General features: G+C 69.5%; 103 protein-coding genes, 1 tRNA gene and 1 pseudogene (1 of these 105 only partly in view). 37 read left to right on the plus strand and 68 right to left on the minus strand.

Features of this window, described 5'->3' with window-relative positions:
* The 8 genes and pseudogenes from J2X41_RS05175 to J2X41_RS05205 form a co-directional block, all read right to left on the minus strand.
* On the minus strand, positions 1–374 hold the 5' portion of the coding sequence (locus J2X41_RS05175) for a hypothetical protein (protein WP_310080165.1). The gene continues 43 nt to the left of window position 1, outside the view; the window shows 374 of its 417 coding nt (coding positions 1–374); its start codon is at positions 372–374; the stop codon falls past the left edge of the window.
* A gap of 73 nt (positions 375–447) precedes the next feature.
* Positions 448–672, minus strand: coding sequence for a hypothetical protein (locus J2X41_RS05180; protein ID WP_310080167.1), 225 nt, complete (start codon positions 670–672; stop codon positions 448–450).
* Between the two features lie 58 nt (positions 673–730).
* A complete protein-coding gene (locus J2X41_RS05185) occupies positions 731–1,078 on the minus strand; it encodes a hypothetical protein (protein ID WP_310080169.1) in 348 nt (115 codons plus the stop codon).
* Positions 1,079–1,152: 74 nt separating this feature from the next.
* Positions 1,153–1,290 (minus strand): hypothetical protein, encoded by a 138-nt coding sequence (locus J2X41_RS05190; RefSeq protein ID WP_165916653.1) that lies wholly within the window; start codon positions 1,288–1,290, stop codon positions 1,153–1,155.
* Between the two features lie 5 nt (positions 1,291–1,295).
* On the minus strand, positions 1,296–1,556 hold the full coding sequence (locus J2X41_RS05195) for a hypothetical protein (RefSeq protein WP_310080172.1): 261 nt from the start codon (positions 1,554–1,556) through the stop codon (positions 1,296–1,298).
* A gap of 121 nt (positions 1,557–1,677) precedes the next feature.
* A pseudogene (locus J2X41_RS25255) lies at positions 1,678–1,860 on the minus strand (response regulator transcription factor); the annotation flags it as partial.
* 134 nt (positions 1,861–1,994) lie between these two features.
* Positions 1,995–4,184, minus strand: a complete 2,190-nt coding sequence (locus J2X41_RS05200; RefSeq protein WP_310080174.1) for a xanthine dehydrogenase family protein molybdopterin-binding subunit — start codon at positions 4,182–4,184, stop codon at positions 1,995–1,997.
* Entirely contained in the window at positions 4,181–4,735 is a 555-nt protein-coding gene (locus tag J2X41_RS05205; RefSeq protein WP_310080176.1) for a 2Fe-2S iron-sulfur cluster-binding protein, read from the minus strand. Before J2X41_RS05205 ends, J2X41_RS05200 begins: the two co-directional genes overlap by 4 nt.
* A gap of 151 nt (positions 4,736–4,886) precedes the next feature.
* Between J2X41_RS05205 and J2X41_RS05210 the strand changes: the two genes are divergently transcribed.
* Positions 4,887–5,765, plus strand: a complete 879-nt coding sequence (locus J2X41_RS05210; protein WP_310080178.1) for an NAD(P)-dependent oxidoreductase — start codon at positions 4,887–4,889, stop codon at positions 5,763–5,765.
* Here J2X41_RS05210 and J2X41_RS05215 read toward each other — a convergent pair.
* From J2X41_RS05215 to J2X41_RS05230, 4 genes are all read right to left on the minus strand, one after another.
* Positions 5,762–7,423 (minus strand): MFS transporter, encoded by a 1,662-nt coding sequence (locus J2X41_RS05215; RefSeq protein WP_310080180.1) that lies wholly within the window; start codon positions 7,421–7,423, stop codon positions 5,762–5,764. The two genes, J2X41_RS05210 and J2X41_RS05215, sit on opposite strands and share 4 nt — an antisense overlap.
* A 114-nt stretch (positions 7,424–7,537) precedes the next feature.
* Positions 7,538–8,398, minus strand: a complete 861-nt coding sequence (locus tag J2X41_RS05220; RefSeq protein ID WP_310080183.1) for a bifunctional hydroxymethylpyrimidine kinase/phosphomethylpyrimidine kinase — start codon at positions 8,396–8,398, stop codon at positions 7,538–7,540.
* 141 nt (positions 8,399–8,539) lie between these two features.
* Complete coding sequence (gene ahcY, locus J2X41_RS05225) at positions 8,540–9,931, minus strand: adenosylhomocysteinase (protein WP_310080184.1); 1,392 nt, start codon at positions 9,929–9,931, stop codon at positions 8,540–8,542.
* Between the two features lie 99 nt (positions 9,932–10,030).
* Positions 10,031–11,560 carry a CHAD domain-containing protein gene (locus J2X41_RS05230; protein WP_310080187.1) on the minus strand — a complete coding sequence of 510 codons (1,530 nt, stop codon included), beginning with the start codon at positions 11,558–11,560 and terminating at the stop codon, positions 10,031–10,033.
* A gap of 108 nt (positions 11,561–11,668) precedes the next feature.
* Here J2X41_RS05230 and bioB point away from each other — a divergent pair, with 108 nt between their 5' ends.
* The gene (gene bioB, locus J2X41_RS05235) at positions 11,669–12,685 is read left to right on the plus strand and encodes a biotin synthase BioB (protein WP_310080188.1); all 1,017 of its coding nucleotides are present in this window, start codon (positions 11,669–11,671) and stop codon (positions 12,683–12,685) included.
* A gap of 162 nt (positions 12,686–12,847) precedes the next feature.
* On the opposite strand, the gene J2X41_RS05240 is transcribed toward bioB, so the two are convergent.
* The 5 genes from J2X41_RS05240 to J2X41_RS05260 form a co-directional block, all read right to left on the minus strand.
* Positions 12,848–13,126 (minus strand): HPr family phosphocarrier protein, encoded by a 279-nt coding sequence (locus J2X41_RS05240; protein WP_028039473.1) that lies wholly within the window; start codon positions 13,124–13,126, stop codon positions 12,848–12,850.
* Entirely contained in the window at positions 13,123–13,530 is a 408-nt protein-coding gene (locus tag J2X41_RS05245; protein WP_310080191.1) for a PTS sugar transporter subunit IIA, read from the minus strand. The genes J2X41_RS05240 and J2X41_RS05245 overlap by 4 nt, the downstream gene beginning before the upstream one ends.
* A 75-nt stretch (positions 13,531–13,605) precedes the next feature.
* A complete protein-coding gene (locus tag J2X41_RS05250; protein ID WP_310080193.1) occupies positions 13,606–14,040 on the minus strand; it encodes an HPr kinase/phosphorylase in 435 nt (144 codons plus the stop codon).
* Positions 14,037–15,818 (minus strand): ATP-binding protein, encoded by a 1,782-nt coding sequence (locus J2X41_RS05255; protein ID WP_310080194.1) that lies wholly within the window; start codon positions 15,816–15,818, stop codon positions 14,037–14,039. Before J2X41_RS05255 ends, J2X41_RS05250 begins: the two co-directional genes overlap by 4 nt.
* Positions 15,787–16,497, minus strand: coding sequence for a response regulator transcription factor (locus J2X41_RS05260; protein WP_035080721.1), 711 nt, complete (start codon positions 16,495–16,497; stop codon positions 15,787–15,789). The genes J2X41_RS05255 and J2X41_RS05260 overlap by 32 nt, the downstream gene beginning before the upstream one ends.
* 246 nt (positions 16,498–16,743) lie before the next feature.
* Here J2X41_RS05260 and J2X41_RS05265 point away from each other — a divergent pair, with 246 nt between their 5' ends.
* On the plus strand, positions 16,744–18,465 hold the full coding sequence (locus tag J2X41_RS05265) for a hypothetical protein (RefSeq protein ID WP_310080202.1): 1,722 nt from the start codon (positions 16,744–16,746) through the stop codon (positions 18,463–18,465).
* Between the two features lie 58 nt (positions 18,466–18,523).
* On the opposite strand, the gene J2X41_RS05270 is transcribed toward J2X41_RS05265, so the two are convergent.
* The 3 genes from J2X41_RS05270 to pseB form a co-directional block, all read right to left on the minus strand.
* The gene (locus J2X41_RS05270) at positions 18,524–20,062 is read right to left on the minus strand and encodes a dienelactone hydrolase family protein (protein WP_310080204.1); all 1,539 of its coding nucleotides are present in this window, start codon (positions 20,060–20,062) and stop codon (positions 18,524–18,526) included.
* Positions 20,063–20,268: 206 nt separating this feature from the next.
* The gene (pseC, locus tag J2X41_RS05275; protein WP_310080205.1) at positions 20,269–21,453 is read right to left on the minus strand and encodes a UDP-4-amino-4,6-dideoxy-N-acetyl-beta-L-altrosamine transaminase; all 1,185 of its coding nucleotides are present in this window, start codon (positions 21,451–21,453) and stop codon (positions 20,269–20,271) included.
* On the minus strand, positions 21,453–22,487 hold the full coding sequence (gene pseB / locus J2X41_RS05280) for a UDP-N-acetylglucosamine 4,6-dehydratase (inverting) (protein ID WP_310080206.1): 1,035 nt from the start codon (positions 22,485–22,487) through the stop codon (positions 21,453–21,455). The genes pseC and pseB overlap by 1 nt, the downstream gene beginning before the upstream one ends.
* A gap of 116 nt (positions 22,488–22,603) precedes the next feature.
* Here pseB and J2X41_RS05285 point away from each other — a divergent pair, with 116 nt between their 5' ends.
* Positions 22,604–23,011 carry a hypothetical protein gene (locus J2X41_RS05285; RefSeq protein ID WP_310080207.1) on the plus strand — a complete coding sequence of 136 codons (408 nt, stop codon included), beginning with the start codon at positions 22,604–22,606 and terminating at the stop codon, positions 23,009–23,011.
* Positions 23,012–23,024: 13 nt separating this feature from the next.
* Here the strand turns inward: J2X41_RS05285 and J2X41_RS05290 are convergent, their stop codons facing one another.
* From J2X41_RS05290 to J2X41_RS05300, 3 genes are read right to left on the minus strand one after another with little or no spacing between them, the layout of a single operon-like run.
* On the minus strand, positions 23,025–23,504 hold the full coding sequence (locus J2X41_RS05290; protein WP_310080722.1) for a nucleoside deaminase: 480 nt from the start codon (positions 23,502–23,504) through the stop codon (positions 23,025–23,027).
* Positions 23,501–23,926 carry a type II toxin-antitoxin system VapC family toxin gene (locus J2X41_RS05295; RefSeq protein ID WP_310080208.1) on the minus strand — a complete coding sequence of 142 codons (426 nt, stop codon included), beginning with the start codon at positions 23,924–23,926 and terminating at the stop codon, positions 23,501–23,503. The genes J2X41_RS05290 and J2X41_RS05295 overlap by 4 nt, the downstream gene beginning before the upstream one ends.
* The gene (locus tag J2X41_RS05300) at positions 23,916–24,443 is read right to left on the minus strand and encodes a hypothetical protein (protein WP_310080209.1); all 528 of its coding nucleotides are present in this window, start codon (positions 24,441–24,443) and stop codon (positions 23,916–23,918) included. Before J2X41_RS05300 ends, J2X41_RS05295 begins: the two co-directional genes overlap by 11 nt.
* A gap of 142 nt (positions 24,444–24,585) precedes the next feature.
* Here J2X41_RS05300 and J2X41_RS05305 point away from each other — a divergent pair, with 142 nt between their 5' ends.
* The gene (locus J2X41_RS05305; protein WP_404979875.1) at positions 24,586–26,091 is read left to right on the plus strand and encodes a pseudouridine synthase; all 1,506 of its coding nucleotides are present in this window, start codon (positions 24,586–24,588) and stop codon (positions 26,089–26,091) included.
* A 58-nt stretch (positions 26,092–26,149) separates the two neighbouring features.
* On the opposite strand, the gene J2X41_RS05310 is transcribed toward J2X41_RS05305, so the two are convergent.
* Entirely contained in the window at positions 26,150–26,812 is a 663-nt protein-coding gene (locus J2X41_RS05310; protein ID WP_310080210.1) for a CDP-alcohol phosphatidyltransferase family protein, read from the minus strand.
* 75 nt (positions 26,813–26,887) lie between these two features.
* On the opposite strand from J2X41_RS05310, the gene J2X41_RS05315 reads away from it, so the two are divergent.
* Together J2X41_RS05315 and J2X41_RS05320 are read left to right on the plus strand one after the other, a co-directional pair.
* Positions 26,888–27,862 (plus strand): phosphatidate cytidylyltransferase, encoded by a 975-nt coding sequence (locus J2X41_RS05315; RefSeq protein ID WP_310080215.1) that lies wholly within the window; start codon positions 26,888–26,890, stop codon positions 27,860–27,862.
* Between the two features lie 16 nt (positions 27,863–27,878).
* A complete protein-coding gene (locus tag J2X41_RS05320) occupies positions 27,879–28,517 on the plus strand; it encodes a lysophospholipid acyltransferase family protein (RefSeq protein WP_310080217.1) in 639 nt (212 codons plus the stop codon).
* Between the two features lie 5 nt (positions 28,518–28,522).
* On the opposite strand, the gene J2X41_RS05325 is transcribed toward J2X41_RS05320, so the two are convergent.
* A complete protein-coding gene (locus tag J2X41_RS05325; RefSeq protein ID WP_310080219.1) occupies positions 28,523–29,461 on the minus strand; it encodes a CPBP family intramembrane glutamic endopeptidase in 939 nt (312 codons plus the stop codon).
* Positions 29,462–29,603: 142 nt separating this feature from the next.
* Between J2X41_RS05325 and J2X41_RS05330 the strand changes: the two genes are divergently transcribed.
* Together J2X41_RS05330 and rsmD are read left to right on the plus strand one after the other, a co-directional pair.
* Positions 29,604–30,242, plus strand: coding sequence for a TMEM175 family protein (locus J2X41_RS05330; protein WP_310080221.1), 639 nt, complete (start codon positions 29,604–29,606; stop codon positions 30,240–30,242).
* Positions 30,243–30,246: 4 nt separating this feature from the next.
* On the plus strand, positions 30,247–30,810 hold the full coding sequence (gene rsmD, locus J2X41_RS05335) for a 16S rRNA (guanine(966)-N(2))-methyltransferase RsmD (RefSeq protein WP_310080223.1): 564 nt from the start codon (positions 30,247–30,249) through the stop codon (positions 30,808–30,810).
* An 8-nt stretch (positions 30,811–30,818) separates the two neighbouring features.
* Here the strand turns inward: rsmD and J2X41_RS05340 are convergent, their stop codons facing one another.
* Both J2X41_RS05340 and J2X41_RS05350 read right to left on the minus strand, forming a co-directional pair.
* Positions 30,819–32,816 carry an AsmA family protein gene (locus tag J2X41_RS05340; protein WP_310080225.1) on the minus strand — a complete coding sequence of 666 codons (1,998 nt, stop codon included), beginning with the start codon at positions 32,814–32,816 and terminating at the stop codon, positions 30,819–30,821.
* 489 nt (positions 32,817–33,305) lie between these two features.
* The gene (locus J2X41_RS05350; RefSeq protein ID WP_310080229.1) at positions 33,306–33,698 is read right to left on the minus strand and encodes a hypothetical protein; all 393 of its coding nucleotides are present in this window, start codon (positions 33,696–33,698) and stop codon (positions 33,306–33,308) included.
* A 153-nt stretch (positions 33,699–33,851) separates the two neighbouring features.
* Here J2X41_RS05350 and J2X41_RS05355 point away from each other — a divergent pair, with 153 nt between their 5' ends.
* From J2X41_RS05355 to J2X41_RS05365, 3 genes are all read left to right on the plus strand, one after another.
* Entirely contained in the window at positions 33,852–34,493 is a 642-nt protein-coding gene (locus tag J2X41_RS05355) for an HAD-IA family hydrolase (protein ID WP_310080232.1), read from the plus strand.
* 29 nt (positions 34,494–34,522) lie between these two features.
* Positions 34,523–34,810, plus strand: a complete 288-nt coding sequence (locus tag J2X41_RS05360; protein WP_310080234.1) for a 4a-hydroxytetrahydrobiopterin dehydratase — start codon at positions 34,523–34,525, stop codon at positions 34,808–34,810.
* A gap of 234 nt (positions 34,811–35,044) precedes the next feature.
* Complete coding sequence (locus J2X41_RS05365; protein WP_310080236.1) at positions 35,045–35,830, plus strand: SDR family oxidoreductase; 786 nt, start codon at positions 35,045–35,047, stop codon at positions 35,828–35,830.
* 157 nt (positions 35,831–35,987) lie between these two features.
* On the opposite strand, the gene J2X41_RS05370 is transcribed toward J2X41_RS05365, so the two are convergent.
* Together J2X41_RS05370 and J2X41_RS05375 are read right to left on the minus strand one after the other, a co-directional pair.
* Positions 35,988–36,545 carry an ActR/PrrA/RegA family redox response regulator transcription factor gene (locus J2X41_RS05370; RefSeq protein ID WP_310080238.1) on the minus strand — a complete coding sequence of 186 codons (558 nt, stop codon included), beginning with the start codon at positions 36,543–36,545 and terminating at the stop codon, positions 35,988–35,990.
* A gap of 88 nt (positions 36,546–36,633) precedes the next feature.
* A complete protein-coding gene (locus J2X41_RS05375) occupies positions 36,634–38,043 on the minus strand; it encodes an ActS/PrrB/RegB family redox-sensitive histidine kinase (RefSeq protein WP_310080240.1) in 1,410 nt (469 codons plus the stop codon).
* A gap of 55 nt (positions 38,044–38,098) precedes the next feature.
* Between J2X41_RS05375 and J2X41_RS05380 the strand changes: the two genes are divergently transcribed.
* The 3 genes from J2X41_RS05380 (at position 38,099) to J2X41_RS05390 (ending at position 41,050) form a co-directional block, all read left to right on the plus strand.
* Positions 38,099–38,695, plus strand: a complete 597-nt coding sequence (locus J2X41_RS05380; protein ID WP_310080242.1) for an SCO family protein — start codon at positions 38,099–38,101, stop codon at positions 38,693–38,695.
* A gap of 156 nt (positions 38,696–38,851) precedes the next feature.
* Positions 38,852–40,105, plus strand: coding sequence for a polyhydroxyalkanoate depolymerase (locus J2X41_RS05385; protein WP_310080244.1), 1,254 nt, complete (start codon positions 38,852–38,854; stop codon positions 40,103–40,105).
* Positions 40,106–40,330: 225 nt separating this feature from the next.
* A complete protein-coding gene (locus J2X41_RS05390) occupies positions 40,331–41,050 on the plus strand; it encodes a SprT family zinc-dependent metalloprotease (protein WP_310080247.1) in 720 nt (239 codons plus the stop codon).
* 868 nt (positions 41,051–41,918) lie between these two features.
* Here the strand turns inward: J2X41_RS05390 and J2X41_RS05395 are convergent.
* Positions 41,919–43,883, minus strand: a complete 1,965-nt coding sequence (locus J2X41_RS05395) for a penicillin-binding protein 1A (RefSeq protein ID WP_310080249.1) — start codon at positions 43,881–43,883, stop codon at positions 41,919–41,921.
* 375 nt (positions 43,884–44,258) lie between these two features.
* On the opposite strand from J2X41_RS05395, the gene recQ reads away from it, so the two are divergent.
* The gene (gene recQ / locus J2X41_RS05400; protein WP_310080724.1) at positions 44,259–46,094 is read left to right on the plus strand and encodes a DNA helicase RecQ; all 1,836 of its coding nucleotides are present in this window, start codon (positions 44,259–44,261) and stop codon (positions 46,092–46,094) included.
* 73 nt (positions 46,095–46,167) lie between these two features.
* Complete coding sequence (locus J2X41_RS05405) at positions 46,168–46,464, plus strand: hypothetical protein (RefSeq protein WP_310080251.1); 297 nt, start codon at positions 46,168–46,170, stop codon at positions 46,462–46,464.
* 4 nt (positions 46,465–46,468) lie between these two features.
* Here J2X41_RS05405 and mmcB read toward each other — a convergent pair whose 3' ends face one another.
* The 5 genes from mmcB to J2X41_RS05430 all read right to left on the minus strand — a co-directional run bounded on the left by mmcB (position 46,469) and on the right by J2X41_RS05430 (position 49,396).
* Positions 46,469–46,927 (minus strand): DNA repair putative endonuclease MmcB, encoded by a 459-nt coding sequence (gene mmcB / locus J2X41_RS05410; RefSeq protein ID WP_310080253.1) that lies wholly within the window; start codon positions 46,925–46,927, stop codon positions 46,469–46,471.
* Positions 46,928–46,966: 39 nt separating this feature from the next.
* A complete protein-coding gene (locus J2X41_RS05415) occupies positions 46,967–47,233 on the minus strand; it encodes a Txe/YoeB family addiction module toxin (RefSeq protein ID WP_310080255.1) in 267 nt (88 codons plus the stop codon).
* Complete coding sequence (locus tag J2X41_RS05420; RefSeq protein WP_310080257.1) at positions 47,230–47,484, minus strand: type II toxin-antitoxin system prevent-host-death family antitoxin; 255 nt, start codon at positions 47,482–47,484, stop codon at positions 47,230–47,232. The genes J2X41_RS05415 and J2X41_RS05420 overlap by 4 nt, the downstream gene beginning before the upstream one ends.
* Positions 47,485–47,654: 170 nt before the next feature.
* A complete protein-coding gene (locus tag J2X41_RS05425; protein ID WP_310080258.1) occupies positions 47,655–48,185 on the minus strand; it encodes a lipocalin family protein in 531 nt (176 codons plus the stop codon).
* A gap of 86 nt (positions 48,186–48,271) precedes the next feature.
* Entirely contained in the window at positions 48,272–49,396 is a 1,125-nt protein-coding gene (locus tag J2X41_RS05430; protein WP_310080725.1) for a ferritin-like domain-containing protein, read from the minus strand.
* 167 nt (positions 49,397–49,563) lie between these two features.
* Here J2X41_RS05430 and J2X41_RS05435 point away from each other — a divergent pair, with 167 nt between their 5' ends.
* The gene (locus J2X41_RS05435; protein ID WP_310080259.1) at positions 49,564–50,271 is read left to right on the plus strand and encodes an NAD-dependent deacylase; all 708 of its coding nucleotides are present in this window, start codon (positions 49,564–49,566) and stop codon (positions 50,269–50,271) included.
* A 6-nt stretch (positions 50,272–50,277) separates the two neighbouring features.
* Here the strand turns inward: J2X41_RS05435 and J2X41_RS05440 are convergent, their stop codons facing one another.
* Together J2X41_RS05440 and J2X41_RS05445 are read right to left on the minus strand one after the other, a co-directional pair.
* Positions 50,278–50,700: an SWIM zinc finger family protein gene (locus J2X41_RS05440; RefSeq protein WP_310080260.1), complete on the minus strand. Its 423-nt coding sequence runs from the start codon at positions 50,698–50,700 to the stop codon at positions 50,278–50,280.
* On the minus strand, positions 50,697–51,110 hold the full coding sequence (locus J2X41_RS05445; protein ID WP_310080261.1) for a metallopeptidase family protein: 414 nt from the start codon (positions 51,108–51,110) through the stop codon (positions 50,697–50,699). The genes J2X41_RS05440 and J2X41_RS05445 overlap by 4 nt, the downstream gene beginning before the upstream one ends.
* A gap of 139 nt (positions 51,111–51,249) precedes the next feature.
* Between J2X41_RS05445 and J2X41_RS05450 the strand changes: the two genes are divergently transcribed.
* The gene (locus J2X41_RS05450) at positions 51,250–53,562 is read left to right on the plus strand and encodes an ATP-binding protein (protein ID WP_310080262.1); all 2,313 of its coding nucleotides are present in this window, start codon (positions 51,250–51,252) and stop codon (positions 53,560–53,562) included.
* 141 nt (positions 53,563–53,703) lie between these two features.
* Here the strand turns inward: J2X41_RS05450 and J2X41_RS05455 are convergent, their stop codons facing one another.
* The 11 genes from J2X41_RS05455 to J2X41_RS05505 all read right to left on the minus strand — a co-directional run bounded on the left by J2X41_RS05455 (position 53,704) and on the right by J2X41_RS05505 (position 64,385).
* Entirely contained in the window at positions 53,704–54,024 is a 321-nt protein-coding gene (locus J2X41_RS05455; protein ID WP_089930236.1) for a 2Fe-2S iron-sulfur cluster-binding protein, read from the minus strand.
* A 32-nt stretch (positions 54,025–54,056) separates the two neighbouring features.
* Positions 54,057–55,310, minus strand: coding sequence for an FAD-dependent oxidoreductase (locus tag J2X41_RS05460; RefSeq protein WP_310080263.1), 1,254 nt, complete (start codon positions 55,308–55,310; stop codon positions 54,057–54,059).
* A 161-nt stretch (positions 55,311–55,471) separates the two neighbouring features.
* On the minus strand, positions 55,472–56,254 hold the full coding sequence (locus J2X41_RS05465) for a succinate dehydrogenase iron-sulfur subunit (protein ID WP_310080265.1): 783 nt from the start codon (positions 56,252–56,254) through the stop codon (positions 55,472–55,474).
* Between the two features lie 11 nt (positions 56,255–56,265).
* Complete coding sequence (gene sdhA / locus J2X41_RS05470) at positions 56,266–58,053, minus strand: succinate dehydrogenase flavoprotein subunit (protein WP_028039431.1); 1,788 nt, start codon at positions 58,051–58,053, stop codon at positions 56,266–56,268.
* Entirely contained in the window at positions 58,053–58,460 is a 408-nt protein-coding gene (gene sdhD / locus J2X41_RS05475; protein WP_310080269.1) for a succinate dehydrogenase, hydrophobic membrane anchor protein, read from the minus strand. Before sdhD ends, sdhA begins: the two co-directional genes overlap by 1 nt.
* Before the next feature lie 3 nt (positions 58,461–58,463).
* The gene (gene sdhC / locus J2X41_RS05480; RefSeq protein WP_310080271.1) at positions 58,464–58,871 is read right to left on the minus strand and encodes a succinate dehydrogenase, cytochrome b556 subunit; all 408 of its coding nucleotides are present in this window, start codon (positions 58,869–58,871) and stop codon (positions 58,464–58,466) included.
* Positions 58,872–58,998: 127 nt separating this feature from the next.
* The gene (locus tag J2X41_RS05485; RefSeq protein WP_310080273.1) at positions 58,999–59,580 is read right to left on the minus strand and encodes an NUDIX domain-containing protein; all 582 of its coding nucleotides are present in this window, start codon (positions 59,578–59,580) and stop codon (positions 58,999–59,001) included.
* Positions 59,581–59,977: 397 nt separating this feature from the next.
* Positions 59,978–61,195, minus strand: coding sequence for a glycosyltransferase (locus J2X41_RS05490; protein WP_310080274.1), 1,218 nt, complete (start codon positions 61,193–61,195; stop codon positions 59,978–59,980).
* Between the two features lie 649 nt (positions 61,196–61,844).
* A tRNA-Arg gene (locus J2X41_RS05495) sits at positions 61,845–61,921 on the minus strand.
* A 69-nt stretch (positions 61,922–61,990) separates the two neighbouring features.
* Positions 61,991–63,307 carry an NCS2 family permease gene (locus J2X41_RS05500; RefSeq protein WP_310080276.1) on the minus strand — a complete coding sequence of 439 codons (1,317 nt, stop codon included), beginning with the start codon at positions 63,305–63,307 and terminating at the stop codon, positions 61,991–61,993.
* Between the two features lie 4 nt (positions 63,308–63,311).
* Positions 63,312–64,385 (minus strand): purine nucleoside permease, encoded by a 1,074-nt coding sequence (locus J2X41_RS05505; protein ID WP_310080277.1) that lies wholly within the window; start codon positions 64,383–64,385, stop codon positions 63,312–63,314.
* Positions 64,386–64,595: 210 nt separating this feature from the next.
* Here J2X41_RS05505 and J2X41_RS05510 point away from each other — a divergent pair, with 210 nt between their 5' ends.
* Positions 64,596–65,489 (plus strand): 5'-methylthioadenosine/S-adenosylhomocysteine nucleosidase, encoded by an 894-nt coding sequence (locus J2X41_RS05510; RefSeq protein ID WP_310080278.1) that lies wholly within the window; start codon positions 64,596–64,598, stop codon positions 65,487–65,489.
* 126 nt (positions 65,490–65,615) lie between these two features.
* Here the strand turns inward: J2X41_RS05510 and J2X41_RS05515 are convergent, their stop codons facing one another.
* Positions 65,616–66,578, minus strand: coding sequence for an ABC transporter ATP-binding protein (locus J2X41_RS05515; protein WP_310080279.1), 963 nt, complete (start codon positions 66,576–66,578; stop codon positions 65,616–65,618).
* Between the two features lie 144 nt (positions 66,579–66,722).
* On the opposite strand from J2X41_RS05515, the gene J2X41_RS05520 reads away from it, so the two are divergent.
* The 3 genes from J2X41_RS05520 (at position 66,723) to J2X41_RS05530 (ending at position 69,510) form a co-directional block, all read left to right on the plus strand.
* A complete protein-coding gene (locus J2X41_RS05520; protein WP_082583849.1) occupies positions 66,723–67,007 on the plus strand; it encodes a zinc-finger domain-containing protein in 285 nt (94 codons plus the stop codon).
* A 12-nt stretch (positions 67,008–67,019) separates the two neighbouring features.
* A complete protein-coding gene (locus J2X41_RS05525) occupies positions 67,020–67,451 on the plus strand; it encodes an acyl-CoA thioesterase (RefSeq protein WP_310080280.1) in 432 nt (143 codons plus the stop codon).
* 808 nt (positions 67,452–68,259) lie between these two features.
* Positions 68,260–69,510, plus strand: coding sequence for a UbiH/UbiF/VisC/COQ6 family ubiquinone biosynthesis hydroxylase (locus tag J2X41_RS05530; RefSeq protein WP_310080281.1), 1,251 nt, complete (start codon positions 68,260–68,262; stop codon positions 69,508–69,510).
* Between the two features lie 131 nt (positions 69,511–69,641).
* Here J2X41_RS05530 and J2X41_RS05535 read toward each other — a convergent pair whose 3' ends face one another.
* The 4 genes from J2X41_RS05535 to J2X41_RS05550 form a co-directional block, all read right to left on the minus strand.
* Positions 69,642–69,842 (minus strand): Trm112 family protein, encoded by a 201-nt coding sequence (locus J2X41_RS05535; protein WP_310080282.1) that lies wholly within the window; start codon positions 69,840–69,842, stop codon positions 69,642–69,644.
* A 78-nt stretch (positions 69,843–69,920) separates the two neighbouring features.
* On the minus strand, positions 69,921–70,586 hold the full coding sequence (locus J2X41_RS05540; protein ID WP_310080284.1) for an LON peptidase substrate-binding domain-containing protein: 666 nt from the start codon (positions 70,584–70,586) through the stop codon (positions 69,921–69,923).
* Between the two features lie 29 nt (positions 70,587–70,615).
* Positions 70,616–71,545: a co-chaperone YbbN gene (locus J2X41_RS05545; protein ID WP_310080285.1), complete on the minus strand. Its 930-nt coding sequence runs from the start codon at positions 71,543–71,545 to the stop codon at positions 70,616–70,618.
* A 129-nt stretch (positions 71,546–71,674) separates the two neighbouring features.
* Positions 71,675–72,181, minus strand: a complete 507-nt coding sequence (locus J2X41_RS05550; protein ID WP_310080286.1) for a prolyl-tRNA synthetase associated domain-containing protein — start codon at positions 72,179–72,181, stop codon at positions 71,675–71,677.
* Positions 72,182–72,264: 83 nt separating this feature from the next.
* Here J2X41_RS05550 and J2X41_RS05555 point away from each other — a divergent pair, with 83 nt between their 5' ends.
* Both J2X41_RS05555 and J2X41_RS05560 read left to right on the plus strand, forming a co-directional pair.
* Positions 72,265–73,008, plus strand: coding sequence for a DUF6065 family protein (locus tag J2X41_RS05555; RefSeq protein WP_310080287.1), 744 nt, complete (start codon positions 72,265–72,267; stop codon positions 73,006–73,008).
* Positions 73,005–73,424 (plus strand): hypothetical protein, encoded by a 420-nt coding sequence (locus tag J2X41_RS05560; protein ID WP_310080288.1) that lies wholly within the window; start codon positions 73,005–73,007, stop codon positions 73,422–73,424. Before J2X41_RS05555 ends, J2X41_RS05560 begins: the two co-directional genes overlap by 4 nt.
* A 141-nt stretch (positions 73,425–73,565) precedes the next feature.
* Here J2X41_RS05560 and J2X41_RS05565 read toward each other — a convergent pair whose 3' ends face one another.
* Complete coding sequence (locus tag J2X41_RS05565; protein ID WP_310080290.1) at positions 73,566–75,977, minus strand: membrane-bound PQQ-dependent dehydrogenase, glucose/quinate/shikimate family; 2,412 nt, start codon at positions 75,975–75,977, stop codon at positions 73,566–73,568.
* A gap of 348 nt (positions 75,978–76,325) precedes the next feature.
* Here J2X41_RS05565 and J2X41_RS05570 point away from each other — a divergent pair, with 348 nt between their 5' ends.
* From J2X41_RS05570 to J2X41_RS05585, 4 genes are all read left to right on the plus strand, one after another.
* On the plus strand, positions 76,326–76,892 hold the full coding sequence (locus tag J2X41_RS05570) for a hypothetical protein (RefSeq protein WP_310080292.1): 567 nt from the start codon (positions 76,326–76,328) through the stop codon (positions 76,890–76,892).
* Between the two features lie 2 nt (positions 76,893–76,894).
* Positions 76,895–77,197, plus strand: a complete 303-nt coding sequence (locus J2X41_RS05575) for a transcriptional regulator (protein WP_028040149.1) — start codon at positions 76,895–76,897, stop codon at positions 77,195–77,197.
* A 36-nt stretch (positions 77,198–77,233) separates the two neighbouring features.
* The gene (locus J2X41_RS05580; protein WP_310080295.1) at positions 77,234–78,973 is read left to right on the plus strand and encodes a gamma-glutamyltransferase; all 1,740 of its coding nucleotides are present in this window, start codon (positions 77,234–77,236) and stop codon (positions 78,971–78,973) included.
* Between the two features lie 137 nt (positions 78,974–79,110).
* The gene (locus J2X41_RS05585) at positions 79,111–79,800 is read left to right on the plus strand and encodes an alternative oxidase (protein ID WP_310080298.1); all 690 of its coding nucleotides are present in this window, start codon (positions 79,111–79,113) and stop codon (positions 79,798–79,800) included.
* A gap of 81 nt (positions 79,801–79,881) precedes the next feature.
* Here J2X41_RS05585 and J2X41_RS05590 read toward each other — a convergent pair whose 3' ends face one another.
* Positions 79,882–80,259 (minus strand): PRC-barrel domain-containing protein, encoded by a 378-nt coding sequence (locus J2X41_RS05590; protein WP_310080302.1) that lies wholly within the window; start codon positions 80,257–80,259, stop codon positions 79,882–79,884.
* Positions 80,260–80,321: 62 nt separating this feature from the next.
* Positions 80,322–81,668, minus strand: a complete 1,347-nt coding sequence (gene glmM / locus J2X41_RS05595; protein ID WP_028040147.1) for a phosphoglucosamine mutase — start codon at positions 81,666–81,668, stop codon at positions 80,322–80,324.
* Between the two features lie 218 nt (positions 81,669–81,886).
* Here glmM and glmS point away from each other — a divergent pair, with 218 nt between their 5' ends.
* The 3 genes from glmS to J2X41_RS05610 all read left to right on the plus strand — a co-directional run bounded on the left by glmS (position 81,887) and on the right by J2X41_RS05610 (position 85,313).
* On the plus strand, positions 81,887–83,707 hold the full coding sequence (gene glmS, locus J2X41_RS05600) for a glutamine--fructose-6-phosphate transaminase (isomerizing) (RefSeq protein WP_310080305.1): 1,821 nt from the start codon (positions 81,887–81,889) through the stop codon (positions 83,705–83,707).
* Between the two features lie 130 nt (positions 83,708–83,837).
* Positions 83,838–84,908, plus strand: a complete 1,071-nt coding sequence (gene rsgA, locus J2X41_RS05605; protein ID WP_310080308.1) for a ribosome small subunit-dependent GTPase A — start codon at positions 83,838–83,840, stop codon at positions 84,906–84,908.
* A 75-nt stretch (positions 84,909–84,983) separates the two neighbouring features.
* A complete protein-coding gene (locus J2X41_RS05610) occupies positions 84,984–85,313 on the plus strand; it encodes a hypothetical protein (protein WP_310080311.1) in 330 nt (109 codons plus the stop codon).
* A gap of 43 nt (positions 85,314–85,356) precedes the next feature.
* Here J2X41_RS05610 and J2X41_RS05615 read toward each other — a convergent pair whose 3' ends face one another.
* The 3 genes from J2X41_RS05615 to J2X41_RS05625 form a co-directional block, all read right to left on the minus strand.
* A complete protein-coding gene (locus J2X41_RS05615; RefSeq protein WP_310080313.1) occupies positions 85,357–86,586 on the minus strand; it encodes an MFS transporter in 1,230 nt (409 codons plus the stop codon).
* Positions 86,583–88,421 carry an alpha-amylase family glycosyl hydrolase gene (locus J2X41_RS05620; protein ID WP_310080316.1) on the minus strand — a complete coding sequence of 613 codons (1,839 nt, stop codon included), beginning with the start codon at positions 88,419–88,421 and terminating at the stop codon, positions 86,583–86,585. The genes J2X41_RS05615 and J2X41_RS05620 overlap by 4 nt, the downstream gene beginning before the upstream one ends.
* Positions 88,422–88,585: 164 nt before the next feature.
* Positions 88,586–89,596, minus strand: coding sequence for a LacI family DNA-binding transcriptional regulator (locus tag J2X41_RS05625; protein ID WP_310080727.1), 1,011 nt, complete (start codon positions 89,594–89,596; stop codon positions 88,586–88,588).
* 187 nt (positions 89,597–89,783) lie between these two features.
* Here J2X41_RS05625 and J2X41_RS05630 point away from each other — a divergent pair, with 187 nt between their 5' ends.
* Positions 89,784–91,283 carry a tryptophan 7-halogenase gene (locus tag J2X41_RS05630; RefSeq protein WP_310080318.1) on the plus strand — a complete coding sequence of 500 codons (1,500 nt, stop codon included), beginning with the start codon at positions 89,784–89,786 and terminating at the stop codon, positions 91,281–91,283.
* Here J2X41_RS05630 and J2X41_RS05635 read toward each other — a convergent pair.
* From J2X41_RS05635 to J2X41_RS05650, 4 genes are all read right to left on the minus strand, one after another.
* Positions 91,280–93,373, minus strand: coding sequence for a hypothetical protein (locus J2X41_RS05635; protein WP_310080321.1), 2,094 nt, complete (start codon positions 93,371–93,373; stop codon positions 91,280–91,282). The two genes, J2X41_RS05630 and J2X41_RS05635, sit on opposite strands and share 4 nt — an antisense overlap.
* A 69-nt stretch (positions 93,374–93,442) precedes the next feature.
* A complete protein-coding gene (locus tag J2X41_RS05640; protein ID WP_310080322.1) occupies positions 93,443–95,989 on the minus strand; it encodes a TonB-dependent receptor domain-containing protein in 2,547 nt (848 codons plus the stop codon).
* Positions 95,990–96,215: 226 nt separating this feature from the next.
* On the minus strand, positions 96,216–97,646 hold the full coding sequence (locus tag J2X41_RS05645; RefSeq protein ID WP_310080325.1) for an amino acid permease: 1,431 nt from the start codon (positions 97,644–97,646) through the stop codon (positions 96,216–96,218).
* Positions 97,647–97,816: 170 nt separating this feature from the next.
* Complete coding sequence (locus J2X41_RS05650) at positions 97,817–99,001, minus strand: cyclopropane-fatty-acyl-phospholipid synthase family protein (protein WP_310080328.1); 1,185 nt, start codon at positions 98,999–99,001, stop codon at positions 97,817–97,819.
* Between the two features lie 183 nt (positions 99,002–99,184).
* On the opposite strand from J2X41_RS05650, the gene J2X41_RS05655 reads away from it, so the two are divergent.
* The 4 genes from J2X41_RS05655 (at position 99,185) to J2X41_RS05670 (ending at position 103,918) form a co-directional block, all read left to right on the plus strand.
* Positions 99,185–100,111, plus strand: coding sequence for a LysR family transcriptional regulator (locus J2X41_RS05655; protein WP_310080330.1), 927 nt, complete (start codon positions 99,185–99,187; stop codon positions 100,109–100,111).
* 293 nt (positions 100,112–100,404) lie between these two features.
* Complete coding sequence (locus tag J2X41_RS05660; protein WP_310080333.1) at positions 100,405–101,433, plus strand: aspartate-semialdehyde dehydrogenase; 1,029 nt, start codon at positions 100,405–100,407, stop codon at positions 101,431–101,433.
* Between the two features lie 96 nt (positions 101,434–101,529).
* Positions 101,530–102,441 (plus strand): EamA family transporter RarD, encoded by a 912-nt coding sequence (gene rarD, locus J2X41_RS05665; protein ID WP_310080335.1) that lies wholly within the window; start codon positions 101,530–101,532, stop codon positions 102,439–102,441.
* A gap of 49 nt (positions 102,442–102,490) precedes the next feature.
* Positions 102,491–103,918 (plus strand): MFS transporter, encoded by a 1,428-nt coding sequence (locus tag J2X41_RS05670; RefSeq protein WP_310080337.1) that lies wholly within the window; start codon positions 102,491–102,493, stop codon positions 103,916–103,918.
* Here J2X41_RS05670 and J2X41_RS05675 read toward each other — a convergent pair.
* The 5 genes from J2X41_RS05675 to J2X41_RS05695 form a co-directional block, all read right to left on the minus strand.
* Complete coding sequence (locus tag J2X41_RS05675) at positions 103,915–104,739, minus strand: transporter (protein WP_310080338.1); 825 nt, start codon at positions 104,737–104,739, stop codon at positions 103,915–103,917. The genes J2X41_RS05670 and J2X41_RS05675 overlap by 4 nt on opposite strands.
* Before the next feature lie 19 nt (positions 104,740–104,758).
* On the minus strand, positions 104,759–105,886 hold the full coding sequence (locus J2X41_RS05680) for a serine hydrolase domain-containing protein (RefSeq protein ID WP_310080339.1): 1,128 nt from the start codon (positions 105,884–105,886) through the stop codon (positions 104,759–104,761).
* 68 nt (positions 105,887–105,954) lie between these two features.
* Positions 105,955–108,636, minus strand: coding sequence for a PAS domain S-box protein (locus J2X41_RS05685; RefSeq protein ID WP_310080341.1), 2,682 nt, complete (start codon positions 108,634–108,636; stop codon positions 105,955–105,957).
* An 87-nt stretch (positions 108,637–108,723) separates the two neighbouring features.
* Positions 108,724–109,407: a Fe2+-dependent dioxygenase gene (locus tag J2X41_RS05690; protein WP_310080344.1), complete on the minus strand. Its 684-nt coding sequence runs from the start codon at positions 109,405–109,407 to the stop codon at positions 108,724–108,726.
* A gap of 114 nt (positions 109,408–109,521) precedes the next feature.
* The gene (locus J2X41_RS05695; RefSeq protein WP_310080346.1) at positions 109,522–111,921 is read right to left on the minus strand and encodes a TonB-dependent receptor domain-containing protein; all 2,400 of its coding nucleotides are present in this window, start codon (positions 111,919–111,921) and stop codon (positions 109,522–109,524) included.
* Between the last annotated feature and the right edge of the window lie 277 nt (positions 111,922–112,198).

A 112,198-nucleotide genomic window follows, 5' to 3' on the forward strand; every position in this document is an offset into this window, starting at 1 on the left:
CCGAACGCGATGCAGGCCAGGACGCCGTAGCTCCACATCGCCATGCCGATGAACAGGGTGCCCAGGGTGACCCGAAGGTCGATCATCACCGCCACGTGCGAGGCGACGATGATGGCCATGAAGGCCGAGGCGACGACGGTCCAGATCCGCCGGGTCCGCATCGAGATCCAGACGAAGACCACCAGGGTCGCGGCGTCGACCGCCAGGATGCCGTAGTCGGCGTTGTAGGGGTCGCGCCGATAGACCAGCATCGATCCCAGCCAGGAGGCCAGGAACGCCGCGCCGACCCCGCGCGCCGCGCGGTCGCCGCGCCACATGGCCAATCCGCAGACCAGGATGGCGAGGATCAGGGAGATCAGCGTGTGAAGTTGCACGAGGGTGACGCCCGGTTAGGTCGGGCGTCACCATGCCCCAGGCGAGACGCCCAGAGAAGCAACCAGAGGTCGGTCAATGGCGCGTGCGACGGCCTTCCCAGAGGATCGTCTTCACTTCCTCGATGATGCTCAGCGCGCCGTCGGAGTCGCCGGCCTGTTCCAGCGCGACCAGTTGCGGCATCAGCACCGACAGGATCCGGCGCTGCACGGGACCAAGGGTCCGCAGGTGCCGGCGAAATTCGTTCAGCTCATCAAGCGAGGCGTCCTGCTGCAGCTGGACGATCTGGGCGGTGCTCATTGCACACCTCTTTTGGGTCGAAGGACGGCTTGCGCCGCGGGTGGAGAAGGAGTCGGGATCAGGCGGCCAGGCCGCCGGGAACCGCGTGCAGTCCGGTGGTGCGAGGCGGGTCGCCCGGCTTGTCCATGTCGCCGCTGGCCAGGGCGCCGCAGCCGATCTGGCTGCGCACGGTGGCCAGGGCGCTGTGGGTTTCGATGATCGTTCGCCGCGCCGAAACGATGTGGGCCAGGGTCTCGCCGAGATTGGCGACGGCTTCCTGACCGAGCACCGCCGACAATCTGGTCTCGAGCCGCAGCGCGGGCAGCAGGCCCATCAGCTCGGCGGTTTCGCGCAGGGCGGCGTCGATCGCGGCCTCGGCGCGCATCAGCTTTTCGGCGCCGGCTCGGGCGGCTTCGGTACGTTTCATGGCATGACTCTCCCGGTCGCACGGGTGCCCCCCGCACGTTCAAGTCGATGAAAATGTTCCTGGAAGCTCGGCGCTCAGGGCGCCGGGGGCGGGCTCCAGCCCTCGCGGAACCGCTGGAGGGCGTAGAGGAATTCATGGGCGCCCATCGTGACCGTCCCGAGCAGGATTCCGCCCAGGGTGGCGACCGCGAGGATCAGACCCAACCATTGCAAGGGAGTCAGGTCATCGCGCCAACTCCTTCCATACGGAGCGGCGTGTCGTCCGCCAGGAAGGCCGTCGCGGCCAGGACCCTCAGGAGCAGCTTGCCCGGAGGATCGCCCGCCGCCTGCGCCTTGCGCAGGGCCGAGACCGTCTCCGCCACCAGCCGGCCGCGCTCGGGCGTCCCCGCCATCAGGGTCAGGCCCTCTTCGAGGGACTGCCAGCTCGCGATGAAGAAGGCCGAGGCCGGATGCGGACTGTTCGTGGAAGGTTTGGTCATGGCTGCCCTCGCTGTTGAAACGAGAAGAGCCCTCTAACTGGGCCGTGGCTAGCTCGGCCGATTGCTTACGGTAGTCATTACCGGGGTCGGTTTCCCAGGCGATGAACGCCAGGGCGGCGTCGCGGCGGTTCAGGCCGGCCAGCCGGCGCCGTGCGCTGAGCACGTGCATCTCGACCGTCTTCGGCGACAGGCTCAGCAGACGGGCGATTTCCTTGGACTGCCGATGCTGGGCGATCAGCCGCAGAATCTCGCGCTCGCGAGGAGTCAGTCGCTTGAAGCCCAGGTTGTCGCTGGAGTCCACCATGGCGCTAAAATGGTTCGTGGCTCGCCTCACGTCCAGCAAGACTTGACCGATGACGTCCTCGGAGGGCGCATTGCGTCAAAACCGCATCGAATTTCGCTAAGGCCCAACATCGATTATTGTCGGCGACCCGACGCTCAGACCGCCGCGCGGACGAACGGCAGGCGGGCGGTGGGCGTCTTCGACAGGGCCAGCAGAGCATTGGCCACCGCCGGGGCGATGACCGGCGTGCCCGGCTCGCCCACGCCGCTGGGCGGATTGCCCGACGGCACGACGTAGGTTTCGACGGTCGGCGCCTCGTTGATCCGCAGCACGCGGTAGGTGTCGAAATTGCTCTGGTCGACCTTGCCGTCGGTCAGGGTGATCTCGCCATACAGCGCCGCCGACAGGCCGAAACAGGTTCCGCCTTCCATCTGGGCCGCGACCTGGTCGGGCGAGACCGCCACGCCGCAGTCGATGGCCGTGACCACCCGGCCGACGCGCGGGTGGCCGTCGACCAGCCTGACCTCGGCCACCTGGGCGACCACCGAGCCGAAGCTCTCGTGCACCGCCACGCCGCGCGTGAAACCGGCGGCCGGCGCCGGGCCGGCCTTCTCGACCGCCAGGTTCAGGGCCGCCAGGTGCCGCTGGGCCCCGGCCTTGGCGTAGAGGGCCCGGCGATAGTCGACGGGATCCTTGCCGGCCTTGAGCGCCAGCTGGTCGATCGTGTGCTCCATGACGAAGGCGGTGTGGGTCGCGCCGACCGACCGCCACCACAGGACCGGCACGCCGCCCTCGGGCAGGGCCAGCTGGGCGTCGACGACCGGCGTGGCCTTCAGATAGGGCGAGCCGGCCGTGCCCTCGATCGCGGTCTGGTCCGGCCCCTTCATGGGCATCGGCGAGCCCTTCATGATCGACTGGGTGACGATCCGGTGGCGCCAGGTCGCCGGATAGCCGTCCTTGTCCAGGGTCACCCGCACGGCGTGATGGACCAGTGGCCGGAAAAAGCCAGCCTGCATGTCGTCCTCGCGGGTCCAGACCAGCTTCACGGGGCGGCCGCCGCCGACCTTGTGGGCGATGGTCACGCACTCGGCCACGTAGTCGGACGGGAAGTTGGCGCGCCGGCCGAACGAGCCGCCGGCGAACAGGGTCTCGATCTCGACCGAGCCGGGCAGGGTCTTGACGATCTTGGCCGCGTTCATCTGGTCCAGGGTCTGGGCCTGGGAGCCATGGATCAGCTTGACCTTGCTGCCGTCGACGATCGCCACGCAGTTCATCGGCTCCATGGTCGCATGGGCCAGGTAGGGGAAGTCGTAGGCGGTCTCGAACACCGACGCGCCCTTGCCGGCCGAAGCCGCGGCCGCGTCGCCCTTGGAGTCGAACGCTTCCCACTTCAGGTCGGCGGGACCCTTGCCGGCGGCGATGTCGCGCCACTGCTGGGCGATCGTCGCCGAGCTTCGGGTCTCGGCCTTGGCCTCGTCCCACTCGACCTTGAGCGCCTCGCGGCCCATGCGGGCGGCGTAGGTGGTGTCGGCGACCACCGCGACCCCGGTCGGGATCTCATAGACGTCGACCACGCCGGCCACCTTCCTGGCCTCGTCGGCGTTGAAGCTCTTCACCGTCGCGCCGAAGCGCGGCGCGTGGGCGACCACCGCCACCAGCATGTTCGGCAGCTGGACGTCCTGGGTGTAGCGGGCCGCGCCCGTGCTCTTGACCAGGCTGTCCTTGCGACGCACCCGGTCGGTGCCGATCAGGGTGAAGGTCTTGGGGTCCTTCAGGGTCGGGCTCTGGGGCGGCGCGACCTTGGCGGCGTCGGCGATCAGCTCGCCAAAGCCCGCGCTCTTGCCACTGGCGTGGCCGACCACTCCGTCCTTAACGGTGATCTCGCCGGCCGGGACGTTCCACCGCGTCGCCGCCGCCTGCACGAACATCGCCCGCGCCCCGGCTCCGGCCTTGCGCAGCTGCTCCCAGGAGTTGGAGATCGCCGACGAGCCGCCGGTCAGCTGGATGCCGGCCGTGCTGTTGCCGTAGAGCTTGGCGTTGGCCGGCGCGTGGACGACCTTGACCCGGCTCCAGTCGGCGTCCAGCTCCTCGGCGACGATGGCCGCCAGGCCCGCATGGTTGCCCTGGCCGAACTCGATGTGCTTGGACAGCACCGTCACCGCCCCGTCCGGATCGAACTGGATGAACGGTCCGAAGGCGCCGGGCTCGACCTTGGAGCCGGCGCTCATCAGGTCGGCCGGCGAGCAGCCGACCAGCAGGGCGCCGCCGACCAGGGTCGCGCCGACCACCAGGTCGCGGCGGCTGACGCCGTCCTGGCGCCGCAGCTTCTCGAACGGCCCGTTCATTGGCCCGCTCCCCGGCCGGTGGAGCCCGAGGCGGCGGCGATGTCGTCATCGACGTCGTTGGACGCCAGCGGCTTGGCGGCGGGCGCGCCGACCGCCGGGGCCCCGGTCAGGCCGGCGGCCTCCTTGATGGCGGCGCGGATGCGCTGGTAGGTCCCGCAGCGGCAGATGTTGCCGCTCATGGCGTTGTCGATGTCCTCGTCGCTGGGCGCCTTGGTCTGGGCCAGCAGGGCGGCGGCCGACATGATCTGGCCCGACTGGCAGTAGCCGCACTGCGGCACGTCGTGCTTGACCCAGGCCTGCTGCAGCGGATGGGTTCCGCCCAGGCTCTCGATGGTGGCGATCTTGGCCCCCGACAGGGCGGCGATCGGCGTCACGCACGAGCGCACCGGGTCGCCGTTGACGTGGACCGTGCAGGCCCCGCACTGGGCCATGCCGCAGCCGAACTTGGTGCCCGTCAGGCCCAGCTCGTCGCGCAAGACCCACAGCAGGGGCGTCTCCGGCGCCGCTTTGACGCTGACCGTCTTGCCGTTGATGTCCAACATCGACGCCATGCTTTCGCCTCCCACGCGAAAAGAGGGGCCTGACGACCCGGTTTGCGCGAACCTAACACTGCTCAGACCCAATCCCGCCAGTGAAATCTTGCGCCAGGCAGGCTAGCCTGACCGGGATCTTCACCCGCTTCCGCCTTCAGGACCCGCGCCCTTGGATTCCTTTCCCGCCTATTTCCCCCTGGCCGGCCGCAGGGTCGTGATCGCCGGCAGCGGCGAGGCCGCCGACAACAAGGCGCGATTGTTCGACGGCTCGCCGGCGACGCTGGTGCGGGTGGACGGCCACGCCGCCTTCCTGCCGGGGACCTACGCCGGCGCGGTGCTGGCCTTCGTGGCCGGCGACGACGAGGTGTTCCTGCAGGCGGCGGCCAGCGCGGCGCGCGCGGCGCGGGTGCTGGTCAATGTCGTCGACAAGCCGGCCATGAGCGATTTCAACACCCCGGCGGTGATCGACCGGGGCGAGGTGGTGGCGGCGGTCGGCACCGGCGGCGGCTCGCCGACCCTGGCCACCAAGCTGCGCAACGACATCGAGGCCCAGGTCCCCGAGGGCGCCGGCCGGGTGGCGGCCTTGTTGCGCAAGCACCAGGACGAGGTGCGCGCCGCCCTGCCCGCCCTGCACGAACGCCGGGCCTTCCTGCGCGACGCGGTGACCGGCGAGGCCGCCCAGGCCGCCATGGCCGGCGACATGGACAAGGCCGGCCAGCTGCTTCGCGACGCCCTGGCCAAGGGCGTCGGCCGCGAGGGCAAGGTGCGGTTCATCGGCGGCAAGGGACCGTCCGACCTTCTGACGCTGAGGGCCCTGCGGGCCCTGGGCGCGGCCGACGTGCTGGTCGCCGATGACGGCGCCGACCCCGAGATCGTGACCATGGCCCGCCGCGACGCCCAGCGACTGGAGCCCGCCGAGGCGAGCGCCGAGACGCTGGTGGCCCTGGCCCGGGAGGGCAAGCAGATCGTGCGGCTGATCGTAGCCCCCGTTGATCCGGCGATCGTCCAGGCGCTCGCGGCCGCCTCGGTGGCGGTCGAGGCGATCTAACCGTCCAGGCTGCGATCCTTGGTCTCGGGCAGCAGGAACAGGGTCGTCAGCACGCTGATCAGGGTAAAGATCACCGGGTACCAAAGGCCGGCATAGATGTTGCCCACCGCCGCGACGATGGCGAAGGCGCTGAACGGCACGAAGCCGCCGATCCAGCCCGTGCCGATGTGATAGGGCAGCGACAGGGCGGTGTAGCGCACCCTTGTCGGAAATAGCTCGACGAGCGCCGCGGCCAACGGCCCATACAGGGCGGTGGCGCCGACCACGAACACCAGCAGCACGCCGAACACGCCCCACCAGTTCATCCGCGCCGGATCGGCCTTGGCCGGATAACCGGCCTTGACCAGGGCGGCCTTGATCGCGGCCTCGCCGGCGGTCTTCACGGCCTTGCCTTCCTTCGCCGCGAGCCCCTCGGCGCTGCGCGAGACGATGCGGCTCTCGCCGATCTGGACCACGGCCGCCGAACCGGCCGGGCCGGCCTGGTTGGCGTAGGAGATCCCGGCGTTGGCCAGGGCGCTCTTGGCGATGTCGCAGGACGAGACGAAGGCGGCCTTGCCAATCGGATCGAACTGCAGGGCGCAGTCCTCGGGATCGGCGGTGACGGTGACCGGGGCTCGGGCCGAAGCCTCGGCCAGGGCCGGGTTGGCGGCGCGCTCCAGCAGGTGGAAGCCGGGGAAATAGAAGACCAGGGCGACGATCATGCCGCCCAGCATCACCGGCTTGCGACCGATCCGGTCCGACAGCCAACCGAACACCACATAGAGCACCGCGCTGACCGCCGCGGCGGCCATCATCAGGCCGTTGATCGTGCCCGGCGCGACCTTCAGGAACTTCTCCATGAAGGTCTGGATGTAGAAGAACGTCGTGTACCAGACCGCGCCCTGGGCCGACATGACGGCGAAGAAGGCCAGCAGCACCAGCCTGAGGTTCTTCCACTGGCCGAAGGCCTCGGCGTAGGGCGCCTTGGACGCCGCGCCCTCTTGCTTCATCCGGGCGAAGGTCGGGCTTTCGCTGAGTTTCAGGCGCATCCAGACCGAGACCGCCAGCAGGCCGATCGAGACGGCGAACGGGATGCGCCAGCCCCAGGCGTCGAAGGCGGCCGGCCCGGCCAGACCGCCCAGCAGCCAACGGGTCGCCAGGATGACCAGCAGCGCCGCGAACAGGCCCAGGGAGGCCGAGCTCTGCACCCAGGCGGTCGAACGGCCGCGCTGCTCCGGCGGCGAATGCTCGGCCACATAGATCGCCGCCCCGCCATACTCGCCGCCCAGGGCGAAACCCTGCACGCAACGCAGCAGGATCAGCAGGATCGGCGAGACGATCCCCGCCTGCTGGTAGGTGGGCAGCAGGGCGATGGCGAAGGTCGCCCCGCCCATCAGCAGCACCGTGGCCAGGAAGGCGCCCTTGCGGCCTGCCTGGTCGCCGATCTTGCCGAACACCAGCGCGCCCAGCGGCCGGAAGGCGAAGCCCACCCCGAACAGGGCCAGGGCGGCGATGTAGCCGGCCGTCTCCGACAGGCCGGTGAAGAAGGTCCTGGAGATCACCTGGGCCAGGCTGCCGAAGATGAAGAAGTCGTACCACTCGAAGGCGGTGCCCGCGGACGAGGCCGCCACCACCGTGCGCATCGAGGCGCGGTCCTCACCCTGAGCCTTGGCCGTCATGCGTGGTTTCCCCCGGTGTTCTTGGGGAAATGCTTAGCGTGGTTTCGGGCGGGGTGGGAAGGCGGATCGTCCTGTTGGGCAAGGCGTGCAGCGCCAAGATTCGGGACCACACACCTAAGCCAGCCGCTCGATACGCACGGCCGGCGAGGTTTGCCTGATCCGCGCGGCCATGGCCACGATCGGCAGCTCCGGCGCGTCCCAGAGGTTGGCGGCGGTCACCGTCTCGGCCACGCCGCCGACGGCGCGGGCCAGGCCGTAGGGCAGGGTCTGGCCCTCCAGCAACGACGCGGCGAACAGGGCGGTCAGCAGGTCGCCCGTGCCGTTGGGCGCGCGCTCGGCCCTGGCGTGGGCCGCCAGCCAGGCCTCGTCGCGGTCGACATAGACCACGCCGATCTCGTCTTCCCGTCGCACCGACGACACCAGGACCGGCTTGCCCAGGAGCCGGCCGGCGCGCACCGCGGCCAGCGGGTCGTCGCAGTCCGCGCCGGTCAGATGCTGCAGCTCCCAGGCGTTGCAGGCCACCAGGTCGGCGCGCGGGACCAGCTCGCCGGCGATGGCCTCGGCCACCTCGGCGGGCACGTACAAGCCCTTGCCGGCGTCGCCCATGGTCGGATCGACGATCACGATCGGCGCGCGCGAGGACGCGCCCTTGGGCGGATCTTCGCGCGGCGCGGCGCGCACGGCGTCGATGGCCTGGGCGGCGACGCGCACCTGGGCGGCGCTGGCGAAATAGCCGGTGATGACCACGTCCGTCAGGCTCAGCAGGCCGTTGGCCTCGACGCCCTCGAGCATGCCCGTCATCACCTCGACGGACGTCGGCGCGCCGCCCGGCGGCCCCCAGCCGGGATGACGGCCGTAGAGCACGGTCGGCACGACCATCGAGTCGACGCCGAACTGGGCCAGGGCGGCGGCCTGGGCCGAGGCGCCCACCTGGCTGCCCGCGACATGGCTGGAGAGGATCAGGGCCATCGGCATGACCAGCGGCTTAGCCGAGCCTCGCGGCCTTGAACAGGGCGGGCCTGCACGACGGACGTCTCGACCTCGGCCCCGGCGACCCACGAAAAAGGCCCGCCGCGTTTCCGCGGCGGGCCCTTCCGGCTTGGCTTTGAGCGAAGCCTAGTAGCGGTAGTGGTCCGGCTTGAACGGGCCCTTTTCCGGCACGCCGATATAGTCGGCCTGGTCCTTGCGCAGGGTCGACAGCTTGGCGCCCAGCTTCTCCAGGTGGAGGAAGGCGACCTTTTCGTCGAGGTGCTTGGGCAGGGTGTAGACGTCGTTCTTGTAGGCCGTCTTGTTGGTCCACAGTTCGATCTGGGCCAGGGTCTGGTTGGTGAAGCTGGCGCTCATCACGAACGAGGGGTGGCCCGTGGCGTTGCCCAGGTTCACCAGGCGGCCTTCCGACAGCAGGATGATCTTCTTGCCGTCCGGGAATTCCACGTGGTGGACCTGCGGCTTGATCTCGTCCCACTTGAAGTTCTTCAGGCCGGCGACCTGAATTTCCGAGTCGAAGTGGCCGATGTTGCAGACGATGGCGTTGTTGCGCATCTGCCGCATGTGGTCGACGGTGATGACGTCCTTGTTGCCCGTGGCGGTGACGAAGATGTCGGCGCGGCCGGCCACGTCGTCCAGGGTCTGGACCTCATAGCCTTCCATCGCCGCCTGCAGGGCGCAGATCGGGTCGATCTCTGTGACGATCACCCGGGCGCCGCCCTGGCGCAGCGAGGCGGCCGAGCCCTTGCCGACGTCGCCATAGCCGCAGACCACCGCGACCTTGCCCGACAGCATCACGTCGGTGCCGCGGCGGATAGCGTCGACCAGCGATTCCCGGCAGCCGTACAGGTTGTCGAACTTGCTCTTGGTGACGCTGTCGTTGACGTTGATGGCCGGGAACGGCAGTTCGCCCTTCTGGGCCATCTGGTACAGGCGGTGCACGCCCGTGGTGGTTTCTTCCGACACGCCGCCGATGGCGTCGCGGATCGCGGTGTAGAAGCCCGGCTTTTCGGCCAGGTAGCGCTTCATCACGGTGTAGAGCGCTTCTTCTTCCTCGTTGGTCGGGTTGTTGAGGATCGAGGGATCCTTCTCGGCCTTCGGGCCCAGGACGCACAGCAGGGTCGCGTCGCCGCCGTCGTCGAGGATCAGGTTCGGATAGCCGCCGTCGGCCCATTCGAAGATCTTGTGGGCGTATTCCCAGTACTCGACCAGGTTCTCGCCCTTGAAGGCGAACACCGGCACGCCCGAGGCGGCGATGGCCGCGGCGGCGTGGTCCTGGGTCGAGAAGATGTTGCACGAGGCCCAGCGGACGTCGGCGCCCAGCGCGGTGAGCGTCTCGATCAGCACGGCGGTCTGGATGGTCATGTGCAGGCTGCCGGCGATGCGGGCGCCCTTCAGGACCTGGGCCGGGCCGTATTCGGCGCGGGTGGCCATCAGACCGGGCATTTCGGTCTCGGCGATGGCGATTTCCTTGCGGCCGAAATCGGCGAGCGAGATGTCCTTGACGATGTAGTCGGCCACGGTCGGGCTCCTGCGGTCGGGGGATGGTCTTGCGCGGTCTATACCGCGCCCGGCCCCTTCTCGCAATTAAGACATAAGGATTTCTTTATATGCCTTGGCTCACCAGAACCGCCTGGCTTCGGCGAAGGTCACGTAGGCGCCCTGGGCCTCGGCCAGCAGCTCGGCCTCGCGATCGGCCGCCCCGGCGGTCAGGCGGCCGGCGGCGAAGGCGGCCTCGGGATCCTCGCAGGCCATCGCCACGTCGCGGGCCAGGGCCTCGCGGCCGGCCTGGTCGTTGAGCAGGCCGAGAGCGTCCTGCAGGTCCTTGGCCGCCGCGACGAAGCGCTCGCGGCGCTTGGGATGGCCGGGGAACAGCCCGCCCAGGTCCTCGACCGCGTAGCGCAGCTTCTTGCCGCGGATGCGCAGGTGGTGGCGATCCTCGGGGCCGAGGGCGGCCAGGTCGCGGCCGTCCTTGCGGATCCGGTCGCGGCGCTTGTCCAGGGCCTTGGCGGCGAAGTCGGCGGCGGGCCTGGCCCGGATCTTTTCCAGCCGCCGGTCGGTGGTCCAGGGGCCGGCCTCCAGCCAGGCCGCGGCGTCGATGGCCAGGGCGCGGAAGCGGGCGCTGTCCACGGCCTCGCCGGCCCGGGCGTAGGCGTCGGTCTGGGCGGCCAGCAGGGCCTTGCCGAACGCCGCCAGGGCCCGCGCCTCGTCCTGCGCCGTCTCCTCCTGGGCGGCCGGGTCCGGCGCCGGCTGGCCCTCGACCGCCGGCCGCCAGACGTCGGCGATGAACACGTCCAGGTTCCGCGCCGCGCCCAGGGCGTCGGCCAGCCACTTCAGCTCGGCCTTGACCTGACCGGCGGCCGGATCGGCGGCCAGGGGCTTGAAGGTCGACAGCAGGGCCCGGAACCGCCGCGCAGCCACCCGCAGCTTGTGCACGCGCTCGGGACCGGGACGGGTCCGCACGCCCTCGGCGGCGGCGCACAGCCGGTCCAGGGCCGCGCGACCCAGGGCCTGCAGCGCCTCGCCGGTGGCGGCGTCGGGCGCCAGGACCGCCTCGGCGCGAAGCCCTTCCGTCTCGCCCAGCGCCAGGGCGTAGCCGCGCTCGGCCTTGCTGACCAGGGACAGGCGCAGCGGCGCGTGGGCCGCCAGGTCGCGCGCCAGGTCGAACAGCACGCGCGGCGCGCCGGCCTTCAGCTCCAGCTCCAGCTCGCTGACCCCCGCGCGCCGGCCGCCGGCCAGCAGCTCACCCTGGTCCAGGGCCGCCTCGATGGTGGCGCCGTCGCGCTCGATCAGCCGGGTCACGCGCCGGACCCTGGTGGTGAACACCGGAACCAGGACGTCGCCGTCGACCGCCTTGGCGGCCGGGGTGGCGGCCAGCAGGTCGCGGTCGGGCTCGGGGCCCTCGACTGCGCTTTCCCACTCGCCGCGCGCGAAGACGCCGCCGGACGAGGCCGATTTCAGGGTCTGCTTGCGGCCGTTCTCGCCGTCGCGGATGCGCAGGCCGAAGCCGGCCTTGCGCAGGGCGTGGTCGACCGTGTCGAAATAGGTGGCGTCGAGCTGTCGAACCGCTTCCCGCCCCTCGAGCCGGGCCAGGATCGCGTTCGAAGCCTCCGGGGCGATCAGGAACTTCAGCTCGATTTCGTGATCCATGCGGCGGTTATAACCGGGCGCGCCGGTTTTGGCTCCATCAGCCGTCTTGCGCGGACGCACGCGGGACGTGCTTGCCAATCAATGTGGCGGAGTCCAAACCTGCGCGCCATGAGCCAGATCAACGCCGCCGCCCCTCGCCACGACTGGACCCTGGACCAGGTCGAGGCCCTGTTCGACCTGCCGTTCATGGAGCTGGTGTTCCAGGCCGCGACCGTGCACCGCGCGGGCTTCGACCCGTCCGAGGTGCAGCTGTCGCAGCTGCTGTCGGTCAAGACCGGCGGCTGCGCCGAGAACTGCGGCTATTGCAGCCAGAGCGCTCATTTCAAGACCGGCCTGAAGGCCGAGAAGCTGATGGACGCCGACGTCGTCATCGCCAAGGCTCGCCAGGCCCGCGACGGCGGGGCCCAGCGCTTCTGCATGGGCGCGGCCTGGCGCGAACTGAAGGACCGCGACCTGCCCAAGCTGGCGGCGATGATCGGCGGGGTGAAGGCCCTGGGCCTGGAGACCTGCGCGACGCTGGGCATGCTGACGCCCGACCAGGCCCGGCAGCTGAAGGACGCGGGCCTGGACTATTACAACCACAACCTCGACACCGGCCCGGAATATTACGGCGAGGTGGTCACCACCCGCACCTACCAGGAACGGCTGGACACCCTGGCTTACGTCCGCGACGCCGGCATGAGCACCTGCTGCGGCGGCATCGTCGGCATGGGCGAGACCCGCCGCGACCGCGCCAGCCTGCTGCATCAGCTGGCCACCCTGCCCAGCCATCCCGACAGCCTGCCGATCAACGGCCTGGTGCCGGTCAGCGGCACGCCGCTGGGCGACCAGGTGCTGGCCGACGGCGCCAAGGCGATCGATTCGATCGAATTCGTGCGGACCATCGCCGTGGCCCGCATCGTCTGCCCCCGGTCGATGGTCCGCCTGTCGGCCGGCCGCGACACCATGAGCCGCGAGCTGCAGGCCCTGTGCTTCCTGGCCGGCGCCAACTCCATCTTCGTCGGCGGCAAGCTGCTGACCACCCCCCTGCCCGGCCAGGACGAGGACAGCGCCCTGTTCCAGGACCTGGACCTGCGGCCGATGGGCGTGAAGTCCGCGGCGCCGGAAGCCGTGGCGGCGGAGTAGTTCGAGTCGTTTCCGAAGGTCCTCCCCCTGTGGGGGAGGCGATCGCGCAGCGATCGGTGGGGGAAGTTTTAGGGTCGTCGATCCAGGTCCGCCGCGGCCCGATCACGCCCCCCTCCGTCGGCTTCGCCGACACCTCCCCCACAGGGGGAGGATCGAGCTAAACTACCGCTCCTCGTCGAACCGGTTCGACACCAGTTCCGTCAAGGCCTCGACCGCCGCGTCGGCCTCGGGGCCCTCGGCGGCGATGTCGATGGTCGAGCCGATGCCGGCGGCCAGCATCATCAGGCCCATGATCGAGCGGGCGTCGACGCTGGTCCCGTCGCGGGCGACCGTGACCTCGGCGTCGAAGCCCGAGGCCAGCTTGACGAACTTGGCCGAGGCGCGGGCGTGCAGCCCTCGCTCGTTGACGATCTCGACCGTACGCGCCGCCATGCGACTCATTTTTCTCCCGCGAGCACGTAGGAGGCCACGGAGATATATTTGCGTCCAGCCTCCTGGGCGTGGGCGACGCAGGCCGGCAGGGGCTCGCGCTGGCGCACGCTGGCCAGCTTGATCAGCATCGGCAGGTTCAGGCCGGCGATCACCTCGGCCTTGGTCTGCTCCATCACCGAGATGGCCAGGTTCGACGGCGTGCCGCCGAACATGTCGGTCAGCAGGATCACGCCGTCGCCCTGTTCGTCGACCGCGGCGCACGCCTTCAGAATGTCGGACCGGCGACGCTCCATGTCGTCTTCCGGGCCGATGCAGATGGCCTGCACCGCGCCTTGCGGTCCGACCACGTGCTCCATGGCGGAGACGAACTCCTCCGCCAGCCGCCCGTGCGTGACTATCACGAGCCCGATCATGCCTGATCTCTCAAACGGGATCCCCATAACCCGTGGCGGCAGGGAGGCGCCGCGCGGGCCGCCTTGATACGCTTGTTAGTCGGCGACTCCAAGATGCTCAAACACCCGTCTGATTTTCCCGGGCGCTCCGGGTTCCAGGGGCCACAGGTCCAGCACCCGCGTGGAAATCCCCTCGATGACCTGGAACATGGGGTCCGGCAGCCGTTCGACGGCCTGCGGCCGATCCACGCAGCGGACCAGAAGATCGATTCGGCAGAACGGCCGGTGCGGCTGGAGCAGCACCCCCAGGCCCCGGGCCTCGACCTGGCCGGCCAGGGGATCGGGCGCGCGGCCGTGCAGCCGGCCGCCGGACACGAACACCAGGGTGCGGTCGTCGGCCACCAGCACGAAGCCCTGGTCCAGCGCCCGCAGCGCCAGGTCGCTCTTGCCGACCCCCGAGGGACCCTCGATCAGGGCCCCGCGCCAGACGCCGGCGACCCGACGGGCGATCAGGCCGGCATGGCGGATCATTCGCGCGCCCCCCCGTCGCGATGGCCCCCGTCGCGCGGGCCGCCATCGCGACCCCCGTGGTGATGATGGTGGCCGTTGTGGGCGTTGGCTTCGGGCAGGTCGACCAGGAACCGGGCGCCGATCACCTTGCCCTCGGCGTCCTTGCGGTTCTCGGCCCGCATGGTCCCGCCGTGCGCCTCGACGATCTGGCGGGCGATCGACAGGCCCAGGCCCGAATTGCCGCCGAACGCCTTGCCCTTGGGCCGCGAGGTGTAGAAGCGCTCGAAGATGGTCTCCAGATTGTCGGGCGGGATGCCGGGACCGTCGTCGTCGACCGTGACGATCAGGCGATTGTGATGGTCGCGCAGGCCCGGGTCGCGCTTGAGCGTGACGCGGACCTCGCCGTCGGCGGCGCTGAACGAGCGGGCGTTGTCGATCAGGTTGCGGAACACCTGGCCGACCGGGGTCTCGCGCGCTACGATCCGGGCGTGCTGGGGAGCGGCCTTGGCGTCGAAGGTCACCCGCACGCTGCCCGGCGCTTCGCCCGGGCGCAGCTGGGCTTCGTAGAGGTGAATGACCTCGGCCAGCAGGCCGTCCAGCTCGAAGGCCCGCGGCGCCTCGCGCGACAGCTCCGCGTCCAGCCGGGAGGCGTTGGAAATATCGGTGACCAGGCGGTCCAGGCGGGTGACGTCCTGCTGCAGGATGCCCAGCAGCCGGGCCCGGGCGGCGGGGTCGGTCACCAGGTCCAGGGTCTCGATCGCCGAGCGGATCGAGGTCAGCGGGTTCTTGATCTCGTGGGCGACGTCGGCGGCGAAACGCTCGATGGCGTCCATCCGCTCGGACATCGAGTCGGTCATCTCCTCCAGGGCCCGCGACAGGTCGCCCAGCTCGTCCTTGCGGCCCGAGATGTCGGGCAGGGAGATGGCCCGCGCGCCGTCCAGCCGCACGCGGTCGGCGGCGCTGGCCATGCGCAGCACCGGCTGGGCGATCAGGCGATTGAGCAGGAACGACGAGATCAGGGTGGTGGCGATGGCGATCAGGGCGAACGGCAGCAGGGCCTTGCGCTCGGCGGCGATGATCTGGTCGACGTCGCCGGCCTCCAGGGTCAGGACGCCCAGGACCGCGCGCACGTGCTGGATCGGGATCGACACCGACACCACCCGCTCGCCCATCTCGTCGATGCGGGTGCCGGCCACGGGTTCGCCCAGCTTGGCCTGGGCGATCTCGGCGGCTAGGGCCTCGCGCGCCGCCTCGGCCACCCTGGGCTTGGTGTCGGGACTATGGGTCGGCAGGCCGAAAGCCGGCTGGCCGGGCCGGCGGGCCGGCGGCAGCACCTTGGACTCCACCCGGTCGGCGACGACGTAGGAATCGGCCAGCTGGTTGCCCTGGGCGTCGAACAGCCGGGCGCGCTGCGAGCGCGGGATGAACAGGCTCTGCAGGATGTCGCTGGCCTGGTCGGGCACCAGGCGCGGCTCGGGGTCGCCGACCGTGGCGGCCAGGTCGATCACGTTGGCGATCAGCTCGCCCTGGGTGGTCAGGCTGTCGATGCGGGTGTTGATCAGGCCGCTGCGCAGCTCGTTGAGCACCAGGGCCCCGCCCAGCAGCACGGCCAAGGCCAGCAGGTTCAGGCCGATGATCAGCCGGCCCAGGCGCGAGCCCCTGGGCCAGGCCAGCTTGGGCCAGCCAAGCCTGGGCAAGCCGGAAAACGGCCAGGTCAGACGTCGCCTGGCCGCGGCCTCCGGTCCGGGCTCGCCGGCCCCCTTGCGATCAGGATTCGCGATATCGGTAGCCGACGCCATACAGGGTTTCGATGGAATCGAATTCGGGATCGACCTGGCGGAACTTCTTGCGCATGCGCTTGATGTGGCTGTCGATGGTGCGGTCGTCGACATAGACTTGATCGTCGTAGGCGGCGTCCATCAAGTTGTCGCGGCTCTTCACGAAACCCGGGCGCTGGGCCAGCGACTGCAGCAGCAGGAACTCGGTGACCGTCAGGCGCACCGGCTTGCCGTCCCACAGGCTGTCGTGGCGCGCGGAATCCAGCGTCAGCTTGCCGCGCTTCATGATCTTGGAATTGGCCGAGCCGGGAGCGGCGCTGGCGGCGTCCTCCTCCTCGGGACGGGCGCGGCGCAGCACGGCCTTGACCCGCTCCAGCAGCAGGCGCTGGCTGAACGGCTTGTGGATGTAGTCGTCGGCCCCGAGGTTGAAGCCGAGGATCTCGTCGATCTCGTCGTCCTTGGAGGTCAGCATGATCACCGGGATCTCGGTGGTCTGGCGCAGGCGGCGCAGCACCTCCATGCCGTCCATCCGCGGCATCTTGACGTCCAGGATCACCAGGTCGGGCGCCTGGCTCTCGACCGCGTCGAGCCCCGACGCGCCGTCGTAATAGGCCTTCACCACGTGACCGTGGCTTTCCAGCGCCAGCGAAACCGAAGCGACGATGTTCTCGTCGTCGTCGATGAGAGTAATATCGGCCATCGAGCCCTATGGGTCCTTTCGCGATTTTCCTGCCGATACTATCGATCGGCGTCGCCCGCTACAACGCGCGCCCCCTACAACGCATGGGGGCGGCTAAGCTTTCCCCGCCTTTTGCGACTCCAGCGTGGCGCGATTGCGGCGCGGTCCGGACGCCCGCCTTTCCGGTCGCGCCCACGGCGCGCTCGGGCGGCAACCTCACCTTAAGGTCTTGTATCCCATAAGGGAGGTTCGGGGAGCCCTTTGCCGATGAGCGACCAAGTCCATTACGAGCTGTTCGTGCGCCGCAAGCCTGGCGCGCAGTGGACGCTCGACATGGCCACCGAGATCCGCGCCCACGCCCTGCAGACCGCCGAAGAGGCGCTGGAGCAGGGGCGGGCGATCGCCGTGCGCGTCAGCAAGGAAACCCTCGACCCCGAAAGCCGCGAATACAAGTCGATCTCGATCTTCACCAAGGGCCAGGTCGACGGCGGCAAGCCCAAGAAGGTGCAGGAGGACCTGGACCCGCTGTGCGTCCAGCCCGCCGACCTCTACACCGCCCACGCCCGCGACCGCATCGGCCGGCTGCTGGAAGCCTGGCTGGACCGCCACAACGCCACCCCGTTCGAACTGCTGCACCGCCCCGACCTGGTCGAGAAGCTGGAAGCCTCGGGCACCGACCTGCAGCACGCATTGCAGAAGATCGCCATCCCCGAGGCCGAGGCCCGGGGCATGTCGGTCCATGAGCTGATCCGCACCTTCCAGGGCCTGGTCGAGCGCACGGTCGCCAACCTGATGAAGCAGTTCAAGAAGGGCGCCCTGCCCGACCTGGACAGGGAAGGCTTCGCCCGGGCCGCCGAGCGGCTGGCCGCCGATCCCGACCGCGCCTTCCTGCTGGGGGCCGGGGTCGCCGCCTCGATCGCGCCCGGCAAGAACTGGTCCGAGAAGATCGCCCGCCTGATCGACCTGGCCGACGCCGCGCCCAGCGATCCCAAGGCTCGCGCCGCCGCCCTGGCCGCCATCGAGACGCCCCTGGCCGAGATCATCGGCTCCAAGGCGGGCATGGCCGACCTGCTGGGAGCCACCAATACGGGGGGGGACGCCGACCTGGGCACGACCCTGGCCGCCATGACCCGCCTGGCCGGCGGGGCCCAGGTCGAGGGCCTGATCCGCATGGAGGCCGGGGTGCGCACCTGCATGCCCGAGCTCTCCGGCACGGCCAAGCGCCTGAGCGACTGGCTGGCCGGCGAGGACTTCCCGGCCGTGCGGATGTCGATCGCCCAGCGGGTGCTCAAGGAGCTGAACGGCGTGCGCCGCCTCAAGCCCGCCGACGCCGAGGCCGAGATCGAATATCTGCGCGCCCTGGCCATGAGCCTGACCGCCGCCGCCGGCCGCATCCTGCCGCCGGAAGACATCACCAGCGCCTTCACCACCCGGTCCAAGACCCTGCTGAACGGCGAGTTCATCGAGGCCCTGCTCGGCCGCGACCGCTCGTCGCGCGAAGAGATCCTGATGCTGATCCGCCTGGCCGAGAACGTCATGGGCGCGGTCAACAAGCGCATGGCCGCCCGCTGGCTGTCGGCCAATGTCCTGGCCCTGCGCTTCGAGCGCGAGCTGCGCCAGGGTCCGGACTCGCCGGCGTCGAAGCTGGCCGCCCTGGCCGCCCTGCAGAGGGCCCTGGTCCGCTCGGGCCTGGTGGTCGAGGATTACGAGCCGCTGTGCGCCCGCCTGGGCGAGGTGGGCGGCATGATCGAGGCCGACGCCCGCCTGGTCGCCATGCTGGTCCGCGCCCCCGCCCCCCTGCCCCAGAAGATGGCCCTGCTGATCAAGCTGGCCATGGGCGAGGCCGGCCCGACCGGTCCGGTCGCCGACCGCGCCAAGGCCGAAGCGATAAAGCTGGCCCGCACCCCCGAAGCCCGCGAGGAACTGGCCGGCTCTCCCGAGACCCTGGACCTGCTCAAGGGCATGGTTCAGCAGAAGGCGGCGGCTTAGGGGTCCAACAAGGACCAAGGCCCGCTTTCTTAGCGGACATTGGCTCGAGGCTTAATAGCTAGGGCGCCGCGCCCAGGACCTTCAACTGTACCGCGCCGTTTGCGTTCTTAGGGTTCAGGACCAGGGACTGGCGGTAGGCCGCGACCGCCCGCGCCTTGTCGCCGTCGGCGGCATAGGCCTCGCCCAGGCTGTCGAAGGCGTTCCAACTGTCGGGATGGAGGTCGGCGGCCAGCTTCAGGACGCCGACGGCCATGTGCGTATCGCCAGCGGCCAGCCGCTGGTAGCCCCAGCGGTTCAGCTCCGTCTCGTCGATCTCGAAGCCGGGGTCGCGGGTTTTGAACGCCTGATAGGTCGCTAGCGCCTTCTCGAAACCGGCGCGGTTCAGCTCGGCGGCGAAGGCTGCGCGGGTGGGCGGTGCGCCCGTGGACTTGTTGACGTCGATGGTCAGCAGGTGGCGCGGCGCGCCGGTCTTGGCGACCGGCGTGTCCAGGAAGGCGCGGGCGGCGACGTCGCCCTTCAGGTAGGCGTCCAGGAAGCGGCGGACATAGGTCTCCACCCAGTCGTTGGCTGTCGACAGCTCATCCTTGTCATAGGCGCCGTAGTTGCCCTGCAGCCGCTGGCCAAACATCGCTGAGAAGTTGGCGTGGACGTAGGGATACATCGTGACATTGTAGAGGTCGGCGTATTTCATCTTGGCCAGGAAGCTCTGGTCCCGGTTGACGTCGGCGGCCGTGTCCTCGACCGCCTTGGGCGCGGCCGCGATGTACAGCATCGGCGCGGTGACGCGGGCCGGGGTCAGGTATTGGGACTGCTTGACGATGTTGGGCCAATAGCGGATCGAGCCGTCCAGGGTGACCAGGGCGCGGATGCGGCTGTCCTTGGCGGCGGCCATGGCGTTGGCCAATCCGCCCCAGCTGTAGCCGGCCACAGCCAGGCGGCTCAGATCGGCCTGGGGCAGGCCATGGGCGTATCCGATCAGGAATTCGATGTCGCCGACCTGGGCCTCGACACCTTCCAGGTCTGTGGTCATGCCGCGAGAAGCTTGGCCGAAACTCGGACTGGCGATGACCAGGTAGCCTTGGCTGGCCAGGTATTCGCAGAGGTCGGCGTTCTCATAGGCCTCTGCGTTGAAGCTGGGCGCGTAGATGACGACGGGAAACTTGCCGGACGCGGGGGCGGCGTCGCGGCGGGCCTGCATCGGCGCGGCCAGCTCGGCCTTGGCGCGGTCCGACGGCAGCGTGGCGACCAGCGCGGCGACGAACTTGGCTTGGATGGCGATGCGTTCGGCTGGGGGGTGCTCGAAGTCGTCGGCCGTGGCGCCCAGTTTGGCGTAGTCGCCTACGGTCAGGCTCTGGCCTGAACCCTTCGCCGCCGGGTACCAGACCAGCGTCTGGATCGGTCGCGCCCGCTCGCCGGTGATCGGCTTGCCGGTCTGAACGTCGGTGTCGCCGCGATAGCCGCGCGCGAAGTCGTACTGCTCGACGACCCTCAGGCCGACGGCGTACGGCCCTGGGAGATTGTGTCGGGTTAAGTTCGACTCGGCGAACGACACGGACGGCGCGCCAAGGATCGCTAGAAGCAGTACAACAACACGCATCGCTTTACCCTCTGGATGGGCCGCCATGGGGCGCAGCGCGCAAAGTGACAAATGAAGGTTTCGTAATGCGAAGCTTGGAGCCAGCTTGGCGACCAAAGCTGCATATGGGGAGGGCCCTCCTGAGACCTCTTCCGAAGGCCAGTGGCGCCGGATCTAGCTGGCGCCCCCGCAGACGAAGAACGGAAGGGAACGACGGCGCCTGTCGGCTAGGTGAGGGCCGCCGCCAGCGCCTCGACCACCCGATCCACGTCCCCGTCGGCCATGCCCGGATACAGCGGCAGGGTCAGGCACCGCGCGTACCAGGCGTCGGCGCCGGGCAGGTCGAGGGCGCCGTAGCGGGCCTGGTAATAGGGCTGGGTGTGGACCGGGATGTAGTGGACCTGGCTGCCGACACCTGCCGCCTTCAGGGCCTCGACCACCGCCAGGCGGGTCGTGCCCAGGGCTTCGAAGTCGATCAGCACGGTCAGCAGGTGCAGGGCCGGGTCGGACCCGGCGGGGCTGGTCGCCAGCTTCACATGCGGCGCGAGGGGCGCGAGCTTGTCGGCATAGAGCGCCGTCAGCGTCCGCCGGCGAGCGACAAAGCGGTCAAGCTTGGAGAGCTGCGAGATGCCCAGGGCGCAGAGCACGTCGGGAATGCGGTAGTTGAAGCCCAGCTCGGGCATCTCGTAGACCCAGGGCTCGGCCCCGGCCGGGCGGACCATGCCGTGGCCGCGCAGGGAACGGGCCCGCGCCGCCAGGGCCGCGTCGTTGGTGGTCAGCATGCCGCCCTCGCCGGTGGCCAGGGTCTTGACCGGGTGGAACGAGAAGCTGGCGAAACTGGAAAAGGCCCCGTCACCGACCGGATGGGCGACCCCGTCGAAGGCGCCAACCGAGCCCAGGGCGTGGGGTGCGTCCTCGACCAGCACCGCGCCGACGCCGTCAGCCAGGGCCTTCAGGCCCGGCAGATCGCAAACGTCGCCGCGCAGGTGCACCGGCAGCACGGCCCGGACCCTTCGCCCGTCGGCCCGCTTCAGCGCGTCGGCCAGGGTCTCCGGCGTCATCAGCCCGCTATCGGGGTCGACGTCGGCGAACACCACCTCGGCGCCGACATAGCGGGCGCAGTTGGCGGTGGCCAGGAAGGTGACCGACGGGGCGATGCAGACGTCGCCCTCGCCGACCCCCAGGGCCAGCATGGCCAGGTGCAGGGTGGCGGTGCCGTTGGCCGCGGCGATCGCGTGCTCGGCCCCGACTTTCTGTTTGAACGCTGTCTCGAAGGCCTCGACGGTCGGGCCGGTGGTCAGGAAGTCGGCGCGCAGGGCCGCCGCCACCGCCGCCACGTCGTCGTCCTCGATGGTCTGGCGGCCGTAGGGGAGGAAGGGCCGCGGCGCCCCTCCAGCAGACGAGGCCGACATCAGGCCTTCTCGGCCAGCATGGCGTTGAGGCCGTCCTCGCTGAGCCAGTCGTCGTTGCTGTCGCTGCTGTAGCTGAAGCCCTCGGCCACGTCCCTGGCCCCCGCCTCGCCGCGGAAGGGCTTGCGCGGATATTCCACGAAGGTGGGCTCGATCACGTAGCGGTCCTCGAGCTCGACCGTGGCCCGGGCGTCGTCGGCGCTGATCATCATCTCGTGCAGCTTCTCGCCCGGGCGGATGCCGACGATCTTCATGCCGACCTCCGGCGACATGGCCTTGACCAGGTCGGGCATGGTCATCGACGGGATCTTGGGCACGAAGATCTCGCCGCCGCGCATGATCTCCAGCGACGACAGCACGAACTCCACGCCCTCGTTCAGGGTGATCCAGAACCGGGTCATCCGGGCGTCGGTGACCGGCAGCTCGGTCGCGCCCTGGCCCAGCAGGCGCTTGTAGAGCGGCACGACGCTGCCGCGCGAGCCTACGACGTTGCCGTAGCGGACCACCGAGAAGCGGGTGCCGATGTCGCCCGACAGGTTGTTGGCGGCCACGAAGGTCTTGTCCGAGGCCAGCTTGGTCGCGCCATAGAGGTTGATCGGGTTGCAGGCCTTGTCGGTCGACAGGGCCACCACCTGCTTGACGTGGTTGTTGAGGCTGGCCCAGACCACGTTCTCGGCGCCCAGCACGTTGGTGTGGATGCATTCCGACGGATTGTACTCGGCGGCCGGCACCTGCTTGAGGGCGGCGGCGTGGATGACGATGTCGACGCCGCGCAGGGCCAGGGTCAGGCGCTCACGGTCGCGCACGTCGCCCAGGAAGAAGCGGAGCTTGCCGCAGACAGCCTCGTCGAACTGCTCGCGCAGCTCCAGTTGCATATCGCTCTGCTTCAATTCGTCGCGGGAATAGATGATCACCTTCCGCGGGTCGGCGCGGCGCAGGACGGTCTCGATGAAACGGCGGCCGAACGACCCGGTGCCGCCGGTCACCAGGATGACCTTGCCGTCCAGATCGAGGGTTTTTGGTGAAAAGCGCCCCAATTTCAGCCTCCTGAGCCTCCGCCGCCGGATCGGCGCGCGAGGCGGGTCATGGTTAACGTCCCTTTGTGCCCGCCAGACGTAAAGAGGACGTCAACCCGGTCGTGCGACAAGGCCCCATGCGCCGCGCCCTCGCCCTGCCCCTCCTGTCGCTGCTGGCCGCCGCCAGCCTGGCCGCCCCGCCCGCCTTCGCCGGTCACGGCAAGGAAGAGAAGACGGCGCCCGCGACCTATTTCGCCCTGCAGCCCCTGACCGCCACCGCCATCCGCCGTGACGGCCGCCGGGGCGTCATGACCCTGGAGACCGGGGTCCAGGCGCTGGATCCGGCCCTGATGGAGCGCGCCCGGCAGTCGGAACCGCGTCTGCGCGCCGCCTTCGCCCAGGTGCTGATGACCTACACCGCCGGCCTGCCGCGCGGCGCGGCCCCGGACCTGACCTATCTGGGCTCGCGCATGCAGGACGCCGCCGACCAGGTGCTGGGCCGCAAGGGGTCGAAGGTGCTGCTGGGCTCGGCGATGGTGAACTGAAGGCCGCGCGAGCCTACTTCTTCCGCCGCTCCCGAAAGAACCCCCGCAGCAGGTCCGCGCTCTCCTGGGCCATCACCCCGCCGGTGACCTCCGGCCGCCAGTGGCAGGTGGGCTGGGCGAAGAACCTGGGACCGTGGACCACCGCCCCGCCCTTGGGGTCCTCGGCCCCGAACACCACCCGGCCGATCCGTGCATGGCTGATCGCCCCGGCGCACATGGCGCAGGGCTCCAGCGTCACCACCAGGGTCAGGTCGGTCAGGCGATAATTGCCGAGCTTGGCGGCCGCAAGCCGGATCGCCGCGATCTCGGCGTGGGCCGTGGGGTCGTGGGCGCCGATCGGCCCATTGCCGGCCCGGGCCAGGATCTCGCCGGTCGCCGGGTCGAGGATCACCGCGCCGACCGGCGTCTCGCCGGCCTCGGCGGCGGCGCGGGCCTCGTCCAACGCCAGGGCCATGGCGGCTTCGTCGGTGATCGGGGCGGCGGCGATGATCAGAACTCCGGGCTCAAAAGGCGGACATTGTCGGCCATGCCGATGTCGACGGCCCTTCTAGCAAGCTTCGCATCCGCCGTGACCAGGGGAACGCCACGTTGCCGCGCCAGGGCCAGGTAGAAGGAGTCGTAGGCCGAGAGCCCATGCCGCGTCGCCAGATCGTAGGCGGGCGCGGCCAGGTCGCTCATGGGCGCCACCTCATCAATCAACGTCGGAAGCTGCTCGACGGCCTCCCGCGCGACGATCTTCGAGATCAGGCCTCGGCGGACGAGCGTGACCGCGACCGAGGCGAACTCGGCGAAGATTAAATCCGGTACGATAGTCCTCGCATCGGACTTGGCGAAGGTCAGCGCCAGTTCCAAACGCGATCCTGGAAAAAGCCAGTCAGCAGCGACCGAAGCGTCCAGTACGACCTCATCGCGCATCGCGATCTTCGCGGATCAGATCGACGACATCGACATCGGCCGGCAAGGGCGGCGAAGCCTTCTGGAACCACTCGACCAGCGCCACCAGCCGGTCGTTGGCCAACTGGTCGAGCAGGGCGATGCAGGCGCCGGCCCGGTCTCCGCCGTGGGTCTTCACATGCTCGTCAAGCATCCGCACGGCGCGCTCGCCTAACGCGTCCAGCGGAAAGGCCACGACGGTCGGCTTGTCTCGCAAGAACGGTGCGCTCTCCTCGGATACGCCGGACCGGGCGAGGCCTCCCTTGACGAAGCTCACCTTCCGCGCGGCGCGATCGAGGGCGGCGGTCTTCCAGCCAGCGTCGAGCCAAGCGGCCGCGTGCGAGTGCCCGGCGCGCGTGTTCGACCACCAGGCTTGGTGTTCGTAGGCCGAGCGCGGCAGGGCGAAGCCCAGAATGCGCTCGATCTCAGTGAAACTGAGTCGCACCTCTCCGCGCGAAAACAAACCTTCCAAGTGTCGCTTCAAAGGTTCGTACTTCACCGCTTCCTCCAGGAAACTTCGTGACATGCTTAGTATATACTATTTTGGGCGAGCCTCGCCAATCTTGATCCCCGGCGCTTTCGGTGCGCATTAGAAAACCGCCCATCGTGAGATGCGCCCTGCCCCTTGAAGGACCGATGCCGTGACCGACAAATACCAGCCCCACCTGCATGACAACGCCATTCCGGGTCAGGACGACGACGGAGACGGCGCGCGGGTGGCCAAGATGCTGGCCCGTGCCGGCGTGGCCTCGCGGCGCGCGGTCGAACGGCTGATCGAAGATGGCCGGGTCGCCCTGAACGGCGAGGTCCTGACCACCCCTGCCCTTAAGGTCCGTCCGGGCGACATCCTGACCGTCGACGGCAAGATGATCGACGAGCCCGAGGCGACGCGGGTCTTCCGCTATCACAAGCCCACCGGGCTGATGACCACCCACAACGATCCCAAGAACCGCCCGACGGTGTTCCAGGCCCTGCCGCGCGACCTGCCGCGCCTGATCTCGATCGGCCGCCTGGACCTCAACTCCGAGGGTCTGCTGCTGCTGACCAATGACGGCGCCCTGTCGCGGGCCCTGGAGATGCCGAACAACGCCTGGGTGCGCCGCTATCGGGCCCGCGCCTTCGGCGACACCACCCAGGCCAAGCTGGACCGGCTGAAGGACGGCTGCACCGTCGAGGGCGTGCGCTACGGCCCGATCGAGGCCCGCCTGGACAAGGCCCAGGAGAAGGCCGGCGGCGGCAAGAACATCTGGATCACCCTGTCGCTGAGTGAAGGCAAGAACCGCGAAGTGCGGCGCGTGCTGGAATCCATCGGCCTGAAGGTCAACCGGCTGATCCGCCTGTCCTACGGCCCGTTCGCGCTCGGGACCCTGCTGCCGGGCCAGGTCGAGGAGGTCGGTCCCCGGGTGATCCGCGAGCTGCTGGAAGGCATCGTCGCCGAAGAGAACATGCCCAAGGGCGACAAGCCGCAGTTCATCGGGGTGGCCGATCCGCTGAAGGCGGTCGGCACGGCGGGCGGCGGCGACATGCAGCGCCGCGGCGTGCCCCGCACCAACCGGCTGGCCCAGGTCTCGATCATCACGCCCGAGGAAAAGGTCGAGGAAGAAAAGTTCGTCCGCAAGCCGGGCTGGGCCAAACCCAAGAAGAAGCCGGCCATCGCCGGCCGCGAACCGGTTCGTCCGGCCAAGAAGTCGATCGAGAGCAAGATGATCGGCCCCAAGCCGCTGTCCTATCGCGACGCCGCCGCCAAGCGGGTCCGCGACAGGGACCTGGCCGAGAAGAACGCCGCCGACAAGCGCGCCGCCCAGGGCAAGGCGGCCCGTCCGGCCAAGTCGGACGCTCAGGCGCCGTCCAAGCCGAAGCTCGGCGCGCTGCGGGCCAATGGCTACAAGCCGTTGACCGAGGGCCCGGCCAAGGCGGGCGGCAAGCCCGGCGGCGCGCGTCCTGGGGGCAAGCCCAGCACGGTCAAGGCGGCGGGCCCCAAGACCGCCGGCTCCAAGCCGGGCGAAGCGGGCAAGGTGTGGTCCAAGCCCGGCATGGCGAAGGCGGCCGGCGCTCGGCCGGACAGTCCCAAGGGCGCGCCACGCGCCGGCGGCAAGCCAGGCGGTCCGCGTCCGGGCGGTTCGGGCCCGCCGCGCGGCAAGCGCTAGCGAACGGCTGGGGACAGGCGCAGGCGCCTGTCCCCGTCGGCGGGCACCGGGTCGCGCATCAGGCCCGCAGCCCGCGCGCCAGGTTGCCTGTCCGCCGGATCACCGTGACCAGGCTCCCCGCTGCGATCACCACCAGTCCGCACAGCAGCACCGGGCCATGGCCGCGCCACAGCGGCTCCAGCGCCGAGACCAGGCAGAACGCCGTCAGGGTCGCCATCCGCTGTTGCTTGGCCATCGGGCCCGAGAAGTCGGCCGGCTGGCCCAGGCCCCGGCCCAGCTCCCGGACATAGGCGGTCAGCACCGCCAGCACCGCCGCGATCCAGCCAACCGCCGCCCCGCCGTCGATCCCGGCCGACTGCACGCCGTAGCCGGCCCCGGCCAGCAGCAGGACGTCGGCGATCCGGTCGGGCAGTTCGTTCCAGATCGGTCCCGCCGACCCGCCCCGGCCGTGCTCGACCGCCACCAGACCGTCGAGCAGGTTGCACAGCAGCCGGCCCTGGATGCACAGCGCCGCCAGCACGAACAGCGCCGCGCGGAAGACCCCGTTGTCCAGCGCCCCGGCCGTCATCAGCAGCGCGCCGCCCAGGACCGCGAAGGCGACGCTGGTCGCGGAGATGGCGTCCGGCTCGACCTTGGCCTCGGCCAGGCTTCGGGCCATCCGGCGCGCGAAGGCGGCGTCGCGCACCTTCAGCGGGCGGCGGTTGTCCAGGTCCTGGGTCATGGCGTCTCCTCCAAGGCGAGAACTAGGCTATAGCTAAACGCGAGCGCCGCCAGGAGGCGCGTTGGCGGGAGCCGCATGGACATCGTCGCGACCGTTCGAGCCTTCTTCGCCGGCCAGCCGCCGATCCTGCTGGCGGGCCTGGCGGGCGTGGTGGCCCTGCTCAGCGTGGCCGGGGCGATCGCCACCCTGCTGACCGCCCTGAAGCCGGACAAGGACTATCGCGAGCTGCGCCAGCGCATCGCCAGCTGGTGGGTGATGGTCGCCCTGCTGGCCGGGGCCCTGCTGCTGGGCTGGGGGGCGACCGTGCTGGTCTTCGCCCTGATCTCGTTCATGGCCCTGCGCGAGTTCCTGTCCCTGGCCCCGATCCGCAAGGAGGACCGGCCCGCCATCTTCGCCGCCTACCTGGCCCTGGTCGCGGCCTACGGCTTCATCGCGGCCGACAAGTACATGTTCTACCTGGTGTTCATCCCGGTCTGGACCTTCCTGGGCCTGCCGTTCCTGATGGCCATGCTGGGCCAGACGCGGGGCTTCCTGACCACCGCCGCCACCTTCCACTGGGGCCTGGTGACCTGCGTCTACAATCTGGGTTTCGCCGCCTTCCTGATGCGAGTCCCCGACAGCGACCGCCTGCCGGCCGGGGCGGCGGGGCTGGTGTTCTTCCTGCTGCTGGTCACCGAGTTCAACGACGTGGCCCAGTACGTGTTCGGCAAGCTGCTGGGCCGCCACAAGATCGCGCCCACGGTCAGTCCCAACAAGACCTGGGAGGGCTTCCTCGGCGGCTGGCTGGCGACCGGGCTGCTGATCTGGTTCACGGGACCGCTGTTCACGCCGCTGGCCGGCCACGGCCTGCTGGTGGTCGCCTTCACCCTGCCGCTGGCGGGCTTCGCCGGCGACGTGACCATGAGCGCGGTCAAGCGCGACATCGGGGTCAAGGACACCTCGCACGCCATTCCCGGCCACGGCGGGGTGCTGGACCGCGCCGACAGCCTGACCTTCACCGCGCCGCTCTATTTCCACCTGCTGGCGGTGTTCGCCCTCAGTAAGTTTTGATGAGTAAATTCTGACGATGGGCTGGCTGCGTTTCCTGCTGCTGGTGCTGGCGGCTCGGCCCCTGGCCCTGTTCCTGACCGGGGCCGACGTCACCGGCCGCGAGCGCCTGCCGCTGAAGGGCCCGGCCATCGTCGCGGCCAACCATTCCAGCCATGTCGACACCCTGCTGCTGCTGGCGATCTTCCCGTCGCGCGCCGTGGCCCGGGTGCGGCCGGTGGCGGCGGCCGACTATTTCCTGCGCGACCCGGTGATCGGCTGGTTCTCGCGCCACGTGATCGGCATCGTGCCGGTGGCGCGGCTGAAGGCTGGGGCCGGAGAGGACGTGCTGGCCCCGGCCCGCGCGGCCCTGGCGGCCGGCGACATCGTGGTGGTGTTTCCCGAGGGCACGCGCGGCGACGGCGACCAGCTGGGCCGACTGAAGGGCGGCGTGGCGCGCCTGGCCGAGGCCTTCCCCCAGGCGCCGGTGACGCCGGTCTGGATCCAGGGCGCCGGCCGGGTCCTGCCCAAGGGCGAGGCCATCCCCGCGCCGCTGAACTGCGCGGTGCTGGTCGGCGAGCCGCTGGACTGGGAAGGCGACCGGCCGGCCTTCATGGCGCGGTTGCGCGCGGCGCTGCTGGCCTTGAAGGACCAGGCCCCGCCCCTGCGGTGGTCTTGAATCGTCTAGGTGGCGGCCAGCCGGGTCCAGCGGCGCAGCGGGGCCCATCGGGCCACGATCTCGGCCAGGGCGACATAGCCGGCCAGCATCAGCGGCGCGATCACCAGAGTCTCCGGCGGAAAGCCGTGCGGCGGGTCGGGCTTCAGCGACATCGGCTGGACGAACAGCAGGATCAGGATGTTGTTGGCCGCGTGAGCGCCGATCGCGAATTCGATCCCGCCCAGCCGCAGGGTCATCCAGGCCAGGCCCACGCCCATGGCCAGCCGCACCAGGAAGGCGTCGAGATTGGGATCGAAGTGGATCGCCGAGAACAGCAGGCCGCTCAGCACCAGCACCACGCGCGGGTCGGGGAACCAGGCGCCGACGATCTTGACCAGCCAGCCGCGGAAGACCAGCTCCTCGGCCGCCGCGGCGATCACCAGCAGGCACACGATCAGGGCGGCATAGGCCAGGCGTCCGCCCAGGTCTGGGCTGACGGCCAGCAACGGCGCGCCGTGCGCCTTCGGGTCCAGCGCCGCCGAGGCCAGCAGCAGGGGTCCGATCGTCAGGGCGAACAGGCCCAGGCCCAGCAGCAGCAGCCGCCAGCGGAAGCTCGCCGCGGCGGTGAAATAGGAGGCCAGCCGGCGATGGTGCAGCAGGGCGGCGACGCCGACGAAGGCCAGGGCCATGCCGCCGTTGACGAAGGCCAGCAGGCTGATCACGAAGGCGATCTGGGTCAGGCCGGTCGGCGTCCCGCCGCCGCCGATCATGGCCATCAGCCGCTCGGCCGACTCCACGCCGCCGCCGCCGATCGCGAAGGCCACGAACACCGCGATGCCGCAGATCACCGCGGCCAGCAGGGCGGCGACCACGCCGACCACCAGGGTCAGCAGCAGCGGAACCACGCGCCGGTCGGCCGGCGTCAGATCGTCCAGGAACGGCGACCGTCGAAGCTCTGCTAGCACCACTGTTTTTCGATCCTGAGCCCGCTTCTTCGCTAGGCGTTCGGCGCGCGCGACGCAAGCGGCGCGACAGGCGACTTGCCGCAATGGCCGACGCGCGGCACACATCGGGGCGAAAGCGGGCGGGACAGGAACGGGGCGCCTCATGACCGACATCACCGACAAGGAGGCGCAGCACCTCCATCGCCTGATCCTGTTCTCGGACGCGGTGTTCGCGATCGCCATCACGCTGCTGGCCATCGAGATCCATCCGCCCGAGCACTGGCATGGCGTGGCCGACCTGTTCGGCCAGATGCAGCACAAGCTGATGGCCTACGCCGTCAGCTTCGCGGTCGTCGGCATCTACTGGATCAGCCATCGCCGCACCTATTCGCGCCTGCGCAAGGCCGACGGCGCCCTGGATGTCCTGAACCTGGTCATGCTGGGCCTGCTGGCCCTGTTGCCGCTGGCCACCGAGCTGCTGTGGGAAAGCGGCTCCGCTCCGGCGGTGTTCGTCTACGTGGGTCTGGTGACCGCCATCGGCCTGGCCCACGCCGTGGCCTGGGGCTACGCCGCCCTCCTCGGCGGCCTGTCGGAGCCGATGCCGGCGATCGAGAAGATCTACGTCCTGCTGCGCGTGGCCCTGCTGCCCGGACTGATGTGCGGCCTGACCTTCCTCAGCATCGTCACCCGCACGCCCTGGGGCTGGCTGGGCATCGCCCTGGTGATCGGCGCGCTGTCGCTGATCAATCGCCTGATGGTCCGGAGCGGCAAGCTCTCGGCCGCCCAGATCGCCGAGGACTGACCGCTTGCGCATCGTCTCGGGCCGATATCGCGGCAAGGCCATCGTCACCCCGCCGGGCGCCACCACCCGACCCACCTCCGACCGGGCGCGCCAAGCGGTGTTCAACATCCTCGAGCACGCCGCCTGGGCGCCGGCGCTACACGACGCGCGGGTCATCGACCTGTTCGCCGGCTCGGGCGCCCTGGGCCTGGAGGCGATGTCGCGTGGGGCGGGCTTTTGCCTGTTCGTCGAGACCGACGACGCCGCGCGCGGCGCGATCCGCGAGAACCTGGAAGCCTTCGGCCTGTTCGGCCAGGCCCGCGTGCACCGGCGCGACGCCACCGACCTGGGCCCGCGCCCCGGCAGCGTCGGCGCGCCGTTCGAGGTGGCCCTCCTCGACCCGCCCTACGCCAGGGGTCTGGGCGAGAAGGCGCTGGAGCAACTGCTCGCCGGGGACTGGCTGGTCCCCGGCGCCGTGGTGATGTTCGAGCGCGGCCGCGACGAGCCCGACCCCGCGCCCGTGGGCTTCGAGCGGCTCGACGCGCGCGACTACGGAGCGGCCAAGGTGTTCTTCTTCCGGCGAACCTGAGCCAGACCCTACTTCTTCTTGGGCTTGGCCGGCGTGGTCTGGGCCACCTTGACCGGGGCGCCGTCGCGGCGGGCCTCGGCGACCAGGCTGGCGCAGTCGGCGTCCTTGGCCTCGCCGCCGGTGACGAACGGCAGGATGGCGGCCAGGGGCGAGACCAGGCTGCCCAGGGCCGCGGCGAGGCCGCCCTGGGCCACGGCGCCGCCGGCGTCCAGCCCGACCTTCGGGGTCATGAACGGCCCCCGGATGGTGATCGGGATGAACAGGCGCACCAGGCGCGGCTTCTTGCTGTCGCCCTCGATCTTGAGGTCCAGGCGCTCGGTCTGGAGATCGACCGTGCCCTTGCCCTTGGCCAGCACCACGCCGGTGTCGGCGACGATCTGGTTGGCGGTCATGATCCCGCCCTTGACGCTGAAGTCGGCCACGGCGCAGCGGACGCTGGTCTCGCGGTTGTCCTTGCTCAGCAGCAGGATCAGCCCCTTGGAGGCGTTGACCCCCAGCAGCTCGGCGAAGGCCTGGCGGATCTCGCCCCGGGGCGAGACCACCGTCACCTGGCCGTTGGCCGACGAGGCGGCGCGGTGCACCGAATTGCCGTAACCGGTCAGCTTGGCCCGGGCCATCACCCCGCCCTCGATCGCCGGCTTGCCGCCGCTCTGGATCGGGATGAAGTCCTCCAGCTTGGCGTTGGTCAGCCGCATGTCCAGATCGGTGCGCGGCACCTTGGGATTGGCGTCCAGCCGCACCTTCCCGGCCAGGTCGCCGCGCGAGAAGGTGAAGGCCAGCGGGTCCATGGTCAGCACGCCCTTGTCCAGCGTCAGGTCCAGCCGAACCTTCTTCAGCGGCAGGTTGGGCGCGTTGACCGCCAGGGCGCGGTACCTGACCTTGGCGTCCATGGCCTTGACGCGCTCGACCTGCAGGGTGGCGTCGGGCAGCAGGCGGCGGGTGGCGTCGCGCTGGGCCGCCTCGACCTTCTGGCCGGGCGAGGCGGTCTCGCCCCGGCCCGTGGCCGGCGCGGCGCCGACCAGGCTGCCCAGGTCGTCGAAGTCCAGGCGCCGCGATTTCAGGTCGGCCTCCAGATAGGGCCGCTCGCGTCCCATCAGTACGAACAGATCGCCGGAGACGTCGCTGTCGCCGACCCGTCCGTTCAGTTTGTTGAAGTCGAACCGCTCGCCCTTGCGGGTCAGGTGGCCGCTGATCCGGTAGGGCGGGGTGTTGGGCAGGGCCAGGCCGGTCAGGGCGTAGAGGCGGTTCAGGTCCGAGCCCGACACCGTCAGCTGGGTCTCGAACAGGCCCAGGTTGAACGGCTTGGTGATGTCGCCCTTGGCCGTGACATGGGTCGAGCCGGCGTCGACCCGCGCGTCGAACGGATAGGGCCGGTTGGGCGAGATGTTCAGCAGCGGCCCGCCGGTGACCAGGGCGGTGAACGGCGCGCGGTTCAGCTGGCCCTTGCCCTCCAGCACGAACCTGCCGCGCCCGTCGCCGCCGGCGTGCTCGTTGGAGCTGACCGTGCCCACGAAGACGACGTCGCGCTGCTGGTCCTCGTAGCGCAGCTGGCCGTCATTGATGATGAAGTGCTGGATGGCCGGCAGCTTCAGCGGCTTCCTGGGGGCGTTGGGATCGCCGAACGTCCAGTTGGCGCGGCCCGACGCCTCGCGCAGCAGGCGCAGGTTGGGGCGGTCGACGGCCAGCAGCGGCAGGATCACGTCGCCCTTCAGCAGGGGCAGCAGCTTGATCTGCACCGCGATGCGGCCGACCTGGGCCATCGGCACGCCGGCCGGCGAGCCCTTGGGGTCGGCCTTGGCGGCCCAGTCGGGCTGGGCGATGCGCACGCCCAGGGCCTCGGCCTTGGGCGACAGCGACCAGGGATGGACGCGCAGGTCGCCGGTGATCACCACCTCGCGGTTCAGCCGGGCCGAGGCGAAGCGTCCCAGCGGGCCGCGAAACCAGTTCCAGTCGAAGATCACCAGGAAGACGACGATCGCGACGGTCAGCAGGATCGCCCCGATCATCCCCCAGCGGGCGCGCGGCGGCAGGCCGCGCAGGCGCGCGGCCAGGCTGGGCGGGGGATTAGGGGCGAGCGTCGTCAGGGCGGAACCTCCAGATACCCGTCCACAACGCGCGGGCGGGGTCCTTGTGTTCCGAAACCGGCCAGTTCCGGCGGGGGCTTGGCCGGACCGACGTCGAACGCCGTGCGTGGTCCTCGTCCTTCGACAAGCTCAGGATGAGGACCATTGTGCAGGCCGTGGCATTAGAAAACCTCATCCTGAGCTTGTCGAAGGACGGGGTTTTCGGCTCCAGGGCTGAAGATTGATCCAGCCTAGGCGAGTAGCCTCAGGGCGGCGACGGCGACCGCGGCCAGCACGAAGGCGACGATCGCCACGATCTCATAGGTCTCGAAGACCCGCTTGCTCGGCGTGCGCATGATGGAAAAGCCCCCTCGTCCCGGATTGGCGCGAACGATCGACTCCCACGCAAGCCCCGGGCCACGTCGCCGGCCGCTACGGCAGCTTGCCCGGCCAGACCAGGAAGCCGTCCTCGTCGCGGCCGGCGACGCGGTAGGTCGGATAGTACGGGTAGGGCTCCTCCCGGTACGGGCCTTGGTCGTAGGCCGGATAGGCGGGCGCGGGGCGCCAACCGCCATAGCGGTCGCCGATCAGCGGGCCGTCCAACGGCGGACCTTCCACCACGTCCAGCGGTCGCCGGCCCCAGCGGTCGAAGTCGCTCGCCCCGGCATGGGCCTCGCACTCGACGCGGTCCCAGCGATAGGCTCCGCCCGGGCCGGTGACCCGCCGGGTCACGCACTCGCCCGGCCAGGCCTGGGCCGAGGCGGCGGTTCCCACGCCGCAGAGGACGGCGGCGAGCACGAGCGACGGAAGCAGGCGGCGGACCATGGCGAAAACTCCAGAAGGTTAACAAACCAGAGCCGCCGTCAGGTTTCGCGCCTTTTCGCCTTCGACGCGAGCGTGGCCATGAAGATTCTCAGGGCGATTGTCAGGACCGCGCCGGCCGCCTAGCGTCAGGTCAAACAGATGTTTGAGGCGCGCATGGCGATCGAGGCGGTGATCTGGGACTTCGGCGGAGTGTTCACCACCTCGCCGTTCGAGGCCTTCCGGCGGTTCGAGGCCCAGCGCGGCCTGCCGGCCGACTTCATCCGCCGGGTCAACGCCGCCGATCCCGACGCCAACGCCTGGGCGCTGTTCGAGCGCAATGAAATCGACGCGGCGGCCTTTGACGCCATGTTCCTGGAGGAGGCGACGCGCCTGGGCCATCCGCTGCGCGGGGCCGAGGTGCTGCCGCTGCTGTCGGGCGACGTGCGGCCGCGGGTGGTGGCGGCGCTGGACGCCTGCAAGGCGCGGTTCAAGGTCGGCTGCCTCACCAACAATGTCGTGACCGGGCACGGGACCGGCATGGCCGGCTCGGCCGAGAAGGCCCAGGCGATCGCCGCGATCTTCGCCCGGTTCGACGCGGTGATCGAAAGCTCCAGGGCCGGGGTGCGCAAGCCCGATCCGCGCATCTACCAGATGATGTGCGCCCAGTTGGCCGTGCCGCCGGAGCGGTGCGTCTATCTCGACGACCTGGGGATCAACTGCAAGCCGGCGGCGGCCCTGGGCATGACCGCCATCAAGGTCACGACCGAAGGCCAGGCGCTGGAGGCGCTTGCGGCCGCGACCGGTTTGGCGTTCTGACTGGAAAAAGTCCGTTCGCAGGAGCCGCCATGTCCCGTCCCGCCAAGATCGGCGCCGCCGCCGCCCTTTCCCAGCTGGAAGGCTGGGCCGCCGTGTCCGAGAAGGACGCCATCGCCAAGACCTTCCGGTTCGCCGATTTCAACGCCGCCTTCGGCTTCATGACCCGGGTGGCCTTGATGGCCGACAAGCTGGACCACCATCCCGAATGGTTCAACGTCTACAACCGCGTCGAGGTGGTGCTGACCACCCACGACGCCGACGGGGTCAGCGAACTGGACCTGACGATGGCGCGGTTCATGGATTCGATCGCGGGCTGACGCTGAAGATCCTCCCCCTGTGGGGGAGGTGTCGGCGAAGCCGACGGAGGGGGGAGTGATCGGCCGGCGGCCGAGGCCCGGATCTTCGATCCTAAAACTCCCCCCACCGATCGCTGCGCGATCACCTCCCCCACGGGGGGAGGATCTGGGCGCCCACCTCTCCGTTTCCCCCTTCCGCCCGCCGCGCTTCCAGTTCAAACTAATGTTTGAATTATAATCGGGAGGACGCCGCCAATGGCGCAGAGCACGGGCCGGGTCGCCGGCAAGAAGGCCTTCATCACCGGCGGGGCCCAGGGGCTGGGCGCCGCCGCCGCGCGGCTGCTGGCCAGGGAAGGCGCCCAGGTCAGCTTGGCCGACATCAACTTCGCCGGCGCCCAGGCCGTGGCCGACGAGATCAACGCCGCCCAAGGGGCGGGCACGGCCTTCGCCTTCGCGCTCGACGTCACCCAGGAAGACCAGTGGATCGAGGCCCTGGAAAAGGCCGACGCGGCTATGGACGGGATCTCGGTGCTGCTCAACAACGCCGGGGTGGCCGGCGACAAGCCGCTGGAGCAGATGGAGTTCGACCTCTGGAAGACGATCATGTCGATCAATGTCGACAGCGTCTTCCTGGGGGCCAAGCACGCCCTGAAATACATGCGCGCCCATCAGCCCGGCTCGATCATCAACATCAGCTCGATCGCCGGCCTGATCGCCAACCACAATTCGCCGGCCTACAACGCCTCCAAGGCCGGGGTCTGGATGCTGAGCAAGAACATCGCCCTTTACTGCGCCAAGATGGGGCTGAATATCCGCTCCAACTCGATCCACCCGACCTTCATCGACACCCCGATCCTCGACCCGCTGAGCCAGCGCCTGGGCAAGGAAGAGGCCCACGCCAAGCTGGGCCGGCAGATCCCGCTGGGCCATATCGGCGAGCCGAACGACATCGCCAACGCCGTGCTCTACCTGGCCAGCGATGAGAGCAAGTTCATGACCGGCGCCGAGCTGAAGCTGGACGGCGGCATCTCGGCGATGTGAACGAGCCGACCTCCCCCTGTGGGGGAGGTGGCGGCCGCAGGCCGACGGAGGGGGGACGTGAATCGGCGGCGATCGCAGCCCGGATCAACTATCCGAAAACTCCCCCACCGATCGCTGCGCGATCGCCTCCCCCACAGGGGGAGGCCCTTGGACCGGTCTACCGCGGCGCCCGCTTGGCCAGGATCCGCTGCAGGGTCCGCCGGTGCATGTTCAGCCGCCGCGCGGTTTCCGACACGTTGTGGCCGCACATCTCGTAGACCCGCTGGATGTGCTCCCAGCGGACGCGGTCGGCGCTCATCGGGTTCTCCGGCGGAACCGGGGCGGCGTCCTTGGCGGCCAGCAGGGCGCGGGCCACGTCGTCGGCGTCGGCCGGCTTGGACAGGTAGTCGATAACCCCGGCCTTCACGGCCGCGACGGCGGTGGCGATGTTGCCGTAGCCGGTCAGCATGATGACCTTGGCGTCCGGGCGCACGTCGCGCACGGCCTCGACCACCTTCAGCCCCGTGCCGTCCTCCAGCCGCATGTCGAGCACGGCGTGGGCCGGCGCCTGACTTCGCAGGGCGCTCATCGCCTCGGCCACCGAAGCGCAGAGCGTGACCGCGAATCCGCGCTGCTCCAGGGCTCGACCCAGCCGCGTCCGCAAGGGCGCGTCGTCGTCGAGAAGCAGCAGGGACTTGTCGGGCAGGGCCGCGACCATCTCAGCAATATCCGCCATGAACTTCAGCGCCTCCCAACGCCGACACTCAACCACGCCACGAGCGAGCCATCTTGTTGCCCAATTGGCGAGTGTCGCAAGTGTTTCATTAAAGCTCGCTCGCTCCGATGATCGCCGGCGCCTCCAGCGCCGACCTCGGCCAGCGCGCGGCGACCACCGCGCCGCCACGCCGCCCATTCTTGAAATCCACGCTCGCCCCGGTTCGTTCCAGCAGCGTCTTGGCGATGAAGAATCCCAGGCCCATGCCGATATGGCCGGTCCTGGACCCCTCCGCCCCCGGACGAGAGGTGACATAGGGCTCGCCCAGCTTGGCCAGGATCTCGGGCGAGAAGCCCGGTCCGTCGTCGCGCACCTCGATCACCACCGCCCGGGCGTCGAAGCGGGCCACCACGATGACCTCGGCCCGGGCGAAGTCGACGGCGTTCTCGACGATGGTCGTCAGGGCGTGGAGGATCTCGGCCCGGCGCCAGATGTCGGGCGCCGAATCGCCCGGCGGGCCGTTGACCACCGCCTCGACCCGGATGCCGTGGATCATGTGCGGCTCGATCACCTCGTGCACCAGCTGGGTGAGGCTGATGCGCTCGTGCACGGCGTCCTTGGCCTCGGGCATCTCGGTCAGCCGGGCCAGGATCTCGCGGCAGCGCGCGGCCTGGCCGATCATCAGCTCGGCGTCCTCGCGGGTCTGCTCGTCCGGGGCGTTGCGGACCATCTCGCGGGCCACGACCGAGATGGTGGCCAGCGGCGTGCCCAGCTCGTGGGCGGCGGCGGCGGCCAGGGCGCCCAGGGCCGAGAGCCGCTGCTCGCGGGCCAGCACCGTCTCGGTGACGTTCAGCGCCAGCTCCATCCGCGCCGATTCCGTCGCCGCCTGCCAGGCATAGGCCCCGGTCAGGGCGATCCCCAGGATCCGCGCCAGCACGATGGTCATCAGGGTCAGGCCGCCGGGCGTGGGCCCCGGTCCGGCCGACGGCGGATAGGGTATGGGCATGAAGAAGAAGGTCAGGACCAGGCAGGCCGCCACCGCCAGGGCCCCGATCGCCACGGAGTACCGGGCCGGCAGGGTGGCCGCGGCCAGGGTGACGGGGGCGATCAGCAGCAGGGAGAACGGATTGACGATCCCGCCGGTCAGGTAAAGCATCCCCGCCAGCTGCAGGGTGTCGAAGGCGATCTGGGCCGTGGCCTCGCCCTCGCGGGCCATCCGCTGGCCGCCGAACGCCAGGCCGATCAGCACGTTCAGCCAGGCCGACAGGGCGATCAGGGAAAAGCACAGGGCGTAGGGAACCTTGAGGTCCAGGACCAGGCCCGCGACCAGCACCGCGATCGCCTGGCCCACCACCATCAGCCAGCGCTGGGCGATCAGGGTGCGGACCCTCAGGCGTCCACGACGCAGCCCTGGCCCCGCCCAGGACCAGTCCTCGTCTTGCGCCGCCTCGACGTCGGGCCTATCGAGCCCGGTCCGAGGCGAACTGTGCGGCGCATTCCTGAGAGACGCGTCTGCCATGTCGCACCATAAGGCCAGAAATTCTCGTCTGGCGAGAGCGAAAGGTTCAAAGCCCATGCCACGCCATCGGTTGCTTGCGATTCTGGCGGGTCTGCTGGCCGTCCTGCTGGCCGGCGGGCTGATCCTCAAGACCGGGGTGCTGGACAAGGCCCCGCCCCCGTCCCTGGTGGGCGGACCGTTCCAGCTGGTCGACCAGAACGGCAAGCCGACCACCGAGGCGGCGCTGAAGGGCCAGTGGAACGCGGTGTTCTTCGGCTTCACCTACTGCCCGGACGTCTGCCCCGGCACCCTGCAGGCCCTGGCCGCGGCCAGCGACCAGCTGGGCCCCAAGGCCAAGGACCTGAAGATCGTCTTCATCTCGGTCGACCCCGGCCGCGACAAGCCCGAGCAGCTGAAGGCCTTCCTGTCGGGCCCCACCCTGCCCGGCAACATCCTGGGCCTGACCGGCACGCCCGAGCAGACGGCCGCCGCCGCCAAGGCCTATCGCGTCTACTACAAGGCGGTCGGCGACGGGCCGGACTACAGCGTCGACCACTCCACGGCGGTCTATCTGATGGATCCCAAGGGCCGGTTCGTCAAAGTCATCCCCTATAACCTGCCGCCCGACGAGATCGCCCGGCAGATCCGCGACGCCATGGCGGGGCGCGGCTAGAGCATCGCGCGGAAAAAGTGGATGCCGGTTTTCCGCAAAGCGATGCGAAACAAAAATCTAGCGCGTTGCGTTCGCGCGACGCTGCACCGCTACCGGAAGGCTGTACTTTCTTAGGCTTCGGCGTGTTATGCTGCATCGCAACATAACGGATGCGCCATGCTGTACGCCCTGCACGAGGCCAGTTTCTACGCCTCAACGCCCCTGCGCCTCGCCGCCCGCGCGGCCCGTGACTTCTGGGGCTCGCCCCTGAACCCGGCGGCCGAGAGCGATCTTGGCCGCCGCATCCACGCCGGCGCGGACCTGGTCTCCAACGTCACCCGCCGCTACGGCAAGCCCGACTGGCGCATCGACACCGTCAAGGTCGGCCAGGTCGACGTGCGGGTGCGGCCGACCGTGGTCTGGGAGAGCCCCTGGGCGCGGCTGATCCAGTTCGACCGCGACATGTCCGACATGCGTCGGGCCGGCAAGTTCTCGCTGGACCCCGCCGTGCTGATCGTCGCGCCGCTGTCGGGTCACTACGCGACGCTGTTGCGCGGTACGGTCGAGGCCTTCCTGCCCGACCACGCGGTGTTCATCGTCGACTGGGTCAACGCCCGCGAGGTCTCGGTCCTGGAGGGCCGCTTCGACTTCCATGATTATATCGACCACATCCGCCAGATGCTGACCGCCCTGGGGCCGCGCCCCAACGTGGTGGCCGTCTGCCAGCCCGGCCCGCCGGTCCTGGCCGCCGCGGCCCTGATGGCCGAGGACGGCGACCCGTCGCGCCCAGCCAGCATGACCTTCATGGGCTCGCCGATCGACGCGCGCCTGTCGCCGACCGTGACCAACCAGCTGGCCGAGGAAAAGCCGTTCACCTGGTTCCAGTCGAACATGATCTATACCGTGCCCCCGCCCTATCCGGGCATGGGCCGGCGCGTCTATCCCGGCTTCGTCCAGCTGGCCAGCTTCATGAGCATGAACGCCGAGAAGCACCAGCAGGCGCACCAGCGCTACTTCCAGGACCTGGTGAAGGGCGACGGCGACAGCGCCGACAAGCACCTGGAGTTCTACGACGAATACCTGTCGGTGCTGGACCTGACCGAGGAGTTCTACCTCCAGACCATCGACATCGTCTTCCAGCAGCACCTGCTGCCCAAGGGCGAGCTGACCCATCGCGGCCGGCTGGTGAACCCTCAGGCCATCACCGACATCGGCCTGATGACGGTCGAGGGCGAGAACGACGACATTTCGGGCGTCGGCCAGACGCAGGCGGCCCACGGCCTGTGCTCGTCCCTGCCCGAGGCCCTGAAGGAGGACTACGTCCAGCCGGACGTCGGCCACTACGGGGTGTTCAACGGCCGCCGGTTCCGCGAGGAGATCTATCCCCGGGTCCGCGACTTCATCCTCAAGAGCGACCCGAACTTCGGCTAGCGAGGTCGAGCCTCTCCCTTCCGTCGTCATCCCGGAAGCCTCGCAGAGGCTGTCCGGGACCCAGGGGACTGGGCGAAGGCGGTGCGGCTGCCTGGGTCCCGGACAAGCGCTGCGCGCTTTCCGGGATGACAACCGCACGTGTGGCCGCAACCCCCACCAGCCTTCGGCCGCCTCCCCCGTGGGGAGGACCTTGCGCGACTCCCGGCCAGGGGCGATCTAGGGACCATGAATCTCTTCCGCCCGCAGCGCTACGCCGACGGTGACCGGCTGGACGTGCGCGGCTGCGCGGTGCGGCTGAAGGTCGACGGCCGGGCGCGGCGGATCTCGCTGCGGGTCGACCGGGCCAAGTCCGAGGTGGTGGCCCTGGCGCCGACCCCGCGCCGCCTGTCCGAGGCCGTGGCCTTCGCCCACGAGAAGGCCGACTGGATCGCCGGCCAGTTGGCCGCCCTGCCCAACCGCCAGGTCATCGCCCCCGGCGGGATCCTGCGGCTGCTGGGCCGGCCCTATCGGCTGGAGGTCGGGCCCGGCCGGCCCAAGATGACCGACGAGGCGCTGGTCGCCCCCGACGACAGCACCTGGTCGCTGAAGATCCTGCGCCTGGCCAAGCGCGAGGCCCTGGTCCGGCTGACCGAGCGCACCGCCCATCATGCCGCCGCCCTGGGCCGTCCCATGCCCTCGGTGGCCATCGCCGACCCCAAGGCCCGCTGGGGCTCGTGCCGTCCGGCCCGTCCTGGCCACCCGGCGGCGATCCGCTACAGCTGGCGGCTGGTGCTGGCCCCGTTCGAGGTGGCCGACTACGTCGTCGCCCACGAGTGCGCCCACCTGGTCGAGGCCAACCACGGCCCGCGGTTCTGGGCGCTGTGCGAGCAGCTGTCCGGCGACCCCGCGCCCCACCGCCGCTGGCTGCGGGCGCATGCGGCGGAGCTGCACGCGATCTCGGCGTAGAGGACCGGGGACGCGCACTCACGGCAAGGCGTCGGTCGGATTGCAGGGCGCTGGTTGTGAGTGCGTGTCCCCAGCGGAGCCGCTGAGTCCGGCGCTGAAGTCGCATGACGCCGTGGATGGCGTTGGGGACATGCACTCACCCTGGGCCCATGGATCAATCTGCAAGGCCTTGCCGTGAGAGCACGTCCCCGGCTTGCGCTCGGCGTTCAGCGAATAAACTCTCGGAATTTCAACGCCCTGAACTTTCTCGACCCGTTTTGATCCCCACCCTTCCAGACCGCCCTTATCCTGACCTCACCTCGTCGCGTGGAAAGGGCGCATGGCCAGCGACCGATGCGGCGGCGGGGGCGATCGAGCGGGAAGCTCCGTCGGCGGTCCTTCGGGACCAAACCTCGCGTCTCCAGGGCCGGCCGGGCATGGAACACTAAAACGGCGTGGCGCGAGGGCTGGCGGAGCAACAGGCGGGCGGTGACGCGCTCGCGGTCCGGGACCGGGGTTCGTTGACCTGGCCCGCCCGCCGGAGGCTTCAAGGCGGCGAGGTCCGAACAGGGCTCAGCGCCGCGGGCTTCCGGATAACGATGGCGCGGAGCGATCGGGCTTCGTCGAAAACGGTTACTACTCAAACACTCCGGACGATGTCCGGCGCTCCGCGTCCCTTTCCATCAGCTCAGCGGCTAGCCGCGTGAGGCGGCCAAGCCGTGCATCCAAGATCCTCCCCCTGTGGGGGAGGTGTCGCCCAAAGGGCGACGGAGGGGGGAGTGATCGGCCGATGACCACAGCCCGGATCGCCAACCCTAAAACTCCCCCCACCGATCGCTGCGCGATCGCCTCCCCCACAGGGGGAGGGGCGCGGTCAGGAGGATCGATGTCAGTAGGGCAACTGCTCCGGAGCCGGCGTTCCGGCCGGCGGGGTTTCGGCGGCGGGGCCTTCGGGGGCGGCGGCCGGGTTCAGGATGTCGCCGATCGGGTCCTCGCCGGCCGGGGGCGGAGGCTCGATCACGCCGCCGGGGATCGGGGTGGCCTTCAGGCGCGGCAGGGTCGCGGCCATGAAGTTGTGCCAGATCTCGGCCGGGGCGCCGCCGCCGGTGACCCGCTTCATCGAGGTGTTGTCGTCCTTGCCGGTCCACACCGCGGTGACGAAGCCGCCGGTGTAGCCGACGAACCAGGCGTCGCGGTAGTCGCTGGTGGTGCCGGTCTTGCCGGCGATGTCGTAGCCCTCGACCTTGGCCCGGGTCCCGGTGCCGCCGGCCACGACCTGGCGCATCATCTGGTTCATGTACTGCAGCGACGGCGAGGCGATCACCGCCGGGCGCGGCGGCTTGTCGACGCTGTGGTCGTACAGGACCTTGCCGCTGGTGGTGCGGATGCGCTCGACGCCGTAGCCCTTGGCCAGGAAGCCGCCGTTCGAGAACGGGGCGTAGGCCTGGGCCATCTCCATCGGCGAGACCTCGACCGCGCCCAGGGCCATCGACGGGTCCAGCTGGATCTTGCTGGTGATACCCAGGCGGCGGGCGGTGGCGGCGACGTTGCTGGTGCCGACCTCGCTGGCCAGGCGGGCGGCGACCGTGTTGATCGACTGGGCCAGGGCCGTCTGCAGGGTCATGGGGCCCAGGTACTTGTTGGTGTAGTTCTTCGGCTCCCAGTTGCCGATCTTCACCGGCTCGTCGACCACCATGACGCTGGGATTGCGGCCCTGATCCATGGCGGTCAGGTAGACGAACGGCTTGAAGGCCGAGCCGGCCTGGCGGCGGGCGCTGGTGGCGCGGTCGAACTGGCTTTCGCTGTAGTCGGCGCCGCCGACATAGGCGCGGATGCGGCCTTCGCCGTCGATGGCCACCAGGGCCGCCTGCTGGACGCCCTGGCCCTTGTGGCCCTCGACGCCGGTCTGCACCGAGCGCTCGGCGGCGACCTGGATCGGCAGGTCCAGGGTGGTTTCGACGACAAGGTCTTCCGTGGGTTCGCCGACCAGCGAGCGCACCTGGGCGTCGACATAGTCGGTGAAGTACTGGGCGCGCTGGTTGGCCAGGGTGGCCGAGACGCGAACCGGCTCCTGGAAGGCCTCGTCGCGCTGCTGGGCGGTGATGGCCTTCATCCGCACCATCTCGTCGAGCACGACGGTGGCGCGGCGGGCGGCGCGGTCGCTGGCCGAGACCGGCGAATAGCGGGCCGGGGCCTTCATCAGCCCGGCCAGCAGGGCCGCTTCGCCGACCGTCAGCTGCGAGGCGGGCTTGTTGAAATAGCGCTGCGAGGCGGCCTCGATGCCATAGGCGCCGGCCCCGAAATAGACCCGGTTCATGTAGAGGGCCAGGATCTGCTTCTTGCTGAACTTCAGCTCCAGCCAGACGGCCAGGATCAGCTCCTGGGCCTTGCGGCGATAGTTCTGGGCCGGGCTGAGGAACAGGTTCTTGGCCAGCTGCTGGGTGATGGTCGAGCCGCCGCGCTGGGGACCGCCCTCGTGGCTCAGGTTCCAGATCAGCGAGCGGGCGATGCCCCAGGGGTTGAAGCCGATGTGGTGGTAGAACTGCCGGTCCTCGATGGCCACGAAGGCGGCCGGCACGTATTCGGGCAGGGCGTCCAGGTCGACCGGCGGCGCGTACTGGCTGCCGCGCACGGCCAGTAGGGCGCCGGAGCGGTCCAGATAGTTGATCGAGGGCTGGCGCTTGACGTCGTACAGCTTGGAGGTGTCGGGCAGGTCGCTGGCGAACACCGCGAAGAAGGCGACGATGAAGATCAGGCCCCAGACGCCGAGCACGACGGTCCAGTAGAGCAACGCCTGCAGGGGCGTGCGTTGCGGCTTCGCCGGCTTGTTCCCGCCGAAGGTACCGTTGGCCATGTCGTCCTTAATCCCGCGAAGGCGCGACCCTTCCGGGGCCGGGCCGCAATCCGTTTAGCCGAAGCGCACAAGACGCGCGACAAGATTGACGAGGAATGAACGCCGCCCCCCGCCCCCTTCGCCCCAGCCTCGCGCCGCCGCTTGCGCCTCGCGCGTGTTCATGGTTCGTTTCAGCTTCCAATCGTATCGCGAACACGCTGATGAGCCGCCTTGCAGACCCGATGAGGCCCCCGATAAGGCCCCCCATGGGACCTATGTCCGCTTTCAAACCGATTTTGAGGGCCGGATCGTGGCGCCGCGCTTGGCCTGGCCCCCGCGCGCTGTCAAAAGACGCTCGTGTACGACCATCCTGATTCCGCCTACGCGCCCCGTGACCTGGGGCCGCCCGCCTCGCTCGACGCGGCGCGCGAGGTGCTGCGCCGCACCTTCGGCCACGCGGACTTCCGGGGCCTGCAGGCTGGGGTGATCGGCGAGCTGCTGGCCGGGCGCAGCGCCCTGGCCGTGCTGCCCACCGGCGGCGGCAAGAGCCTGTGCTACCAGATCCCCGCCCTGGTTCGTCCCGGCCTGGGTCTGGTGGTCTCGCCGCTGATCGCCCTGATGGCCGACCAGGTGGCGGGCCTGCAGCAAGCCGGCGTGGCGGCCGAGCGGCTGGACAGCAACACCCTGCCGGGCGAGCGGGCCGAGATCTGGCGGCGGATCGACGCCGGGGCGCTGGACCTGCTGTACCTGTCGCCCGAGGGCCTGATGCAGCCGTCGATGCTGGAGCGGCTGTCGCGCCTGCCCCTGTCGCTGGTCGCGGTCGACGAGGCCCACTGCGTCAGCCAGTGGGGCCACGACTTCCGACCCGAATACCGCATGCTGGGGCGGCTGGCCGAGGTGTTCCCCCATGCCCCGCGCCTGGCCGTCACCGCCACGGCCGACGCCCGCACCCGCGACGACATCCGCAGCGAACTGCGCCTTCAGGGCGCGGCCGAGTTCGTCGACAGCTTCGCCCGCCACGAGCTGGCCCTGAACGCCGAGCGCAAGAAGGGCAAGGGCCACGAGCGGGTCATCGAGCTGGTCACCGAGCGACCGAACCGGGCCGGCGTCGTCTATGCCGGCAGCCGCGACTCCACCGAGAAGCTGGCCGAGAAGCTGATCGCCGAGGGGATACCCGCCCTGGCCTACCACGCCGGCCTCGACAAGGCCGTGCGCGCCCGGCGGCTGGAGGAGTTCCTGGAGGCCGACGAGGCGGTGATGGTGGCGACCATCGCCTTCGGCATGGGGGTCGACAAGCCCGACGTCCGCTTCGTGATCCACGCCGACCCGCCGGCCGCCATCGAAGCCTATTGGCAGGAGATCGGCCGGGCCGGCCGCGACCGCCAGCCCGCCGAGGGCATCACCCTCTACAGCTCGGCGGACCTGGCCTGGGCCGTGCGGCGGATCGAGGCCCAGAGCGCGCCCGACGAGGTCAAGGCCGTGCAGCTGCGCAAGCTGCGGCAGTTCTACGCCATGCTGGAGGGCGTCACCTGCCGCGCCGCCGCCGTCCGCCGCTATTTCGGCGAGGAGGGGGTCGAGCGCTGCGGGGTCTGCGACATCTGCGTCTCGCCGCCGACCGGCGTCGACGCCACCCAGGCCGCGCAGAAGGCCCTGTCGGCCGCCCACCGGATGGGCGGACGGTTCGGGCGCGGCCGCCTGGTCGACCACCTGCTGGGCAAGACCAAGGACGTCACCTCGGCCGAGGCGACGATGTCGACCTTCGGCATCGGCAAGGAGTTCAGCCCGCAGGGCTGGCGCGACCTGATCGACACCCTGGTGTTCGAGGGCCTGCTACGCGAGGACCCCAACGACGGGCGGCCGCTGATCGGCCTGGGCGACGGCGAGGGCGTACGCCAGGTCTATCGCGGCGAGCGGCTGGTCTCGGTGCGCCAGCAGGCGGCGACGGCCGACAGTCCGGGACGTTCAGGCGCCGGCAAGACGGCCCGCAAGCGCCAGGCCCTGACCGTGCCGCTGGAGGACCAGGCGCTGTTCGAAGCCCTGCGCAGCTGGCGGCGCGAAGAGGCGGCCCTGCAGCACGTGCCGCCCTATGTGATCTTCCACGACGCCACACTGGCCGAGATCGCCGCCGCCCGCCCGGCCACGGTCGCCGCCCTGGCCAAGGCCGGCGGCGTCGGCCAGGGCAAGCTTGACCGTTATGGCGAGGCGGTGCTGAAGGTGGTGCGCGACAACTAAGTGGCGCCGGCGAGGGAAACGTTTCGCGGCGCGACGTGTTAGGCTGTTGGCGCCTCATTCCACGGGATTTCGCATGACCGACTTCACGATCAAGACTCCGGCCCCCAAGGCCTCCGCCAAGACGAAAGCCCAGGCCGGCGTGAAGCGCGCCAAGGTCGCCGTCGAAAAGGCCGTCGAGACCGTGGCCGAAAAGACCGAGGTCGCCCGCGCCTACGCCGCCGAGAAGGCCGAAGTCGGTAAGACCTGGACCGCCGAAAAGGCTCAGGTCGCCCACCAGCAGGCCGAGGAGCATCCCGTCGCCCTGGCGGTCGGGACCTTCGTGGCCGGCCTGGTGTTCGGCTTCCTGCTGGCCCGCAACTTCGACCGCTAGAGTCTCAAAGCGAGAGCCGCTCGGCGGTGACGCCGGCGGCGCGCAGGGCGGCCATTCGGGCGAAGGCCAGGGTCAGCGCCTTGCGCCGCGCCGGGGCAAGCGGCGCGACCGGCGCCTCGCGCATCACCGCGCCGCCGAAGCCGTCGGCGACGATCAGGCCCGGCTCGTCGGGCAGGATCCCCTCGGGAAAGTCCGGCGACACCGCGAAATAGAAGGCGTCGCAATAGGGGGCGTATTCGGGCCACTTGCGGTCGACGCGGAAGTCCTCCAGCCCCGACTTGACCTCGACGATCAGCACGTCGCCCTTGGGGCCCAGGGCCATCAGGTCGGCGCGACGGCCATTGGGCAGGGTGACCTCGGCCAGGGGCGCATAGCCCAGCGACACCAGGAACCGCCCGGCCCCGCGGGTCACCAGGTCGGTGGTCTCGGGCCGCGAGGGCCGAAGATCGATGACGACGTCCATGCCGGAACCTTGTTCCAGCTTTGTTCGCGGATCAAGGGGTCAATAGTGGTAGCGGCATTGCGCCACTTCCAGCCGCTGGTCGTCGCCCGAGCCGGCGACGCGATAGACCAGCCGGTCCTCCAGCGTGACACGTCGCGACCACCAGCCCTTCAGGTCGCCCTTCAGCGGCTCCGGCTTGCCCGTGCCCTTGAACGGCGTGCGCAGGCATTCCTTGAGCAGGGCGTTCACCCGATCCAGCGTCGTCTGATCGGTGGCCTGCCAGTGCAGATAGTCTTCCCAGGCCTGGTCGGAGAAGACCAGCTTCACGGCTCGATCAGCGTCCGCTCCGAGCCTTGCCCGGCGTCCAGCTGCGCGATCGACTGGCGCAGGCGCTCGGCGTTGGTCGGCGACGACAGGAGGTGCAGGGTCTCCTCCATCGCATGCCAATCCGACAGCGAGACCATCACGACGGACTCGGCCTTCTGGCGCGTCACCACGACGGGCGCGCGGTCCTCGACCACCCGATCCATGACTTCCTTGAGATTGGCCCGGGTGTCGGAATAGCTGATCACGTCCATGGCGATCCTCCATGATCGACGCGCTCACTGTGGTACAATATTTTGTACAGATCAAGACGCGTGATTCGTAACCGTAGCATCGCGTATCCATCGCCATGGCCTCGGTTGGTCAGGCGGCCACCGAGGTAGTGGTCGGCACGACGCCGGCGGCAGGCCAAGCAACCGTTGGATCAGGCCGGCGGCTGCTGCGGATATTCTAGCTTGGCGTAGCCCAGGGCCTTGACCCGCGCCAAGGCCGCGGCCTTGGCGGTCGCGTCCATCACCGGCTTGCGCGACAGCAGCCAGACGAAATTGCCGCCCGGTGTGGCCATGATCGCCCAGGACTGGTCGTCGGCCCGGTCGAGCACCCAGTATTCCTGCTTCTTCAGGCCGCCCAGGAAGCTCATCTTGAACTTGGCGTTCTGGGTTCCCGAAACGATCTGGCCCGTGGTGTCGAACACCTTTTCCGCGCCCGCGGCCGAGCCCTTGCGGCAGATCTGGTGCACCGAGAAGCCGTTGGCGCCCTTGCCGGTGAACTCCGTGGTCGGGGCCTGACAGTCGCGCTGGCCCGAATTGGGCGTGCGGGCGATCTCGTACCACTTGCCGGTGTAGAAGCTGGCGGCCACCGGCTTGGACGGCTGTTGAGCCGCCGCCCAGGCCGCGACCGGGGTCTGGGTCGCGAGCAGGGTCGCGGCGGCGATCAGGATCGTAAGTCTGCGCATGACGTCATCTTGCCCCCAGGGACGCCAGAAACGCAAAGCGCCTCGCCGAAGTTCCGGCGAGGCGCTGGCGGGCGTGCGACGGCGGCCTATTCGGCGGCGATGGTCACCGGCGTGGCGCGGTCCCGGAAATTGATGGCCTGCAGGTGGCGGATGCCCTCCTCGGCGATGTCGTCGCCGACCATCCGCTCGCCCTCGCCCTTCAGCTCGTCCAGGTCGACATACATGGCGTAGAAGGCCTTGGTGCGCTCGGTGATGATGCCGGCGTTGAGCAGCGTCTTGACCAGCACCCGGAAGATGTTGGTCTGCTCCTTCATGTTCTCCCGGCGGAAGTCGTCGGTCATGATCTTCCCGTACTCCTCGACCACCTTGTCGGGATCCAGGCCGAACTCGGCGTAGAGGTCCAGCTGCTGGTGCGGGGAGACCAGGTTGAACAGCAGGGTCTGGAAGCAGTGCGCCGCCCAGTCCTCGATGATCGCGTGCTCCTCGGGGGTCAGCTTGGGCACCGTTCGGTCGGCCCAGATCTTCCCGAATTTGTGGTGGAAGGCCTCGTCGGTCATCACCAGCTGCAGCATCTTCTTGCCCAGCGGGTCATGGATCTTGGTGTAGAAGGTGGCGAAGGCGCCCATGGCCAGGCCCTCGACCAGCATCTGCATGCCGATGATCTTCTTGTAGACCTCGGGCGCGCCGATGATCTCGACCAGCAGGGTCTTCAGGGCCGGGCCGCATTCGACCGGCTTGCCCCAGCGGGCCTTGATGTACTTGGCGAAGGCCGTGACGTGGCGGGCTTCCTCGCGGGTCTGGTTGGCGGCGTATTCCTGGGCGCCCTGGTCCTTGAGCACGTGGCACAGGCTGGCCGACAGGTTCAGCGCCCCCTGCTCGCCGTGCAGGATCGACGAGAAGCTGCGCAGCACCGACTGGTTGATGAAGCGGATGCGCTGCTTAGGATCGCTGAGGTGGTCGGAGACGTAGTCGGTCGACAGGGCGATGACCAGGTCCTCGGGAACCAGCGCCTGGTTCTCCATGTCGAACGGCTCGTCATAGTCGATATAGGTCTTGTCCAGCGGGTCCCAGAAGTGGTCGTGGGTCGCCGAAATGATCTTGTCGAACGCCGTGGAGCGGTTGTTGTAGCGGTCCAGTTCGAGCATCGACTCGAAGTCGTCCGGCGCCACCGCGTCGTACATGGCGTCCTTGGTGATGTTCTTGTCCGTCACGCTTGTCATCCTGGGGGCTCCTCGCCTGAAGGGGCTGGCCAGGCTCCGTCTAACGCGGGTCTCTGGCCTATCTAAACACTGTCAACTCAAAGGGCCGGCGGGGTCAAATTAAAAATGACGGCCGCGTCAGGTTTGGAGAACGTCCGGATTATGCTGAGAAACGCGCCATGGGCCTGAACATCTTCGTCCTGACCGGCGCCGGGATCTCGGCCGAAAGCGGCCTGGGCACGTTCCGCGACACCAGCGGGATCTGGACCCGGTACGACCTTTCGGAGGTGGCCACGCCCGAGGGCTTCGCCCGCGATCCGGCCAAGGTCCGGGCCTTCTACAACGCCCGCCGAGCCAATCTGGCGGGCGCGACGCCCAACGCCGCGCACCTGGCCCTGGCCCGGCTTCAGAAGGGCTTGGCCGCGCGCGGCGGACGCCTGTTCCTGTGCACCCAGAACGTCGACGACCTGCACGAGCAGGGCGGCTGCGCCGATGTGGTCCACATGCACGGCCAGCTGGGGGTCACGCGCTGCCACGCCTGCGGAACGACCTGGCCGGACGCCGAGCCCCTGAGCGGTGAAACCGCCTGCGGCCGCTGCGGCGAAACCGGAACGGCTCGGCCGCACGTGGTCTGGTTCGGCGAGACGCCGCTGTTCATGGACGCGATCGAGGACGCCTTGGAGGACAGCGACCTGTTCGTGGCGATCGGCACGTCTGGCGCGGTCTATCCGGCCGCCGGCTTCGTGGCCCAGGCCCGGCGGCTGGGGATCCGCACCTGCGAGCTGAACCTGGAGCCCTCCGACAACGCGCGGGCCTTCGACGAGCGCCGCTACGGCCCCGCGACGCAAGTCGTGCCGGCCTGGGTGGACGAGGTGCTGGGCGGGTAGACGCGGCTAACCTTCCAGCCCCGCCAGCACCTTGGGGTCCTTCTTGGCCAGTTCGACGATCCGCTCGATCAGGGCGTCGCGGCTCTCCAGCGCCAGGCCGTCGCGCAGGCGGGCCAGGCGGTCGCGGACATAGCCCCGGCCGGTCGCGTCCAGCAGGTTGGCCGCCGCCACCAGCGCCGCCTGGTGCTTGCAGGCCCCGAACTTGTCGAAGCCGGGACAGGTGCAGGCGCCCTCGCCGGCCGGCGCGCGCAGGGTGACGACATAGAGGTCGCCGGCGCTGCCGGTGACGTGGCCGGTGACGACGTCGTCCTCGATCGCCACCAGGTCGACGGCCCCGGCCTCGGCCATGGCCGCGCCGCTCTCGAACCAGCGCTCGTCCATGCGGCCGCGCCAGGCATCGGCGTCGAACAGGCGGTCGGCGTGGCTCATGCGTCGTCCTCGATGCGGTGGATGTCGTCGTCGGACAGGCCGAAATGGTGGCCGATCTCGTGGACCAGCACGTGGGCGATCAGCTCGCCCAGGGTGACGTCGCCGCGCTCGCACCATTCGTCCAGGATCGGCCGGCGGTACAGGAACACCATCGACGGCTGCGGCGAGGGGTCCAGGATCGAGCGGCGGCCAAGGTCCACGCCCTGGTAGAGGCCGGTCAGCTCGAACGGATCCTCGATGCCCAGCTCGTCCAGCACCTCGTCGGCGGCGAAGTCGTCGATCCGGAACACCACGTCGCCGGTCTGGCGGCGGAAGTCGGCGGGCAGGTCGTCGAAGGCCTTGCGCGCCAGGACGGCGAAGTCGTCCAGCGACGGGGCCAGCGCCGAGGCGGGTCGGTCGATCCAGGTCATGGTCGGTACATAGGCCGGAGGAGACGCGCCGGAAAGGCGCCGCGACGGCGCAGCTCATCGCGCTCTGGCCACGCGCGGCCTAATCTGTGAATCTGATTCGCTAACCACGTCCGCAGCCCGGGGGCCGACGACAAGCCTGATGACCTCGTCCGACTTGATCCTGGCCGCGACGGCCGGCGCGGTCTGCCTCGCCCTCTGCGCCACCCTGTGGGCGATGTCGCAGCGACGGCGGTTCGAGGATCACCTTGCCCGCCTGAAGACCCGCGCCGCGACGCTGGAGACGCGGCTGATGGACAGCCAGGGCGCGGCCGAGGCCTTCGAGACGGCGGTGGTCGTCCTGCACGACGACGGCGTCGACCTGGTGTCGGGCCAGGACGCCCTGGCCGCCTGCGCCGAAATTCTCGACGTTCCCGCCGACGCCCAGGCCGTGGTCGTGGCCTTGACCGAGGCCGATCCGTCCCACGCCCACAAGCTGAAGGCCCTGTTCGAGCAGGGCGAGGCGTGCGCCTTCGAGACGCGCGGCGCGCGCGGCGGCGTGCTGGTCGAGGGCCGGGCGGCCGGGACCCGCGCCTGGCTGCGCCTGGCCGCAGCCGCCGCCGACGAGACCGGCCTGCCCGACGCCCAGCGCTTCGCCGCCTTCATGGACGGCTTGGTCGAGCCGGCCTGGATCTCGGGTGCCGACGGCGCGCCGGTCTGGGGCAACGCGGCCTATCTGCGCGTGGTCGGGGTCGAGACGGCCGCCGACGCGGCGCGCGACAACAAGTCGCTCGACCGGGCCGCCGACGCCCTGGCGATCGAGGCGGCCAAGGCCGGCGAGCTGCGCGAGCTGGTGCGCTGGGTGCCGCTGGACGGCCGCCGCCGCGCCCTGCGCTTCTCGGCCCAGCCGCTGGAGGGCGGCGGAGTCGGGGTGTTCAGCAGCGACGTCACCGAGGTCGAGGACATGCGCGACGCGCTGAAGAAGCACGTCGCCGCCCACGACGAGACCCTGAACCACATCGCCGACGGTGTGGCGATCTTCAGCGCCGGCCGGCGGCTGGCCTTCCACAACACCGCCTTCGCCGAGCTGTGGGGCCTGGAGCCGGCCTGGCTGGCCGAGCGCCCGACCCACGGCGAGGTGCTGGACCGCCTGCGCCAGCGCCGCCGCCTGCCCGAGACCGTCGACTACGCCAAATGGAAGGCCGCCGAGCTGGCGCGCTACGAGGACCTGGGCCCCCAGGCCGACGAGATGTGGGACCTGCCCGACGGCCGCACCCTGCGCGTCGTGCGCCAGCCCCACCCGCTGGGCGGCATGCTGCTGCTCTATTCCGACATCACCGGCGAGCTGCGGCTGAAGGCCCAGTACAACGCCCTGATCCAGGTGCAGCAGGCCACGCTGGACAAGCTGAACGACGCGGTGGCGGTGTTCGGCTCGGACGGCCGCCTGCGGCTGCACAACGAGGCCTTCGAGACCTTCTGGAACGTCTCGGCCCAGGCCCTGGAGGCGGCGGTCGACTTCGAGGGCGTGGTCGAGCTGTGCGTGCCGCGCCTGCACGATCTCAGCTTCTGGCGCGAGCTGAAGGGCCGGGTCGCCGATCCCGATCCGCAGATGCGCGCCCCGACCTCGGGCGAGACCCGCACCTCGGACAACCGCATCGTGGTCTACCAGAGCCGGCCGCTGCCGGACGGCGCGACCCTGATCGCCTTCGCCGACGTCACCGACACCCGCGCCCTGCAGAACGCCCTGGACGACCGCTCGGCGGCCCTGACCGAGGCCGAACGGCTCAAGCGCGACTTCGTCGGTAACGTCTCCTACGAGCTGCGCACGCCGCTGACGACGATCATCGGCTATTCGGAGCTGCTGGAGCGGGCCGACGGCCTGAGCGAGCGCAGTCGCGGGCACGTGGCCTCGGTGCGCGCCGCCGCCACCCAGCTGGCCCGCTCGATCGACGACGTGCTGGACATGGCCCAGATCGACGCCGGCGAGATGGCGCTGGAGATCGAGGACATCCGCGTGGCCGGCCTGCTGACCGACGCCCAGGAGCGCTCGCTGAAGGTCGCCCAGCTAGGCGGGGTGACGCTGTCGGTGGAATGCGACAAGGACGTCGGCCTGATCCGCGGCGACCACAAGCGCCTGTCGCAGATCCTGGACCACCTGATCGAGAACGCCCTTCGCCAGACGCCGCCGGACGGGGTGGTCACTCTGTCGGCGCGACGGGCCCTGGGCGAGGTGCGGCTGGACGTCTCGGACACCGGCCGGGGCGTGCCGTTCCACGTTCAGGCCCACATCTTCGACCGTTTCGTGGGCCGGGACCGCGGCGGCCCCGGCCTGGGCCTGGCCCTGGTCAAGGCGCTGGTCGAGCTGCACGGCGGCTGGGTGGCGCTGGAAAGCGAACCGGGCGCGGGCTCGACGTTCACGTGCCATTTGCCCGAGACGCAGCAGCCGGGGGCGGCGCAGCCGGAGTTCGGGTTTTAGAAAGTCCTCCCCCTGTGGGGGAGGTGTCGGCGAAGCCGACGGTGGGGGGAGTGATCGGAAGGCGACCGCACCTGGATCAACGATCCTAAAAACTCCCCCCACCGATCGCTGCGCGATCGCCTCCCCCACTGGGGGAGGAATTTAGTGCTGGCTTTCCGGCAGACGCACCACCAGCCCGTCCAGCGCGTCGCTCACCTTGATCTGGCACGACAGGCGCGAGTTCGGCTCGACGTTCTCGGCGAAGTCCAGCATCGACTCCTCCATGGCCGACTTGTCGCCGGTCTTGGACAGCCAGGCGTCGTCCACATAGACGTGGCAGGTGGCGCAGGCGCAGGCGCCGCCGCAATCGGCGTCGATGCCCGGCACGTTGTTCTTCACCGCGCCTTCCATGACCGTCAGGCCCGGCTTGACGTCGATGACGTGTTCTTCGCCGTCGTGCTCGATATAGGTGATCTTGGCCATGGGTCCCCTGGACTAGCTCTTGAACGGTCGTTTTACGCCGCGACGTCTTTCATGGAAATGGCGGTGTCCGCCAGCTTTTCGAGGCTGACGGGCGTGCGTCGGGCGATCAGCTGCTTGCCGGCCATGAACTCGGGCGGCGCGTTGACGGCTTCGACGGCCTGCACCAGGTCGCCCTTCAGGTGGAAGACGGCGAACCGGGCGGCGGCCACGTCGCCGCGCACCACCTGGCGGTCGGCGTCGAACGGCAGGCCGGCGATCTGCAGTTTCAGGTCGTACTGGTCGGACCAGAACCACGGGATCTCGTGCGGCGGCATCGGCCGGCCGGCGATGGCGGCGGCGGCCTGCTTGGCCTGCTCCAGGGCGTTGGGCACGCTTTCCAGGCGGAACTGGCGCCCGTAGGTCGGCAGCGGGCGGTGGGTCAGGTCGCCGATGGCGAACACGAACGGGTCGGCCGTGCGCGCCTCGATGTCGACGACCACGCCGTTGGTGCAGTCCAGCCCCGCGTCGCGGGCCAGCTCCTCGTTGGGGATCGCCCCCACCCCGACCAGGGCGACGTCGCAGGCGATCACCGTGCCGTCGGCCAGCCGCACGCCCGTCACATGGCCATCCTTCTCGTCGAAGCCCGCCACGCCCGCGTTGAGCACGAAGCTGACGCCGCGCGCGCCGTGATAGTCCTGGAAGAAGGTCGACAGGGTCTCGCAGGCCACCCGGGCCAGGACCCGCGGCTCGCGCTCGATGATCGTGGCGTGGCCGCCCAGGGCCGTGGCCGAGGCCGCCGCCTCCAGTCCCACATAGCCGCCGCCGACCACCGCCAGCCGCTTGCCGGGACCCAGGTGGCTCTTCAGGGCCTCGGCGTCGGCCGCCGTGCGCAGTGACAACACGCCAGTCAGATCGGCGCCAGGGATCGGCAGGGCCCGGGCCCGGGCCCCGGTGGCCAGGATCAGGTAGTCGTAGGGCAGGTGCTCGCCCGAGGCCAGGGTCACGGACTTGGCCCCGCGGTTGATCGAGACCACCGTCCCGCCCAGGCGCAGGGAGACGCCGGCCTCCTCGTACCAGCTGCTGGGCTTGAGCTGCAGGCTGTCGGCGTCGGCCTCGCCCTTCAGCCAGGCCTTGCTGAGCGGCGGGCGCTGGTAGGGCAGCAGGGGTTCGTCGCCGATCAGCACGATCGGGCCGGTGTGGCCGTACTGGCGAAGGAACGCCGCGGCCGAGCCGCCGGCATGGCCAGCGCCGACGATGACGACGCGGGCGCTCAGATCGCCGGTCCCTGGTTCACTCAACGCCAACATCCTCCCGTTCGAGCAAAGATGACGGCAGCGTCACCTTTTTGCAAGCCGATCGGCCTTGGGCTCGAAAGCCGGGTCCTATGCGACAGGATCCCGGCCTTCTACGGCGATTGGATGAGCCTCGTCCCGAGCCCGTCGAAGGACGAGGCGGAAAGCGTGTCGCCCTAGACGACGCGCTCCACCAGCATCTTCTTGATCTCGGCGATCGCCTTGGCCGGGTTCAGGCCCTTGGGGCAGACCTGGGCGCAGTTCATGATCGTGTGGCAGCGATAGAGCTTGAACGGGTCCTCGAGGTCGTCGAGGCGATCGCCCGTGGCTTCGTCGCGGCTGTCGATCAGCCAACGATAGGCGTGCAGCAGGGTGGCCGGGCCCAGGTACTTGTCGCCGTTCCACCAGTAGCTGGGGCACGAGGTCGAGCAGCAGGCGCACAGGATGCACTCGTAGAGGCCGTCCAGCTTGGAGCGGTCTTCCGGCGACTGCTTCCACTCGGTCTGCGGCTCGGGCGTGACGGTGTGCAGCCAGGGCTCGATCGAGGCGTACTGGGCGTAGAACAGCGTCAGGTCCGGGATCAGGTCCTTGACCACCGGCTGGCTGGGCAGCGGGCTGATCTGCACGGCCTTGCCGGGCGTGTCGGCGTGGCCGTGGGTGCAGGCCAGGGTGTTGCGGCCGCCGATGTTCATCGCGCACGAGCCGCAGACGCCCTCGCGGCACGAGCGGCGGAAGGCCAGCGTCGGGTCGATGGTGTTCTTGATGTACAGCAGCGCGTCCAGGACCATCGGGCCGCAGGCGTCGACATCCACCTCGTAGGTGTCCCAGCGCGGGTTGCGGCCGTCTTCCGGGTCGTAGCGATAGACCTTGAACGACCGCGTGTTCTTGGCGCCGGCGGGGGCGGGCCAGGTCTTGCCGTTCTGGACGGTGGAGTTCTTGGGGAGGGTGAGCTGAACCATCGATCGTACCCTCAGTACACGCGCTGCTTGGGCGGGATGTAGTCGATGTCTTTCGACATGGTGTAGCTGTGCACCGGCCGGAAATCGATCTTCACCTGGCCGGTGCCCTGGTCGAGCCAGGCCAGGGTGTGCTTCATCCAGTTGGCGTCGTCGCGCGTGGAGAAGTCCTCGCGGGCGTGGGCGCCGCGGCTTTCGGTGCGGTTGACCGCCCCGGCCACGGTGACGACGGCCTGGCCGATCAGGTTGTCGAACTCCAGGGTCTCCATCAGGTCGGTGTTCCACACCAGCCCGCGGTCGCTGACCTTGATGTCCTTGGCCTTGTCCCAGACCACGCCCAGGCGCTTGAGGCCGCCGTCCAGGGTCTCGCCGGTGCGGAACACCGCGGCGTCCTCCTGCATGGCCTTCTGCATCTCCAGACGCAGGGCCGCCGTCGGCTGGCCGCCGTTGGCGTTGCGGAAGCGGTCGAAGCGCGCCACGTGGGCGTCGGTCATGCTGTCCTTCAGCTCCGGCTGGGTGGCCATCGGCTTGAGGATCTCGGCGCAGCGCAGGGCGGCCGCGCGGCCGAACACCACCAGGTCGATCAGGCTGTTGGAGCCCAGGCGATTGGCGCCGTGCACCGAGACGCAGGCCGCCTCGCCCACGGCCATCAGGCCGGGGATCACCTGGTCGGGATTGTCGCCCGACTTGGTGACGACCTCGCCGTGATAGTTCGTGGGGATGCCGCCCATGTTGTAGTGGACGGTCGGCAGGACCGGGATCGGGGCCTTGGTCACGTCGACCCCGGCGAACACCTTGGCGGTCTCGGAGATGCCGGGCAGGCGCTCGTGCAGAATCTTCGGGTCCAGGTGGTCCAGGTGCAGGAAGATGTGGTCCTTGTTGGGACCCACGCCCCGGCCTTCGCGGATCTCGATGGTCATGGCCCGGCTGACCATGTCGCGCGGGGCTAGGTCCTTCACCGACGGGGCGTAGCGCTCCATGAAGCGCTCGCCTTCCGAATTGGTCAGGTAGCCGCCCTCGCCGCGGGCGCCCTCGGTGATCAGGCAGCCGGCGCCGTAGATGCCGGTGGGGTGGAACTGGACGAATTCCATGTCCTGCAGCGGCAGGCCGGCCCGCAGGGCCATGGCGTTGCCGTCGCCGGTGCAGGTATGGGCCGAGGTGGCCGAGAAGTAGGCGCGGCCGTAGCCGCCGGTGGCCAGGATGACCATCTGGGCCTGGAAGCGGTGCAGGGTGCCGTCGTCCAGCTTCCAGGCGGTGACGCCGCGGCAGACGCCGTCTTCCATGATCAGGTCGAGCGCGAAGTACTCGATGAAGAACTCGGTGTCGTGGGCCAGGGACTGGCCGTACATCGTGTGCAGCATGGCGTGACCGGTGCGGTCCGCCGCCGCGCAGGTGCGCTGGATCGGGCCCTCGCCGAAGTTCTTGGTCATGCCGCCGAAGGCGCGCTGGTAGATCTTGCCGTCGACGGTGCGCGAGAACGGCACGCCCCAGTGCTCCAGCTCATAGACCGCCGCCGGGGCGTTGCGGGTCAGGTACTCGATGGCGTCCTGGTCGCCCAGCCAGTCCGAGCCCTTGACGGTGTCGAACATGTGCCAGCGCCAGTCGTCCTGGCCCATGTTGCCCAGCGAGGCCGAGATCCCGCCCTGGGCGGCGACCGTGTGGCTGCGGGTCGGGAACACCTTGGTGACGCAGGCGGTCTTCAGCCCGGCCTGGGCGCAGCCGAGCGCGGCCCGCAGGCCCGAGCCGCCGGCGCCGACGACGACGACGTCGAACTTGTGGTCGATGAACTTGTAGGCCGACATCAGAGGGCTCCGGTGAAGGCGACCTTGAGGATCGCCACGACCCCAAGAGCGCCGCCGAGGACGCAGACGAAAAGATTGGCGAGGACCAGCACGGTCTTGGTCGTGAAGTCCGGGACGTAGTCCTCGATCACCACCTGCACCTGGCCCTTCAAGTGGATCAGGGCGACGACGATCAGCAGGCAGAGCAGGACGGTGTTGTGCGGGATGGCCACCCATTCGGCGGCGCCGTCGAAGCCCAGGGCCGCCAGGCGCAGGACCGCGAACAGGCCCCACAGGGCCAGCGGGACCAGGGCGATGCCCGACACGCGCTCGGTGATGAAATGGCCGACGCCGTGGTGCGAAGCGCCCAGGCCGCGAGCCCGGGACATCGGCGTGCGGTAGCGGGCGGAGGAGGAAGGACCGGCCATGATTCAGAGCGCTCCGGTTTGGGCGGCGATGACCCAGACGACGATCGCGCCGACCACAGCGAAGGCGATGGCCCCGGCGCCGGTCATGTCGGCGGTCTTCGGCGTGAAGCCCTTGCCGGCGTCCCAGAAGGTCTGACGCACGGTGTAGGCGATGTTGTAGAGCACGGCGACCGTCAGGCCGAACAGCACCAGCTTGCCGAGCGGCGAACCCAGGGCCCCGGTGTAGCAGGCATAGGCGTCTGGGCCCGAGGCCAGGGCCACGGCCCAACCGGCCAGCAGCAGCACGCCGACATAAAGGGCGAAGACCGTGGCCCGGTGCAGGATCGAGCAGGCCATGGTGATGTGCCAGCGCCAGACTTGCAGGTGCGGCGACAGGGGGCGGTCGGGAAGGCCCCCGCGGGTGTCGGTCATGGTTGCGTCCAACCCTTTGGCTTTGTGCGTTGCGGGATGCTTTTAAGCGCGACGTTGGGGGTGTCAACGCGGCCGCCCTTGTTGAGAAACGTTCTCAGGGCAGGCGCCGCGAGCGGGGCTGGCGGGTTCAGTGAAACAGGTTCAGCGCCGCGTGCTGCAGCAGCATGATGGTCTTGGCGTCGCGGATGGCGCCGTCGGCGACCATGGCCAGGGCCTCGTCGAGGGTCAGCTCCAGCACCTCGATGTCCTCGCCCTCGTCGGGATGACCGCCGCCGTCGCCGATCCGCATCGCCGCGTCGTATTCGGCCACGAAGAAGTGCAGGATCTCGGTGACCGATCCCGGGCTCATGAAGGCCTCGAAGACCTTGCTCACCGCGCCGAGCCGATAGCCCAGCTCCTCCTCGACCTCGGCGCGGATCCGCGCTTCCGGCTCGGCGTTGTCCAGCAGGCCGGCGGCGGCCTCGATCAGCAGGTCGTCATGGCCGTTGACGAAGGCCGGATAGCGGAACTGCTTGACCAGCAGCACGGTGCGATTGGCCAGATTGTAGGGCAGCAGCACCGCCCCGTTGCCACGGTCGTAGACTTCGCGGTGTTGCGTCTGCCAGGTGCCGTCGCGGCGCTTCCAGTCGAAGGTGGTCGTCTTCAGGACGTACCAGTTGTCCGAGAGCAGCCGGGTCTCGTGGACGCGGACGCGATCCTTGACGCTCATGATTCCTCCAACTGCTAGACAGAGCGACCACGCCACTCTTCGAACCATCCCCTCTTCCTCGTCATTCCCGCCCTTGTTTTTCAGACCGGGGACATGGCTGACGGGTGTTCGGGGACACCCTCCTCTCTCCTTTTGATGATGCCGAACGGGCAACGATGACTCTTAGCTGATCCTTGGGCGCCAACTGGTGGGAGGTAGCCGGCGCCACGCCCGTGAGACGCCAAAGACCAGCAGGATACGGCGTGGGCCAAGCAGATTTCCGATCTCTTCGGTGGTCGTGAGGAGATCAAGGATCGGGTTGGTTTATCCCTGAGGCGCAGAAGCTAGTCGGGAATACCTCGCTCAAACGGGGCGGCGTCGCCGGCTACGTCCAAGGGTCGATAGCAAAGACCGTAGCTTAGGTCGCGTCCATCGGGCCGAACAGATCAAGGCGGCGAGTTCTGGCCCTCCGAGCTGCATCGACCACGGTCTGTACACGCCGATCAAAGCGATGCTCTTTAAGCACCCGTTGCTGTCCAGCCCCGGCCAACCGCCAGACCGCCTCTGGATCCTCGAGCAGGGCGGCGACGCGCTCCAAACCAGCCGAGAGATCCTTCCAGCGATAGAGCAGGATTTCCCGATCTTCGACGAAATGCTCCGCCCACCAGGCGCCGTGGTCGGACGCCACGGCGGCGCCCGCGAGCATCGCCGTCAATGGGCGCTCATGAGAGCCCGCACCGAAGTTTGCGTTCACGTTGAGGACGAGTTTAGCGGTCCGCATCAGTCGCGAGACGTTGGGCAAGCTAGCCGCCCCGAGCAAGCGAAACGAGGGGAAATGGTCGAACCTGTCGCCATACCCGCCGCCGACGATGTGGAGGGGCAATCCCGCCGCTCCGGCAGCCTCAAGCAAAGCTAGACGGCGAACCTGGCGCACCTGCTCGTGGATTGTGGTCGCGAATTTTCGCGTCCGCTGCAGATGCGGATCGCTTGGGTCCAGGCCATGAGCGCGCAAGGAATGATCCATGGCGTCCAGGGCGGGGATGAACTCCGCCCCGAGCGCAATCTCCAAGGCGGTGTCAAAGAGGCTGCGCACCAAGCCCTGCTCGTGTGACCATGGCGGCCGTCCAGGTCCGTAATAGGTGCCCGCGAACAAAATTGGGATGGGGCGGCCATCGCTAAACTCTTCGGCGTCAAGCTCTGGTTTGGACGCTTCGCCAACCGCGCCGTGCGGTCCAAACGCCACGTCGGCGAAGCGATCTTGTCCGAACGTGGCGTTCACCGCTTCGACGTGGGTTGGATCGACGACCAGGAGCGCGGTTTCAGAAGCGGTCCGTTCCAAGCGTTCGAGATGGCTAAGGGGGTAGTCGACATGGTGCAGCACATGCGGCGCACCGAAGATTTGACCCAGGGAGCGACCGTCTTTGTCCCGCAGTTCCCCTAGCATTCCGACGGTGTAGATGAGCTCGGTTGGGCCCGCCGCGGCTTCTCGCCGAAGGGTCTCTTGGAGGTCTGGCTCCCCAAGAGCGTCGATCACGACGGACGCGTATCCTTCACGCTCGAAAGCGCCAGCCAACTCATCAACGAACACGCGGGTGGCGTCGTAATCCGACTGACCCTTGATGAAAACAGCCCGCACAAACTCTACTCCAAGCCACTACAACTCGAATACAATCTTAAGATACACGATACAAGGCTGTGCTGTTCGTGCGTATGAGTCGCGGCCGCGGGGAGGGACGCTCGGTTTCCCCTTCCTGGCGACGGCGAGCGCGCGTCTTGGTGAGGTTTCGCGCGTCGTCGGTAACTCGCTCTTGGTTCTGGCCAGCACCGCACGCAGGCCCGGCGGCCTGGAGCGGAACAGGGCGGTGCCCTGCAGCCAGCCACGCTCGAGAACGATAGCCGTCGCCCGTTTTCGAATTCAGGACGTGCATGAGGAGCGCCGCCAGCGTCTTCGCCAGCGGTGTCAGCGAGGCGTCCGTCAGAACCTGGAGCTGCGCGAGCTTCCCGGCGACGAAATTCTGAGACCCAGGAGTCGGCTCATGCCACCGCTCCGGCGCCCGGAGATAGTCGGATTGCGGGGCACGGAGGCGGCGGGACTATAGACTCGGTCCCGACCCAAGCTTCGTGAGCGGCGGGTCATTCGAACCCCGTTCGAGGTGGCGGCCTCGGCGGGGTTTTTCGTATGACCTGGAGGCTCCCCGGACCCTCGCCAGAACGCGTAAGGCGGACATTCTGCGGACAGGCGGAATGGAGGGGATCGCTTGAAACGCTCAATCCCTTATGGGGATTGGCGCACCCGACACGATTCGAACGTGTGACCTTTGCCTTCGGAGGGCAACGCTCTATCCAGCTGAGCTACGGGTGCTTCCGCCTTGCGGAAGCGCGGTCTTAGCCGAAAGGCCGCGTCGGCGCAAACGGGTCTTTCGGGCCGGTCTCAGCCTTTGGCCAGATAGACGAAGCGGACCACGAACAGCGCCGCCAGGACCAGCAGGAGCCAGTCGCCCCTACCGATCTTGCCGGTCAGCAGACGCAGGACCGCGTAGCTGGTGATGCCGAACGCCAGGCCGTTGGCGATCGAGAAGGTCAGGGGGATGGTGATCAGGGTCAGGAAAGCCGGGATCGCCACCGTCGGGTCGGCCCAGTCGACATCGACCAGCGAGCCGACCATCAGGGCGCCCACCAGGATCAGGGCGGGAGCCGTGGCGGCGGCCGGGATCGCCTGGACCAGCGGCGCGAAGAACAGGGTGGCCAGGAACAGCAGGCCGACCACCACCGCCGTCAGGCCGGTGCGGCCGCCCGCGGTCACGCCCGAGGCGCTCTCGATATAGCTGACCACCGTCGAGGTGCCCGCCGCCGCACCGACCATGGTCGCCGCCGAATCGGCCAGCAGGATGCGGTTCAGCCGCGGGATCGAGCCGTCGGGCGCCTGCAGGCCGGCCTTCTTGGTCACCGCCACCAGGGTGCCGACATTGTCGAACAGGTCGACGAACAGGAAGACGAAGATGATCTCCAGCATGGCCACCGCCATGCCGCCCTTCAGGTGAAAGGCGCCGGCCACGTCCATCTTGAACGCCGTGGCGGTCAGGTCGGCGAGGCTGGAGGTCCCCGGCGCGATCTTGGCCAGGCCCAGCGCCCAGCCGGCGGCGGCGGCCAGCAGGATGCCGATCAGGATCGCGCCCTTGACCCGCCAGGCCTGCAGCACGGCGATCAGCACCAGGCCCAGGATCGCCACCGCCGCAGTCGGGGTGGTCAGGTCGCCCAGGGCCACGGTGGTGGCCGGGCTGGCGACGATGATCCCCGCCTCCTTCAGGCCGATGAAGGCGATGAACAGCCCCACCCCGGCGGCGACGGCCGAGAACAGCGGCTTGGGGATGGCCGCGACGATCATCTGACGCACGCCCACCAGGGTCAGGACCAGGAAGGCCACGCCCGACAGGAAGACGCAGCCCAGGGCGGTCTCCCACGGCACGCCCATGCCCTTGACCACGGTGTAGGTGAAATAGGCGTTCAGCCCCATGCCGGGGGCCAGGGCCAGCGGGTAGTTGGCGATCAGCCCCATCAGGATCGAGCCGAAGCCGGCCGCCAGGCAGGTGGCGGCGGCCACGGCGGCCACCGGCATGCCGGCCTCGCCCAGGATCGCCGGATTGACCACCACGATATAGGCCATGGTCATGAAGGTCGTGACGCCGGCCAGCACCTCGGTGCGGATGTCGGTTCCCTGGGCCTTGAGGCCGAAGAGGCGTTCGAGCATGGGCTTAGCGGCTCCGGCCGGTCGGGGTGGCGGTGGGAAGGGTCGTGGCGTAACGGTCCCAGTGGGCGACGAGGTCGCGGGCGACCACGCCGCCGACGAGGAAGGTGGCCTCGAACCCGGCCTTCAGCCCCTCGCCGTGAAAGACATGCGGCAAGCTGGCCTGGCCCAGCGGCCCGCGCGAGTAGTTGCTGCCGGTGCGCAGCACCAGCACCCGGCGACGGTCGATCCTTCCGGACGCGGCGTGGGCGTCGAGCACGTCGAGGATCCCCTGGTCTTCGCAGTCGGTCATGGTGAAGGTTCCGGCCCCGTCGGTCCAGAGCTTCACCCAGTCATGGGCCCACTGGGTGCGGTGCGCGCCGTGCCAGAAACGCACAGTGCCCAGGGCGTCGCCCTGCAGCACGAACGGCGGCCTCTGCCCCTCGGCGTCGCCGGCGTACGGCGCGCGCAGGGCCTGAAGGCCCGGAGAATCCGGCAGGCCGACGTCGCGGGTCAGGCCGTAGGCCCAGTCGACCAGCCCCTTGTCCAAGCTCCAGACCATGGCGCTGGAGCCCGGGGCCTTGCCCTTCACGTTGGGGCGTTCGGCGTTGTCGGCATAGAGGCCGTAGGGCCAGTCGGCCGGCATGTCGCGTTCGTCGAGCTCGTAGATCGGGTCGGCGTCGACCACGTAGCGGGCCCAGGCGGCGCTGCCGACCGAGGCGACGGCGGGATCGACGCCGGCGATGCCGCTGACGATCCAGTAGGCCTTGGTCAGGTCGAACTGGTCCGACAGGATCAGGGCCGCCACGCTTTCCCGGGTCCGGCCGCGCATGTCGCTGACGATGGCCAGCACGCCGTCGTCGGAATAGCGGGCCACGTGGCGGACGCCGGGGATCTTGATCTCGTGCTTCAGCGGCCAGCCCTCGACCCAGGGCTGGAACTCGCCGGCCATGTCGCCGGTGTCGGCCCCGATCTCGAAGGTGGTGACGATCACCACCTTGACCGGCAGGCGCTTGGACGAGCCCGCCGCCTGGGCGCCGGCCAGGCCGAGGCCCAGGGCGAGCGCAAGCGCCAGGACGATCCGAAACCACAAATTACGCATACAAGCCCCACCGGAAATCCGGCGGTGAACCTCCACCGATGCGGCCCGCGACGCAATCGGGGATCGCCGGGAGCGTTGGCCCCGCCCTGCGCTGCCCACCCGCGAGGCGTCGGCGCCCGATCCTTGGCTCGGCGACGCGGGAGGCCTCGCCTCATGGCCGGCGCGGCGGCTAGGGTCGCCGGCGAATCGCCTTTCATCTCGAAAGCCCCCATGCGCCTTCTCCTGATCCTGCTGCTGGCCAGCGCGCCCCTCTTCGCCCAGGCCGCCGAGCCTCTGGATCCCGCCCCGCGCACGGCGGTGATCAGCGCCTTTCCGCCGGAGCTGGCGGCCCTGGAGGCGGCGACGGTCGACAAGCACGAATACGCCGCCGCCGGGACGCGGTTCGTCACCGGGACCCTGGAAGGCAAGCCCGTGGTGCTGTTCCTCAGCGGGATCAGCATGGTCAACGCCGCCATGACCACCCAGGGGGCCCTGGACCGGTTCAGGATCGAGCGAATCGTCTTTTCCGGCGTGGCCGGCGGGGCCGACCCGGCGCTGGAGGTCGGCGACGTGGTCGCCCCCGAGCGCTGGGTGCAGTCGTCGGAGATGGCCTATGCCCGCGAAGTCCCCGGCGGCTTCGCCCCGACCCCGGGCCTGACCGACGGCCGGACCAACTTCGGCATGATGTATCCGCGCGCCGTGACCGTGACCCGCGACAATGGCCAGCCCGAGGACCTGAAGGATTTTCCGGTCGACCCGGCCCTGCTGGACCTGGCCCGCCGCAGCGTCGCGGGCCTGACCCTGAAGCGTTGCGCCGCCGACCAGTGCCTGGCCAAGCCGCCCAAGGTGGTGGTCGGCGGGGTGGGGGGCTCGGGGCCGGTGTTCGTCGACAACGCCGCCTTCCGGCAATATGCCCACGACGTGTTCGGCGCCCGGGTGCTGGACATGGAAAGCGCCGCCGTCGCCCAGGTGGCCTACGTCAACCGCACGCCGTTCATCGCCTTCCGCAGCCTGTCGGACCTGGCCGGCGGCGACCCGGCCGGCAACCAGTTCCCGGTGTTCCTGAAGTTCGCGGCCGAGAACTCGGCGACGGTCGTCCGGGCGTTCGTCAAGGCGCTGCCTTAATTCCTCCCCCTGTGGGGGAGGTGTCGGCGAAGCCGACGGAGGGGGGAGTGATCCACCGCCTGCCCTATCCCCCCACCGGCCCATTCGGGCCGCCTCCCCCACAGGGGGAGGGCCTTTTAGGCAAGTTCAGGTCTTCAGCGGGTCTTTCGCGTTCGGATCGCCGTAGGTCAGCGACACGAACACGTCCTCCAGGTCCGGGTCCTCGGTGGCGATGTCCTTGATCTTCAGCCCCTCGGCGCGGACCGCCGCCAGCACCTGTTCGACGCTGGACTGGCCGGTGCGGTAGGAGACCGAGAAGGCCCCGGCCCCGCGCAGCCGGGTCTCGAACCCGGGCAGCAGCGGCGCGACGGTGACGGGCTCTTCGGGCGTGACCACCACGTTGCGGCTGTCCATCCGGCGCAGCAGGGTCGCGGTGGGCTCGCAGACCACCACCTCGCCGCGGTTGACGATGGCGATCTGGTCGCACAGCTCCTGGGCCTCTTCCAGGTAGTGGGTGGTCAGGACGATGGTCACGCCCAGCTGGTTCAGCCCGGTCACATATTGCCAGAGCTGGCGGCGCAGCTCGACGTCGACCCCGGCGGTGGGCTCGTCGAGGATCAGCACCGGCGGCTGGTGGACCATGGCCTTGGCCACCATCAGACGGCGCTTCATGCCGCCCGACAGCTGGCGGACATAGGCGTTGGCCTTGTCGCCCAGGCCCAGGGCGTTGAGCAGCTCGTCGGTGCGGCGCTCGTTCTTGGGCACGCCGTAGAAGCCGGCCTGCACCTCCAGCGACTCGCGGGGGGTGAAGAACACGTCGGCGGCCAGCTCCTGGGGCACCACGCCAATGGCGGCGCGGGCGTCGCGCGGTCGCTCGTCGATGTCGCGGTCCCAGATCCGCACCTTGCCCGAGCTCTTGCGGGTCAGGCCGGCCAGGATGTTGATGAAGGTCGACTTGCCCGCGCCGTTCGGCCCCAGCAGCCCGAAGATCGAGCCGCGCGGCACCTTCAGGTCGATGCCGTTCAGGGCCCTCTTTTCCGGCGCGGTCTTGGTGGCGGGATAGGTCTTGAACAGGCCTTCGGCTTCGATCGCGTAGGCGGGCAGGTCCATGGAGCGTCCAGATGCGCCGCTTTGCAGCGGTATTGGGAAACGAAGGGGCGCGCCTTCAATTGACGACGGCGCGATGGGTCGCATAGGTATGCCTGCATCGCCGCCACGCCAAGGCCGCGTCTGATTTTCAAGGGTTTCACGAACATGGCGCGCAAGGCCAAGTCCACCGCTCCCACCGCCATGGAGCCGACCACTGTCGAGGTCGGCGCCGGCCCCGCGCCCGAAACCGTCATGGTCCGCTCGCACCGCATCGCCTGCGACGGCGTCGGCGGCGCCCTGGGCCATCCGCGCGTCTGGCTGGAGATGGGCGCGGCCGGCTTCGTCGACTGCCCCTATTGCGACCGCCGTTTCGTGGCCTCGACCGCCGCCGGCCACGACGAGGACGAGCAGCTGGCCCCGGGGGTCTACGAAGGCTCCGGCGGCCACTAGGCGACCGCCGCGATGACCGACATCATTCCCGCGCTGCAGCGCGCCGAATCCCTGGCCAAGGCCTGGGAGGCCGCCGAATGGCCGCGCGAGGCCCCGGTGCTGCGGGCCATCGCCATGCCGTCCGACACCAATCCCGAGGGCGACATCTTCGGCGGCTGGCTGCTGTCGCAGATGGACCTGGCGGCGGCCTCGATCGCCTTCCACCGCGCGGCCGGCCGCTGCGCCACCATCGCCGTCGACGGCATGACCTTCCTCAGCCCGGTGTTCGTCGGCGACGAGGTCAGCCTGTTCGCCAAGGTCGTGCATGTGGGCCGCACCTCGCTGAAGGTCGAGGTCGAGGCCTGGCGCCGCCGCCGCGACGGCGAGCAGGCCCACAAGGTGACGCAAGGGGTGTTCACCTTCGTGGCCATCGGCGACGATCGCAAGCCGCGGCCCCTGCCTTAGGACCCAAGCGCTCCGCCCCCTCCGGGGGAGGACAGACCGCGAAGCGGTCAGGTGGGGGCAAGTATTAGCAGGCACGGTCTCTCGCCTCACGCGATCTCTCGCTGAGCGTATGGAAAGGGACGCGGAGCGCCGGACATCGTCCGGAGTGTTTGAGTAGTAACCGTTTTCGACGAAGCCCGATCGCTCCGCGCGGTCGTTATCCGGAAGCCCGCGGCGCTGAGCCCTGTTAGGGCCTCGCCGCCTTGAAGCCTCCGGCGGGCGGGCCAGGTCAACGAACCCCGGTCCCGGACCGCGAGCGCGTCACCGCCCGCCTGTTGCTCCGCCAGCCCTCGCGCCACGCCGTTTTAGTGTTCCATGCCCGGCCGGCCCTGGAGACGCGAGGTTTGGTCCAAAAGGACCGCCGACGGAGCTTCCCGCTCGATCGCCCCCCGCCGCCGCATCGGTCGCTGGCCATGCGCCCTTTCCCTGCGTCGAGGTGAGGTCAGGATAAGGGCGGTCTGGAAGGGTGGGGATCAAATCGGGTCGAAAAAGTTCAGGGCGTTGGAATCGTGGGGCTTTGCTGGCTGAACGCCGAGCGCAACCGGGGACGTGCTCTCACGGCAGGGCCTCGCAGATCGATCCACGGCCGTCGGGTGAGTGCATGTCCCCAACGCCATCCACGGCGTCGTGAGACCTCAACACCAAACTCAGCGGCTCCGCTGGGGACACGCACTCACAACCGACGCCCTGCAAACCGGCCGGCGCTCTGCCGTGAGTGCGCGTCCCCGCCCCCCTAGACACCACTGCCCCGCGCGCGCCATATCCGCCCATGCGCGACCACGACGCCGACGTCATCATCGCCGGAGCCGGCATGGCCGGGACCACCCTGGCGCTCGCCCTGGCCTCGGCGGGGGTCAAGGCCCTGCTGGTCGATCCCCAGCCGTTCGACGCCCAGCTGGCGGAAAGCTTCGACGGCCGCTCGTCGGCCATCGCCTATTCGTCTTTCCGCCAGTGGCGGGCGATCGGGGCCGGCGAGGCCCTGGCGCCCCACGCCCAGCGCATCGAGCAGATCCTGGTCACCGACGGCAAGACGCCGGGGCCAAGCACGGGCGGCCCCTCGCCGTTCTTCCTGCGCTTCGACAGCGGCGAGATCGCCGACCGTTCCGAGGGCGAGCCCCTGGGCTATCTGATCGAGAACCGCCAGATCCGCGCCGCCCTGGCCCGGACGGTGCTTGACAAGGGCGTCACCGTGCTGGCCCCGACGGCCGCCAAGGCGCTGGAGGTCACCCCCGCCGGCGCGACCCTGACCCTGACCGACGGTCGGACCCTCAGCGCGCCGCTGGTGGTCAGCGCCGAGGGGCGCAACGGCGTCCTGCGCAAGGCCGCCGGCATCGGCGACATCGGCTGGAGCTACGGCCAGAGCGGCGTGGTGGCCACCGTCCGCATGGAGCATCCGCACCAGGGCGTGGCCCACGAATATTTCCTGCCCAGCGGCCCGTTCGCCATTCTTCCGCTGACGGACAATCGCGCCAGCCTGGTCTGGACCGAGAGCACCGACCGCGCCGAAGCCTTGCGTCATGCTTCGCCGCAAGCCTTCCACGCCCACCTGATGCGGCGGTTCGGCGAGTTCCTGGGCGCGGTCGAGATGGCCGGTCCGACCTTCGTCTATCCGCTGTCGCTGTCGCTGGCCGAGCGGCTGGTCGCCCCGCGCCTGGCCCTGATCGGCGACGCCGCCCACGGCGTGCACCCGATCGCCGGCCAGGGCCTGAACCTGGGCCTGAAGGACGCCGCGGCCCTGGCCGAGGTGGTGGCCGAAGCCCTGCGCAATGGCGAGGACATCGGCGCCGAGGCTACGCTCGAGCGCTACGCCCGCTGGCGGCGGTTCGACAACGTGTCCAACGCCCTGGCCTTCGACGGCTTCGTGCGCCTGTTCTCCAATGACAACCCGCTGCTGCGCCTGGCGCGCGGCGTCGGCATGGCGGCGGTCAACCGCATCGCCCCGGCCCGCCGGTTCTTCATGCACGAGGCTGGCGGCGGGGTCGGCGATCTGCCCAAGCTGCTGCGGGGCGTGGCGCTTTAACGGTCCTCCCTCTGTGGGGGAGGCGATCGCGGAGCAATCGGTGGGGGGAGTGTTGATGAGGCGGGATGACTCCCCCCTCCGTCGGCTGCGCCGACACCTCCCCCACGGGGGGAGGATCTTCAGCGCGGCCGCTACTCTTCCAGGCTGCGGGCTTCCTCGGGCAGCATGATCGGCACGCCGTCGCGGATCGGATAGGCCAGCTTGGCCGTGTTGCTGATCAGCTCGCCCCGGGCCCGGTCGTAGAACAGCGGCGCGCGGGTGACGGGACAGACCAGCACCTCCAGCAGGCGCGGGTCCAGATCGGCGGGCGGGGGCGGGGGTGCGGCGGTCATGGGGCGTTTCTAGGCGGTTTCAGAGCGCAAGCAAATCGATCAAGGGATCTTCCCTTCCCTCGCGGGGAGAAAAGGCGGTCACTGGATCATCGTCGGGTCTTCGTCGTCGCCCGCCGCCGCGTCGATCTCCAGCAGGGCCACCAGGGTCTCGCGGCGTTCGGCCAGGGTCGGGGCTTCCAGCAGGGCCTGCTTCTCGACCGGCTCGAACGGCAGGGCCATGGCCAGGCTGTTGATCAGGGCGTCGGACGGCGCGGCCTCGGCGCTGCTCCAGTCGATGGCCAGGCCGCGATGGTCCAGATAGCGGCGCAGGGCGTCCAGCAGGGACGAGGGGTCGCCGGACGCGGCGCTGTCGGGCGTTCCCTCGCGCAGGTCGGCCTCGAAGGCCGTGAAGTCGGCGCGGACCTGGCGATAGGGTCCGCGGGCCGGCAGCTCGTCGCCGACCCGGAAGCGGCAGACCCCGGTCAGGGTGACCAGGTAGCGGCCGTCGCTGGTCTCGGCGAAGCTGGTCACCCGGCCCGCGCAGCCCACCGGCGCCAGGTTGGGCCGTTCGGCCTCGCCGCCCGGACGGGTCTGGACCATGCCGATGATCCGCTCGCCCGACATGGCGTCGTCGAACATGTTCAGGTAGCGCGGCTCGAAGATGTTCAGCGGCAGCTGGCCGCCCGGCAGCAGCAGGGCGCCGTCCAGCGGGAACACCGGGATCACCAGCGGCAGGTCGTCCGCCCTTCGATAGGATCCTGGCATGCGACGCTCCCTTATCCGACCCACCTGGCCTAACTGAACAGGATCGATGACAGCCGCTTGCGGCCGGCCTTGGCTGTTTCCGACGCATAGCCGGCGGCCTCGAAGACGGTCAGCAGCTGCTTGCGGGCCGCCTCGTCGTTCCAGGCACGGTCGCGTTCGATGATGGTCAGAAGATGGTCGGAAGCGGCCTGAAGCTGGCCGGCGCCGGCCAGGGCCTTGGCCAACTCGAAGCGGGCCTCGTGATCGTCGGGGTCGGCGGCCAGGCGCCGTTCGAACGGCGCGGTCTCGGACGGCGCGTCCTCGGCCAGGGCCAGGGCGGCGCGGACGCTTTCCAGATCGGGGTCCTTGGCGCCGGCCGGGGCCGTGGCCGCCACCTCGCGGGCGCCCTCCAGGTCGCCGCCGGCCAGGTAGCAGCGGGCCAGGCCGCCGATCGCCTTGACGTTGGCGGGGTCCATCTGCAGCACCTGGGCGAAGGCCTGGGCCGCGCCGCCCAGGTCGCCGAGGTCCAGCGACTCCTTGGCCATGCCCAGCAGGGCGTCGACGTCGCTCTCGGCCGGCGGTCCGGACAAGCGTCCGATAAACGCCTTGATCTCGCTCTCGGGCACCGCGCCCTGGAAGCCGTCGACCGGCTGGCCGTTGACGAAGGCGTAGACGGTGGGGATCGACTGCACGCGCAGCTGGCCCGAATAGCCGGGGTTCTTGTCGACGTCGATCTTGACCAGCTTGACCGCACCGCCGGCGGCGTTGACCGCCTTTTCCAGGGCTGGGGTCAGCTGGCGGCACGGGCCGCACCAGGTGGCCCAGAAGTCGACGATGACCGGCTGGATCTTGGAGGCCTCGATGACGTCGGCCAGGAAGCTGGCGTCCGTGCCGTCCTTGATGTGCGCGCTCTTGGCCCCCCCTTGCCCATTGGGGCCGCCGGCTTGGATGGGAGCGGGTTTTTCGCCGATCAGGGCCATGGGGTCTCTCTGAATACGCGGGTCTTGAACGCACGGGGCGCCGAATGGATCGGCGGGGGCGGGAGGGAAACGTCGCTCCTGGCGGCCAAGATGGTCTCTCGGCGCGCGGTTCGCAATCGGTCGATCCGCTTAATGAACGACCGCCATGGCGGCGAAATCGACGACCATCGGCGTGACCCCCAGCGCGGCCAGGAACCGGCGAAAGCCCGCCTGCGACACGGCCGTGGTGGCGTCGTTGGACAGGGGGTGGAAGTTGACCGGATCGGCCTTGGCTAAGCCTGCGTCGAGCACGAAGCGCACGCGATGGTCGGTGTCGTTGATCAGGCCAAAGGCGGTGACCGAGCCCGGCGTCACGCCCAGGGTCTCCATCATCAGTTCCGGATTACCGAACGACAGCCGGCCCGAACCGATCACCGTGTGCAGGCGCTTGAGGTCGATCGCCGTCTCGCCCAGGGCCGAGATCAGCCACAGCTGTCCCCTGACGTCCTTGAGAAACAGGTTCTTGGTGTGGCCGCCCGGCAGGGCCGCCTTGATCTCCTGCCCCTCCCCCACCCGGAACACCGGAGAATGGTCGAGGGTGGAATGGGCGACGCCGTGAGCGTCGAGGAAGGACAGCAGGTCGGCGCGGGTCTTCATGAGGGACTTCCTAGCCGAGCCCGCGCCCGCTAGACCAGACGGCAAAGCAGGCCCCACCAAAACTGGTTCGAGAAGAGACCCGCATGGAACTGGAGTGCTACCCCACCGAAGCCCGTCCGCCCGAGATCGTGCCGGGCCGGCCGCAACGGGCCTGGATGGACCATTTCGCCGACCGCCATCCCTATCGCTGCCTGCCCCTGACCATGGCCAACACCACCGGCTGGGAGATCCTGTGCCCGGTCGGGTTCACGGCCACCTGGGATGGCGGGGCGCACCAGAACTGCATCACCTTCCGCGCCGACCATCCGCATCCGGGCTTCGACGACTTCGTCAAGTCGCACTTCTCGCGCGGCACCATCACCTTCCACACCGGCTACCTGTTCCGCACCCCGCCGGGCTGGTCGATCTGGACCATGGGTCCGCCAAATCATATCAAGGATGGTGTCCAGCCGCTGGCTGGGCTGGTCGAGACCGACTGGCTGCCCTTCCCCTTCACGATGAACTGGATCTTCACTCGCCCCGGCACGGTGCGCTTCGAGAAGGGCGAGCCGTTCTGCTTCTTCATGATGATCCAGGACAAGCCGCTGGAGCAGGTGCAGCCGGTGATCCGGTCGATGAACTCCAATCCGGACCTGCGCAAGCAGTACGACACCTGGGCGGCCAAGCGCGGCGAGTTCAACGCCCGGATCTTCAAGCGCGAGCCCGAGGCGATGAAGGAGGCGTGGCAGCGCTTCTACTTCAAGGGCGAATACCCGGAGGAGGTCGAGGCCCCGGCCCCGGCGGCCCACGTCAACAAGCGCCGGCTGAAGGCGCCGAAGGTCGGGTGAGGACGCGACCGCACCGTACGCCGCTGTCGATCAAAATCCTGGTGGTGGTCTGGTCGCTGATCGGTCTGCTTCAGCTCGCGACGAACAGCAGGATCCCGGCGTCGGGAATCACCCTCTGGTGGCTCACAACGCTCTCAGCGGCTCTAGGCTTTGTGACCTACCAAGCGATCGCTCTGTGGCGCCTCAGCCGATGGCCGATTGTCCTGCAATCGATCAGCTTCGGTCTGATCTTGCAGAATCGACATCAGGCGGGTTTTGACTGGCGAGCGCACTATCCCTTGCTAGGCATATTCGTCTTCGTGATCCCCACGGCCCTCTACTTCGCGCTCGTCCTGCCCCATTGGCGCAAGACGAACTGGTCCCTGTTCGGGCGGCCGTATTCACCGCCCGAGAACCAGGTCGAGGTCTTCGCCTAGGCAGCCTCCACGGTTGTCATCCCGGAAGCCTCGCAGAGGCTGTCCGGGACCCAGGGGACTGTGCCAAAGCCGTGCATCCGCCCCTGGATCCCGGACAAGCGCTGCGCGCTTTCCGGGATGACAGCTGATTTGAGCACCCCCTTACTTCAGCGCGTAAGCGATCACCTGATCCCCGATCGGCGTCTCCATGAAGTGGTGGCCGCCTGTCATGATGACCAGGTACTGCTTGCCGCCGACGTCGTAGGTCATCGGCGTGGCCTGGCCGCCGGCCGGCAGCACGTCCTGCCAGACGGTCTTGCCGGTCTTCAGGTCGATGGCCCGGATCAGGTTGTCGGTGGCGGCGGCCACGAACACCAGCCCGCCGGCCGTGACCACCGCCCCGCCGTTGTTGGGCGTGCCGATGTTCAGCGGCAGGTGCGAGGGGATCCCGAACGGGCCGTTGGTGCGGGCCGTGCCGAACGGGCGGTCCCAGATCGTCTTGCCGGTCTTCAGGTCGATGGCGCGGATGCCGCCATAGGGCGGCTCCTTGCACAGCAGGCCGGTGAACGGCAGCCGCCAACCGGCGTTGACGTCGATGGCGTAGGGCGTGCCCACCTGCGGATCGCCCGCCCCTTCCGCGCCCTTCTTCATCGAGCCGCCGCGGGCGTCGCCGCGCGGGGTCCAGCCCTTGGCGTCGGCCTCCTTGCGGGGCACCAGGCGGTTGTAGTTGGGCATGTCGTTGTAGTTGGCGACGATCACGCCGCGGCTGGGATCGACGGCCACGCCGCCCCAGTCGGAACCGCCGTTATAGCCGGGGTATTCGATGTAGCGGCGGTCGGCGACCGGCGGGGTGAAGAAGCCGTCGTACTTGGCGCGCTTGAACTGGATGCGGCAGATCATCTGGTCGACCGGCGACATGCCCCACATCCGCTTCTCGGTCAGGTCGGGCTTGCGCAGGCTGTGGTACAGCGAGAACGGCTGGGTCGGGGCGCGCTGCTGCGGCTCCAGTCCGCCCTGCGGCACGGCCCGCTCCTGCACGCCGGTCAGCGGCCGGCCGGTGCGCCGGTCCAGCACGAAGACGTCGCCGCGCTTGCTGGGCAGCACCACGGCGGGAACCGGACCGCCGGCGGTCGGGAAGTCGACCAGTGTGCCCTGCGAGCCCAGGTCGTAGTCCCAGACGTCGTTGTGCACGGTCTGGAAGCTCCAGCGCGGCTTGCCGGTGGTCACGTCCAGGGCGACCAGCGAGGTGGAGTACTGCTTTTCCAGCGGCGAGCGGCTGGAGCTCCAATAGTCGGCGGCGCTGACCCCCAGCGGCAGGTAGACCAGGCCCAGGGCCTCGTCGCCGGTGGCCGTGGTCCACATGTTGGGCGTGCCCTTGGTGTAGGTCTGGCCTTGCGGCGGCAGGGTCGCGATGTCCGGCCGGACCATGTCCCAGGCCCAACGCAGGGCGCCGGTCACAGCGTCATAGCCCTGGATCGTCCCCGACGGCGCGTCGCGCCGCTGGCCGTCCAGCACCTGGTGGCCGGTGACGATCACGCCGCGCACGATGGTCGGGGCCGAGGTGATCGACAGCATGCCGGGCGCCGAGGGGCCCATGCCGGCGGCGGTGGAGACCTGGCCATTGGTCCCGAAGTCGGCGCAGGGGACGCCGGTGCGGGCGTCGACGGCGATCAGCCGGGCGTCCAGCGTGCCTTCGATGATCCGGGTCGCGCAGGCCTGGGCGGGATCGGCGCCCGGTGTGGCGTAGTAGGACACCCCCCGGCAGGCGGCGGTGTAGGGGATGGCCTCGTCGGGCACCTTCGGGTCGTAGCGCCAGCGGGTCTGGCCGGTGGCCGCGTCGATGGCGATCATGATGTTCTTGGGCGTGCAGACATAGAGGGTGTCGCCCACCTTCAGCGGGGTGTTCTCCGCGCCGTACTTGCCCTCGGCGGCCGCGCTGGGCATGTCGCCGGTGCGGATCATCCACACCCGTTGCAGCTTGCGGACGCTGATCGGGTTCAGCTGGGCCAGCGACGAATAGCGCTGGCCGGCATAGGTGCCGCCATAGGCCGGCCAGTCGACGCCGACCCGCATCAGCGAGGGGTCGTTGTCGGTCATGGCGGCGACGGCCGGCAGCGGCCCGTCGACCCGGGCCTTGTTGGCTCCGGCCACCACCACCCCGCCGACGATCAGGAACACCGCCAGGGCCGCGAAACCGACCAGCGACTTGCGGCGGCCAGGCGGCCCGGGGTCGACCACCGGCAGGGCGGCCAGCACCAGGACCAGCAGCACGGTGGGGGCGATCACCCGCGGCACCAGCGCCCAGCCGTTCAGCCCGACCTCCCACAGCGCCCACAGCACAGTGGCGATGAACACGCCGACATAGATCCAGGCGCCCAGCGCCCGTCGCCGCACCAGCAGTCCGCCGGACACCAGCAGGCCCAGGCCCGCCAGCACGTAGTAGGGCGAGCCGCCCAGCGCGGCCAGCCAGGCGCCGCCGATCGTCAGGACCACGCCGATCAGCGCCAGGACCACGCCCAGCAGCATGACCGCCCAGCCGCCGGCGCCCTTCCGTGAAGATGCCAGGGACGCCATCGCCATGCTCCGCGCTGAACGGTCGTAGGCGGATTGAACCTGTTCGACGAGCCATCGGTTCCTCGCTGGAGGGGCTATCGCATACGGTTTCGCACCGAAAGCCTGTCATCCCGGACAAGCTCGGCGCAGCCGAGCGCCGATCCGGGACCGCCGAAAGCTCTGAGTCCACGTCCTGGTCCCGGATCTTCGCGCCGCGCGCTCGCCCGGGATGACAACCGCTTTTTGGTCTCAGGCGACAGCCCGATCTCGCGAGATGGTGACCACAGAACACTCTGCTTGACAGAGTATGTGAATCTGATAACTCTGCATTACAGAGCGCTCTGGGCGCGAACTTCAAAGGAGGGTGCGATGGGCATTTCCAAGACCGAGGCGGCGTCCGCGCTGGCCGATATCGAGAGCACGACCGGCCGCGGCCGACTGCTGAAGGGCTACCAGGTCGGCGGGCCGATCCTGATGGTCTGGGGCGTGGTGTGGGCCCTGGGCTACACCGCCATGGGCGTGCTGCCGCCCGAACGCTGGGGCCTGGCCTGGCTGGTGCTGGACGCGATCGGCATCGCGGCGAGCCTCCTGCTCGGCCGCCGCCCCAGGGGAACCGCCCAGAGCGGCGCCAAGGCCGGGCAGGGCTGGAAGACAGTGGCCGGCGTCCTGACGATCCTGGTCTTCATCGCCGCGACCTTCACGGTGTTCCGGCCGACTTCCCTCGACCCGGCCATGGTGTTTCCCGGCCTGGTGGCGGGCCTGGTCTATTGCGGCGTCGGTATCGCCTATGCGCCGCGCTACCTGTGGATCGGCGCCAGCGTGTTCGTCGCCACCCTGATCGGCTGGTTCTTCTTCCAACCGTGGCTGGCCTTCTGGATGGCGGCGGTCGGCGGCGGCGGGCTGTTCGTGGGCGGCCTCTGGCTGCGGAGGGCGTGAGCGTGGCCGAGCTGGACGAACTGATCCACCAGCCGCTGCGGCTGAAGATCATGGCCGCGCTGCACGCCGAGCGCGACGCCGATCCGGTGGAGTTCTCGCGCCTCAAGGCCGTGACCCAGGCCACCGACGGCAACCTCGGCAGTCACCTGAACACCCTGGAAAAGGCCGGCTATGTGGCGATCGCCAAGGACTTCGTCGGCAAGAAGCCTCGCACCCGCGTCGCCCTGACCCCCGCCGGCCGCAAGGCCTTCCGCCGCCATGTCGACTATCTGCGCGCCGTGGTCGAGGGCGTGGACGACGACTAGGCGCGCCCTCTCGCAACCCGCAAAAACGAGGCTCCGATGAGCATCACGGTTCTGTCCCGCCTTGCCGCCGGCGTGCTCGCGCTGGGCATGGCCTTCGGCCCCGCCCAGGCGGACGAGCGCCGCTTGCCGGACACCTTCTGGGGCGGCGAAACGGCGGAAGCCGCCGCTCTGGAGGCCCGGGACCTGGCGAAGAAGGGCACGATGGGCGTGGCCGATCACGCCATGGTCGCCGCCTGCCACGACCGGTCGGTCCAGATCGGCCTGGACATCCTGCGCCGAGGCGGCACGGCGGCCGACGCCTTCATCGCCGTCACCTTCGCCGACTACGTGCAGACGCCAGGCGCCAGCAGCCTGGCCGGACCGATGGCCGCCCTGGTCTACGACGCCCGCTCCGGCCAGGTGACCAGTCTGGGCGCGCCGCTGAAGACGGTGCGCGGCCTGGACGGCCAATGGACGACGGGCCAGACGGCCGTCGGCAAGCAGGTGCTGGTCCCCGGCGCGGTCGCCGGACTGGAGGCCCTGCATCGGCGTGACGGCCGCCTGCCCTGGGCCGACCTGGTCCGCCCGGCCGCGCGGATGGCGCGCGAGGGCTTCGTCGTGACCCCGATCTACGCCGGCATAGCCAGCGCGTACGGCGCCGCCCTGCGCGCTTCCGACTATGGTCGGGCGACCTATTTCCATCCAGACGGCGCGCCGTATCGGGTCGGCGAAACCCTGACGCTGCCGGCCATGGCCGACACCCTGGACGGCGTGGCGCTGCAGGGAGCGGCCTATGTCCAGACCGGCCCCTGGGCCAAGGCGGCCGTCGCGGCGGTGCGGGCCCACGGCGGCGACATGACCGCCGCCGACCTCGCCGACTACCGCGCCGAATGGACGCCGCCGCTGCGGATCACCTATCGCGGCCGCACGGTCTACGGCCTTTCGGGTCACGACAGCGGTGGGACGCGGCTGCTCCTGGCGCTCAAGGCGCTGGAACATGGCGACATCGTCGCTCTCGGCCATCCCTCGCAATCGCTGGACGGTCTCGAAGCCATGGTCCGCGTCAGCCGCGCGGTCGCCGCCGAGCCGGCGCTGAACACCCACGCCTTCTTCGAAGATCCGGCCCAGCCGGCGGCGTTGCTGGCCGGACCGCGAGCCGGCGAGATCTGGACCGACGTCCAGGCCAGGATCGATCGCACGTCCCTGCCCGCCCCGGGATCGCACAGCTACGCCGTGACCGTGGTCGACGCCCAGGGCAATGCCGTGGCCGGCACGCACACGATCGAGTCCCTGCCATTCGGGACCAACGGGATCTTTGTCGGCGGCGTCCCGCTCAACAACACCGGCGTGCTGCACCCCTACACGGCTGATTCCGCCTACGCCACACCGCCCGGCCGCTATCTGGTCGAACCGATGTCGGCCGTTCTGACCTTCGAAGGCGACAAGCTGGTCCTGGCCGCAAGCACGTTTTCCGTCTCGCTGTGGCCGGGCGATTTCCAGATGGTTTCCAGCGTCCTGGACTTCGGCTGGGATCCCGAACGGGTCGCCCTGACCCCGCGATTTGGCGGCTACGGCCTGGACCTGGCCAAGATGAGCGCCGACCTGTCGGTCAACGTGATCGACAAGCGCTTCAAGGCCGAGGTGATCGACGCGATGAAGCGGCGCGGCGTGGCCCTCTCCCAGGCCGGCTATGTCGACACCGGCATGCTGGTGATGATCAAGCGCGATCCTCGGACCGGCCGGATGACCGGGTTCACCCCCGAGGCGCTGTCGGAGGGCCGCGCCGCCGGCTGGTGACGTCCCATCGAACGGAGCTACGTAGCCCCCCTTAGGGGGCGTCCGTTAGGGAGCGGCCCCGAATTTTCCGGGGCGGAGCCGAGGCGTATCACATCCTCATGACCGGCCCGACGCGGGCCGGCTCGGGGACAACCACCATGACCAGCCCAGCCATCGACCTGACCGTCCACCACAAGCCCGCCGGCGCCTCGGATCGCGTCGCCTACGGCTTCGTCAAGCTGCTGCGCTTCTTCGCCGACACCTTCTTCGCCAAGCGCTACGGCCACCGAGCCGTGGTCCTGGAGACCGTGGCCGCCGTGCCCGGTATGGTCGGCGCGACGCTGAACCACCTGAAGTGCCTGCGCCGGATGGAGGACGACCGGGGCTGGATCAAGACCCTGATGGACGAGGCCGAGAACGAGCGGATGCACCTGATGACCTTCATCCAGGTGGCCAAGCCGACGATGTTCGAACGCTTCGTGGTCGTGGCCGCCCAGTGGGTGTTCTACCTGTTCTTCTTCGGCCTCTATCTCGTCTCCTCCCGCACCGCCCACCGCGTGGTCGGCTATTTCGAGGAGGAGGCGGTGATCAGCTACACCCACTACCTGGCCGAGATCGACGAGGGCCGGTCCGAGAACGTGGCCGCGCCGCGGATCGCGCTGGACTACTGGAACCTGCCGGCCGGCGCGACCCTGCGCGACGTGGTCGAGGTGGTGCGGGCCGACGAGGCCCACCACCGCGACGTCAACCACGGCTTCGCCAACGAACTGCGCGGCCTGCCGCACGGCCAGATCGCGCCCTGCCCGCCGCACGTGGTGCTGGAACCGAACTGGAAGACGGCGGCCTGACGCCGCCCGCCAGCTCAGGTCCGCGCGCGCCCCGAGGCTCACCCCTCGGGGCGTTGTCCATGGGCAGCGAGCCGAACGCGGCTAGATCGCCGGCCCCATGCCGTAATAGGCCGCGATGTCGTCGCGCCAGTCGGGACCGGCGCCCAGCGTCTCCAGGTCCTCCCGGGTGAGCGCGGGCGCGGCCTTGAGGTCTTCCTTGCTCAGCGACACGACGTAGCCGGCCTTTTCGGGCTGGTATTCCAGGCGGTCCCACGGCAACGGATGCAACTTGTCGCCGATGCCGAGAAACCCGCCGAACGACAGGATGGCGTAGGTCACCTGGCCCGAAACCTTGTCGATCGACAGATTGTCGATATGGCCGATATGATCGCCCTCGCGGTTGAACACCGGCGTGCTGGTGACCCGATTGGCCATGATCATCGGATGGCCGGTCGTGGCGGGTGAAGTCGAGCCGTCCATGGGGAACCTCCCTTGGGGTTATTCCTCATGAACGGTTGAAGCGGCCGCGCCGTTGCGCCTCGTCAGACCGCCTTCACGGCCGAGACGATTGACCGGACCACCTTCTTGACCAGGGCCGGGTCGTCGCCCTCGGCCATGATGCGGATCAGCGGTTCGGTGCCGGACGGGCGGACGACGATGCGGCCCGCGCCGTTCAGCTGGGCCTCGCCGTCGGCGATGGCCTCCTTGACGGTCTTGTGCTCCAGCGGCTTGCCGCCAGCGAAGCGGACGTTCTCCAGCAGCTGGGGCACCGGCTCGAACTGCCGGCCCAGGGCGCTCATCGGCTGGCCGGTCTGGATCATCACCGCCAGAACCTGCAGGGCCGCGATCAGACCGTCGCCGGTGGTCGAGAAGTCCGACAGGATCACGTGGCCCGACTGCTCGCCGCCGATGTTGAAGCCGCCCTCCCGCATGCGAGCCATCACGTAGCGGTCGCCGACGCTGGTGCGCTCCAGCGTCAGGCCATTGTCGGTCATCAGCCGTTCAAGGCCCAGGTTGGACATCACGGTGGCGACCACGCCGCCCGCCTTCAGCTTGCCGGCCTTGGCCAGGGCCAGGGCGATGATGGCCATGATCTGGTCGCCGTCGACCACCACGCCCTTCTCGTCGCAGATCACCAGCCGGTCGGCGTCGCCGTCCAGGGCGATGCCGATGTCGGCCCGATATTCCCGGACCAGCTTGGCCATGGCTTCCGGGTGGGTGGAGCCGCATTCGGCGTTGATGTTGGTCCCGTCGGGGGTGACGCCGACCTCGATCACCTCGGCGCCCAGTTCGTAGAGCGCCGTGGGGGCGACGCGATAGGCCGCGCCGTGAGCGCAGTCGATCACCACCCGCAGGCCCGACAGCGACAGGTGGCGCGGGAAGGTGGCCTTGACGATCTCGACATAGCGGGCCTGGGCGTCGTCGATGCGCTTGACCCGGCCCAGGCCGCGCGGCGGCGCCAGGCCTTCCTGCAGGCCCTCGTCCATCAGGGCTTCGATCTTCAGCTCCTGCTCGTCCGACAGCTTGTAGCCGTCGGGGCCGAACAGCTTGATGCCGTTGTCGGCGAAGTCGTTGTGGCTGGCGCTGATCATCACGCCCAGGTCGGCCCGCATCGAGCGGGTCATCATCGCCACGGCCGGAGTCGGCAGCGGGCCGAACAATCGCACGTCCATGCCGACGCTGGCGAAGCCGGCCACCAGGGCCGGTTCGATCATGTAGCCCGACAGGCGGGTGTCCTTGCCGATCACCACCAGGTGGCGGCGGTCGTCCTGCGAGCGGAACAGCTTGCCGGCCGCCAGGCCGACCCGCAGAGCGACCTCGGCGGTCATCGGATGCTTGTTGGCCTGGCCGCGGATGCCGTCGGTGCCGAAATAGGCGCGCTTGCTCATGGTGGTCTGGTCTCGCCCGAGCGTGACAGCGTCACGCTCAAATTGTTCGGTTTGGATCATTCCTTCGGAATGATCCGGGGGTCTAGATCGGACAGCGTAATGATCCGAAATGCAGATTTATGAGGGCTGGATCTGCACGAATGCTAAAGGCCCAGCGCGAAATAACCCGTGTCATAGCCATAGTCCCAGGCGCGGCGTTCTACAAAGGATCATGGCCCATGTGCGGCATCATCGGCATCGTCGGAAAAGAGCCCGTCGCCGGGCGCCTGGTCGACAGCCTCAAGCGGCTGGAATATCGCGGCTACGACTCGGCCGGCGTGGCGGCCGTCGTTGACGGTAAAGTCGAGCGGCGGCGGGCCCAGGGCAAGATCAAGAACCTCGAAACGGTGCTGGCCGAGCAGCCGCTGGTCGCCCGCAACGGCATCGGCCACGTCCGCTGGGCCACCCACGGCGCGCCCAACGTCGTCAACGCCCACCCCCACACCGCCGGCCGCGTCACCCTGGTGCACAACGGCATCATCGAGAACTTCGCCGAGCTCAAGGCCGAGCTCAAGGCCGCCGGCCGCACGTTCGAGAGCGACACCGACACCGAAGTCATCGCCCAGCTGATCGACGCCGAACTGGCCACGGGCCTGGCGCCGCTGGAGGCGTTCAAGGCCACCCTGGACCGCCTGACCGGGGCCTACGCCCTGGCGGTGCTGGTCGAGGGCGCCGACGACCTGATCCTGGGCGCGCGTCGAGGAAGCCCCCTGGTGGTCGGCGAGGGAAAGGGCGAGATGTTCCTGGGCTCGGACGCCCTTGCCGTCGGCCCGTTCACCAACCGGGTGATCTATCTGGAAGAGGGCGACTACGTGGCCATCGACCACGACAGCGCCCGGATCTTCGACGCTTCGGGCGCGTCCGTCCAACGCCCCGTCAAGGTGGTCCCCGCCTCGGCGGTAATGATGGAGAAGGGCAACTACCGGCACTTCATGGAGAAGGAGATCCACGACCAGCCGGAAGGCTGCCAGCGGACGATCGCCGCCTATGTCGACGCCCTGACCGCCCGCGCGGCCGTGCCCGGCGACATCGACTTCAAGGCCTTGGAGCGCATCCAGATCGTCGCCTGCGGCACCTCCTACATCGCCGGGGTGATCGGCAAGTACCTGATCGAGCAGCTGGCCGACCTGCCGGTCGACGTCGAGATCGCCTCGGAGTTCCGCTACCGCCAGCCGGCCCTGCGGCCCGGCTCGCTGGTCATCGCCATGTCGCAGTCGGGCGAGACCGCCGACACCCTGGCGGCCCTGCGTTACTGCAAGGCCAAGGGCATGAAGAGCGCCGTGGTGGTCAACGCCCAGGAATCGACCATGGCCCGCGAGGTCGACGTGGTCTGGCCGATCCACTGCGGCCCCGAGATCGGCGTGGCCTCGACCAAGGCCTTCACCGCCCAGGTCAGCGTGATGATCGCCCTGGCCGTCGCCGCCGCCAAGGCGCGTGGGACGATCGACGCGGCCGAGGAGCAGCGGATGGTCCGGCTGATGCTGGAGGCCCCGCGCCTGATCGCCGAGGCCATCGGCCTGGAGGACGCCCTCAAGGAGATCGCCGTCGACATCGCCAAGGCCCGCGACGTGCTGTTCCTGGGCCGCGGCCCGATGTCGGCCCTGGCCCTGGAAGGCGCGTTGAAGCTGAAGGAGATCAGCTACATCCACGCCGAGGGCTACGCCGCCGGCGAGCTGAAGCACGGCCCGATCGCCCTGGTCGACGACCAGACGCCGATCATCATCCTGGCCCCCTATGACAGCTATTTCGAGAAGTCGGCCTCGAACATGAGCGAGGTGATGGCGCGCGGCGGCCAGGTGGTGTTCATCACCGACCCACAAGGCGCCAAGCACGCCCCGGCCGGCGCCCGGGTGGTGGTCACCGCCCCGGCCAGCGACCCGCTGGTCTCGACCCTGGTGATGTCGGCCCCGATCCAGCTGCTGGCCTATCACGTGGCCGTGGTGAAGGGGGCGGACGTCGACCAGCCGCGCAACCTCGCCAAGTCCGTCACCGTGGAATAGTCCGCGCCGGCCGCCCCGCGCCTGGTCGAGTCTTCCGGCGGCGGCGGGAATGGCTGGCCGTCGCGGACCGCCGGCCATAGAGTGCGCCGAACGGTGGCGATGGATCGCTGACGATTTGAAAGCCCCTGACTTGATCAGACAGTACGGATGGTCCGATCTGCTGGCGCGGGCCTTCGAAGGTCACGCACGGGCTGGCCACGCGCCGGGGCGTGTCGTCGTCCAGCAGCGGAACGGCTATGGGGTGATCACCGACCAGGGTGAGCTGCGCGCCAAGCTTTCCGGCCGCCTGCGTCACCAGGCCCAGGAGGCCGGCCACCCCGCCGTGGGAGACTGGGTGGCGCTGTCGACGAACCTCGCCGAACGCACGGCCACCATCCACGCCGTCCTACCCCGCCGCACCGCCTTCGTGCGCCGGGCCGCCGACAGCGTGCAGACGCCGCAGGTCATCGCCGCCAACATCGACCTGGCCTTCGTCGTCACCTCGATGAACGCCGACCTCAATCCCCGCCGGATCGAACGCTATCTGGCCGCCGCCTGGCAGAGCGGCGCGCGCCCCGTGGTGGTGCTGACCAAGTCGGACCTCTGCATCGAGTCGGGCCCGCAGGCCGCCGAGATCGCGGCCCTTGCGCCGGGCTGCCCAGTGATCATGGTTTCGGCCCGGCAAGGCCTCGGCCTCGACGCCCTGCTGGCCCATCTGGCGCCGGGCGAGACCTGCGTGCTGATCGGCTCGTCCGGCGTCGGAAAGTCCACCCTCCTCAACGTGCTCCTGGGCGAACAACGCATGGCGACCCAGGCGATCCGCGAATCCGATGACCAGGGACGCCACACCACCAGCCACCGCCAGCTGGTCCTGCTTCCCGGCGGAAGCATGATCGTCGACACCCCCGGCGTGCGGGAGGTCGGGCTGATCGACGCCGAAGACGGGGTCGGCATGGTGTTCGACGATATCGAGCGCCTGGCCGAAACCTGTCGATTCAACGACTGCAGCCACGCCAACGAACCCGGCTGCGCGGTTCGCGACGCCCTGCAAAGCGGGACTCTCGATGCGGACCGCTGGGCGCACTTCCAGAAGCTCGGCCTCGAATTGGCGGCGGTGGAGGAGAAGGCCGAACGCGCCGCCAGGGACGCCGAACGCCGCCGCCAGGGCGGGCTGCAAAAAGTCTACCGCGCCACCAAGAGGAACGACCGGGGTCCCCACTGAAGTTTTTTCGGAATCCGGACCACGCCCGCGAGCGAACCGGGCTAGGTGAGGGTTCCAGATTCACGAGAGATGACCATGCCCGCCTATACCATCGTCACGACCAGTGCGACCCAAGGCAGCGATGCGGCGGAAGTCAGCACGCTGACGGACGAATTCGCCAACGAGAGCGAAGTCCTGGGCTATTCGCGCCGGATGGCCGAGGAGATGGCGGGCTTCGCCCATCAGCTCTCGCTGGACTTCGACTACAGCACCATCGGTCTCTACGACGGCGACCTGATCGACGAGGATCTCGATCCGGACCATCCCGCGTTCGTGGGGGCGTGGGTGCTGGACGAAAACGGCGCGGTCTTCGTCCCGGCGGCTGAATTCCGCGACGAGGCCGCTGGACCGGACGGCGCTGTATAGCGGCGAACCTGCCGCGAACGTCGAGGACGCCGCCGGCGCCGCGTCAGCCGTACTCGCGGTCGTCGCACGTCGCGAGACGCCGCTCGAACGGCGTCCAGACGGCGTTCGCCAGGGCGGCCAGCGCCAGGATCAGGGCCAGGCCGCAGGCCAGCGCCAGGCCGTAGGCCGGGCCGCCGAAGACGTCGCTCGCCACGCCCATGGCCAGGGGCGCGATCACCGCGCTGACGCAGGTGAAGAACAGGATGACCCCGGCCACCGCCCCGTGCTCGGCCTTGGGAAAGCCGCTGATGCCCTTAGAGTTCAGGGTCGGATAGACCACCGACATGAACAGGCCCGACAGCGGCAGCAGGACCGCCGCCCCGGCCTGTCCGCCGACCAGGGCGCCGGCGAAACAGGCCAGGATCGCCACGGCGCAGATCGCCAGCACCAGGGTCCACTTCAGGCGGGCCAGCATCCAGGCGCCCAGGAACCGGCCGCTGGCCCGCAGCACGAAGAAGATCGGCAGGGCGAAGGCCACGAGCCCGACGCCCGGGCCGCGATAACCCGCCAGCAGGGTCGGCATCCACACATAGATCGCCGTCTCGACGCCGACGTACAGCATGGCCGCGGCGCTGAAGACCAGGGCGTGCGGATCGCCGGCGACGCGCAGCACCCCGGCCAGGTCGACCGGCTCGCCCTGGCCCTGCGGCGCGGGATAGCGGATCAGCAGCGCCGTGATCGTCAGGACCACGCAAAGACCGCCGGCGATCACATAGAGCCACTTCCACGACGTGCCCGCCGCCAGCAGCGCCGCGACGATGGCCGGCCCGAGGATGGCGCCCACGCCGAAGAAGCCCTCCACGGCGTTCATGGTCGCGGTGTGGTCGCGGGTCGAACGGGAGATGTCGCCGATCAGGGCCAGGGCGCCGGTCTTGAACACGCCGATCGCCGCGCCCGACACGAACAGCAGGACCACGAAGACGGCGAACCGTTCGGCTACGGCGAAGACCAGGGCCGAGGCCGCGAACCCGACCAGGCCGACGATGATCGTCGCCTTGCGACCGATGCGGTCGGCCAGGAACCCCAGGCACAGGCCCGACAGGGCGATGCCGCCCATCGTCGCGTAGTGGAAGGCGCCGGCCGCGGTCAGGTCCAGGCCGAAGGTCTTGATGATCTGCGGGATGATCACTCCCACCGCGTCGGTGGTCATGGCGAACATCATGAACATCAGGAACGTCATCAGCTTGATCAGCCGGATGTTCGACGCGCGCGGGCCTGAAGCGGCGGGAGTCATGGGGTCACCAGCCAGACGAGGTCGTAGGGCCCCAGGTCGATTGTCTCGCCGGTTCGCTCTCGTCCGGTCAGCACGTCGCGCGTCGCGGCCGAAAAGGTCGCCGGCAGGAGGGTGGAGCGCGGGATATCCGTGAGATTGGCCAGACAGAGCAGGCTCCGCGCGCCCTCGGTCCGTTCGAAGGCGAGGATCGCCGGCGATCCCAGGTCGACCGGCCGGGCCGGGCCAGCGACGCCGAGGTCGGTCAGCGCCCTGGCCCGGTCGCCAAGCTGGCGGAAGTGCGTGAAGAGCTCGGCTTCCAGCGTCCCGGCCCGATTCCGGCGCGCGGCCGCCCTCCAGTCCATCGCCGGGCGATGCAGCCAGCGCCCGTCGGTCGCGCGCAGCGGATCATCCGCATAGGCCTCGTCATTCGGCAGGCCGATCTCGTCGCCCATATAGATCAGCGGCCAGCCGTCCAGGGCGTGGATGACGCCGTAAAGCAGGGCCAGGCGCTCGGCGCCCGCCGACCCTGGCCCCTCGCCCGGCGCCAGACCGGCCAGGGCCGCGGCCATGCCGTTGGTCGACGGCGCGCCGCCGCCGGCGGTCTGGAAGGCCCGTCCGTGCGAGAATCCGCCGCCCTGGCCATAGAAGGCCGACCACCGGTCCAGGTCCCGCGGCGAGGCGTAGGCCGCCAAGGCGTTCCAGATCACGTCGTCGTGGCAGCGCACATAGTTGAGCCAGGCCGCGCGTCGCGGCTTGCCGGCCGAGGCCGCCAGGCAGCGGTCGAAGACGCCGGCGTCGCCGTCGGCCAAGGCGCCCCAGAGCGCGGTCATCACCGCGTTGTTGTAGGCCAGGTCGCAGCCGCTTCCGTCACGGCCGAAGAACGGCAGGACGTCGTCCAGGCTTTCGATCGCCTCGGCCACCAGCACCGTCGACGGCGCGATAATGGCCAGGGCTTCGCGCCACGCCTCGACGATCGCATAGGCCTGGGGTCGGTTGCGGCTGGTCGTCCCGGCCGCCTTCCAGAGATAGGGCGCGCTGTCGAGGCGGAAGCCCTGCACGCCCTTCGCGGCCAGGAACACCAGGACCTCCAGCATCTCGGCGAAGACCGCCGGATTGGCGTAGTTGAGGTCCCATTGGAACGGATAGAAGGTCGTCCAGACATGGCCGTCCATGTCCGGGTCGAAGGTGAAGCTGCCCGGCGCGGTGTCGGGAAAGACATCGACCAGATGCCGCTCGCGTTCGGCGGCTTCTTCGGCGTCCAGCGTGATGTAGTAGTCGCGATAGGCCTGATCGCCGGCCCGGGCGGCCGCGGCCCAGGCGTGTTCGCGGGCCGTGTGGTTGCAGACGACATCCAGGATCAGGCCCATGTCGCGGTCTCGCAGGTCGGCGGCCAGGGCCTCCAGATCGTCCATGTCGCCCAGGCGCGGATCGACCTGGCGGTAGTCGGCCACGGCGAAGCCGCCGTCGCTGTCGCCCGGACGGGACTTGAGCAGCGGCAAGGGATGCAGCCAGCGCACGCCCAGGTCGTCGAGATAGTCGAGGCGTTTCCGCACGCCCGGGAGATCGCCGGCGAAACGGTCGACATAGAAGGTATAGACGCCCTGGCCCGGCGCGCCGAGCCAGTCGGGAGACGCCTCTCGGCGCGCGTCGAGGTCGCGCAACGCCGGCGGACGCGCGATCGCCGCCGCCCAGACCCGGTCCTTAAGCGCCGCGACGAAGGTCGCCCAGCGCGGGTTCCCGCCATAGACCTCGGCCAGTTTCGCCTCAAGTCGCGGCCAGTGGGCCAGGCACCGACGCCCGACGTCGTTCTCATGCGGATCCGTCGCGGGCGGAACGGAAGGGCTCGTGGACGTCATGGAAAGTCGCAATCCAGCTAGACGAACGCCAACCGCCATCCGGCGTCGAGGCGGCGCGGAGGCTCAAAGAGGGCGTCGGCTACACTTGGATATCGCAACAACAAAGGATTGCAATGATAAATGCAATCCTTTGCATTTGAGGAATACGTCTGTTGGCGCCCAACTCAAGCCGTGTCGCGCCGGACGAGCACGGGGATCATCTGGACCGAGGCGGCGTCTTCGCCCGCGATGCGGGCGAACAGGGCGTCGACCATCGCCTTGGCGCCGGTGGCGATGTCCTGCCGGACGGTGGTGAGGCGTGGCACGGTCTGGGCGGCCAGCGGAATATCGTCATAGCCGACCACCCGGACCTGGTCCGGAACGACCTTGCCCCTGTCGGCGAGCACGCGCAGCGCCGTCATGGCGATCACGTCGGACGCCGCGAACACGCCGTCGATGTCCTCGCCGGCCTGGGCGATATGGGCGGAGATCTCCCGCTCCATGACGTCGGAGGCCAGGTGCACGTCAAACTGCAGCGGGGCGGGCAGGCCCTGCGCCTGCAAGGCCGCGCACAGGCCGGCATGGCGCTGGCCGATTTCCGGCGTGCGGACCTCGCCCAGGAAGGCGATGCGGCGCGCCCCGGCCGCCGTCAGGCGTTCGCCGGCCAGCCAGCCGCCGGCGAAATTGTCGGTGCCGACCGAGCAGTGTCTCTGGCCGGACCAATGGCTGCCCCAGGCGACCAGGGGCCGATAGTGGGCCGCGGCGCGCTCGATGGCCTCGAACTGGTCCGATTGGCCGATCAGCAGCACGCCGTCCAGCATGCCCGAGCCGATGATCGCTTCCAGCCAGTCGGCGGTGTCGGGGATGACCCGCGACAGCATGATGTCGTAGCCGTTCTCGGTCAGGGCGTCGGCGAGGTGACCCAGCATCGTCATGAAGAACGGGTCGGACAGGTGCTGGCGCTTCTCGTGACCCAGCGGCACCACGACGCCGATGACGCCCGTGCGCTGGGCCCGCAGCCGCCTGGCCATCTGGTTGGGGCGGAAGCCATGCGCCTGGGCCAGCGCCTGGATGCGAGCCTTGGTGTCGGTCTTGACCAGCGGACTGTCGGCCAGGGCGCGCGAGACGGTCGCGGTGTTCACGCCGGCGATCTTGGCCAGGTCGGCAAGCGTGCGGATGCGAACCGGCTTTTCCAGAGACCTTCCCCTTCTTCGATCGGCGCTTGCGGCGAGAGCCCCTGCGCCTGTCCAACCCCACGGAGCTGTACGGCAATCCGATTCACCCGCCTAGCCCAGGGGGCTTTCGGCCCGGGCGGCCGTCGCAATCCATGTTGCCTTTCATACAAACGATTGCAATATGGCGCTCAAAAATGGGGAGCCGGCAATGAACCGCGTTGAGCGTCTGGTGATCCTGGGCGGCGGCACGGCCGGCTGGATGGCGGCCACCGCCCTGGCCAAGACCTTCGGGTCCCGACTGAAGATCGATCTTCTGGAGTCCGAGGCGATCGGCACGGTCGGCGTCGGCGAGGCGACCATCCCGACGATCCAGTGGTTCAACGACCTGATCGGCCTGGACGAAGCCGCGTTCGTTCGCGCCACCAAGGCCACCTACAAGCTGGGCATCGCCTTCGTCGACTGGGCCCGTCCGGGCAGCCGCTATTTCCATCCGTTCGGACGCTACGGCGTCGACCTGGGGCCCGTTCCCTTCCACCAGCGCTGGCTGAAGGCCCGCGCCGAGGGGTTCGACGGTCCGCTGTCGGCCTTCTCGCTGGCCACCCAGCTGGCGACCGCCAACCGGTTCGCCAAGCCGGTCGACGAGGCGCGGTCGATCCTGTCGACGCTGGGCTACGCCTACCAGTTCGATGCGACGCTCTATGCGCGGTACCTGCGCGGCCTGTCCGAAGCCGCCGGCGTCACGCGGCACGAGGGCAAGCTGGAGACGGTCGAGCGCGCGCCCGACACCGGCTTCGTCACCGCCCTGACCACTGATCGCGGCGAGCGGATCGAGGGCGAGCTGTTCCTCGACTGCTCGGGCTTTCGCGCCCTGCTGATCGACGGGGTGATGGAGGCCGGCTTCGAGGATTGGTCGCACTGGCTGCCCTGCGACCGCGCCGTCGCCGCGCCCTGCGCCCGGGTGGCCGAGACCACGCCCTACACGCGCGCGACCCTGCGCGAGGCCGGCTGGCAATGGCGGATTCCCCTGCAGCACCGCACCGGCAACGGCTACGTCTATTCCAGCGCCTTCCTTTCGGACGACGAGGCCGCGGCGACCCTGCTGGCCGGCCTGGACGGCGCGGCGCTGGACGCGCCGCGCTTCCTGCGGTTCAAGGCCGGCTTCCGGCGCGAGACCTGGCGCAAGAACGTGGTGGCCATAGGCCTGTCGTCCGGCTTCCTGGAGCCGCTGGAGTCGACCAGCATCCACCTGATCCAGAGCGCCATCGCCAAGCTGATCACGCTGTTTCCCGACCAAGACTGCGACCCGGGTCTGGCCAGGCAGTTCAACACGCTGTTCGGCCGCGACATGGACGGGATCAAGGATTTCCTGATCCTGCACTATCACGCCACCGAGGGGCACAAGTCGCCGCTTTGGCGGCATACGCGCCACATGGCGTTGCCCGATAGCCTGGTCGACAGGGAGGAGCAGTATCGGCGCGCCGGACGGCTGATGCTGACGCCCGACGAGCTGTTCCGCGAGGCCAGTTGGCTGGCCGTACTCGAAGGCCAGGGGGTGCGCGCCGAGGGCTACAGCCCCCTGGCCGACACGCTGGATCCGGCCCTCAACCGCCAGCAGCTGGAGCAGATCGCGGCGGTGATCGCGCGGGCGCCACCGACCTTGCCGAAGCACGACGACGCCATCGCCGCCCTGCTCGGAAGCTCGGCCTAGCCCGGGCAGCGGTTCCATTCGGGCGCCGCGCCCACGCCGATGACGGGCTGGTTAGCCTTCGCGGCCGGACGCCCCGATTCAAGAGGGGGCCGCACCGCCAGATAGACCGTGCTCCACAGCTGCGCCGCGTTCGACTCGTCGACATCGGCCTTGCCCGCGCCGAACGGCACGACCTCGTAGCGACCGTTCCGGAAGGCCCAGGACCACAGTTCGGAGCTCTGCACCGCGCGGGTGGCGCGGATCGCCCGCCACAGCTCGGCCTGAGCCGCGACCAGCTTGGCGCGCAGCGGCGCGGGCAGGTCGCACCGGGCCAGTTGCCGCTCGAGCCCGGCGGCCAGCAGCGCCTGCTGCCAGGACCAGACCACGGCGCCGTGATAGGCGGCCGGGGTGAAACGGGCCTGCGTCTCACGATCGGCGAAGGCGGCGTTGGCGACCACCAGGCCGACGTCGGTCATCAAGCCCGCCGGAAAGGGACGCATCGTCGCTGTGACATAGGTGTCCAGATCCGCCGCCGAGGGATGGCCGAACAGCAGGGCGAAACCCTCGTCGGAATTGACAATCGGCACGGGCTTGCCCGTGGCGTCCAGCGACAGGGCGTGGAACACCAGCGCTCGCCCGGCCAGGGCCTTCAGGGCCGGGGCGGCGGGAACGCCCAAGCTGTCGGCGTAGGACCGGATCGATACGGCCGCCTCGGCGGCCGGCAGCTCGACCCGGAACAGCGGCGGCGCCCGGGCGCGCCAGACCTGGGCCATCCGGCCGGCGTCGGCGAACAGCGCGCGATCCTCGGCCGAAAGATAGGGGTCCAGCAGGCCGGCGCGGAACAGGCGGTCGGCCGCCTCGATCGCGGCCGGCACGAGGGCGGCGTTGACGTTGTAGGGATAGATCCCGCGGCCCAGCCCTTCGTTGCTGTCGCGCCACTCCCCGGTCATCCGGCCGGGCTTGATCGAGACCAGCGTCCGAGCCGAGGGGGCGTCAGCGAACCCGCGGCCCTGGTTCAGCACGAAGCGCAGGTTGCTGACCAGCATGGCGCCGGTCGGCGTGCGGACGCCGGGCTGGCTCTCCCTGGCCAAGGGCTGGGCCAGCCAGGTCCGCGCCCGCGCCTGCCCGGGGCCTTGCAGGTAGTCGGCGGCGACGGCGCCCAGCATGTAGTCGTCGTCGACCATGCCGTAGTCGAGCTCGGCCGCGTCGCCGTCGCGGCCGACCTTGCGGTTCTGGACGACGGCGAACTCGCCGATGCCCTCCTCGTGCGCCACCTCGCCGCCGGGCGACAGCCGGGCCAGCACCGAATTGAGCCCCGCCTCGACCGCCGCCGGCCGCAGGGCGGGCATCAACAGCCGCACCGACATCAGGGTGTCGCGGCCGAAATAGGTGTTGAAGCGCCAGGATCCGGCCAGGAACTTCTCGCGATAGCTGAGAAAGGCCAGGGCGTCGCGGACGCCGGGATCGGCGGCCGCCTGGGCGTCGAGCAGCTGCCCGACCGGCAGCGGCGTCAGCGGCGTATCGCCGCTCAGCGCCGTGATCTCCAGCGCGATCCGTCCGTCGGGTCCCGCGACAATGGCGCCCTGGTCGATGCGGCCGCCGATGACTCGGATCGTCAGCGCGTAGCCGGGCCCGCCGTCGAGGCGGGCGCGCCGCCAGGTGAGGGTGTCGCCCTGGATCTTCGGTTTGGTCGCGACCTCAGCCGGAAAGCGGCCGACCGCCTGATAGTCCCGCAGGTAGCGGACGTTGGAGAGCACTGCCTGCTTGGCGACCAGTCTTGGCGCGTCGAGGCTGGCGCGGGCGATCACGCCGTTGAGCGCACCACGGCGGAGCGGCTTTGGCGGCTGGTCCAGACGCCAGGTCGCCGGCTTGGCCGTCGGCTCGAACCACAGGCCCACGCCGCTGTTGCCGGCCGGGAAGGCGACTAGGATGCGCGGATCGACGCCGTTGCGCAGCAACAGGTGCGCGGCGACCGTGTCCTCGCGGACAAAGGCGTTGAGGTTCTGGCCCTCGGTCAGCTGGTAGGCCAAGTCCGGCCTGGCCAACGCCTGGCTCGAGACGCTCAGCGACAGCAGGACGCCGGCGGCCGCCCATCGAAAGTTCTTGAACATCCAGCCTCTCCAACCGCGCGAAAAGCGACGGACGCTGGCGCGTCCGCCGCCTAGTCTCCTCGCCGCGTCCTAGAAGCGGAGCGTCAGCGAACCGCCATAGGTCCGTCCCACGATGCCGCGAGCGTAGAAATAGCCCGAGGCCGCGTTCTGGGTCTGGCCTTGCCGCGGATTGCCCTCGGTCAGGCCGACGACGTCGAAGATGTTGTCGACGTTGAAGTTGACCTGGAGATTGTCCTTCACGTTCAGGGTGACCCCCGCGCTGGTCACGCCATAGGACGGCAGGGCCACGCCGTTGCCGGAGTCGGCGTAGATCTTGCCGACGTACTTGTAGCGGGCATAGACCTCGCCCAGGCCGTTGGGCAGCTTGATGGCCGGGGTGATGGTGTAGAGCCGCGCCGGTGTCCGCTCCGGGCGATTGCCGTCATAGGTCGGCTGCGGGACGCCGTTGAGGCTGAGGTTGTTGAGGGTGGGATCCTGGATCACGCCCGAAACATTGACCGAGAACCAGTCGACGGGCCGGACCAGGGCGTCCAGCTCGACGCCCTTGGTCTTGAGGTCGGCCAGGAAGCTGGTCTGCTTGGTGGGGTCGGACGGGTCGATGAAGTTGTAGAACTGGTTGTCGAAATTGGTCCGGAACACCGTCGCCGAGGCGTTGAGCAGGCGGCCATATTCGAAGCGTACCCCGGCCTCGTAGAGCTCGATCTTGGTGATCGGATCGGTGTTGTTGGTCTGGAAGCCGTTGGCGTAGCGGCCATAGACCGAGAAGTGCGGCGTGATCAGGTAGCTGGCGCCGAGCGTCCAGGCGACCTTGTCCTGGGTCCGGCGGGTGACGGTATAGGTCCCGTCGAAGGTCGAGCCGACGGTGCGCACGACGCCGCCCACGCCCGGCTGCACCGGCTGGTTGGTCGCCGCGGCGTTGCCGTCCAGATACTTGGCCTTGTCGCTTTCCCAGCGCACGCCGCCATCGATGTGGATCTTGTCGCCGATCGCCAGTTCGTCATTGGCGTAGAGCGACACCGACTTGTCGGTGCGCTGGCGCATGCCCGCGCCCCAGTCGCCATAGGACACCAGCCCGTTGTCGCTCAGCGTGCCGATGACCTGGTTGTTGGCGTCCAGCGAGACGATGTCATAGATGTCGCTGTTGGTCCGCACGTCGTTGACCACCGTGGCGACGGCCGACTGGTTCTGCTTGCGGCTGACGTCGTAATACTGGATCCCCGCGGTCAGCGAGTTCTGGAACGCGTCCCCGCTATATTCCCAGCGCGCCCCGATGTTGGAGCCGAAGTCGTGGCCCGACTGATAGTCGTGGTTCAGCGTCGTCTCTTGCAGGAAGCCGTTGCCGTTCAGGGCGTTCAGGGTCGCGGTGTCGTTCGATCCGGTGACGGCGCCGGTACGCAGGTTGCGGATGCCGAAACGCACCGTGGCCGGATAGGCGGCGGTTCCGGCGGTCAGCAGGTTGTTGATCGGCGAGCTCGCGCCCGGCGTCAGATAGGTCACCGCGCTGGCCAGACCCGCATTGCCGGTGCCCGAACCCGGGAACAGGCCGTTGAAGTCATCCTTCAGATCCAGGTAGCGGGCTCGGGCGAAGATCTCGACGCTGTCGCTGAGCGGCTTTTCGAAATCAACGCGCAACTGCTTGGTCTTGACCCGCACGCCTTCGCTGAGCCGGAAATCGCGGAAGCCGTCGCTTTCGACGAAGGTCGACACCGGCACGGAGATCCGGTTGAAGGCGTCGCCGCCGACATTGCCGAACTGGGTGCCCAGGCCGGGAATGCCGTGCGGCTTGCCGTTGCTGTAGGCGTAGGGCTGGTCGGCGTAGTAGGCGCTCTTCATGTCGCCGGTCTTGCCGGTCAGGCGCACGAACCCGCCGCCGTCGAAGCGGTATTCCAGCATGCCCTTCAGGCGATAGCCGTCATAGTCGAAGCTGTTCTTGCGCACCCCGGGGCTGCTCTGGACATAGCCGCCGATGTTGAAGGCCAGGTTGTTGGCGATCGGCGCGGAATAGTAGAAGTCGCCGCGCTTGAGGCCGTAATTGTAGCCCGTGGCCCGCACCACCCCCTCGGGCTTGTCGAAATTGGGCTTGCGCGACAGGAAGTTGATCGTGGCGCCCGCGCCGTTGACGGTCAGGATGCCCGAGGTGCCGCCCTTGACCGCTTCCATCCGGTCGATGGTGACGTCTTCGGAGAAGAAGAAGTCCGCCCCGCCGCCCTGATAGATGACCGGCAGGCCATCCTCCTGCAGCTGGATGAAGCGCTGGCCGCCGCCCTGCAGGCCGCGCACCGAATAGTTGTTCGACAGCTCGCCGGCCGTGCCCTCGACGAAGATGCCGGGCACCAGCTCCAGCAGGTCGGCGGTCGAGCGCGGGGCCTTGCGCTCGAGGTCGGCGCGGGTGGCCAGGGTGATGTCGGCCGAAGCGGTGATCAGCGGCCGGTTGCGCGAGGTCATGCCGGTGACGACGACTTCACTGACGGTCTGCGCGTCGGCGGGAGCGGGGACCTGGGCGGCGGGGGCGTTGACGACAGGGGGCGGCGTCGACGCGGTCTGAGCCCAGGCGGGAACGGCGAAGCCGCTGCAGCCGGCCAGCAACAGGGCGCGCAGAGCGTAACGTTTGTGCATGAATCCTCCCCAAGGCGGTTCGGCCCCCGCCTGGAACGGCGGATGTACCGATTGCACGATGTAGAACGATTGCAATATCGATGCAATCGTTTGTTTTTCGAGATCGCCGCAACTCTCGCGCGCGGCCATTGAAGGTTGCACCGACAAAACTGCTGTGGATGAGCTTGTGTTCCCAGAGAGCGAATCCGCCCCGAGCGTTGGCTCAACGCCTGCGCGGCAGCGGGTTTCAGAACCCGGCGGCCAGCTTCGATCTTCTGACCGAATAGCCGAAGTACAGCCCGCACGCGGCGGCCGCCCAGACCGCGAACAGGATCCAGGTGTCCAGCGGCAGGCCGACGATCAGATAGCCGCAGAACGCCACGCTGAGGGCCGGCACGACCGGGCACAGCGGCGCGCGGTAGCCGCGCGGCAGGTCCGGCTGGGTGCGGCGCAGGATGATCACCCCCAGCGAGACGATGGCGAAGGCGATCAGCGTGCCCATGCTGGTCAGGTTGACCAGGGTGTCCAGCGGCACGAAGGCGGCCAGGACCGCGATAAAGACCGCGACGATCCAGGTGTTGAGATCCGGCGACTGGGTCTTGGGGTTCACCCGCTGGAACACCTTGGGCAGCAGGCCGTCGCGGCTCATGGCGTAGAGGATGCGGGTCTGGCCGTACATCACCACCAGGGTGATCGAGAAGATCGAGACGATGGCCCCGACGCAGAGGATCAGCGAGGTCCAGGCCTGGCCGGTCAGGTTGCGCAGGATCACCGCCAGCCCCGCCTCCTGACCGGCGAAGGCGGTCCAGGGCTGGGCCCCGACGGCGGCCAGGGCCACCAGAATGTAGACCGCCGTGACGATCAGCAGGCTGAGGATGATGCCCAGCGGCAGGGTCCGTCGCGGGTCCTTGACCTCGTCGCCAGCCGTCGAGACCGCATCGATGCCGATATAGGAGAAGAAGATCGACGAGGCCGCCGCCCCGATCCCGGCCATGCCCATCGGGGCGAAGGGTTTGAGGTTGCCGGCGTGAAAGCCGGAAAAGGCGATGACCACGAAGAACAGCAGCACCAGCAGCTTCAGCACCACCAGCACGGCGTTGACCGTCACCGATTCCTTGACGCCCCGCAGCAGCAGGACCAGGCAGGCCCCGACCAGCACCACCGCCGGCAGGTTGAACACCCCGCCCGCCCCCGGCGCCTTGGCGATGGCGTCGGGCATCCGCCAGCCGATCAGGTCGGAGAACATCTCGTTCAGGTACTGCCCCCAGCCCACGGCGATGGCCGAGGCCGAGACCGCGTATTCCAGCAGCAGGCAGGCGCCGACCAGGAAGGCCGCGAACTCGCCCAGGGTGGCGTAGGCGTAGCTGTAGGACGACCCCGACACCGGAATGGTCGAGGCCAGCTCGGCATAGCACAGGGCGGTCAGGGCGGCGGTGATCCCGGCGATCACGAACGACACGACGACGGCGGGCCCGGCGGCCGGCACGGCCGTGGTCAAGGCCACGAAGATGCCGGTGCCGATCGTCGCGCCGACGCCCAGCATGGTCAGCTGGAACAGGCCGATCGTGCGATGCAGCCCCCCCAGGGCGTGATCTTCCGGCAGATGCTCGCCGCCCTCGGCGACGACCCGGCCCACGGGCTTGCGGCGGAAGAGATCGGCCGCGCGAAACTGGCCCATGGTGTCCTCGGGGTCTGGTCGCCGGTGACGACCCTCCCCCTGTGGGGGAGGTGTCGGCGAAGCCGACGGAGGGGGGATGCTCGGGTGCTGGTCGCACAGGTTCAACCGTCCGACAACTCCCCCCACCGATCGCTACGCGATCGCCTCCCCCATAGGGGGAGGAACTCGTTCTACCGCTCGCCCTCGAACATGTAGTCCCGGGTGATCGGCAGGGCGCCGACCTTCTTGGCGACCTGGATCTGGAAGACCATGTGCCCCCCATAGCGGAAGCCCAGCTCGGCCCCGCACAGGTAGAACTCCCACATCCGCCGGAACCGGGCGTCGAACATCGTCGGGATGTCCGGATCGGCCAGGAACCGCATGCGCCAGTGCTTGCAGGTCTCGGCGTAGTGCAGGCGCAGGATCTCGATGTCGGTGATCCACAGGCCTGCCGCCTCGACCGCCTTGACGATCTCCGACAGGCCCGGGATGTAGCCGCCGGGGAAGATGTACTTGGCCGTGAAGGCGTTGGTCGCGCCGGGACCGGACATGCGGCCGATCGCATGGATCACCGCGCTGCCGTCGTCGGTCAGCAGCCTTTTGACCGTGTCGAAATAGGTCTGGAAATTCGGCGCGCCGACATGCTCCAGCATGCCGACCGAGACGATGCGGTCGAAGGTCTCGTCCAGGTCGCGATAGTCGGTCAGGCGGAACTCGACCCGGTCGGACAGCCCCGCCTTTTCGGCCCGTTCCCGGGCCAGGGCCAGCTGCTCGGTCGACAGGGTGACCCCGGTCATCTTGGCCCCATGGTCGGCCGCCAGGGTCAGGGACATGCCGCCCCAGCCCGAGCCGATGTCCAGCACCTTCATGCCGGGCGTGATGTTCAGCTTGGCGCCGATATGGGCCTTCTTGGCCGCCTGGGCCTCTTCCAGCGTCATGTCCGGCCGCGCGAAATAGGCGCAGCTGTACTGCATGTCCGTGTCGAGGAAGCGCTTATAGAGTTCGTTGCCCACGTCGTAGTGGTGGGCGACGTTGCGGCGCGAGGCGATGCGGTCGTTGAGCGACTGCACCGTGCGCTTGACCGCCTTCCTGGCCCGGGTCAGGGGCGTGCCACGCTTGGGCGTGCGGCCGCCGCTCCTGCCGACGATCTCCAGCAGGTCCCACAGGGTCCCCTGCTCGATCGTCAGGTCGCCTTCCATATAGGCCTCGCCCAGGCCCAGGCTGGGATTGGCCACCAGGCGGCGCAGGCCGCGGGCGTTGACCCGCATGGTCACGGGCGGGCCCGAGCCGTCGCCGGCCTTCTTTACCGAGCCGTTGGGCAGGTGGACGGTCAGGTCGCCGACCTTGACCATCTTGTTCAGCAGCGCTTCGATCATGACGGCGACCCTAGCGCGAGCGCCGCCGGAGAAAAGACGCAAAATTTTCGTCCGCCTCCCCTTGCAAAATCGCGGGCGCGAACCTGACGACATAGGACGCCGTTCGAGCGCGGGCGCTAGGCAGCGCCGCTTCGCGTGCGATAATCCGCTCGCCACCACACCAGCCGCTCGGAAAGTCGCACAATGGCCCAGCCCGACCTGGCCGATCTGGACGCCTTCACCGCCGTGGCGCGGGCCCGCAGCTTCCGAGGCGCGGCGGCCTCGCGCGGGGTCTCGGCCTCGTCGCTGTCCGAAGCCCTGCGCCGGCTGGAGGCGGCCCTGGGCGTGCGGCTGCTGAACCGCACCACCCGCAGCGTCACAGCCACCGAGGCCGGTGAGCGGCTGCTGGCCCGCCTGACCCCCGCCCTGGCCGACGTCTCCCTGGCCCTGGACGAGGTCAACGCCTTCCGCGACAGCCCGACCGGCGTGCTGAAGCTGAACGTGCCGGGAGCGGTGTCGAAGATCGTCCTCCCCGACCTGATCCCCCGATTCCTGGCCGCCCATCCCGGCATCCGCGTCGAGGTCAGCGTCGAGGAGGCCTTCGTCGACGTGCTGGCGGCCGGCTTCGACGCCGGGGCGCGCTATGACGAGCGGCTGGAGAAGGACATGATCGCCGTGCCCCTGGCCGGGCCGCAGCGCTTCGTGGTGGTCGGCTCGCCGGCCTATTTCGCCCGGTGCGGTCGGCCGACCCATCCCCGCGAGGTGCTGGGCCACCCCTGCATCCGCCATCGCTTCCCCAGCGGGTCCAGCTACGCCTGGGAGTTCGAGAAGGACGGCGAGGTGGTCCGCGTCCAGCCCGAGGGTCCGCTGGTCACCAACAGCGGCGAGCTGGAGCTGGCCGCCGCCGAGGCGGGGCTTGGCCTGCTGGCCACCTTCGAGGCCTTTTGCGCCGACCGCATCGCGGCGGGCAAGCTGGAGACCGTTCTCGACGACTGGCTGCCGCCGTTCAGCGGGCCGTATCTCTATTATCCCAGCCGCAGGCACATGCCCGCGCCGCTGCGGGCGTTCGTGGATTTCGTGAAGGCTTCGAACACCCTCTCCCAGCGGGAGAGGGAGGGGCCCGCCGCGTAGCGGTGGGAGGGTGAGGGGTTACACCCTTACCGGTTTCACACGGACGCTCTGCCGGCGCGCCGTCGACCGTCTTACCCCCTCACCCTCCCACGCCTGCGGCGCGGGTCCCTCCCTCTCCCCATGGGAGAGGGCGCGAGAGATGCAAATCCCATCCACCTCAGGTGAAATCTTCCCCTCCGGCCCCGCGCTAAGCGTCGCATTAGAAAGCCTGTTCTTGCTTCCGAGCCTTCCGGGGCGTAACGGGTCCGCTCCCGCCGCCGATGGCGGGCTCAAGACATGAATTGGAGGCTGCGATGGGTTACCGGGTCGCCGTGGTCGGCGCCACGGGCAATGTGGGCCGTGAAATGTTCAACATCCTCGAGGAAGTGAAATTCCCCGTGGACAAGATGCATGCCATCGCCTCGCGTAAATCCATCGGCGTGGAAGTCTCGTTCGGCAGCCAGACCCTGCACTGCGAGGACCTGGAGCAGTTCGACTTCTCCAAGGTCGACATCGTGCTGATGAGCGCCGGCGGCGCCATCTCCAAGGCCTGGGGCGAGAAGATCGGCGCGGCCGGTCCGATCGTCATCGACAATTCCAGCCACTTCCGGATGGACCCGGACGTGCCGCTGGTGGTGCCGGAAGTGAACCCGGACGCCGTCGACAAGCTGCCCAAGAACATCATCGCCAACCCCAACTGCTCGACCGCGCAGCTGGTGGTGGTGCTGGCGCCCCTGCACGCCGAAGCCAAGATCAAGCGGGTGGTCGTCTCGACCTACCAGTCGGTCTCGGGCGCGGGCAAGGAAGGCATGGACGAGCTGTGGGAGCAGACCAAGGGCGTCTTCGTCCTGGGCGCCCCGCCCCCCAAGAAATTCACCAAGCAGATCGCCTTCAACGTCATCCCCCACATCGACGTCTTCATGGAAGACGGCTTCACCAAGGAAGAGTGGAAGATGATGATGGAGACCAAGAAGATCCTGGACCCGTCGATCAAGCTGACCGCCACCTGCGTACGCGTGCCGGTGATGGTCGGCCATGCGGAGGCGGTGAACATCGAGTTCGAGACCCCGCTGGACGAGGACGACGTGCGCGAGATCCTGCGAGACGCGGACGGCGTGCAGGTGGTCGATAAGCGCGAGGACGGCGGCTACATGACGCCGAAGGAAAGCGCCGGCGAGTTCCCGGTCTATGTCTCGCGCATCCGCACCGACCCGACCGTCGAGAACGGCATCGCGCTGTGGTGCGTCGCCGACAACCTGCGCAAGGGCGCGGCGCTGAACGCCGTGCAGATCGCGCAGCTGCTGCATGAGAAGGGTCTCATCAAGCAGAAACTCCCGGCCTAAGCCGCCCTCCGCAACAAGCGGGTGGACGATTTCAGGGGCTCCCGGGACTTCAGGTCCCGGGAGCCTTTTTCATTGGCGATCTTGAGGAACGACGCGATGTCGGCGGACACGACCAAGAGCCCGGACGAATCCCGGACGGCTTTGATCGCCGGGGTGGGCTGCTACCTGCTGTGGGGCGTCCTGCCCCTCTATTTTCACCTGCTGTCTGGGCTGGGCGTCGGCGCATGGGAGATGGTCGCCCACCGCACCCTGTGGGCCGCCCCCTGGGCCTTCCTCGCCGTGCTGATGGCTCGGCAGGGCGGACAGGTGGCGGCGGTGCTGCGCCAGCCGCGCACCCTGGGGATCCTGGCCCTGAGCACGGCGGCGATCTTCATCAACTGGTCGATCTATGTGTTCGCGGTCACCGCCAACCACGTGATCGAGGCGAGCCTCGGCTACTACATCAACCCGCTGATGAACATGGCGGCCGGGGCCCTGCTGTTCCGCGAGCGGATCAGCCGCGAGGGCGCGATCGCCATCGGCCTGGCGGTGATCGGCGTGGCCATCCAGACCGCGGCCCTGGGCCACCTGCCGATCATCTCGCTGGGGGTGGCGCTGAGCTTTTGCCTCTACGCCATCCTGCGCAAGCAGGTGAAGGCCGACGCCCAGACCGGCCTTTTCATCGAATGCGTCTACCTGGCCGTGCCTGGGCTGCTCTATGTGCTGCACCTGCAGGCCACCGGCGCCGGCCACCTCGCCAGCGGCGCGGGCGTCACCACCCTGCTGCTGCTGGCCGGCCCGGCGACGGTGGTGCCCCTGGTCCTGTTCGCCTGGTCGGCCCGCCGCATGCCGCTCAGCGCCATGGGCTTCCTGCAGTTCATCGCCCCGACCCTGCAGTTCCTGATCGGCGTGGCCCTGGGCGAAGCGTTCACCCCGATGCGGGCCCTGTCGTTCGTGTTCATCTGGCTGGGCGTGGCGGTGTTCGCCTATGGGGCCTGGAAGCGGACGCGGGCGGTGGCCAGGGCCTAGCCTTCGGGACAGGTGGCGCGACGGGGAGACCCGTCGTAGCCTCCGCCCCATGACCGGACCGGTGCATCCCCCGTGCGACGAAGGCGCCATCCGGGCGCATCCCGTCTCCGGCGCGCCCACGCCCCGCAAGCGCCTGGCCCTGGCGGCCACGGTGCTGGGCTCGAGCATGGCCTTCATCGACGGCTCGGTGGTCAATGTCGCCCTGCCGGCCATGCGAACCGCGCTGAAGGCCGACGCGGCCCAGGTGCAGTGGATCGTCAACGCCTATCTGCTGCTGCTGGGCGCGCTAGTGCTGATCGGCGGCTCGGCGGGCGACCGCTATGGGCGGCGCAAGGTGTTCGTGGCGGGGGTGGCGCTGTTCGCCGCCGCCTCGCTGGGCTGCGCCCTGGCCCCCGACGCCGGCTGGCTGATCGCCGCCCGCGCCCTGCAAGGCCTCGCCGCGGCCATGCTGGTGCCGGCCAGCCTGGCGATCCTCGGCTCCACCTTCGACGACCAGGAGCGGGGCGCGGCGATCGGGGCCTGGGCCGGGTTCGGGGCAGTGACCACGGCGATCGGCCCGGTGCTGGGCGGCTGGCTGGTCGACCACGTCTCGTGGCGCGCCATCTTCCTGATCAACCTGCCCCTGGCCGCCGCCACCGTCTGGTTGGCCCTGATCGCCGTGCGCGAGAGCCGCGACCCCGAGGTCCAGCAGCTGGACTGGCGCGGCGCGGCCCTGGCCGCGACAGGCCTGGGCGCCTTGACCTGGGGCCTGACCGCTGTCGGCCAGCGGGGCTGGACCAGTGGCGCGGTCTGGGCCGCCCTGGCGGCCGGCGCGGTCCTGCTGGCGGGTTTCGTGATCAGCCAGGCTCGCGAGAAACACCCGATGATGCCGCTGTCCCTCTATCGCTCCAGGACGTTCAGCGGCGCCAACCTGCTGACCCTGGCGCTCTATTTCGGCCTGACCGGGGCCCTGTTCTTCCTGCCGTTCGAACTGATCGCCCGGCACGGCTATTCGGCCGCTGGAGCTGGGGCGACCCTGCTGCCGTTCTCGGCGATCATGGGCACGCTGTCGGGGACGGCGGGCCGGCTGGCGGACCGGTTCGGGGCCCGGCCCATGCTGACCGTCGGTCCGATCCTGGCGGGCGTCGGCTTCGGCCTGCTGGGCGCGCCCTGGGTGGGCGCCGGCTACTGGACCGGCGTGCTGCCCGGCCTGCTCGTGGTCGCGCTGGGCATGACCATCGCCGTCGCGCCCCTGACCAACACCGTGATGAGCGCGGTCGCCGCCAGCCATGCCGGCGTCGCCTCGGGGATCAACAACGCTGTCGCCCGGGTAGCCGGCCTGCTGGCGGTGGCGGTGCTGGGCCTGATCTATTTCGCCCCCGGCCCCCAGGGCTATCCCTGGGTGATGGGGATCAGCGCCGCGGCGGCGGTCGTCGCGGGGATCGTGGGGTGGCTGATGATCGAGGGCAGGCCGAAGCAAGGACGCACGGGCGCCTAGAACCGCTTGGCCACCCCTACCGCCACCTCCAGGTCGGGCGTGTCGCGGTTCAGGCCGACATAGGCCGAGGCGTCCAGTTGCAGGTCCTTGGCCGAGGCCGGGGTCCAGCCGGCCGTCAGGTCGAAGCTGGCCGAGGTGACGTGGCCGGACGGGTTCTGGTCGCGATCGGCCCACAGCTCGACCCCCAGGGCCACGGGGCCGAACGACCGCCCAATCCCGACCGCGCCGCCGAAGCCGGCATGGCGGCCCGAACCGTCGGCGTTCGCCCGCGCGTCCAGCTCCGGCGACAGGGCCAGCGACCAATCGGCGTTCAGCGGCAGCGAGATCGGCACGATCACCCCGCCCTGCCAGGCGTCGCCGCCGATCCCCTTGGCCCCGGTCGGGGTGGTGACGAAGGGCTGCAGGGCCACCGAGACGCCGTCGCCGGCCGGGTTGCGCAGCGACCAGCGCAGGGCCAAGCCGACGTCGCCGCCCCCGTCGACGGTGGAGACCGCGCCCGAGGCCCGGTCCTTCTGACGGATTCGCTCGTGCGCCGTCCAGCTGAGCTGGCCCTCGAGCGTCGAGGTCAGGCCCAGGCGCAGCTCCAGCGCCCCGAAGGCCGTGTCGTCGGTCAAGACGCCGCCGCCCCGGCTCCAGGCGCCGTCGGCCACGCCCAGCTCGGCCTGGAAGCGTCCGGCGTCGAGCACGCAGGGCGGCGAGCCCTTGCCTGGCCGGTCGGCGCAGAAGTCGCGCCCGGCGTCCTCGGCGTGAGCGGCGTGAGCGGCGGCGACCCAGGCCAGGGCGGCCAGGCCGACGACGCTCGCGATCCCGGCCTTGCCCATGGTTCCCTCCGAAGCCCCGCTAGAGCGCGGTGTACGCCGCCTGGATCAGCCGCACCGCGCGGGGGTCGCCGATCAGCTCGGTCCCCTGCTTGTTCATCACATAGGCTCCCGACACGCCGCGCGACGGGTCGGCGAAGGCGCACGAGCCGCCCCAGCCGCTGTGGCCGAAGGCGTCGGCCGTCGGACCGTAGAAGAAGTTGGGCGTGTTGCGCATGAAACCCGCGCCCCAGCTGATCACATAGGGCAGGACCAGGTCCTGGCCGACGATCCGCTCGGCGCTGGCCTGGGCGATCACGGCCGGCGACAGCACGGGCACGCCGTCCAGCTCGCCGCCCGAGGCCAGAGCCCCCATCAGCCGCGCCAGGGCCGGGGCGGTGGCGTGGCCGTTGGCCGAGGGGATCTCGGCCCGCCGCCAGTCTGCCGTGCCCCGTCCGCCCGGCGCGGCCCACTTGGTCATGAAGGCGGCCTTCACGGCCTCGTTCATCGCCCCGAACTTGGGAAGGGCGGTCGGCCGCATCAGCTCGGCGCAGCGGGCGTGCTCGCTGTCGGGCAGGCCAATCCAGATGTCCAGGCCCAGGGGCTCGGCCAGGTCCTCGCGCAGGGCGATCCCCATGGTCCGGCCATCGACCCGGCGGAAGATCTCGCCGGCCGTGAAGCCGAACGTGACCGGATGATAGCCGCTGGCCGAGCCGATCGGCCATAGCGGGGCCATGGCCGCCAGCTTGGCGGTGGTGGCTTCCCAGTCGAACCAGATGGCCGGATCGGTCTCGTCGGGAAAGCCCGACAGGCCGTCCTGGTGCGACATCACCTGGCCGACCGTGACGTGCTGCTTGCCGGCCTGCGCGAACTCCGGCCAGATCGAGGCCACTGTCTGGTCGTAGGTCAGCCTGCCCTGGTCGACGAGACGGGCGATCAGCAGGGCGGCCACGGCCTTGGTGGTCGAGAACAGCGGCGTCAGGGTGTCGGGCCCGAAGGCGACCTCGCGCTTGCGGTCGGCGAAGCCGCCCATCAGGTCGACGACCACCTCGCCATGGATCGCCAGCGAGAACCGCGCGCCCAACTCGCCGCCGTCCTCGAAATTGGCGGCGAAGGCGTCGCGGACGGCGGAGAAGCGGTCGGGGCAGAAGCCGGTGATGTCGACGGTCATGGACTAGGGTCTAGCCCAGGGCGGGCGCGATTGTCATCCGCCCCGAAGCGCCAAATCCTCACGGCGGCCTAGGCTACCGCCGCCTCCACCTCGCCGCCCGCCAGGCGGACGATCTCGCCGATCAGGGCGGCGGGCGAGATCGGCTTGGCGGCGACGCCGTCCATGCCCGCGGCCAGATAGGCGGCGCGTTGGTGCGACAGGACGTTGGCGGTCAGGGCGATGATCGGCGTCCTGGCGGCGGGACCGGGCAGGTTACGGATGCGACGGGTGGCCTCCAGCCCGTCAATGCCGGGCATCTGCACATCCATCAGGATCAGGTCGAAGCCCCGCGCCGCCGCCGTCAGCCCGTCCAGTCCGTCCTCGGCCGTCTCGACGCTGGCGCCCAGCTGCTCAAGGATGCGGCGAGCGACCAGGCGGTTGGTGGCGTTGTCCTCGACCACCAGGATCTTCAGGCCCTCCAGCAGGCCGTCGGCCATCTCGGCCTCGGCCGCGCGGGCCTGGGCCGGCGGGGCGGCGATGGTCAGCAGGAAGGTCGAGCCGACGCCCTCGCGGGAGGTGAACACGACCTCGCCGCCCATCATCTGCGCCAGTCGCCGGGTGATGGCCAGGCCCAGGCCGGACCCGCCGAACCGGCGGGTGGTGCTGGCGTCGGCCTGCTGAAAACGCTCGAACAATCGGGCCTGGGCCTCGGCGGCGATGCCGACGCCGGTGTCGATCACCTCGAAGGCCACGCGCGGCTCGCCGCCCTCCAGGCGGCGCACCGTCAGGGTGACCGAGCCGGACAGGGTGAACTTCACGGCGTTGCCGACCAGGTTGAACAGCGCCTGGCGCAGCCGGCTGGGGTCGGTGAGGATCAGGCCGAGATCGGGCGCGTCGACCCGCAGTTCCAGCCCCTTGTGTTCGGCCTGGGCCCGCAGCAGCCGCGCCACGCTGGCGGCCAGATCGCTGGGATCGACCGCCTCCTGGCTGACGTCCAGCCGTCCGGCCTCGATCCGCGAGAAGTCGATCACGTCGTCCAGCAGGGTCGACAGCATGCGGCCGCAGGCCAGGGCCTCGCCCAGCAGGTGGTCGGCCTCGCCCGGCAGCTTCTCGCGCTTGAGCAGGTGCATGACCCCCAGCACCCCGTTCATCGGCGTGCGGATCTCGTGACTCATATTGGCCAGGAACTGGGCCTTGGCGTCGTTGGCGGCCTGGGCGGCGCGCTCGGCCTCGACCAGGGCCAGCTCGGCGCGCTTCTTCTCGTCGATGTCGAGGATCAGGCCGAACGCCTTGCGGATGCGGCCCCCGGCGTCGGCGCGCACCTCGTGGAAGATGCGGATCCACTTGCCGTCGCCGTCGGACGTCATCACCCGCACGTCGAAGGACCGGTCGAGGGACTCGTCGTCCTCGCCCTCGGCGCGGCGGCGGGCCTCGGCGGCGGCATAGACCGCCGCGACGTCGTCGGAATGGATCATCGGCCAGACGGCGCTGCGCACGTCGTCATAGGTGACCTTGCGGCCCAGGATGCGGTGGAACTCGGGCGAGCCCCAGAAGGCCTTGGCCGCATGGTCGATCTCGTAGACGCCGGCCTGGGCCGCGCCCAGGGCCACGCGCAGCCGGCGGGCGTTGGCCCGGGCCTCGCGCCGGGCCTGCGACAGGGCCGTGACGTCGTCCATGTAGGTGATGACCCCGGCGATCACCCCGTCGGCGTCGCGCCAGGGACGGGCCTCCCAGCGCAGGGTGTGGCTGCGCCCCAGGCCATCGTGCAGCTGGTCCTCGCGCCGCACCACCGTCTGGCCGGTCAGGGCGCGCTCGACGGCCCGGACGAAGCGCTTGCGCGAGCCTGAGGTCAGTTCATGCAGGCTGCGGCCGATGACCCGCGCCTCGTCGGCCTGGAAGATCTCCAGGAAGCGCGGGCTGACCACTTGCAGGCGCAGGTCGCGGTCATAGAGCGCCACAGCGAACGGGGCCTCCTCGACCAGCCGGCGGGCCTGGCGCTCGCCCCAGACCGCCGCGTCGCGCGTGCGGGCCACCTCGGTGACGTTCTGCGAGATCCCCTTCAGGGCGAACAGGCCGCCGGGGCGCGGTTCGGTGCGGAAGGTGGCCCGGTAGGTGAACCATTGGCCGCCGGCCCCGCGCAGGCGGTGCTCGATCGTGCCGCCCTCGCCCGTGCGCACGGCCCGTTCGAACGCCTCGACCAAGCCCTCGCGCTCGGCCGGGTCCAGCCGGGCGTAGAACGACTCGGGACGGGCGATGGTCTCGGCGCCCAGGCCCGTGGTCTCCAGGAGGTCGCGCGACCACTCGATCGATTGCTCGTGCGGCTCGTAGCTCCACAGGCCGATGCCGGCCGAGGTGGCCAGCAGTTCACGGGTCTGGCGGGCGGCGGCGATCTCGGCGCGGCGGGCCACGTCGGCGGTGACGTCCCGGAAGGTCCCGACCATTTCGCCGTTCGGCCCCAGGCGCGATTGGCCCTCGAGCCACACCCAGCCGCCGGCCTTGCAGGTCACCTTCAGGCGATTGAGCGCCTCGCCGGACGCGTGGATCAGGGACGCGGTCTCGACGAAGTCCTGGCGCGAGTCCGGATGTACGAACCGCAGAGCAGGCTGGCCGATCAGCTCCTGCCGGGTCCAGCCGGTCACCCGCGTCCAGGCGGCGTTGACCGTGGCGAACCGCCCGCGCGCCACCACGGCGAACAGGTCGTGCGCGTGGTCGAAGAACCACTGCGCGCTCTCGGCGTCGCTCAACCGTGCGGACTTGGGGGGCGAAGGCATCGCGACTCCAGGGAACGGAACCGCGATCGTGAAGCTGAAGAGTAAACTTATGATTGTCGTCGACGATCATTGTTCGCTGGCCGCGTGTCAGACCTCGGCCCACATCCGCAGCAGGTTGTGATAGGTCCCGGTCAGCGACAGCACCGAGGGGTCGGCGGCGCCCACCGCGACGGACAGGCGCTGGATCGCCACGTCCATGTCCAGCAGCAGGGCGCGGCGGGCGTCGTCGCGCACCAGGCTCTGGATCCAGAAGAAGCTGGCCGTGCGCACGCCGCGCGTCACCTCGGTGACGTGGTGCAGACTGGAGGCCGGATAGAGGATCGCCGCCCCCGCCGCCAGCTTGACCAGGTGGCTGCCATAGGCGTCCTCGACCACCAGCTCGCCGCCCTCATAGGCGTCGGGCTCGCTCAGGAAGACCGTGATCGACAGGTCGGTGCGCAAGGGCTGGCCAGTCGAGGGGTCGCGGCGGATGGCGTTGTCGACATGGTCGGCGAAGCCCATGCCGACGCCGTAGCGGTTGAACAGCGGCGGCAGGATCGTGCGCGGCAGGGCGGCGGAGACGAACAGCGGATTGGCCTGCAGGGCCTGGACGATGATCGCCCCGACCTCGCGCGCCGCCGCGCCGTCCTGCGGCAGCTGCAGGTTGTTCTTGGCCATCGCCGCCTGGAAGCCCGAGGTGACGTTGCCGTCCACCCAGTCGGCCGCGTCGAGCACGGCCCGGCAGTGGGCGACCTCGTCGGGCGTCAGGACGTCGGGGATCTGGATCATCATGGCCAGACTTCTAGCAAGAAACTGGCTCCTATCAGAAATGCCCTCGCCCGGGAGGGGCCGCTCCCGGGCGAGGCTTGGACGTCAACGGACGAGCGCTTTCGGGGAGGAGAAGGCTCAGTACTTGACGTTCAAGGTCAGGATCGCCTGCCGGCCGGGGGCCGGGTCGGCGTGGTGGACGCCGTTGGTCCGCATGATGTAGCGCTCGTCGCCGACGTTCTGGACGTTCAGTTGCAGGTCGACCTTGTCGTTGATCCTGTAGCTGGCGAAGGCGTCAAAGCGCCAGTAGTCCGGCGCGTAGACCGCGTTGGCGCCGCCGCCGGCCCCGCCCTGGTTGCCGCCGAACATCTTGGAGACGTAGTAGGCGCCGCCGCCGACCGACAGGCCGCGCACCACGCGATAGGTCGTGAACAGGCTGAAGCTGTTCTTGGGCGTGTTGGCCAGCGGGTCGCCTTGGTTGATGTTGGCGGTCGGCGCACCGCCGCCCGTCGGGATCGTCACCGCGCCGCGGACCAGCTCGCTGTCCATGTAGGTGTAGCCGCCGAAGGCCTGCCAGCGGGGCGTGATGTTGCCCGAAACGCCCAGCTCGACGCCCTTGACCTGGGTCTCGCCGACCTGGGCGAAGAGGCCGTTGTCGATCTGGATCAGCGCGTTCTTGCGGGTGGTCTTGAACACGGCGCCCGACAGGGCCAGCGTATCGTGGAACAGGGTCCACTTGGCGCCGACCTCGAAGCTCTCGCTGTCTTCCGGCTGCACCACCTGGTTCGGCGTCGTGCCGATCGTGCCGACGATGCCGTTGCTGTTCTGGTCACCGGCCGCGACGCCCGGCGGGGTCGAGGCCGTGCCGTACGAGATATAGAGGCTGGAGTCCTCGGTCGGCTTGAAGACCAGGCCCGCCTGGTAGTTGGTGAAGTCCCATTCGCCCTGGCGGTAGGCGATCGTGCCCCCGCTGAACACGCCCTGGGTCTGGGTGAAGGCGCTGTAGTCGTAGCCGGCGCTTTCGTAATGGTCGTGGCGCAGGCCCAGGTTCAGCAGCCACCTGTCGCCGAACTTGAGGGTGTCGAAGCCGTAGATCGCCGCGGTCTTGGTGACGTTGCGGTTCGCCGGGCTGCGGTTGATCACCCCTGTCCACGGATCGTCGGCGTTGGGCGCATAGACCAGGGTGCAGTCGCCCGCGCCCAAGATTTCCCTGGTCGTCACCGTGCCGCTGGCGGCGTACTTGTAGGCAGCGGGACAGGCCGAACCCGAGGTGGTGAAGGTCGAATAGGTGGCGTTGAGGTTTTCCTCGTGGCTCAGCTCGACGCCGATGTCGAAGCTGTGGCCGATGGCGCCCGTGTCGAACTTGCCGTGCAGGTCGGTGTTGGCCGCGACGGTCTTGGTCGGGTTCCAGCGGGTCTTGGTGCCGCGCTTCATCCACCAGGCGCCGTCGATGAACTGGGCCGGGCCGCCGTCGCCAGGGTTGGTGACGATGTAGTCGTTCAGGCTCTTGGAGTAGCGGACCACCTGGCGCACGCCGAGATTGTCGTTGATCGTGTGGTTGACGATCAGGGTGGCGATGTCGGCCTTGGTCTTCTGGTAGTCACGGGCCTTCAGTCCGTAGAAGCTGCGGTAGTCGACGTCCAGGATGCCCGAGGCCGTGCGCGGCTGGGTGGTCTTGGTCAACAGCGGGACCCCGTAGTCGGGCATGGCGTTGCTGTCGAGGTGGTAATAGCTGAGCGTCACCTGGGTCGGGCCGTTCAGGCCGAAGGCGATCGACGGCGCGATCCCCCAGCGGTCGAAGTCCACCGCCTTGCGGCCGGGGATATTGCCCTGCGTGCCCAACAGGTTCAGGCGCACCGCGACGCTGTCGTTGATCTGGTGGTTGAGGTCGACGGTGGCGCGGACATAGGCGTCGGTGCCGCCGGCCAGCGAGGCGGTGGCGAAATCATCGGCCTTCGGGGCCTTGGAGGTCAGGTTGATGCTGCCGCCGCCCGAGCCGCGGCCGCTATAGGCGCTGTCGGGCCCCTTCACGACCTCGACCTGCTCGAGGTTGAACACCTCGCGGGTCTGGCCGCCGCTGTCGCGCAGCCCGTCGACGAAGACGTCGTTGGCGCTGCTCTGGCCGCGGATGAACGGACGGTCGGCGAGAGGCTGGCCGCCCTCGCCCGCCCCGAAGGTGATGCCCGGCGAGGTGCGCAGGATGTCCTGCAGCGAGGTGGCGGCGGTCTGCTCGATGATCTTGCGCGGGATCACCGTGATGGCCTTGGGCGTGTCGACCAGCGGCGCGGTCAGCTTGGGCGACTGCACCTCGGCGCCGCGCTTGCCGTCGACCTTGACGCCCGAGAGTTCGGTGGCGCTGTCGGCCGGAGCGGCCGGGCCGCCGCTGGCCGTGGCGACGGCCGCGTCGGCGTCGGGCGCGGCGGCGAAGGCGGCCGGGGCCAGGGTCAGGCCGGCCAGGCCGGCGACGGCGGCGACGCCCAGCGCGCTGCGGGCTTGGCTGCGGACGCCGGCGACGGCGGGCTTGGCGGACGTGTGCATCGAGAAACCCCAGCAAGGCCGTCGGGGGAGCGCGGCCCTTTGTCGTAATTGCGACGCGTTCTTAGCTGGAGCGTTGCCGGCGTGCAATGATAATCATTCTCAGGAATATCCGGAGACCGGCCGCGCTTTTTTGGGCGCTGCCGGCAGGCCGCCCGCTCTGAGGCGGCGTTCAGGAAAGCTGGCCTCAACCTTCGCCGCGAACCGGTGTAGACAGCCTTCGTCCGCGCGACCGGCGATCGCGGGCGCGCCCGCCCATTCGTCGTCTGTCCGCGAGGAG

Source organism: Caulobacter sp. BE254, from assembly GCF_031457295.1.
GTDB lineage: Bacteria > Pseudomonadota > Alphaproteobacteria > Caulobacterales > Caulobacteraceae > Caulobacter.

Coding starts and splice junctions, on each gene's coding strand:
- J2X41_RS05370 (WP_310080238.1), bottom strand. CDS start 36,545: ATGGCGGATATTGCTGAGATGGTCGCGGCCCTGCCCGACAAGTCCCTG.
- J2X41_RS05630 (WP_310080318.1), top strand. CDS start 89,784: ATGAACCGCGTTGAGCGTCTGGTGATCCTGGGCGGCGGCACGGCCGGC.
- J2X41_RS05200 (WP_310080174.1), bottom strand. CDS start 4,184: ATGAACGGGCCGTTCGAGAAGCTGCGGCGCCAGGACGGCGTCAGCCGC.
- J2X41_RS05695 (WP_310080346.1), bottom strand. CDS start 111,921: ATGCACACGTCCGCCAAGCCCGCCGTCGCCGGCGTCCGCAGCCAAGCC.
- J2X41_RS05685 (WP_310080341.1), bottom strand. CDS start 108,636: ATGCCTTCGCCCCCCAAGTCCGCACGGTTGAGCGACGCCGAGAGCGCG.
- J2X41_RS05355 (WP_310080232.1), top strand. CDS start 33,852: ATGGCGATCGAGGCGGTGATCTGGGACTTCGGCGGAGTGTTCACCACC.
- mmcB (WP_310080253.1), bottom strand. CDS start 46,927: ATGGACGTCGTCATCGATCTTCGGCCCTCGCGGCCCGAGACCACCGAC.
- sdhD (WP_310080269.1), bottom strand. CDS start 58,460: ATGGCCGGTCCTTCCTCCTCCGCCCGCTACCGCACGCCGATGTCCCGG.
- J2X41_RS05640 (WP_310080322.1), bottom strand. CDS start 95,989: ATGCACAAACGTTACGCTCTGCGCGCCCTGTTGCTGGCCGGCTGCAGC.
- J2X41_RS05270 (WP_310080204.1), bottom strand. CDS start 20,062: ATGCGTGTTGTTGTACTGCTTCTAGCGATCCTTGGCGCGCCGTCCGTG.
- J2X41_RS05215 (WP_310080180.1), bottom strand. CDS start 7,423: ATGACGGCCAAGGCTCAGGGTGAGGACCGCGCCTCGATGCGCACGGTG.
- J2X41_RS05455 (WP_089930236.1), bottom strand. CDS start 54,024: ATGGCCAAGATCACCTATATCGAGCACGACGGCGAAGAACACGTCATC.
- J2X41_RS05340 (WP_310080225.1), bottom strand. CDS start 32,816: ATGATCGGGGCGATCCTGCTGACCGTCGCGATCGTCGTCTTCCTGGTG.
- J2X41_RS05660 (WP_310080333.1), top strand. CDS start 100,405: ATGGGTTACCGGGTCGCCGTGGTCGGCGCCACGGGCAATGTGGGCCGT.
- J2X41_RS05565 (WP_310080290.1), bottom strand. CDS start 75,977: ATGGCGTCCCTGGCATCTTCACGGAAGGGCGCCGGCGGCTGGGCGGTC.
- J2X41_RS05445 (WP_310080261.1), bottom strand. CDS start 51,110: ATGACCTGGATCGACCGACCCGCCTCGGCGCTGGCCCCGTCGCTGGAC.
- J2X41_RS05350 (WP_310080229.1), bottom strand. CDS start 33,698: ATGGTCCGCCGCCTGCTTCCGTCGCTCGTGCTCGCCGCCGTCCTCTGC.
- J2X41_RS05220 (WP_310080183.1), bottom strand. CDS start 8,398: ATGCCGATGGCCCTGATCCTCTCCAGCCATGTCGCGGGCAGCCAGGTG.
- J2X41_RS05250 (WP_310080193.1), bottom strand. CDS start 14,040: ATGATCCGCCATGCCGGCCTGATCGCCCGTCGGGTCGCCGGCGTCTGG.
- J2X41_RS05240 (WP_028039473.1), bottom strand. CDS start 13,126: ATGAGTCGCATGGCGGCGCGTACGGTCGAGATCGTCAACGAGCGAGGG.
- J2X41_RS05285 (WP_310080207.1), top strand. CDS start 22,604: ATGCGCCGCGCCCTCGCCCTGCCCCTCCTGTCGCTGCTGGCCGCCGCC.
- bioB (WP_310080188.1), top strand. CDS start 11,669: ATGAGCCAGATCAACGCCGCCGCCCCTCGCCACGACTGGACCCTGGAC.
- rarD (WP_310080335.1), top strand. CDS start 101,530: ATGTCGGCGGACACGACCAAGAGCCCGGACGAATCCCGGACGGCTTTG.
- J2X41_RS05485 (WP_310080273.1), bottom strand. CDS start 59,580: ATGAGCGTCAAGGATCGCGTCCGCGTCCACGAGACCCGGCTGCTCTCG.
- J2X41_RS05385 (WP_310080244.1), top strand. CDS start 38,852: ATGCTGTACGCCCTGCACGAGGCCAGTTTCTACGCCTCAACGCCCCTG.
- J2X41_RS05390 (WP_310080247.1), top strand. CDS start 40,331: ATGAATCTCTTCCGCCCGCAGCGCTACGCCGACGGTGACCGGCTGGAC.
- J2X41_RS05425 (WP_310080258.1), bottom strand. CDS start 48,185: ATGCGCAGACTTACGATCCTGATCGCCGCCGCGACCCTGCTCGCGACC.
- J2X41_RS05180 (WP_310080167.1), bottom strand. CDS start 672: ATGAGCACCGCCCAGATCGTCCAGCTGCAGCAGGACGCCTCGCTTGAT.
- J2X41_RS05620 (WP_310080316.1), bottom strand. CDS start 88,421: ATGACGTCCACGAGCCCTTCCGTTCCGCCCGCGACGGATCCGCATGAG.
- J2X41_RS05255 (WP_310080194.1), bottom strand. CDS start 15,818: ATGGCGTCGGCTACCGATATCGCGAATCCTGATCGCAAGGGGGCCGGC.
- J2X41_RS05635 (WP_310080321.1), bottom strand. CDS start 93,373: ATGTTCAAGAACTTTCGATGGGCGGCCGCCGGCGTCCTGCTGTCGCTG.
- J2X41_RS05320 (WP_310080217.1), top strand. CDS start 27,879: ATGGGCTGGCTGCGTTTCCTGCTGCTGGTGCTGGCGGCTCGGCCCCTG.
- sdhA (WP_028039431.1), bottom strand. CDS start 58,053: ATGTCGGCCTACAAGTTCATCGACCACAAGTTCGACGTCGTCGTCGTC.
- J2X41_RS05405 (WP_310080251.1), top strand. CDS start 46,168: ATGACCGACTTCACGATCAAGACTCCGGCCCCCAAGGCCTCCGCCAAG.
- J2X41_RS05375 (WP_310080240.1), bottom strand. CDS start 38,043: ATGGCAGACGCGTCTCTCAGGAATGCGCCGCACAGTTCGCCTCGGACC.
- J2X41_RS05505 (WP_310080277.1), bottom strand. CDS start 64,385: ATGCGTAATTTGTGGTTTCGGATCGTCCTGGCGCTTGCGCTCGCCCTG.
- J2X41_RS05420 (WP_310080257.1), bottom strand. CDS start 47,484: ATGGACGTGATCAGCTATTCCGACACCCGGGCCAATCTCAAGGAAGTC.
- J2X41_RS05615 (WP_310080313.1), bottom strand. CDS start 86,586: ATGACTCCCGCCGCTTCAGGCCCGCGCGCGTCGAACATCCGGCTGATC.
- J2X41_RS05265 (WP_310080202.1), top strand. CDS start 16,744: ATGAGCGACCAAGTCCATTACGAGCTGTTCGTGCGCCGCAAGCCTGGC.
- J2X41_RS05510 (WP_310080278.1), top strand. CDS start 64,596: ATGCGCCTTCTCCTGATCCTGCTGCTGGCCAGCGCGCCCCTCTTCGCC.
- J2X41_RS05195 (WP_310080172.1), bottom strand. CDS start 1,556: ATGACCAAACCTTCCACGAACAGTCCGCATCCGGCCTCGGCCTTCTTC.
- J2X41_RS05260 (WP_035080721.1), bottom strand. CDS start 16,497: ATGGCCGATATTACTCTCATCGACGACGACGAGAACATCGTCGCTTCG.
- J2X41_RS05465 (WP_310080265.1), bottom strand. CDS start 56,254: ATGGTTCAGCTCACCCTCCCCAAGAACTCCACCGTCCAGAACGGCAAG.
- J2X41_RS05670 (WP_310080337.1), top strand. CDS start 102,491: ATGACCGGACCGGTGCATCCCCCGTGCGACGAAGGCGCCATCCGGGCG.
- J2X41_RS05680 (WP_310080339.1), bottom strand. CDS start 105,886: ATGACCGTCGACATCACCGGCTTCTGCCCCGACCGCTTCTCCGCCGTC.
- J2X41_RS05550 (WP_310080286.1), bottom strand. CDS start 72,181: ATGAAGACCCGCGCCGACCTGCTGTCCTTCCTCGACGCTCACGGCGTC.
- J2X41_RS05520 (WP_082583849.1), top strand. CDS start 66,723: ATGGCGCGCAAGGCCAAGTCCACCGCTCCCACCGCCATGGAGCCGACC.
- J2X41_RS05515 (WP_310080279.1), bottom strand. CDS start 66,578: ATGGACCTGCCCGCCTACGCGATCGAAGCCGAAGGCCTGTTCAAGACC.
- J2X41_RS05315 (WP_310080215.1), top strand. CDS start 26,888: ATGGACATCGTCGCGACCGTTCGAGCCTTCTTCGCCGGCCAGCCGCCG.
- J2X41_RS05310 (WP_310080210.1), bottom strand. CDS start 26,812: ATGACCCAGGACCTGGACAACCGCCGCCCGCTGAAGGTGCGCGACGCC.
- J2X41_RS05655 (WP_310080330.1), top strand. CDS start 99,185: ATGGCCCAGCCCGACCTGGCCGATCTGGACGCCTTCACCGCCGTGGCG.
- J2X41_RS05295 (WP_310080208.1), bottom strand. CDS start 23,926: ATGCGCGATGAGGTCGTACTGGACGCTTCGGTCGCTGCTGACTGGCTT.
- J2X41_RS05360 (WP_310080234.1), top strand. CDS start 34,523: ATGTCCCGTCCCGCCAAGATCGGCGCCGCCGCCGCCCTTTCCCAGCTG.
- J2X41_RS05330 (WP_310080221.1), top strand. CDS start 29,604: ATGACCGACATCACCGACAAGGAGGCGCAGCACCTCCATCGCCTGATC.
- J2X41_RS05185 (WP_310080169.1), bottom strand. CDS start 1,078: ATGAAACGTACCGAAGCCGCCCGAGCCGGCGCCGAAAAGCTGATGCGC.
- J2X41_RS05540 (WP_310080284.1), bottom strand. CDS start 70,586: ATGCCAGGATCCTATCGAAGGGCGGACGACCTGCCGCTGGTGATCCCG.
- J2X41_RS05610 (WP_310080311.1), top strand. CDS start 84,984: ATGCCCGCCTATACCATCGTCACGACCAGTGCGACCCAAGGCAGCGAT.
- J2X41_RS05500 (WP_310080276.1), bottom strand. CDS start 63,307: ATGCTCGAACGCCTCTTCGGCCTCAAGGCCCAGGGAACCGACATCCGC.
- glmM (WP_028040147.1), bottom strand. CDS start 81,668: ATGAGCAAGCGCGCCTATTTCGGCACCGACGGCATCCGCGGCCAGGCC.
- J2X41_RS05435 (WP_310080259.1), top strand. CDS start 49,564: ATGGGCCTGAACATCTTCGTCCTGACCGGCGCCGGGATCTCGGCCGAA.
- J2X41_RS05395 (WP_310080249.1), bottom strand. CDS start 43,883: ATGGCCAACGGTACCTTCGGCGGGAACAAGCCGGCGAAGCCGCAACGC.
- J2X41_RS05460 (WP_310080263.1), bottom strand. CDS start 55,310: ATGTTGGCGTTGAGTGAACCAGGGACCGGCGATCTGAGCGCCCGCGTC.
- J2X41_RS05555 (WP_310080287.1), top strand. CDS start 72,265: ATGGAACTGGAGTGCTACCCCACCGAAGCCCGTCCGCCCGAGATCGTG.
- sdhC (WP_310080271.1), bottom strand. CDS start 58,871: ATGACCGACACCCGCGGGGGCCTTCCCGACCGCCCCCTGTCGCCGCAC.
- pseC (WP_310080205.1), bottom strand. CDS start 21,453: ATGTCGGCCTCGTCTGCTGGAGGGGCGCCGCGGCCCTTCCTCCCCTAC.
- J2X41_RS05535 (WP_310080282.1), bottom strand. CDS start 69,842: ATGACCGCCGCACCCCCGCCCCCGCCCGCCGATCTGGACCCGCGCCTG.
- J2X41_RS05570 (WP_310080292.1), top strand. CDS start 76,326: ATGGGCATTTCCAAGACCGAGGCGGCGTCCGCGCTGGCCGATATCGAG.
- J2X41_RS05675 (WP_310080338.1), bottom strand. CDS start 104,739: ATGGGCAAGGCCGGGATCGCGAGCGTCGTCGGCCTGGCCGCCCTGGCC.
- J2X41_RS05580 (WP_310080295.1), top strand. CDS start 77,234: ATGAGCATCACGGTTCTGTCCCGCCTTGCCGCCGGCGTGCTCGCGCTG.
- J2X41_RS05245 (WP_310080191.1), bottom strand. CDS start 13,530: ATGATCGGGCTCGTGATAGTCACGCACGGGCGGCTGGCGGAGGAGTTC.
- J2X41_RS05525 (WP_310080280.1), top strand. CDS start 67,020: ATGACCGACATCATTCCCGCGCTGCAGCGCGCCGAATCCCTGGCCAAG.
- J2X41_RS05690 (WP_310080344.1), bottom strand. CDS start 109,407: ATGATGATCCAGATCCCCGACGTCCTGACGCCCGACGAGGTCGCCCAC.
- J2X41_RS05650 (WP_310080328.1), bottom strand. CDS start 99,001: ATGATCGAAGCGCTGCTGAACAAGATGGTCAAGGTCGGCGACCTGACC.
- J2X41_RS05440 (WP_310080260.1), bottom strand. CDS start 50,700: ATGAGCCACGCCGACCGCCTGTTCGACGCCGATGCCTGGCGCGGCCGC.
- J2X41_RS05380 (WP_310080242.1), top strand. CDS start 38,099: ATGCCACGCCATCGGTTGCTTGCGATTCTGGCGGGTCTGCTGGCCGTC.
- J2X41_RS05545 (WP_310080285.1), bottom strand. CDS start 71,545: ATGGCCCTGATCGGCGAAAAACCCGCTCCCATCCAAGCCGGCGGCCCC.
- glmS (WP_310080305.1), top strand. CDS start 81,887: ATGTGCGGCATCATCGGCATCGTCGGAAAAGAGCCCGTCGCCGGGCGC.
- J2X41_RS05230 (WP_310080187.1), bottom strand. CDS start 11,560: ATGGATCACGAAATCGAGCTGAAGTTCCTGATCGCCCCGGAGGCTTCG.
- J2X41_RS05450 (WP_310080262.1), top strand. CDS start 51,250: ATGACCTCGTCCGACTTGATCCTGGCCGCGACGGCCGGCGCGGTCTGC.
- J2X41_RS05365 (WP_310080236.1), top strand. CDS start 35,045: ATGGCGCAGAGCACGGGCCGGGTCGCCGGCAAGAAGGCCTTCATCACC.
- J2X41_RS05590 (WP_310080302.1), bottom strand. CDS start 80,259: ATGGACGGCTCGACTTCACCCGCCACGACCGGCCATCCGATGATCATG.
- J2X41_RS05585 (WP_310080298.1), top strand. CDS start 79,111: ATGACCAGCCCAGCCATCGACCTGACCGTCCACCACAAGCCCGCCGGC.
- J2X41_RS05645 (WP_310080325.1), bottom strand. CDS start 97,646: ATGGGCCAGTTTCGCGCGGCCGATCTCTTCCGCCGCAAGCCCGTGGGC.
- J2X41_RS05530 (WP_310080281.1), top strand. CDS start 68,260: ATGCGCGACCACGACGCCGACGTCATCATCGCCGGAGCCGGCATGGCC.
- J2X41_RS05205 (WP_310080176.1), bottom strand. CDS start 4,735: ATGGCGTCGATGTTGGACATCAACGGCAAGACGGTCAGCGTCAAAGCG.